A 115343-nucleotide genomic window follows, 5' to 3' on the forward strand; every position below is an offset into this window, starting at 1 on the left:
GCGGTCACCTTTCGATTAATCAATTTTTTAAACTCGATTGAATCTTGATTTTCAGCTAAAAAGGGAGACGCAATTTTATAATCTTCTTGAAATAAGCGGTTAGAATACGTGAAATATTCGGTTGAAATCCCATCAGGTGGTAATTGAAAGATTTCAGTTAGCTGAGCTCTTACGGGAATAGCAGAATCTGCAATAGAGGCAAATTTGAAATAATATTTGTCCACCTCATCTTTCTCCAGCTGCTGCACAACATTTATAAGAATCTGTTTGGCACCCATGGAAAACTGCTCTTCGTTGCTCTCTACTGTGTTTTTAATCCAATAGCCCTGCACAAAGATGATTCCAATCAAGGAGAACGTCATCAGGATAATTATAAATATAAATATGCGTTTATTCATTTTGCCAAAATTACAGTTTTAACAAAATGCTTTCTCGGTGTTTAACCGAATGTTAACAGGACAATCCTCTTATTTATCTGAAAAGTTTAAAAATTTTGCATGAAGTTTATCCACCTGTTGCTGAGTCTGTTTTAAATTAGTATTTTCAATTACGAAATCAGCAAGTTTTTTCTTTTTAGACTCAGGCCATTGTGCCTTCATTCTAGATTTTACTTCATCTTCTGAAGATAGATCTCTTTGGACAACTCGCTGTATTCTAGCTTCTTCTGGGGCAGTGATTAAAATCGTAAAGTCAAAATCTGACGCTCTATCCTTTTCGAAAATTATAGCAGCTTCGTAAATGATATATGAAGCATCTTTGTTTTTAACCCATTTTTGAAAACTCTGATGGACTTTTGGGTGAATTATAGAATTGAGTTTTTCTAAAGCCGCTTTATCTTTAAATACTATGGAAGCTAATTTTGATTTGTCGATTAATCCATCATTAGTTAATGATATATTGAAGGTATTTGCTACGTCTTGAGCTACAGAAGGATCATTTAAAATTTTTTTAGCTTCTACGTCTGCAATAAAAACAGGAATGTTCTTATTCTTAAACATATTTGCAACAGTCGTTTTTCCACTGCCAATGCCTCCGGTAAGTCCAATTTTTATCATTTTTTAATCAAATAATCAACCTTAAAGCTATCTAAAGTTATGTTTTTAACCCATTTGGGCTGCTCTACTAATTCAAGAATCATAAAATCCTCACTTGGTATATACTTGGCCACGACTTTAAAACCAGATTCGTCAATGCGTTCAAAATTAGCCAAACTCGTTTTGAAATTGACATTTACAGTTTTAGGAAATATAACGATGTCTTGATTGGTGCCTGTCTGGCTGACTTCAATTGGGATTTCAAAACTCCCTTCGGTGAATTTACTCACAGGAATAAAGTAATCTACCTCCGTATCAAAATAATTAATAGACACACTGTCTATAGTTTGTATACCAATTGACCCCTGGAGAGTATCAGATACTTTTTTAAAATCTTTAGGCTTGGTATAAATATGCTCGATTGTATTTAGAATAGAGTCATTCCCAGAAACCTTTACAAATTGAGGTTCAAATGAGAAAGTGGCCGTAGAATCATAACCTATAGCAAAATCAACTTTAAAATTTGGCTTTACTTTTAAGGTTTTAGTCGCTAGTCTAAAATGCTTATATACCAAACTATCCATGCTCATTTGTATATCTCTAGGCTTAAGATTTAATGATTTTGATATCTCCTTTCTATGCTTTTCGGTCACATATATAAATCGATTATTCAAGGAATCTAATTGATTGAAATTGATATCCATAGACGAATTGAAAAGGCTCATGGAAAGGATTTTAAATCCTGTTTGTTGAATGTCTACTTCCAAAGAATGCACTGGATTTTCAATAATAATATTTTCAGGAACTTCCTTCAATGTTATAGATAGACTTATTGAATCGTCATAACTTTTGGACATTTGAACAAACAACCATATCAGCATTGTAAAAAACAAGATAAAAATAAAGGCTTTATAATTTCTCTTTTTAATGTTCTGCTTTAATCTATTAAGCTGTGTCTTTTGGTTCATTGACTAAAAAATAATTGAGGGAATATTAATTGTGGTTTTTTCTTTAGGATATGAATGAAATAGTAACTTTTTATAAATCCAGACCCATAACTAAAAAATTGAATGTTTGTTGAAATGACACTTAAGAGTCCAATTTTAATAGTTTTATAGTTCATCGTACTATCTATTAATATGAGAAAATTATACAACACATAAAAATAAATTACAAAATGGAGTTCAAAAAAAAGTAAAACCACCCCTACTATCAAGAACAATAAATAAAAAAAAGGAAACCAATACGTGATCTTATTTGTTTCTGGATATCTCTTAAGCAATATAGGCCTTACTAGCCCAAATTTATTGACTTGAGAACTAAATTTAAGAAAATCTACTCGACGTTTATGAAAGACAAAAGCATCATCTATATAACCTACCTTAAAATTTTGCTTTTTTAATCGAATGGATAAGTCGGGATCTTCTCCGGGATGGATAACTCCAAATCCACCAGACTCTATAAATGCAGCTTTAGATATTCCCATATTAAAACTTCTAGGTTCATAAGTTTTAGAGAGCCGTGAATGGGCACTTCCCCTTATACCACCTGTAGTCAAGAATGAAGTCATAGCATAATCTATGGCTTTTTGAGTATCTGTAAAAGAGTCTTGAGATTTATCTCCTCCACCATAACAGTCCAAATACTGACTCGAAAGGTGATCGTTAACTGTTTTTAAATAGGCTGAAGGCACAATTACATCACTGTCTAAAATGATGAAATAATTCCCTTTTGCTTTCCGCATCCCATAATTTCTGGAATCTCCAGGCCCAGTATTCTCCTTAAAATAATAGGAAATATTCAATTTAGTATTGAACTTGGAAACTACTTCCTCGCTAGAATCCTGAGAACCATCTTCTATAATGATCACTTCGAAGTCGCCTTCCATTTCGCTTAGGCTTTCCAACAACTCTTCCATCTCCTCTGGTCGGTTGTAAACAGGAATTATAAAAGAGTAATGGCGTTCTATCATTCTGTAAATATATTATAAATAAAAAATCCCGAAGCAAAGCTCCGGGATTCATTAGTTATAATAATTAGTAATTTATTGCTTAATCACTCTAAAAGTTTGAAGACTTCCTTCCACTTCTAAAGTAACCAAATAAACACCAGACTGTAACTCATTCATATCCACTTGTGGATTTGAAACTTTTGGTGCAGTTTCAACTACCATCTGTCCTAACATATTATATACTTTTATGTTATCAACAGTAGATGCTGTTGAAATAGAAAGTATATCATTTACAGGGTTTGGATAGTAGGTAAAGTCAAAACTATTAAAAGATTCATTGCTTAAAGTCTGTAATGGTAATTCGACTAAATCGCCACCACTTGGTAGCGCAACCCATAATCCAAATTCAGCGCCATTCTGGTTATTAGTTGGATTTAAAAAACCACTGGCTAAAACAGTAATCGCAAGATCAGATAAGCCTAAAGTTTGAAGCGGAGCTAGATAAGATGCTACAACAGAAGAATTATCAGCAAGTTCTACATCGAGTAAGTAATCTAATGTTGCTAGCTCTAGATACCCTTGAAACTGTGGGTAACTGATATCATCAACTAAAACACCTCCACCATCTTGGTTAACTACATCTACAGCAGGAGCATCTGGAGAACCATGTTGTACTAAAACATCGGTATTACCAGCAACAGCCGAAGCTTCTCTTGCACCAACAAATACTTCTAAACTAAATGCTATTGCATTAACGGAATCATCAAATAACGTTGGATCCAAAACACCAGACGCCACAACTATATAAGTTTCATCTATTGCAAGATTAACAGTCGCTGTAAATAAGCTTTCAGATACATCAGCACTGGTTCCTGGCGCTACATCAAGATCTAAATCTACTCCGGCGGGTAAAGGCAAAAAAGAAGTGGCTGTCCTAAATTCAAAATCATCAATCGCCAAATCGCCATTCACATAAATATCAACAACGGAAGCAGAAGGATCTGGAGCATTATGTACAATTTGTACTTTTGCAAAATCACCTACAACATCACCTTCGATTATAAATGCAGCACTTCCGGGGTCACCATTTGTGGCAACGCTAGACGGAATCCAATCATTGAAACCTAACCTTGGAGCAATAGCTTGTGATTCATCAACTCCTACGTCAGATGCACCAGCACCAAACCAAAACCAATTATCGGCAGCGTTAACTGCTGGTACATCCATACTTGGAGTTACAACTAACCAATAATCACCAGGAGGTAATACAAAATTAGATCCAAAAGCCTCTTCTATATCTACCCTAATATTGAATAAACCAGGAGATGGGCTTAAAATTTCAACTGCTGATCCGGTTGGATCTAAATTAACTAATTCTAATAAGCCAGAACCTGGCTGAGTGGGATCGCCATCTGGCGTATTAACAGTAGAATTTGCATAAATGTAAAGATTTATACCTGTCGTAATATCATTAAAAGTCTGGGGGTTTTGAAAGCCAAAAGCTGTAATGGAAGTTATATTTGCTGGAGTCAATAACTCAAAATCATCAGCTAAATAAATTCCAACGTCTTGTTGATTTGAAAAAGTAGAAGGAAATCCACTATTTGTTATAGCCGATTGATCAAATAAAACACCTTTTGGTATTTCAGGCGCTACGACATTACCTGTGAATTGGACTGAGGATACTTGCGAATTTGCTGAAAAAGCAAAAGCAAGACCTATCAAAGTCATTGTAATTTTTTTCATAATTTAAAATTTATAAGTTCATAACTAAAGTAGTTAATATTTGAATAAAAAATTAGGGTTTTAGCGTATTTTTTAACTAAACGTTAAGTAAAGTGATTTAATTTTATTAATATTGTTAATATTTTATAAAAATTGACAAATAAAAAACCCTCTATGTAGAGGGTTTTAAAAGTTATTTGTTTAAAATTAGCTATTCTTCCATAGCTTCCATAATCTCCTGACTTACACCCATATTGGAAAAGCCTCCGTCATGATACAGATTTTGGAGAGTTACTTTTTTGGTGAGATCAGAAAATAAAGTCAGCGTGTAATCTGCACACTCCAAAGCCGTTGCATTGCCAAGCGGAGACATTTTTTCAGCATAGTTCATAAATCCAGTAAATCCTTTTACCCCTTGACCTGCAGAGGTAGGTGTAGGCGATTGTGAAATCGTATTCACTCTTACCTTTTTGTCTTTTCCAAAGAAGTAACCAAAACTTCTAGCGACAGATTCTAAGTAAGCCTTGTTATCTGCCATATCGTTATAATCTGGAAAAACACGTTGAGCAGCCATATAGGTTAAAGCTACAATACTTCCCCACTCGTTCATCGCATCCTTTTTATAAAGGGTTTGCATCAGTTTATGAAAAGACATTGCCGATACGTCTAAGCCTTTATGGGTCCAATCGTAATTCTGGTCTGTATAGTGTTTTCCCTTTCTCACATTGATGGACATACCAATAGAATGAAGAACAAAATCTAATTTACCCCCCAGTATCTCCTGCGATTTTTCGATTAAATTTTCAAGATCTTCAACCTTGGTAGCATCTGCAGGGATAACCTCAGAATTTGTTTTTTCAGCAAGGGTTTTTATGGTTCCCATTCTTAGTGCAACAGGAGCATTCGTTAACACAAATGTAGCCCCTTCTTCATGAGCTCTTTCTGCGGTTTTCCAAGCAATTGAATTTTCATCCAAAGCTCCAAAAATAAGTCCTCGTTTTCCTTTTAATAAATTATATGACATAGGTAGTAAATTTTATTTCGATTGTAAAGTTAATCATTTTAACAAAGATTGAGCATGAGCCAAAGCAGATACAGAGGTTTTATCTCCTCCAAGCATCTCTGCAAGTTCCACAACCCGTTCCTGCCCTTTGAGTATTTTTATATTCGATCTTGTCTTTTCGTTTTCTGTCGTTTTATAAACTTTGAAGTGCTGCTCTCCCATACCTGCAATTTGAGGAAGATGGGTTATGGAAATCACCTGAAGAGAGCTTGACATTTTTTTCATGATACTTCCCATCTTTGTCGCAATATCTCCAGAAACCCCTGTATCAATTTCATCAAAAACAATGGTCGGTAGATTTTCAAATTCAGCAAGGAGACTTTTTATGGCTAAAGTAATTCTTGACAACTCACCACCAGAGGCCACCTTCTTTAAATCTTGAAGTGCACTCCCTTTATTGGCAGAGAATACCCATTCAAATTCGTCGGCACCTTTTGGAGTAAAGACACTGGTATAGCTTCCTCTTACTTCAAACTTAGCATCTGGTATTCCCAAATCGCTAAGCATGCTTTCTACACTAGAACTTATCACCTTAATGGTGTCTTGTCTACTCTTAAATAAGGATTTAGCGACAGCCTTTAGCTTTTCAGTTTGATCATCAATTTTGGCCTGTCCCTCCCTGAGAGCCTGTTCTGCGTTTTCTTTTACAGAAACCTGTTCTTCAAGTTCATTTTGAGTTTCTATCAAGCCTTCTACGTTAGAAACATGATGCTTTTTCTGAAGGTTATAAATATGTTGTAATTGCGTATTGATCTGGTCCAATACTTTGGGATCTAACTCTAAAGACTCCAGTTGAGATTGAGTTTCACTTGAAATATCTTCCGCCTCAATCAAGATGCTTTCTACTCTTCGGTACAACTCTTCCAAATTGGTATCCAGTTGAGCCGCTTTTCTCATCTGCAAGTTAACTTCTCGTAATTGAGAAATTACTCCCATAGATTCTTCATCTAAGTGCTGAAAGGATTGCCCAAGTTTTTCCTCAAGCTCTTCTATATGACTTAGCTTTCTTTGTTCGGACTCCAGCTCCTCTTGCAGACCTGTTTTAAGTTTAGCCTCCTTCAATTCTGAAAGTAGAAACACATTGTAGTCGTAAGTCTCGTCAGCTTTAACTTGATTGAATTTTAACTCCTCAAAATGACGCTTATACTCACTTAAAAGCTTAAAGTTAACTTTATAGTCTTGCTTTACTTTAGAATTTTGAGCAACGGTATCCAATACTGAATACTGATAATCTATATTTCCAATAGAAAGGGTTTCGTGTTGACTATGGATATCGATAAGATGAACACCCAATTCACTAAGATTCGAGAGCTTTACAGGAGTATCATTAACAAAGGCTCTGGACTTTCCTGATGGCAAAATCTCTCTCCTTATTATAGTGTGCTCTTCATAGTCTAGATCTAAAGCCTCAAATAGGGAAGACAAATTGAATGAACCTATAGAAAAGTGACCTTCAATAATGCATTTTTTTTCTGAATCTTTTATGGAATTCAGGTCTGCTCTTTTACCTAAAAGTAAGGAGAGCGCACCTAGTATGATAGATTTTCCTGCACCAGTTTCTCCGGTGATGATGGAGAAGTGATCCGTAAATTCAAGACTAATGTCTTCAATAAGAGCGAAATTTTTTATTCCAAGAACTCTAAGCACATTTGAAGGATTTAGTAGTTATAAACAGTTGCTAATCTACTAAATATTGTGGGATCTTGATAAGGATTATTTTTCTATCGTACGCCATTTTCTGTTATGAACAGGCGCTACTTGATTTAGAGTACTCAAGGTCGAGCTAATATCCATTTCTGGGCCACCACTTAAGATTTGCATAATTTCATCTGATTTTGCATCAAAGAAAATTCTGAATAAGGGAGCGTTGGGTCTTGTTTTTGAATTTTCTGAAATAAGGTTGATAGCCGTAACAATATTTTCTTTCCCCTTTTCAATATCTTCATGCATCACATCCAAGCCTTCCCTATGATAAACGTAAAGTGCCTTTCTGTAATTTGAAAAATTCCTGGAAAGCAAATCTCTATTGATACCGAATCTACTTTGAGTGGCTCCAGACTCTTTCCATCCATTACCTCCGCGTTGACTAGCCGCGTTTACAATCTTCCTAGCTTCTTCATAAAACTCATCGCCACCCTGTTCAACAAAGGTGTCTGCATCGTATCCCAAAATAGTGTACACATAGAAGCTTATGGTAGATACTAGATTGTTTGTAAACACATTGGGATTGTAATTTAAGGGTTCAAACTCTTTATAATTAAAATTGAAATCACTATCACTTATGTTTAAAACAATAGAATTCATAGACGATGCGAATACAGGTCTCGAAGATTGAACCTGAAGAGTAGCTTGAAAATTATCGGAATCGTAAGCTTGAATAATGATATTGAAGCTGCACTTTATCCGCTCATGGCTGTCGTAAGTATTATCTGTCCAACTTGTATTATTTATAAATTCGTTTAAATCTTTTTCTAAAGTCCTAAAAATCGTCAACTGGTTTCTTCCAGTTTGTTGAGCATCTAAAACAACTTCTGCCTCCAGAACTTGGGCTGAAATCGCAAATGGAAAAAGAAGTAAAAGGAAAATGAGCTTTAGAGTCATCGGAGTGTTAGTTTTAAAATATGATCAAAAATATCTTTAGCAACTTCAGATTTAGGTTTTGTTTTAAAACGTATGGTTTCTGAATTTGTTATAAGTGTAATCTTATTGGTATCTGTTTTAAACCCTGCTCCCTGATCGTTTAAAGAATTTAGAACAATAAAATCAAGATTTTTCCTTTTCAATTTAGACTTCGCATTTTTCTCTTCATCATTGGTCTCTAAGGCAAAACCCACTAAGATGTGATCCTTCTTGATACTCCCTAAATGCATTAATATATCTGTTGTAGGTTCTAATTCTATATGTAAGGCATCCTTAGACTTTTTCATTTTTTGATCAAACGGATGCTTTGGCCTATAATCTGAAACTGCCGCTGAAGCAATGACTACAGAAGACAAATCGAATTTGGAGAGCGTAGCGTCAAACATCTCTTGAGCGCTTACTACATCGATTCTAGTTAAGTTGGAGTGCTTTAAATGCAGATGTGTTGGTCCCGTAATCAAGTTTACTTTAGCGCCAAGGTCTAAAGCTCGCTTAGCAAGTTCAAAACCCATTTTGCCACTGGAATGGTTACCTATAAACCTTACTGGGTCTATGGCTTCATAAGTAGGCCCCGCGGTAATTGTAATTTCTTTTCCAGCAAGCGGCAGTTGAGAAAGAATATCCTGTTCTATAAAGCTAATGATATCCTCTGGTTCGGCCATTCTCCCTTCGCCTACAAGTCCACTAGCCAATTCACCAGATCCAGGTTTTATAAATTTATTTCCAAAACCTATAAGCTTGTCGATACTAGCCTTAGAAGAAGCATGCTTGTACATATCCAAATCCATAGCTGGTGCAAAGTATACTGGACATTTGGCGGAAAGATAAGTCGTGATAAGTAGATTATTGGCTGTCCCCGAAGCCATTTTGGACAAGGTATTGGCTGTAGCTGGAGCAATAAGCATTACATCTGCCCACAATCCCAATTCCACGTGATTGTTCCAATTCTTTTCCTCATCGGTAAAGCTAGAAACCACTGGATTTTCGGATAAAGTAGATAAGGTAAGCGGGGTAATAAATTGCTCGGACTCTGGAGTCATGACGACTTTTACAAGAGCCCCTGCTTTTTTTAAAAGCCGAACTAGAAAAGCAGATTTGTAAGCGGCAATGCCCCCAGTAACTCCTAATAGGATATGCTTACCGCTTAAAATGCTCATTGATGAAAAACTATTTAGTCTTCAGTGTTCTCTTTGGTATGTCTATAGTAGATTTTGTCATCTAGCCATTCTTCCATAGCGATAGAGTGTGGTTTTGGAAGTCTCTCGTAGTACTTAGAAACTTCGATTTGCTCTTTATTTTCAAAAACCTCATCTAAGTTTTCATTGTACGTCGCAAATTCATCTAATTTTTCCAAAAGCTCTTTCTTCATCTCCACATTGATTTGGTTGGAACGTTTAGAAACTATAGATATAGCTTCATAAATGTTTCCAGTAGGTGCATCAACTTTATTCTTATTGATTGTAGTTGTGCTTATTGGAGCGTTGGTGTTTTTGATATTTGAATTCATAATTCAGTTTGAGTATTTGTTCGTTCTTCTATGTCTTTGGCGTAAATCCTTGCTTGCTCAGAGAGTTCTGTGCCAGTATAATATTTTGAATAATCTTCGTAATAAGTTTGGGCTTCAGCGATTCGTTCTGGAATCAATATAGCAATACTATTGATGGCCAAAAGATAAGCAGATTCAAATTTGTAGAAAAAAGCTTGTTCTCTAAATTTGGTTCCTGGAAATTTTAATATATAATTATCGAAAGATTCTATCGCAGCCTTATACCGTTCGGTATGATGGTATTGCTTTGAAATCTCGTAATATTTCTTTTCAATTTTTAGGCTTAATTCTTGAATCTTAGAATTAGATTTTTCAAAAAACTCTCCATCGGGATAAGTATTGATATAAAACTGAAGCTTAGTCATGGCAGTTTGCGTATCCTCCTGGTCTTTACTGTAGATTGGCGAAACCTCATAATAGCTTACTGCACTTTTATAGTGCGCTTCTTCAGCCTTTTCACTGTTGGGATAAGACTTGGAAAAACGTTCGAACAGATAACCAGATAAAAAATAATCTCCTAATAAATAATGTGAGTTGGCATTCATATAACTTACCGTCTCACCTGAAGGCTTGCCTTTATACTGAGGTAAGATTTGATCAAATAATCGAATAGCTTTGCGATAATATTTACCTTTATCGGTCTCCAATCCTTTATCATACAGAGACTTTGCCATTTCATATTTTGGCGCAATCTCATCCTCTTTCAACACCTTTTGGTAGTCACTACAAGAGGCGAAAGAAATGACAACTAGTAAGAGTAAGACTATTGATTTCATAAATTTAAATGTCGTGCAAAATTAGGGATAAATCTTCGATAATAAAAACGCATTATGACTCCGCTTATTTCAACTGACTATTGAAAACCTTTAATGCTGATTTTAATATTGAACTTGCTTCTACCAAAGGCAACCTAACACTGGATTCACATAAATTTTTAAGCTCCAGAACCGCCTTTATACCAGAAGGATTTCCTTCTTTAAAAATAAGATCGATTCCATCCATCAATTGAAACTGAATTGTAAAAGCTTCCTTTACTTTCCCTTCTCTACCCAAACTAAGCATTTTAGAAAATTCGGCTGGATAGCCTTGTGCCATTACAGAAATGACTCCCGCACCTCCAGCTATAACCATGGGTAATGCAATCATATCATCTCCAGAAATTACCAAAAAGTCATCTGGTGTATCCCTTATTATGGTCATAGCTTGCACTATATCGCCAGCTGCTTCTTTGATACCGATAATATTATCGAAGTCGTTTGCTAGGCGAGTTACAGTAAGAGGCAGCATATTGGATCCAGTTCTCCCTGGCACATTATACAAGATAATTGGAAGCTTTGACGCCTTAGAGACTTCGGAGAAGTGCTGGTAGATTCCTTCTTGGCTAGGTTTATTATAAAAAGGAGACACCGATAAAATCGCGTCAAAGCCTTCTAAGTTTTCTTGAGCTAAATCTTCGACCACCTGAGAGGTGCTGTTCCCTCCCAACCCAAGAACAAGTGGGAGTTGACCGTTATTTTCTGATTTAATAATTTTTTTTACGGTCTCCTTTTCTACTTTTGAGAGGGTCGCACTTTCTGCCGTAGTTCCTAAAACGACTATATAGTCTACCCCATTCTTAAGTTGAAATTGAACCAATTTTCTCAAAGCATTTTCGTCAACTTCATTTTCCCCTGTAAAAGGTGTTACTAAAGCCACACCTGTTCCTAAAAACTGTTTCATTGGTATTATATTATTTGTTTTATATATTTAGAACTTTCTTTAAAAAAATCAAGATTTTTAGAATCTACATTCAAAATAAGATCGTTTACTCTTTCGTTCGCCTCTTGAAATCCTACTTTCAGTTTGGCTTCGGTGAGTAGCGCTAAAACCTCTAAACACAATTCATCCTTACCAAAATAATTAAAGAGCAATTTATAATTTGTTTTTAAGAATTCGTCAATAGCTTTTGATTTTGGTTTTCCAAACAAGGTAAAATCCTTTGTCGTAAAAACGTATTCTGGTTTTTCAACCTTGTCATACCGATGACGACTAAAGCCAAGAAAACTAATATCTTCAGAATTGATCTTAAAGTTCTTCTCAACAAGTTGCTGCAACTGATATTTGTCTGCTATATCATCATTATATAGAATTCCAACCTTATCACCTACTGATTCCGCAGCCAGAATAGACCTTTTGGATGAGAGGCTTTTGTGTAGAAAATGGGTTTTTATCGAGTTTAACACCTTAAAGATTTAAGTCCAAATGTACTATTTTCAAATAAAAATAACCCATAAAAGTTGGGCCTTACGACCAAACTTTTATGGGTTAGAAAATATAGTTGAGATCTAGCCTTTTAACCAAGCCTGTCTCAATTCAAATTTAGGGTCAGATTCTTCAAGTTCTTCTGACTGTAAACTAGTTTTATTTGTGTAAGGCTGGGTGGTTTTAGCTTCAAAAGTGAGCTCTTCTCCCTCCCTTTCCACAGTCATTTTAAAGTCTTCTCCTTCTCCCCAAGCCATAGAAGTCGAAATTAAATTTCTTATATTTTCTAAAGTATAATCAGTTCCATTGATGGATTTGATAACGTCTCCACCTTTTACACCTAGCTCTTTGAAAAATGAATTCATAGGATAACTTTCTCTAAAAAAGACTGTGCCTTTATCTTGGTTAGCGTCAATAAATGGAGTCCTTCCATCTAAAAAGTAGCCTGTTTTAGCTATACTCTCCGTTTTCTCTACGCCTACTTTAGCAAAAAAATCATCGTAAGGAATCGGAGTATTTCCCTGCACATAGGCATCAAAAAAATCTTGTATTTCAGGGTAAGTTAAACTTACAATTTCAGGAATCAAGGCATCATCCTCAAAGGGTGTGTCTTTTCCGTACTTAGAAATCAACTTTTTCATTAGGTCTAAAATCCCCATTTCCCCACCACTAAGCTCTCTTAAACGGATATCCAGAGCCATCCCGATAAGTGCTCCTTTTTGATATACATTATAGAAACTATCTTTATATTCTTCAGAAAGAATATTCTCGCTCATGGTCGTAAAGGGAATTGTGTCGTCAAAAGCTCTTGAGGTTTCAATCTTATCGTTCATCCGTTTATAAAAATCCTCTTCGGAAATAAGACCCTGATTGATTTGAAAAAGGTTAGCAAAATATTCAGTAACTCCCTCATACATCCACAGATGCTTAGACATCTTAGGATCGTTATAATCAAAATAGTGAACTTCGTTGGAGTGGATATTCAACGGAGTAATGATATGAAAGAACTCATGCGAGACTACATCTGTCATAGATTCTTCAAGCTGAGGTAAAGTCATGGTTTCTGGCAAAACTACACTCGTAGAGGTATGATGTTCTAAAGCGCCAAATCCACGAGCATCAGGGTTTTCCATAACCGACAGATACAATAAAATAGCATACACATTTGTATTATCAATTTCACCTAAGAAAGATTTTTGAGCTTGAACCATTTTTTCTAAAGCTGGTTTCAAATCTTTAGTAGTGTGGATATTGTTTGGGGAGTGTATACTTAAAAGTACCTTCATCCCTTCAATATCGAAACTTGTAGTATCCGGAACGGAATATAGAATAGGATGATCTATGACCCCAAAATATCGGCTAGTAGAGAATTCATCAATGATATAAGTGCCTTGATCTGTTTGATTAATCACTGGTAATGAGGCAGAAGCTATTAGGTCTGAAGGTCTGTGAACATTAATCTTATATGGGATCTCCTTAGCATCCTCAAAATAGCCGACCATCGTATGCAAATTGAGCATAAAGTTATCACCAGCCTCAAAATTGGTTCCAGCTGGAGAAAACACACCACCCTCTCCCTCAATATCGAAGGTATCTTCGACATAATACGTCAGCTTATCGAAATTTTGAGAATTGGAAATGGTCCACGTATTGTCATCATTTCGAACTACAGACATTTCATTTCCATCGTAGTCAATAGCAATTAAGTCTTCAGAAAACTGTCCGTAGTCATTCACTGCATAGGTTCCTGGTACTATTTTAGGCAAGTAAAACTTGAGAGAATCAACTTGAATTGGACCAGGGTTTATAGAGACTTTTACCCTATCATTTTCAATCTCATTGAGAAAAACATCGACGACCACCAGATTATTTTCTGATTTGGAAACCGATTTACAACTGGTGACCATTGCCAAAATCCCAAAGGCAAAAACTATTTTTTTCATCATTTTAATTTTCATATTGGACGGTTGAGTTTAAAAAATGTTACGGTTTAATTTTAAAATTTTATCACTTTATTTAAAGCATTGATGTCTTTGGATGTTCCAAAAATATAAACCAAATCATCAATTTCAATTTTGGTATTAGGCTGGATCTCAGAAATATATTTTCGTCCGCGTTTAATAGCCAAAACAGTAACATTATATTTTTGGCCCATACCAGAATCCATTATAGATTTACCTGCAATATCATTATCACCATGTTGCACATGAAGCGTTGCCACCTCTTTATTTGGGATATTTAATTGTTGAAACATCGCATTCTTGGACGTTGGTTTTATACTGGTAAGCATTTGATAGTCGGATGATCTTATACTGGTGACAATATTCTCAATATCGCTTTGTGTAATCATATATTGTTTAAGCACTCGTGTAAAAATTTCGATAGAAGTTTCAAACTCTTCAGGAATAACCTCATCTGCCCCTATTTTCATATTTTCGTCTATTTCTTTTACAAACCGTGTTCTTACAATGATATAAACAGTTTGAGAAAATAACCTTACGGAAGAGATAATCTTTTTGGTCGCACTAGGATCGGAGATTGCTATCACCACTACCCTAGCTTTTTGAATATTGATATGCTTAAGAATTTCTGGATCTGCTGCATCTCCAAAAACAATGGGTTGGTTTTTTCGTTTGGCCTCTGCTATGGCATCGTAATCCATATCCACAATCACATAAGGGATATCGATATGGGAGGTCACTCTAGAGATATTTTGGCCATTAATTCCATATCCAATAATAACCACGTGGTCTGACCACTCCTGCACCTGATCTACTTCACTACTACTTTGCTCTAGCTTTCTATTATTGAGCCGTTTCCTTACGCCTTTAGGAATGGCAGCTTTGAGTAAAAAATCTGAAAATTTATGAGATTTTTGAAGAATGAACGGCGTTAAGGCCATGGTAATAATAGAAACGGATAAGAAGTATTGATATAATTCATTGGGCAGTAAGTCGTTTTGAAGACCCACCGTAGAAAGTAAAAGAGAGAATTCTCCAACTTGAAAAATACTCAATGCAGACATAAAAGTAGTTCGCGGTTGAGTTTTTAAAATGAACGTCACCACAGCGACCACTAGCATTTTGATGACAAGGACCGCAAGCACAAAGAGCAAGATATAAACGACATTATTTATAAAAAAAGACAGATCTAGCAATGAGCCCACGGAGATAAAAAAGAAACTGATAAAGATTTCTCGAAACGGTAAAACGTTAGCTGTAGCTTGATGGCTATATTCTGACTCAGAGATAATTAAACCTGCGAAAAATGCCCCAAGCGCCAAAGAGAGTCCAATAGAAGACGTTAACCAAGCCACAGAAAAACAAAAGACGATTGTGGTTAGTATAAACAACTCTCTATTCTTGGATTTAACGACTAATTTGAAAACAAACGGAACTATATACCTTTGAAGCAAAAACACCACCACCCCAACGCCTATTAGCTTTACTAATAGAATGAGTAAGGTTTCCCCAATATTATCAGATTTCCCTGCCAAAATGGGGGTTAATAACATCATCGGAACAACAATTATATCTTGAAAAATCAGAATCCCTAGAGCCACTCTACCGTGAGGAGATTCGATTTCTCCTTTTTCCTGAAGCATCTTGAGAACAATAGCTGTACTACTAAGAGAAATTAAAAATCCTATAAACACAGCTGTATTAATTTCAACACCTAGCGCTATACAGATCAAAGCCGTTATCAATATTGTTCCTCCCACTTGAAGCCCTCCTCCTACAAAAACGGTCTTTCGGATTTTCATGAGTCCGCTAAAAGAAAGCTCTATACCAATGATAAAGAGGAGAAAAATTATTCCGATTTCTGAAAGTAATTCTACTTCATGTGTCGAGCTCAATAAATTGAATGCACTAGGGCCTACAATTATTCCCGCCATCAAAAACCCAAGAATAGAAGGCACCTTTATCTTTTGAAACGCCAAAATGATGACAATGGAGATACCTAAGACAATGACAATTTCTTTTAATAAGGGGATTTCCATAGATTGGTTTTGAAAAGCCTAAAAATACTAAACTTTAACACTCAAGTCTGTTTATAAAATGCTAAATAATTCACTAGCAAACCCAAGGCTATAATTATCTTTTACCATACGTTCAAATTTAATAAACTCATTATATTTACACCCAAATCTATCCTTATGCGTCAGTTTTTAATTCTTATTTTAATAAGCATTTCAATTTGCTCCTGCACAAAATCTCCTACTATTCTTGTTAAGACAAATGGGGAACAGGTACAAATTTCAGATTCGATAGAAAAAAATAAAGAGCTTGAAGACTTTATCTCACCATACAGAGAACGTATCCAAGAAGAAATGAGTGCCGTTTTGTCCTATACCCCAAAAGCCATGTTCAAATCGGATGCACAGTTAAACACTCCTTTAGGAAATATGATGTCTGATGCTGTTCTTGAAATGGCCAATCCCATTTTTGAAAAACGAACTGGTCATAAAATAGATGTTGTAATCTTAAATTACGGCGGAATTCGTTCTGGGATCAATGCTGGAGAGGTAACCACAAGAACCGCTTATAATATAATGCCTTTTGAAAATGAAGTAGCTGTTGCTGAATTAGCTTCAGAAGAACTTAAAGCGTTGGTAAATTATTTAGTTAAAAATAAAGTCGCTCACCCCATCGCTGGTCTTCAAATTACACTAAATGCTGAAGGCCTTCTTAAAGAGGTGAAAGTGAATGGGGAACACATTCAGAATAAAAGTTACTACGTCGCCACTTCCGACTACCTCATAAAAGGCGGAGACCATATGGAATTCTTCAAAAAATCAAAAAGCGTACACTCTTTGGATTATAAGTTAAGAAACTTGTTTATAGATTATTTTAAGAAGAAAGATACTATAGCTCCAAAACAGGATAATCGCTTTACTAAACTCGAAAACTAGCGTTATGAAACGATCAAAATTCATAAAAACAACGGGGGCAGCAACAACATTTACAGCAGTTGGTGGAATTGGTTTATTGAGCGCTTTTCAATCCAAACCCTTTACCAAACACCTCACTATTTTACATACTAACGATGTGCATAGCCATATTGATCCTTTTCCTGAGAATGATAGTAAGTATCCCGATCTTGGCGGAGTTTCAAGACGGTATAGCTATATTCAAAAAGTAAAGGCAGAAAACCCAAACACCTTAATTTTGGATGCTGGAGATTCCTTTCAAGGAACACCGTACTTCAATTTTTATGGTGGTGAACTAGAATTTAAACTCATGAGTAAAATGGGGTATCATGCCTCCACAATTGGTAATCATGAATTTGATAATGGGATTGATAATATTGCCGCTCAACTTGAATATGCGGATTTCGATATGCTTAATGCCAATTACGATTTGAAAAATACAATCCTATATGGACTCGTCAAATCGCATCAAATTTATGAAGTCGATGGCTTAACTATTGGCGTTTTTGCCCTCGGCATTGAACTCGATGGATTGGTTTCTAAAGATTTGTATAAAGAAACAAAATACCTAGATCCCGTTGAAATAGCTCAAGAGCAGATCAAAATTTTAAAACAAGATCTCAACTGCGATATCGTAATTTGCCTATCGCATTTGGGCTATAGCTATAAGTCTGATAAGATTGATGATTTAAAGCTCGCTGCACAAACCAAAGATATTGACCTTATTATAGGAGGACATACTCATACCTTTTTGGATAAGCCTACTGCTATTGAAAATGCAGAAGGCAAAATAGTATTGGTCAACCAAGTAGGTTGGGCAGGTATAAACGTAGGTCGTATTGATTTTTACTTTGATGATAAAGAGCTAAAAGAACAAAAGAGTTTGGTGATGCAAGTCTAGAATCAGTCATAGATTATTCGCCAACCATTGTCAAAAACTCCTCTTCAGTGATAATCTTTACCCCTAGATTTTCAGCTTTAGTTCGCTTGCTAGGCCCCATGTTTTCTCCAGCAATCAAGTAATCTGTTTTCTTAGAAATAGAGCTGGTATTTTTACCCCCATGCTTTTCGATAAGGTCTTGAAGTTCTTTACGCGAGACTTTTTGGAAGACTCCTGAAATCACTAAGGTAAGATCTATTAACTTACTACTTTGCCCCTCCAATTCTTCTTCAGAAATTTCGAGATTAAGACCATAGCTTCTTAAACGGTCGATGCGAAATTTATTAGCATCATCGTTAAAAAAGTCAACGACACTTTGTGCTATGCGTTCTCCTATTTCGTCTACAGCTACCAGGTTTTCTAAACTTGCAAAAGCCAGTACATCTATACTTTTGAAAGCTTTCACAAGCTTTTTAGCTACAGTTTCTCCAACAAACCGAATACCAAGACCGTAAAGCACCCGCTCGAAAGGAATATCTTTTGAAGCTTCAACACCCTTAATTAAATTTTCGGCAGACTTTTCTGCCATACGTTCCAAAGGAAGAATATCTTCTTTACTTAAGGTATATAAGTCGGCGTAATCCTCAATTAAATTTTCCCTTACCAATAGCGCCACCGTTTCGCCACCAAGCCCTTCTATATCCATAGCCTTTCGAGAAATAAAATGCTGTATCCTACCTATAATTTGAGGAGGACACCCCTCGGTATTTGGGCAAAAGTGCAAGGCTTCTCCCTCCTTCCTTTCTAAAGGCGTTTCACACTCAGGACATTCTTTTAAGTATACCGTAGGCTCGGAAGACTCCGGGTCGCGTTCTTTAAAATCTACACCGATGATTTTGGGAATAATCTCTCCCCCTTTTTCTACAAAAACCACGTCTCCTTCTCTGATGTCTAGTTTTTCGATCTGGTCTGCATTGTGAAGTGAAGCCCTTTTTACAGTAGTTCCTGCCAATTGCACAGGATCGAGATTGGCGACAGGGGTAATTGCTCCTGTTCTACCCACTTGATAGGTGATCTCATTTAAAGTGGTTGACACTTGTTCTGCTTTGAACTTGTAGGCCATGGCCCATCGAGGAGATTTGGCCGTGTACCCAAGTTCTTCTTGATGTTGCAAATTGTTCACCTTAACGACCACACCATCGGTTTCGTAAGGTAAATCACGTCGGTGTTCATCCCAATAGTTGATGTAAGCAAATACCTCATCAATCGATTTGGCGACCTGAGCTTCTTTAGGAACATTGAATCCCCACTCTCTAGACTTGTTTAAGCTTTCCATTTGGGTGCTCACCCCTAAATTATCTCCAGTGAGATTATAAAGCAAACACAATAAAGGACGCTTAGCGACTTCTGCACTGTCTTGCAATTTCAAACTTCCTGAAGCTGTATTTCTAGGATTAGCATAAGGTTCTTCTCCCAACTCTACTCGCTCTGCATTCAATTTAGCAAAGCCTTCATAGGGTAACACGATTTCTCCACGAATATCAAATCGGCCAGGATAATTATCCCCTTTCAATTTTAATGGAACAGATCGTATGGTTTTGACATTATGGGTAACCTCATCTCCTTGGGTTCCATCTCCACGAGTTACTGCTCTCAAAAACTCTCCATCTTCATATGTTAGACTAATCGAAGCCCCGTCGTATTTCAGTTCACAAGTGAATTCAACAGGCTCTTCAATTATTTTTTGAATACGTGTTTCCCACTCTTGCAGGTCTTCTTTAGAATAGGAATTGGACAAAGAATACATCGGGAAATCATGGACTACCGTCGTAAAGTTTTTGGTTACCTCTCCACCTACTCGCATCGTTGGCGAATTGGGATCCTTATATTCTGGGTGAGCTTTTTCAAGTTCTTGAAGCGCATTCAACTTCATATCAAAATCATAGTCAGAAATCTCTGGAGCATCCAAAACATAGTAGTTGTAATTATGCTGGTGAAGTTCTTGACGTAAATTTTCGATTTGGTCTTGAGTGCTCATAAAGTCAGTAAATTAAGGGTTGAAAAGCAGATACCTTGTTTAGACTTTAAAATTAAATTAAATTCTTCAGATTCCTAGTCAGAAAATCTGTTAATAAGCATACTTTAATAGGCTTTTAGCATTCTGTGATTTCCACGGAAATCTTTCCTGATCTCAACATACTCAAAACCAAAACTTTTGAATAATTGGCGAGTTTCTTCTGCTAAATATTGATTGATTTCCACATAAACTAAAGGTCTTTTAGTCAGTTTGGAAGTCAGTTCTGCAATTTTTCTATAAAAAATTAAAGGATCGTTATCCTTTACAAATAAGGCCAGATGCGGTTCGTTTTTGAGAACATTGTCCTGCATTTGAGCTTGCTCATCGAATTTTACATAAGGAGGATTGGAAACCACAATATCAATCCCCTCTGCCAAATACTTCAAAATCAATACATCCCCTTGAATATACTCTATTCTGGTGTTATTATCTTCTGAATTTAATTCTGCTAGCTTTAAGGCTTCTACTGATATATCTAAAGCCTTGAGTTTAGCTTGAGGCAGATGCTTAGCTAAAGCGATAGGAATGCAACCGCTCCCCGTTCCTAAATCTAATATAGACAACTGAGACTTTGAAGATTTCTGGTCTTCTAAAATCCATTCTACTAATTCTTCTGTTTCTGGCCTTGGAATCAATACACTTGAATTGACTCTAAAACGCAGCCCAAAAAATTCAGCGTAACCTAAGATATATTGGATGGGTTCTTGTGCTTCAAGTCGAGCTTGAGCCTTTTTAAAATCGTCTAGCTTTTTGGAATCTAGGTTCACTTCAGATTCTAAAAGCAAATCGTGAGTTTTTAAATCCAAAAGGTCTTCTGCCAACCACTTAAAGAAATTAGAAACCTCTCCCTCATTATAAATGGGCTGTAGAGCTATAAAAAAGTCTTGCTTTAGATTCTTTAGGTTAGTCATTCTTCTTCGGGTTTATGTTCACTAGAGACTTGAAATCCAAAAACAGTGTCAAATTTTTTAAAAATCGATTCAAACTCTTTTTTCCTTACACTGATTTTAAATTTGCAGTTGAGTTTTAAGTCTTGAGATAGAATATCCAAGTCATATTCTTTGACCAGTCTCATCACCAGATTCATTTTATCGTATTCACATACCACATCAAACTCCAAATTGATGGTTTTAGTGATAATGTTACTAGATTCCAATGCCATCTTTGCAGCAGTTTTATAGGCAGAAATCAGCCCACCTACGCCAAGCTTAGTGCCTCCAAAATACCTCACTACAACTACTAAAGTATTGGTCATTTCGAAATTTTGTAGCTGTCCCAGTATTGGCATTCCTGCAGAATTGGAAGGTTCACCATCATCGTTGACTCGGAAGTGTTCGTAGCTTTCTCCCATTTGCCAAGCATAACAAAAATGCCCTGCCTTGCTGTGCTTAGATTTCAAACTATCGATGGCCGCTTCTACCTCTGTTTCTGAAAGAATAGGAAAAGAATAAGCGAAAAACTTACTAGCCTTCTCCTTAAACAGGATTTCAGAACCAGGTCGGTTAATGGTTTTAAAAACGTCATCTTTCAAAATAAAGTTGAATTATAGATTCAGGTCACTTTGTTAGCCTTGAATGATAAAAATCGCTGGCCGCTTGTGCAGATCAATAGACATTTTCTTCCATTCTGCAGCGGTTTGTGTTTTGATAAATTCCGTAGAAAGCGTCAAATCAACTGCCACACAGATCCTAGTGGAAGCCTGTAAAGTAGAGATAAGACTGATGAGCAATTTATTGTTCCTGTAAGGCGTTTCTATAAATAATTGAGCTTGAGTATTCTCTATAGATGCCTTTTCGATTTTTTTTACAAAATGCTTTCTCTCTTGGTTATCGATAGGTAAATACCCGTGAAAAGTGAAGTTTTGACCATTAAGACCGCTAGACATTAAGGCCAATAAAATAGAAGATGGACCTACCAAAGGAACCACTTTGATGTTTTTTTGGTGAGCCAAAGCTACCACTTGAGCTCCTGGATCTGCAACTCCAGGGCAACCAGCGTCGGAAAGCAGTCCCATATTGACGCCTTGTTCGCAGGGATCAAGGAAGTTTGGGATTTCAAGTTCTGAAGTGAATTTGTTTAATAACTGAAACTCAAGGCTAGGTTGTGATTTGGAAGGCACTACTTTTTTTATAAAATGTCTGGCAACTTTTTCATTTTCAACGATGTAATGGTCAATTTCATTGATGACTTTACGAATGGACAGAGGGAGGACTTCCAAGGGCGGCAAGTCTCCAAGCCTATTAGGAATTAAATAAAGTTTACCTTTTGGAGGTGTTTTGTCCATACATCTGTAATTAATTGATCAAAAATTAAATTATGCTAATTCTGAAGCAATAACAGAACAGGATTCTTCTAACATGTGATACACCTGTTCAAAACCATTAATGGAATCATGATAAGGATCTGGTACACTTTGGTTTTCGCCTGGATATATAGTATTCAGAATTAAATTGACTTTGTCTTCTTCCTCTTTGTTGTCTGCCATGTTAATAACATCTTCATAATTGGATGAGTCCATGACATAAATATAATCAAAGCTTTGAAAATCTTTCTTTGTAAAGGGTCTACTTTTTTGGTTGGTAATGTCCAAGCCGTATTTGGAGGCCACTTCTATAGAGCGCTGGTCTGGAAGAGAACCTTGATGGTAGGTAGAAGTCCCTGCAGAATCTATTTCGAAAATGGAAGTGTCTAGCTTAGATCTAAGGAGGCCTTCTGCCAAAGGAGATCGGCAAATGTTACCCAAGCATACCATCAGGACACGAATCATAACTGCTTAAATTTGATTTCAAGATCCTGGATGAATTTCCTGTATTGCTTATCGGATTCTTGGAGATTGGTCACGATTTTACAGGAATGCAAGACCGTAGAGTGATCTCTTTGTCCGATGTGTCTTCCAATACTAGTCAGCGACGTTTTGGTTATTTCTTTAGCAAAATACATGGCGATTTGCCTAGCCTGAACAACGTTTCGTTTTCTACTCTTGGATTGTAGCTCGTCTATCTCGATATGGAAATAATCACTAACTACATTTTGAATATCATCTAGAGAAATCGGTTTCTTGTTGTTTTTGACGTAATTCTTTACGATTTGCTCTGCAAGATCGATAGTGATTTCTGTTTTGCTAAACGAGGAGTGTGCGATTAGAGATATGATAGCTCCTTCTAACTCCCGAATATTGGTGGTGATTCTTGAAGCTACATAATTTAGAATTTCATCGGCCATCTCTACACCATCATTATAAAGCTTACTCTTTATAATTTTGATACGCGTTTCATAATCTGGTTGCTCGAGTTCTGCAGAAAGTCCCCACTTGAATCTGGAGAGCAGTCTCTGCTGTATATCTTGCATATCTACAGGAGCCTTGTCGCTGGTTAAAATCACTTGCTTACCGTTCTGATGCAAGTGATTGAAAATGTGAAAAAACACATCTTGCGTTCCCTTTTTACCGGAGATCAATTGGATATCATCTACAATGAGTACATCTATGACTTGATAAAAATGGATAAAATCGTTTCTGTTATTTTTGGAAACTGCATCGATATGCTGCTGCGTAAATTTATCGGCAGAAATATAAAGAACAGTTTTATCTGGAAATTTATCTTTGACTTGCAAACCTATGGCATGAGCTAAATGGGTTTTTCCCAAACCAACTCCCCCAAAAATAAGCAAAGGATTAAAAGAAGTTCCACCAGGTTTATTGGCCACCGCAAGACTTGCAGATCTCGCTAACCTATTGGAGGTTCCCTCCAGAAAATTATCGAAACTATAATTTGAGTTTAACTGAGAATCAATTTTTAAGTTACGAATGCCTGGAATGACGAACGGATTTCTTAATTCTGGATTCTTTTGGCGAGAAGGAAAATCTACAGATTGAGAGTGAACATTGGAACGTTGGGTGCTTGGTATTTTTTCTGTGAAGGGTTGTCTGTTGCCTTCAGCATTTTCCATACGAATCACGTATACCAACTTTGCTCCTTTTCCTATTTCTTTGGTCAAAGCAACTTTTAAAAGATCCACATAATGCTCTTCTAACCACTCGTAAAAAAATTTTGAAGGAACTTGAATACTTAAGGCATTGTCATTAAGCTTTACAGCATTAATAGGTTGAAACCAGGTTTTGTAGGCCTGATCTGAGATATTGTCCTTTACAAAAGTTAGACAGTTATCCCAAACCGAAATTGCTGATTTTGACATAGTTAGACTTAAAGTATCTTAATTAGTATTCTATTCTTTGCAAGATGGATTTTCTTCTTGCGAAGGACAAATATGTGAACAAACTTTTTAATAAAAAAATCGAATTTGGGTGGAAGTTTTCTTTTTTTTTACATATACTTATAGAGATGTTAAAACTTAAATTTTGAGCAAAAATAGTAAACTAATTAAGCCCATTTCTACCTCCTCTTCTATTGAAGTTAGGTATGCGGAAACCGATCAAATGGGAGTTGTGCATCATGCCAACTACCCCATTTATTTTGAACAAGCTAGAGTAGATTGGTTAAGAACAATGGGGATGCATTACCAAGAAATGGAAGATAAAGGAATTATGTTGCCCTTATCTAAATTGACTATTGATTATAAAAAACCGGCAAGATTTGGAAATATTTTAAGCGTGAAGACGATCTTAAATACACTACCCAGTGCATCGATTATTTTTGATTATGAAATCAGAAATCAAAACAATGAAATCCTTACTCTTGGTCAAACAATACTCGTTTTTGTTGATCATAAAACAAGACGACCCATGCGTTGCCCACAAAGTATTATGGATCTTATTTTAAAAGCTATTCCGAAGGATTAATCCTTAAAATAAGCATCGACAAGAAGTTGTGCTGTTGCTGGATTGGTGGCAATAGGAATGTTATGGACATCGCAAATTCTCATTAACATCTGGACATCTGGCTCGTGAGGATGCTTACCTAAGGGATCTCTAAAAAAAAGGATCATCGATAGTTTTTTTTCCGCCGCTAAAGCTGCTATTTGGGCATCGCCACCGATGGGTCCCGAAAGTTTTTTCTCTACACTAAGGCCCGTGTTTTCAACGTGAGTACCGGTGGTTCCTGTAGCTATAAGCTTAGCTTTTTTAAGTTTTTCAATATTTTTATTGATAAAATTGACCATTTCTGGCTTCTTTCCATCGTGGGCAATTATGGCTATTTTCTTCATAAATTGGGTGTATTCTTTAAACTAATTTTTTCTTCATAAATACCGTACAAGAATAATGTCCTGTATCTCCTAATCGTTCTTCTATATAATCGAAACCCGATTTTTTATATAATTTTTGAGCAGGTTCCATCGTTGGTAAAGTTTCTATATAGCACTCATTATACTGATGCTCTTTCGCAAAGTTTAAGCACACCTGCATCATTTGTTGCCCCAGGCCTCTTCCTCTTACCTGAGGATGAAAATACATTTTCTGGAGTTCGCAGATTGTACTTTCTCCATTTTCTAAAGGAGCTATACCTGCACTGCCAAGGATTTCATCTCCTTCCAGAAGTACAAAATACTCTGCTCTATCGTTCTGGTAAGTTTCGAAAAGCTGGTCCAAGGCTTTGTCTTCATAAGCTGTACCGACTTTGGGCGCACCTTGTTCTATCAAGACATAGCGTATCATTTCTGCTACTTTCGCATTGTCTTTTTGTTCTATAGGTCTAATTGATATATCAGTCATGTTTTGCTTCAGTTGAACGTGATTATTTTTAAAAAGTAATTGATCTTCCAATCTGGTTTAAAAACCACAGGCTAAATTAAGAGATTTCAAAAGTTTAAAGTGTCTCTATCTTGAAAAATTAAAGCCTAAGCCTTATAAATTCAAAAGAAAAAACAGCGAAAACTATCTTTATAAAAAGGATGATTATTTTAAGTTGAATCCATGAGTCTTTTTCTATTTTTACACCGTGCAAACAAATGAATTTTACATCAAAAGATGCCTTGAACTGGCCGCAAATGGCCTAGGCACCACATACCCCAATCCTTTGGTAGGTTGTGTAATTGTTTGTAATGAGCGCGTTATAGGCGAAGGATGGCACATTAAAGCAGGAGATGCTCATGCTGAAGTAAGGGCCATTAATTCTGTAAAAGACCAGTCTTTACTTAAAAAATCTGTCCTTTACGTGACTTTGGAGCCTTGCAGTCACTATGGAAAAACGCCTCCCTGTAGTGATCTCATTATCGAAAAGAAAATTCCTAAAATTGTTATAGGAACTCTGGATCCATTTGCTAAAGTGGCAGGAATGGGAATCAAAAAATTATTGGCGGCCAAAAGAAGCGTAACCGTTGGTGTATGCGAAGAGGAGTGCGAAGAGCTAAATAAGCGATTTTTTACATTTCATAGAAAGCAAAGACCCTTTGTTATTTTAAAATGGGCTGAAACCACTCATGGTTTTATTGCTCCAACTGAACAACAGAAAGGTGATATTTTTTGGATTACCAATGCGTATTCTCAACAGCTAGTGCACAAATGGAGAAGCGAAGAGCAAGCCATTTTGGTGGGGACTCAAACTGCACTTAAGGATAATCCTAAATTGAATGTAAGACATTATGAGGGTAAAAATCCAACGCGTGTCGTGATTGATAAAGCTTTAAAATTGCCAAGCTCCTTAGCTATAAGGGATACCACCCAACCTACTATCGTATTTCATGACTATAAACTAACTAAAGCAAATCAAGACAATTTGAGTTTTGAGGCCCTCGACTTTGAAAGGAATCTACCTGAACAAATTTTGTCCAATTTATATAAAAAGGGATTACAATCGGTAATTGTAGAAGGGGGCGCCAAGACTATACAGAGTTTTATTGATCGTGACCTATGGGATGAAGCTAGAGTATTTATTGGGAAAAATGAAATAAAAGATGGCCTTAAAGGACCCGTGCTAGACCTAAAACCCACAAGAACTGAATGGCTAGAAGGCGATCAACTCAATTATTTTCAAAATGATTAAGACTATTATTTTTGACTTTGGGGATGTGTTTCTTACTCTAGACAAGTCGGCTACACAAAAGCACATGGAGTCTTATGAAGTGGCTGAACTAAGCGAGGAATTAATTATGGTTAATGCTAGTTATGAAAAAGGACTGATCTCAAGTTCAGAGTTTATTCAGCAGTATATCACTTGTTTTCCTGGATTAACAAAAGAAGCTTTTATTGAGGCTTGGAATTCTATTTTAATTGAGTTCCCTGCAGAACGTTTGGAATTTTTAAAACAACTAAAAGCCTCAGGAAAATATACTCTTATTTTATTGAGTAATACCAATGCACTGCATATCGATTGGGTAAAAGCAAACATTCCAATTTATGAAGAGTTCAAGTTCTGTTTTGATCAATTTTACCTGTCTCATGAAATCCATCATCGAAAACCAAACAGAGATATTTTTGAATATGTTCTTAGTGAAAACGAGCTTTTACCCGAAGAGACCTTGTTTGTAGATGATACTCAAGATCATATTTTATCTGCTGAGATATTAGGGATTCATACTTGGCATTTACAAGCTGGAAAGGAAGAGGTCGTCGATTTATTCTCTATTAAATCTAACTTATTTTGATTGTTCTTCTCCTTAGCATTTTATCCTCTAGCGCTATTTATATCGCTTTTAAGCTCTTTGGAAAATATAAAATCACAACTCTCAACGCGCTTATAGTCAATTACTTTACTGCTTTTATTTTAGGACTTAGTCTACAAGATCAGTTATCTATAAGCGAACTTCTAGAAACGCCCCAAAAGGATTGGTTTTATGGCTCAATGGCTTTGGGAGTTATGTTTATACTGGTCTTTTCTCTCATGGTCATTACCACGCAAAAAGGGGGAATGTCTGTCGTTTCTGTAGCTAGTAAAATGAGCGTTGCTATTCCTGTACTTTTTGTAATTGTGTATTATGATGAACCTTTAGGCCCACTCAAAATTATAGGCATTTTGATGGCATTGGTGTCCGTCTATCTAGTATCGGTGAGACGACGTGATGGGTTAAGCATTGATATGAAGTTCTTTATTTTTCCGCTTTTGGTCTTTCTAGGAAGTGGCCTTATAGAAAGCAGTATTAAGTTTTTGGAAAACACTTATGTGCCAGATTCAGAAATCTCCTTATTTTCTGCCAACACTTTTTTATTTGCGTGTCTTACTGGAAGTATGGTGTTTGGATTTAGGACACTTTCGGGCAAAGCAAAATTTAGCTGGAAAGATATTTTAGGAGGGGTTTTATTGGGAATTCCCAACTATTTTTCGATCTATTTTTTCATCTTGGCCTTAAGAATCGATGGACTGGATAGCTCTAGTATTTTCATTATCAATAATGTTTCGATTGTTTTACTATCGACACTTTTAGGAATCATCTGTTTTAAAGAAAAGATAAGTCCCAAGAATTGGATAGGGATTGGCATCGCCATTTTAAGCATCCTTTTAATTACCTACGTGAACTAATTTTTTTAAGGCAAAATTGTAAAGTTCATAAAACAGAATTGCAAGGATAGTTCCCACTACACCACCAACTATAACATCGCTCGGGAAATGGACTCCTACAAAAATTCTACTTAATGAAAACAAAATAGGCCAGATAAAAATAAGACCTAGGTATCTATATTTAGATTTGAGACTTAAAAATATAAAGACGGTTGCTGCAAAGGATGTGGAAGCATGACCCGAGAAAAAACTGAAGTGGGAAGGCTCGTACAAAACTTTAATAACTTCTGAAAGCGCTTCTTCAGTATTTGGCCTGCTTCTCATTACCAAAGATTTGGTGAAATCTGTAATTAAATGAGTTAAACCTACACAGGCTAATACAAACAATAAACCTAACCCACCTTTCTTAGCTGGTGACTTATAAAAAAAGAGAGCTATAAGAAGTATGAAAAAGGGTATCCAGTGTTTTGTGTAAGTCACAAAACTCCAAAATGGATCTAATACATCAGGACTTAGGTTATTTAGAAATACCATTAATTCCCAATCCCATTTTATAGGATTGATTTCCATTAGAATCGACGTTTGATGGGACCTATAGCATCTTCAACTTCATCTTTCAATTTTGATGTTTTGGACTCCAAAGTCTTGGTATGTTCTTCTACATCTTTTTTGATGTCGAAGTCTAAATTGTGTTCCTTTTTTTGCTTGGTGATTTCAGTCTTAATCTCATCCGTTGCATGTCTGAAGGACTTCATCGTTTTACCAAAAAACCTAGCCATTTCAGGGATTTTATCCGCACCAAAAACCATTATCAAAATAAATAAGATAAAAGCTATTTCTCCGCCACTAATAAATAAAGGTAATTGAATCATACTGCAAATATACTGGTAACCAATTGAACAAAGAAATATTAAAATTTAAATCTTAGATAAAGATTTTAAAAAATCGACAATCCTGTAAGTGTAGTCAAGTCTTCCAATACCTTCATCCCTAGTGCAGAATTTCCTTTGTCATTGAGCATAGGGCTCCAAACTGTTACCGAATAATGTTGAGGATGAACGGCAACAATACCACCTCCTACTCCACTTTTTCCCGGTAAGCCTACTCGATAACTAAATTCTCCTGCTTCATCGTAAAACCCGCAGGTCTGCATAATGGCGTTAATACGCTTCACACTTTGAGGATCTATCACTTGCTCCTGACTTCTAAAATGTTTGCCTTCATTGGCATAAAGCATAAAGGCTTTTGAAAGCTGGTCGCAAGTCATCGCTAAAGAGCACTGGTAAAAATAGAAATCCAGTATATCTTCGGTGTCGTTAGTAATATTTCCAAGGGATTTCATGTAATTGACCAAAGCCTTGTTTCGGTACCCATGTTTTTTTTCACTTCTGGCAACAGACTCATCGAAGTGAATGTCCTCACTGCCGCAAAGTTTTCTTACGAATTTTAAAAGGTCTTTTTTTGGATTATCGAGAACAGTTAACAAAGCATCCGCAACCACTATAGATCCTGCATTTATAAAAGGATTACGAGGGATACCTTTTTCTCTTTCCAATTCTGTAAGTGAATTAAAAGCTGTTCCTGAAGGTTCAACGTTCACCCTTTTCCAAAGCTCCTTCCCCAGCAGTTCTTTAGCTATTGTTAAAGTGAAGACTTTTGAAATACTTTGAATGGAAAATTTTTCTTGGCTATCTCCAAACTCATAGGATGAGCCATCGTGAGCGTAGAGATAAATCCCGAATTTCAGAGGATCAACCTTAGACAATTCTGGTATATAACTAGCTACATTCCCCATAGCTGTATCGGGAATAAAATCCTTCTGAAGTCGGTCTAAAATAGCTTGATAATCCATCTAATTGAAATTTAAAATAGCATTGGAATCTATTTCGTAAGGGGGTTGGCCAGGTTCAAAAATACGAGCAGGAAGGCCACCTTCCAATGTAATTTTGGCATCTGCTACTTTTAACCAACTCCCTTCACGCAAACCTACAACTATTACAGAATTTAAATTTTGAAATTCCTTAATTCTAATTTCACGTGTTTCCCCTTTATGGGTCGAGTTTGAGTCGGTATCCATATAATGTGGATTAATATTAAAATCAAAGAGGCCTAAAGTTTTAAATGAAGGAGGGTAAACAATAGGCATATCGTTGGTCGTTTGCATAGTGAGCCCACAAATATTACTGCCAGCACTCGTTCCTAAATAGCTAGCACCAGCATCAATAGCAGTTCTCAAAACGTTCATCAATCCAAGTTCATGTAACTGTTTTACAAGTAAAAATGTATTTCCACCTCCAACAAAAATAGCTTCAGCAGACGCAATAGCTTTTATGGGGTCTTCAAATTCGTGTAAACCTCTTACATCTTTCCCACAAGGCTTTAGGCCCTCTTTAGCCTTTTCAGTGTATTCATCGTGAGAAATGCCTCCTAGTCTGGCAAAAGGTATAAATAAAACGTCTTGAACATCGGCAAAATGAGTTTCAAGGCTTGGTAATAAATACTCTAAATAAGAGCTACCGTGAATAGTGGATGTACTTGCTATGATTGCTTGCATATGCTTTCAACAAATAATGTGTAGTAAACCGAGTTAACAAAAAAATAGTAGCAAAATTAGGATTGTGTATCTGATTTTTTAAGTAGATTGTGAAAAAATATCACATGAAACTAATCTTTACTAGCCTTTGTCTCGTTTTCATTCAAGTTTTAACTGCACAAATTAGTGATCGCGTTTATGTTGCAGGAGAAATTATAGTCCCGGTTGATGGAGAGGCTTCACAAATTGAAATCATTAATCAAAATACAGATAAAGGGACGGTTACCAATCAATACGGTCAATTTGGGATTTTAGTGAGGATAGGAGATCGTTTAAGATTTGAAGCCATTCAATATCAAAATTTTACGGTGGTTATAGATGAAAATATCATCAAAAAAAAGAAGTTGACCATCAAAATCAATGATGAGGTCAACACCTTAGATGAAGTGATAGTATCGCCTTATGATCTGGAAGGCAATATTGAGGTGGACGCCAGGAAAGTAAATACAACTTACTATAAAGCCCCTGGTGATGGTTCAAAATCAATTTTGAACGATTTTGATGGAACCCAGCCCAATATAAGAACTCAGACTATAAATGAAAGTCTTAATACCGAACAACAATTTATTAAAAACGGGTTGAATATCGCTAATATTTTCAGAACAATTTTAGCATCAAAAGAAGTTACTGAAGACCATAGGTTACCAGAAAATGTAGATGTTATGGTGAGGAAGATGTATAAAGATTCCTTTTTTAAGGAAAATCTTAATATCGATGAAGATAAAATCAACCAGTTTATTTTCTACGTCGAAGACAAAGGCCTAACTAAGAATATGTTAAAAAAAGGTAACGAATTGGACTTGATCGGGTTTTTGATTCAGAAATCTAAAGAATTTAAATCTGAAGACTAATTTGAAAGCCTACTTCTACCTCCTTTTCATCTTACCCCTACTCAGCTTTGGGCAGGAAAAATTTATAAAGGGTCAGATTTATGCAGATTCTTTGGAGACTTACCAAGTTAACATCATCAATATCACTCAGGAAATTGGCCAAGTGTCCACTAAAGAGGGGAAATATAACATTAGGGCTCAAATAGGCGATTCCATATTATTTACCTCTCTTCAACATAAAACCTACACCATAAAGGTTGAAGACAGCAATTTGAGAACTAACACTTCCATTTTCCTGGAGATGCAGGTGAACGAATTGGAAGAGGTCACTATTTTACAATATGACCTTACCGGTGACTTAAGCAAAGACATTAAACAAGTAAAAACTGACTTTATTGACCAGCGGCAGTTTGGTTTTAGAGTCCCTCGAAAATTACCTAAAGTAGAACGAGAATTACGCGCTGCTTATTCGAGTTCTGGAGGTGTCCCTCTAGACTTTATTATTATGTCGCTTAATGGAGAAATGAAAAAACTAAAGCAACGCATAGACATTGCTAATCTTAAAACTGATAAAAATAGAATCTTAAGAATTGTCCCGTCTAGTTTGATAACCGCCGACTTAAATATTCCTGAAATTTATATTGAAGACTTCGCCTACTATTGTGCGGAGGATAAGCGTACAGTTTCTATCATGGATAAAGGAGATCCATTAGCCTTAATCGATGAATTAAAGCTAAAAGCAATTGCTTATATTGCGCTCAAAAATTTTGAAGAATGAAAGTGTTATTGACTTTTTTCATTTGGTTTTCTATCTCAACAACTACAGAGGTGCATGAATTCTACCTTAGCGTTACCGATATAAATTATGTTGCTGAAAAACAAAATCTTCAAATTATATCTAGAGTATTTACAGATGATTTTGAAGATGTTCTCAATAAACGATATCAAAAAGATTTTAAACTTATTCCCTCTTTAGAAGTCAAAGAAACTGAAGTCTACATTGAAAGATATATCAATGATAAACTTTTTATAGAATCTAAGGGTGATATTTTGACCCTTAAGTATTTAGGAAAGAAATACGAGGATGACATGGTTTATTTATATATTGAAATTGAAAATATAGATAAGCTTAACTCCATAACTATTGAAAATTTAATTTTGACAGATTTGTTTGAGGAGCAAAAAAATATGATTCATTTCAAATCTGGAGAGTTTAAAAAAAGTTTTATTTTAGAAAAAAAACTCTCAAAACGAACGATAACATTTTAACCCTAGTTTAATTTAAGTATAATAATACAGTACATTATGAATAGAATTAAATATGCATCGCTTTTTTTAGCGGTTTTATCCATCACCTTTTCAGGCTTTTCTCAAGAAGAAAAAGTGGAAGAAAAACAAGAAGGACATACCAACCAGAACAAATTCAGACAACTTTACGATGAATTTGCAACGCCAAATGTCTATAGAACGGCTTCTGGTGCTCCAGGTCATCAGTATTATCAAAATACTGCAGATTATGAGATGGACATTACCTTAGATGATGAGAATACTATGCTCTACGGAAAGGAGACCATTACTTATACCAACAATTCTCCTGATGCCTTAGAGTATTTATGGGTCATGTTAGACCAAAACATAAGAGCTAAAGACAGCCCAGCTAAAGAGCGTAACAGTAGTGAATTTGCTCCTGTAACTCCTGCGCCAAGCTTTGTGAACTCTCACATGAAAGCAGATTTTGATGGTGGGTTTAATATCAAAAAAGTTCATAAGGATGGCCAACCTCTTCCTCATACCATTAATTTTACGATGATGAGAGTAGAAATGCCAGAACCACTTATGCCAGGTAAATCTTTTGAATTTTCAATAGAGTGGGATTATTTAATTAATAACCACACGATAAACAGTGGACGTTCTGGATACGAATATTTTGAAGAAGACGATAACAGAGCTTATGTTATAGCTCAATTTTTCCCAAGAATGGCCGTATACAATGACAAAGAAGGGTGGCAAAACTACCAATTTTGGGGAAGTGGAGAATTTGCTTTACCATTTGGTAATTATGAGGTAAATATAACTGTTCCAGAAGATCACATATTGGATGGTACCGGAAAACTTCAGAATAGAAAAGAAGTATTTAGCAAAACTATGCTGGATCGATATGAACAAGCAAAAACCTCTTTCGACAAACCTGTTGTTATTGTTACAGAAGAAGAAGCCGTTGCTAACGAAAAAATGAATGCCACTGAAACTAAAACTTGGGAGTTTAAAGCCGAAATGGTAAGAGACTTTGGTTTTGCTACCTCAAGAAAATTTATTTGGGACATGATGGCTGTTAAGGTTGGCGATAAAGATGTTATGGCTGTTTCCCTTTACCCTAAAGAAGGGAATCCCTTATGGGAAGAATGGTCGACTCGCGCAGTAGCTAGTACATTGGAAACCTACAGCAACTATACCTTTGAGTATCCTTATCACAAAGCAATTTCTGTTCATGCGAAAAGCCAAGGAATGGAATATCCAATGATTTGTTGGAACTACGGGAGACCCGATGAAAATGGGTTTATCTCAGATCGTACGAAATTCGGAATGGTAAGTGTGATTATTCATGAAATTGGACACAACTTTTTTCCTATGATCGTCAACAGTGACGAAAGACAATGGGGATGGATGGATGAAGGTCTTAACACTTTTATGCAGTATTTATCTGAGCAAGAATTTGCAAAAACCTACCCTGCTATATTATCTGGAAACGAAGAAATTTACGAAAAATACCCATCAAGACGTGGTGAGCCTTCTAAAATGGTTAATTACATGAAAGGAAATCAAGAGTATATCTCTCCAATCATGACCAATCCAGAACAAGTGTACCAATTAGGAAATAATGCATACGGGAAACCAGCAACAGCTCTTAATATTTTGAGAGAGACCGTTATGGGTCATGAGCTTTTCGATTATTCTTTTAAAACTTTTGCACAACGTTGGATGTTTAAACATCCAACTCCAGAGGACTTTTTCAGAACTATGGAAGATGCTTCTGCCGTTGACTTAGATTGGTATTGGAGAGGATGGTTTTACACTACAGATTATGTAGATATTGGCATCGATGATGTTAAAAACTACTTTATTACAAGCAATCCTACTACAGAAGGTAAAGCTTTACTAAGTAGATATGGTATAGATGATCCAGCAAATGATTCAAGAACTAAAGATGCGGTTTATCTGTTGACAGAAGATAGTGAGGATTTTGAAGCAGCTATGAAAAATGGGGATCCTTTAGATCAAGCTCCAAAATTAAGAGAATACCTTATGGATAACTTCACCCAACAAGAGATTGATGTGATGAAGCAGCCTAAGCATATTTATGAAGTGACTTTCAATAAACCAGGTGGCTTAGTGATGCCGATTATTGTAGAATTTCAATATGCCGATGGAACTTCAGAAGTTATTAAATATCCTGTTCAAGTCTGGAGAAAAAACGACTCTGAAGTGAAAAAAGCTATTTTTTCTGAAAAGGAAATCGTAAAAATGACTGTTGATCCAAATGCAGAAACGGCAGATGTAGACACTACTAATAATGTTTGGCCAAGAGAAAATACAAGTAGCGAATTTGAATCCTTTAAAGAAGAAAATTAATAAAAGATAAGTAGATAGATTTAAACGTCGATGAATTTTCATCGGCGTTTTCTATTTGATAAATTTCAAAGCTTTAGGTAAAACATCAATTTGAATCTTATCGAATTGATCAATAATTTCACCATCAATTTGAAGTAAATTGGGCTCAAGAAGTTTTATTTGAGCGGACTTGGCTTGAATGGTTTCAAAATTTTGAATTTCATAGTCCTCATTAAATTTCGAATAGGTAGCTTTAATGAGGTCTGAAAAGTCAACCGCCTTTATGATAACCAATTCAAACAAACCATCATTCATCTTACCAATGGTATTCAAGGGAATACCAGTCCCAAACTTTCTACCATTACAGATGGCAAGCATGACTCCTTTTCGTTCGTAGGTATTTTTCTCGGTTTCAATTTCAAATTTGAAACCCTTAAGGTTATTAAATTCAGACCAAAAATGCTTGGCGTAGGTCAAGAGACCACGACTTTTGTCTTTTTCATAATTCCAAACCAAATTTGCATTCGCACCAAGATCCCCGAGATGAAGCAGCAAATGCTTTTGATTCAACTGGAGCAAATCAACTTCAAAGTAGTTTTCTGAAGCTAAATAGTTTTCGAAGAGCTGCTTAGGAGAGTCAATTAAGTCAAATTCTTCAGCCATTCCATTAGCTGAACCCATAGGTATAAAACCAATTAGCGAACTTTCGGATCTAAAAACATCCAAAAACATATTTAAAGTTCCATCTCCTCCAACAACAATTACTTTATGAGGGCTTTTAGTCTTAATCAACTGCTCTACTTCCTTGAAATCAGCTTTCCCAGTTGTTTTATAAACGTGGCTGTCAAGTTTGTGTTGAGACATTAATCGCCCAGCAAATTCCAAAAAACTCGACTTATTTTTATCCCCAGAGATAGGGTTAACGATTAATAGAACATCCATGTTTACAAATTGAGTAATAGCTTAAGGCTTTCGATTTCAAGATCTATATCATCCTCGTCTTGAAAGTAAGTACAAGGCACTCCTGTTTGCTTTAAAGCTTCCCATTTTTTGGTCTGAACATCATCTACGGAAAAACCGGTTTGTCTTATAAATACCTTTGAAATCTGAGGCCTAAATGTATGCACAATTTGAGTATAAATGTCGATATCCTTTTGGGTATCATCTCCAATTAATATAAAGGTCTTATCTGGTAAATTGGTAAGCAACTGATGCAGAAATTGAAGTTTATGATTTCCTTTTTTAGGCTTAAATAAAGATTTGAATTTTAGATAGGGAGTCAAAAATAAAGCCCCGTTTGGAATTTCATTGAATCTGAAAATCGAGGTAATCAATCCAAATAAGTTGCTCTCACTTTTAGAGAGGTAGGATATTCTGAATTGGTTCTCATCAAGAAAATCTAAAAGCGAATTACTAAATAAGACTTTTTTTCTTCGCTTGGGTCTTTTAAAAAGAATGGTGTAGATTCTTTTAAGAGCAGAGGCAGTGTGAGAATGTATCACGGTATCATCAATATCAGAAACCACCTCGATGGATGTTTCCAAATTTTTAAAATACACAGGATGAAACTGCTGAATAGCTAGCTCATTATGGGTGTGGTCGTATAGTTTAAAATCACCCAGATTTTGGACAGGAAGTATTTCAAAAAAATAGCCTCGTTTTGAGGTCATAATTTCAAAAGATTTCGACTGAGTTTCGAGAGTGATGAATTTGCTTTTGTAAAGCTTTTTTTGATAGGATGTTATAACATTCCAAAAATTCCTCAAAATGGATTTAGGCTGTTTATCAATAGAGGTTTCATGCTTCAACACAGTTCCTGTAACGAGCATATTGTTTTTCATTTCAACAATAGTAAGGTGCCAGATAAATGCCATTTTATCCCTTTTTAGTTTGAGCTTTCAATCTAAAGAGAAGAAAAATCCCTCCAATAAAAAACAAAATTAGAAAAAGTATAGCATTTCTTATACTTCCGGTAATTTGAGCTATGAACCCATACAAAAACATCCCTATCACTATACCCACTTTTTCAGTCACTTCATAAAAACTAAAAAAGGAGGCGGTATCTTTTTCATCATCTGGAATATACTTTGAGAACGTAGATCTTGATAAAGACTGTATGGCTCCCATCACCAAGCCAACAAAAAAGGCAGTAATATAAAACTGCATGGGCTGAGTAATAAAGAACGCATAGACACAAATCCCAATCCAAATGGTATTAATCCAAATTAGTAGGTTGATGTTTCCGTAGGATTCAGCAAGCCGAGAGGCAGCGTTAGCTCCTACTATAGCAACTAATTGGATTAGGAGTATACTCACAATAAGACCCGTAGTAGATTCTCCTTTTGGCCATTGGATTTCCCCAACACCAAAGTAGGTTGCAATCAACATTATAGTTTGCACAGCCATACTATAAACAAAAAAGGCCTTTAAATAAGGTTCAACAGCATAAGAAGTCTTAATTTTAGAATAGGTGGTTTTTAATTCTCGGAAGCCATTCAGCAGTAAGTCTTTTGTTTTGATCTTCCCCTTACGATTGCCTTTTGGCAAGTATGCATACGTATATTGGCTGAAAGCAATCCACCAAACCCCTGTCAAGATAAATGAAATTCGGGTAGGAAGCGATTCGCTGACGAATCCAAAGCTACTATGAAATAAAATTAGAATTAAACAGCAAACCAAAAGAATAACGCTACCCATATACCCTAGAGTATACCCTTTTGCTGAAGCTCTATCTTGCTGGTCCTTTTGAGCAATATCCGGCAAGTAAGAATTGTAAAAAACAATGCTTCCCCAAAAGCCTATGAGTCCAAAAAAGTAGCACAAAAGTCCAAACCATAAATTTTCTAGAGAAAACCAAAATAATCCTATACAGGAAATTGCTCCTAGGTAATTGAAGAATTTCATGAAGTTTTTCTTATTCCCTATATAATCTGAAATCCCTCCCAGTAATGGGCTTATGATGGAGATCACAACAAAGGCTAAAGCCGTTACATAACTTATTAGGGCATCATTATTAAAATCAAAACCAAGAAAGTTAACGGTATCGCTAATCACGAGACCTTCATCATCTTTTAGGATAGTAAGCGCCCCGTAATAAATTGGAAAAATGGCTGAGCTAATCACAAGAGGGTAAACCGAATTTGCCCAATCATAAAACGCCCAGGCGTTAATTAGTTTCTTATGGCCTTTAGGAAGCGTTTTCTGTCCCAAGATTTAGTTTTGAAATGAAGTCACCCCAAACTTTGCTGCCTCTGCTTTAGCTTCAGCAGACCATTTTTGAAGATTGTTGATTCGTTCATCGGTAGAGGGGTGTGTGCTCAAAAATTGAGGTGGACCCGCTCCTCCAGAATATTCTTTCATTCGTTTCCATAGTTTTGCTGCTTCATCTGGGTCATAGCCAGCAATGGCCATCAATTTTATCCCAATCTTATCAGCTTCGGTTTCGTGATTTCTACTGAAAGGTAGCATGATCCCAATTTGAGAGCCGATACCATATGCAGTAGTAAACAACTCCTGGGTTTGCTGATCTTCATTACCTAAAGCGATTGATCCAACAGCACCGACTGTTTGTTGAATTTGACCAGCACTCATCCGTTGTTGACCATGATTGGCTAAAGCATGAGCGACTTCATGCCCCATAATAGTTGCGACTCCAGCTTCGTTTTTAGCAATGGGTAAAATTCCTGTATAAAAAACAATTTTACCTCCGGGCATAGCCCATGCATTCACTTGGTCATCTTCTATAAGATTAAATTCCCATTTGTAATTATCTGTATAGTCTGGATATCCGTTTTTTATTAACCAACGCTCAGAGGCATTGGCTATTCTTAATCCAACACGCTGGATCATTTGAGCCTGATCTCCTTCCTTTATGACTTTACTTTCCTCCAAAACTTGATTGTATTGCTTGAAAGACATTGGTATAATTTGCGAATTAGGAACCAGTGCTAATGTGCTTTTACCCGTAAATGGATTTTGACCACAACCAAAAATAAATAGGATCAATAAAAAACTGGTACAGAATTTGAACTTAGACATATTATTAATTTTTATCAAAACTAATCATAAAATTGAACTTCTAATGTGATTGATTTGTGAAAGTTGATGGATGTTGTCATAGAAGTTTTAATTTTAAACAAAAAACACATGATGAAGAATGTATGGATTATAGTAGTGTTATTCGGTTTGATCTCTTGTAAGTCTGAAGCTCAGCAGGAAGAGCAAAAAACCATGGATTATAAAGTCCAAAAAACAGAAAGTGAATGGAAAGCTGAACTTACCCAAGAAGAATTTAATATCTTAAGACAAGCGGGGACAGAAAGACCTTTTTCTAGCCCGCTCAATGACGTTAAGGAATCGGGTACTTTTGTTTGTGCTGCTTGTGGAAACGAACTTTACGAGACTAAACACAAATTTATGAGTGGAACAGGTTGGCCAAGTTTTGACCGTGCTGTTGATGGAAGTTTAGCTATGAGCTCAGACAGGAAGTTAGGCTATGAAAGATCTGAGTTACTCTGTGGAGATTGCGGAGGACATCTTGGACACCTTTTTGATGATGGACCAAGAGAAACCACTGGCAAAAGACACTGTATAAACGGTGTGGCTTTAAAATTTATTCCTAAACAATAATAATATGGCAGATTCAAATCAAATATCAGAAGAACAATGGAAAGAAAAACTCTCTGAAAAAGAATTCCATGTCTTAAGAGAAAAAGGCACGGAACCTCCTCACTCTGGGAAGTACAACACCCACTTTGAAGAAGGCAAGTACAAATGCAGAGGCTGTGGTGAATTGCTTTTTGATAGTCAATCCAAATTCGAGAGTAATTGTGGCTGGCCAAGTTTCGACAGTTCTGTAGAAGGCTCTATAGAATATAAAAAGGATACCAATTTTGGGATGCAACGCATAGAAATTTTATGTTCCAATTGCGGCGGCCACATTGGTCACATTTTTGATGATGGTCCTACAGAAAGTGGAAAACGCTATTGCGTGAATTCACTAAGCATTGACTTTAAAAACAAATAAGATGAAGAAAATTAGCTATTTATTGATTGTATTATTGAGCCTTATCGCCTGTGAAGGGGACAGAGGGCCTCAAGGACCTCAAGGTATCGATGGAGGTGTTATTCTAGGTAATGTGTATGAAATAAACCGAGACCTTCTACCTCAAAACAATTACTCTACCGTTTTTGAATTTCCCTTGGATATAGAAGTTTTTGAAAGTGATGTCGTCCTTGTTTATCTTCTTGAAGAGGTTGTTAATGATGAAGGAGGTCCTGCAAGTGTATGGACGCCCCTTCCACAAAGCTTCTTTTTCGATGATGGCAATCAGGTGGTGTACACCTATAATCATACTTACTTTGATGTTAATATTTTTTTAGATGGTAATGTAAATTTAGATACTGTGCCAGATGAGTTCATTTTCAATAAGACGTTTAGAATAGCTATTATTCCTGCAGAATTTGCAGAAAACAATCCGAATTTAAATAGTTACGAGTCTGTTATGCAAACCATGCCAGATGCTAAAATCATTAAAATAGACTAATTTTCAATTAAAAATTGATAAAGACCTTGGTAGCACAAGGTCTTTATCGTTTTTGTATTAACCAACTTACGTTAATACTCTTCAAATAAAGCAGTCCCTTTTAAAATATAATTTTAATTTTACGCTTCAAATAAAAATATTATGAGTGATAAATCAGGAAAAGTTCAAGACCTTATAGATAAAAAGTTTTTAGAAGAACGCAAAGTGTTTTTGAATGGCCAAGTCGACGGCAAAAGCGCCAAACATATTATTGATAGATTGATGTATCTTGATATGGAAAGCAATGATGAAATCCAATTTTACATTAACAGCCCAGGTGGATATGTAACCGATGGGTTTGCTATCTACGATACCATGAAAGGATTGAAAAGTCCAGTTTCTACAATTTGCTGTGGCTTAGCGGCTTCCATGGGTTCTATTTTAATGTCTGGTGGTGAAAAAGGCAAACGTTTTATCCAGCCGCATGCCAAAATAATGATTCACCAACCTATGGGTGGTGCTCAAGGCCAGGCTTCCAATATTGAAATCCAGGCTAAGGAAATTCTAAAAATAAAGGAGCTAAGTGCGCAGATTCTTGCTGACAATTGTGGACAGGACTTAGACAAAGTAATGAAAGATTTCAAGAGAGATCACTGGATGGACGCTCAGGAATCTTTGGACTACGGGATTGTTGATGGTATATTGTCGTAAATTTTGAAGTTGTCTATACGATATATCTCTGCCAGAGAGACCTTAGAGTTAAGGCAAAACGTTTTAAGACCTAGTAAACCTCAAAGCTCCTGTATTTGGAAAGGAGATAATTCAAAAAGCACCATGCATATTGGTGCTTTTGTAGATTCCAAATGCATAGGAATCCTCAGTCTATTTGAAACGAATACCGATGAATTGCCTGAGACCAAACATTACCAACTAAGAGGAATGGCAGTCGATTTAGATTACAGAGGTAAGGGTATTGGAAAGCAATTAGTAAATTTTTCTGAACACGAACTTAAAACTCTGGAGATTCCTGTTTTATGGTGCAATGCTAGAATTTCCGCTAAGGATTTTTACTCAAAACTCGGCTTTAAAGTTATTTCCAAGGAATTTATGATTCCAGATGTTGGGCCTCATTATAAAATGTCCAAAAGTTTGACCTAAAATGAACCGAAAAAGATTTCTGTATATCTCCACTTTGTCTGGAATTGGATTTCAATTTCCTTTTCAAGCTTTCTTTAAGAAACCTACCGAATTTCAAAACATAAGCATTGAGCAAGTTTTAGGATTGGATACCTCCCATTTAGAACCCTCACCGATTTTATTGGAAAAAAAAACCTATAAATCTTTTTCGAAAATGCAATCTGCAGCTCTCAAGGATGACATCCATCTTCAGATTGTATCCGGATATAGGAGCTTTTCGAACCAGAAACAAATTTGGGAGAAAAAATATAATCAGCTTCTTAACACCCACTCTAGTACTGAAGCTATTTCAGAAATTATCACCTACTCTTCCATTCCAGGGACTTCTCGACACCATTGGGGTACAGATATAGATATCATTGACCAATCGGTTCAGCTTCCTAAAGGAGATATTCTCTTGGAAAAACACTACCATGGAACAGGAGTGTTTTCAAATTTAAAGGTGTGGATGGAGCGCTATGGGAGTGATTTTGGATTTGAGCTTGTGTATACCGATGATAAGACTCGAACCGGTTTTTTATATGAACCTTGGCATTACTCCTTCTCCCCAACATCCAAGGATTTTCTTAGCCTCCAGATGGAAGAAAGCTTTCAGACATCTTGGGAAAAGTTGAGTTTTGATGGAAAATCGAAGATGACTCCAGAATTCATAGCCTCTTATTTTAAAAACTATGCTTTAGGTATCAGTACTTTTTTAATGCCATCTTAAACTCTCCTTACTATCTATCAATAATTCTTATTTTAGCAGAAAATACGATTAGAATGGGCAAAAAAGTCATATTAACAATATTAGACGGCTGGGGGATTTCCCCTTCCAAAGAGATCTCTGCTGTAGATAAAGCTAATACACCCTTCATGGATAGCCTCTACAAGCAGTATCCTCATGCTACTTTGAGAACAGATGGACTAAATGTAGGTTTGCCTGAAGGACAAATGGGGAATTCTGAAGTGGGACATATGAATCTTGGAGCTGGACGTGTGGTTTATCAAGACTTGGTAAAAATCAACATGGCTGTAGAAAAGGATACGCTTAAAAATGAACCTGTGCTTGAACAAGCTTTTGATTACGCCAAAAAAAAGGATAAAGCCGTTCATTTTCTGGGCCTTGTAAGCGATGGAGGTGTTCATTCACATGTCAGCCATTTAAAAGGTTTGGTCTCTGCAGCAGAAGAGTTTGGTATTTCTAAAAAATATGTACATGCGTTTACAGACGGTAGAGACGTCGATCCACATTCTGGAAAAGGATTTATAGAAGATTTGCTTCCACATTTTAAAAAAACAAATACTCACTTAGCGTCTATAATTGGCAGATACTATGCGATGGATAGGGACAAGCGCTGGGAAAGAGTCGAAAAGGCTTACGACCTAATTGTTAAAGGGGAAGCTGAAGCCTACACTGAAAATCCTTTGGAAGCACTTCAAAAAAGTTATGATGATGGAGTCTCGGATGAATTCATCAAACCTATTTCTATAACCAAAAACGATGAACCTGTTGCAAAGATAAATGAAGGTGATGTTGTGATCTTTTTCAACTTTAGAACAGACCGTGGACGCCAATTGACTCAAGCCTTAAGTCAAGAGGATTTTAAACAATATGACATGAAGTCCATACCCTTGTATTTCGTCACAATGACAAAATACGACGATACCTTTAAAAATATAAACGTTGTTTTCAAAAAAGACAACATCAAAGCCACTTTAGGAGAAGTTTTGGAGTATACCGGGAAATCTCAAATAAGAGCTGCAGAAACAGAGAAGTATCCTCACGTTACTTTTTTCTTTTCCGGAGGCAGAGAAGACCCCTTTAGAGACGAAAGACGAATTATGGTGAATTCTCCGAAAGTAGCTACTTATGACTTACAACCCGAAATGAGTGCCTACCAATTAAAAGATAAGATCGTCAAAGAAATTTCTGAACAAAGCGCAGATTTTATATGTTTAAATTTCGCCAATCCAGACATGGTTGGACACACAGGAGATTTTGACGCCGCTGTAAAAGCCTGCGAAACCGTTGACGAATGCCTGAAAGAGGTTGTGACTGCTGCAAAAGAAGAAGACTATTCCGTCATTGTTATCGCCGACCACGGGAATAGCGAAACTATGGTGAATCCAGATGGCTCCCCAAACACAGCGCACACCACCAACCCTGTTCCTTTCATCTTGGTTGATAGTGATATCACCTCGATCAAAGACGGCATCTTAGGAGATATTGCTCCTACAATTCTTGACCTTATGGATATCGAAAAACCAGAATTAATGACTCAACATTCATTGCTTTCATGAAAAATATCAAGTACTTTTTAATTATAATCGTTTTGATAATTACTTCCTGTAATTTTATGCCATCTGACTCGAAACAGGAGGCTGACCTCCAAAATTTTAAATTAATGTTAGGTGAATTTGATTTAAAAGAGTTGAAAACGACCAAAAATGCAGTTTGGTTCAACACGACTTATGAAGAATACTCCGCAAATCCTGAAATTTTGAAAAAACTTTCTGCTGAAGTGAAAAAAGAAAACTTTAACATAGAGGTCTACATGGGTACGTGGTGTCCCGATAGTCAAAGAGAGGTCCCTCATTTAATCAAGATTTTAGATCAAATTAATTTTAACAGGGATAACTTGAGGTTAGTAGCTGTAGATTCAAACAAAGTAGTGACCAGCCTATCAGAAGTAGAACGAAAAAGTTTAAACATCATCAATGTCCCAACTATAATTGTTTATGATGACAATGGTGATGAACTAAACAGATATGTAGAATTTGCTCAAGAATCTCTTGAAGAGGACCTATTGAAAATTCTATCTAGAGAAGATTACAAACACATCTATGACTTTTAATTGAGTTTTATGATTTCATCCAAACAACCTGTCCTTGCTATTGACTTTGATGGCACTATCGTAGATAACAAATATCCTGCTATAGGTAAGCCTAAGCTATTCGCTTTTGAAACCCTGAAAAAGCTTCAGAAAAAAGGCTTTGTTCTTATTTTATGGACCTATAGAAGCGGAAGGAGCCTTCAGGAAGCCGTGGAGTTTTGCAGACAAGGGGGGATAGAATTTTATGCAGTCAATAAAAGTTATCCAGAAGAAGATTATTCTGAAGACATTAGCCGAAAAATAAACGCAGATGTTTTTATAGACGATAGAAATGTTGGTGGATTTATAGGATGGGGAGCAATATATAGAGAGTTATTAGGCGAAGATGAAGAGCTGAGACACTTAAAATCTAAGAAGAAAGGTTTTTTTGAATCTATTTTTAAAAAAGATAAATGATTATAACAAAGACAAAAGAGGAGATCAAGCTTATGCACGAGAGTGCACAAATCGTGTCAAAAACCCTAGGAATGCTTGCAAAGGAAGTGAAACCTGGAGTTACAACCCTTCACCTCGATAAGCTTGCAGAAGAATTTATAAGAGATCATGGAGCTATTCCTGGTTTTTTGGGCATGTATGACTTCCCAAACACACTTTGCATGAGCCCAAACGCACAAGTTGTGCACGGTATTCCAAATACAAAAGCTTTAAACGAAGGAGATATTATTTCTATTGATTGCGGGGCTGTGAAAAATGAATACTATGGCGACCATGCCTATACTTTTGAAGTTGGAGATGTTTCTGAGGACATAAAAAAATTAATCCGGGTTACTAAAGAATCACTTTACAAAGGTATTGAACAGTTTGTCAGTGGAAATCGCGTGGGTGATGTAGGTTATGCTATCCAAAAACATACTGAGAAGCATGGCTATGGAGTCGTTAGAGAGTTGGTAGGCCATGGCTTAGGAAAAACAATGCATGAGGACCCCCAAATGCCTAATTATGGTAAAAGAGGCCGAGGTAAGAAATTTGTAGAGGGAATGACCGTGGCTATAGAACCTATGATCAATATGGGAACCAAACGGATTAAACAACTGCCAGATGGATGGACTATACTAACCGCAGATGGTTTACCAAGTATTCATTTCGAACATGATGTGGCTTTAGTCGATGGTGAACCTAGATTACTTTCTACATTTGATTATGTTCATGAAGCATTAGGTATAACTACCCAAGAAGAAGATCCTTTTCGACTTGACCTAGCTCTACTCTAGGTTTTTAAGCCTTAGGCTAGACAAATCATAAAGAAATTTGGAGCTTGAAGTGGCCTCCAATTAAATTTTTTGAAAAATTGTTTAACTTTTAACTTGATTTTTTAAACAAAGTACGCCAATATTCAATATTTTTGGATATTGTTATACAAAGCCATGGGAAACATTAAACAAAATTTCAGCATTAAAGATTTAGAATCGTTGAGCGGTATCAAAGCTCACACCATACGGATGTGGGAGAAAAGATACGGTGTTTTAGAGCCTGAACGCACAGAAACCAATATCAGAAATTATGGAGTCACCGGACTTCAGAAGATATTGAACATTGCGTTTTTAAATGAGAATGGATACAAAATTTCGAGAATTTCAAAACTTGATGATGAAGAAATTTCTAATCTTGTTCAAAGCATTACGACTAGTAAAAGTAATTATGGTCGAGCATTAAAATCAATGAAGGTGGCAATGATGAATTTCGATCAGCCATTATTCTTGAGAACTTATGAGAATTTACTCATCAACAAAACGTTTTCTGAAATTTATGAGGATGTTTTTATCCCTTTGATGATTGAGACTGGTATGCTTTGGCAAGCAGGTACAATTACCCCTGCACACGAGCAGTTCATCTCCAATCTTGTCAAACAAAAACTTTTTATCAATATTGAAAAACTTCAAAAAGAGAATGCCTCAAAAACCGATAAGGTATTTATCCTTTTTCTGCCCGATGAAGAAATTCACGATATTGGTTTATACTACGCCAACTATGAGATTTTATCGCATGGTTACAAAGTAATATTTTTGGGTCAGAGCTTACCTATGCAAGATTTAACTTATCTTTCCACGCTCTACGATAATCCTATTTTTGTGAGTTACCTTACTGTAAAACCAGATCATTTAGAACAATATCTGATAGATTTTAAAGAACACATTTGTCCTGATGGACGTTGTGAATACTGGTTACTCGGTCGTAAGTCTATTGAACTTATAGAAAATAATACTAAACTCCCTGAAGGTATCAGAGCATTTAGAGATATCTCAGAATTAACATTAAACTTATAATATGAGTAAATCGATTGCAGTCATTGGATCTGGCTTTTCGTCGCTAGCTGCCGCTTGCTATTTGGCAAAAAATGGGCATGAGGTTCAACTTTTTGAAAAAAATGATAGCTTGGGTGGTAGAGCCCGTCGTTTTAAAGAAAAAGGATTTACTTTTGACATGGGTCCTTCTTGGTATTGGATGCCTGATGTTTTTGAAAGATTTTTTGCAGATTTTGATAAAAAACCATCCGACTATTATGAATTGGATAAGCTCGATCCAGGTTACCAAGTCATTTTTGAAGGAGGAGAAACTATCGAAATTGGAGATAGTTTAGATAAGATTTATAAAATCTTCGACCAAGAAGAAGAAAATGGCGCCAAGAAACTAAAGAAGTTTATAGACCATGCTCGTAAAAATTACGACATCGCTATTAAAGATTTAGTCTATAAACCAGGTGTTTCTCCACTTGAGTTGGTGACCCCAAAAACAGTGACCAAACTTGGAGAATTTTTTAGCACCGTCGATAAGGATGTGGAAAAGGTTTTTAAAAACGAAAAGCTAAAACAGATTCTAAAGTTCCCCGTATTATTTTTAGGAGCTAAGCCAAGTGAAACGCCTTCTTTTTATAATTTCATGAATTATGCAGATTTTGGTTTAGGGACATGGCATCCCAAAGGAGGATTCCATGAAGTCATTGCTGCTATTGCAAATTTGGCAAAATCTCTTGGAGTAGAATTACACACCAATGCCAACATCGAAAAAATTAATGTTGAAAATCATACTGCCAAAAGCTTGAAGGTGAATGGTGAGATTAAAACCTTTGATATCATTTTATCCGGGGCAGATTATCACCATACAGAAACCCTTCTAGACGAAAAGCATCGTCAATATTCAGAATCCTACTGGGATAAAAAAGTCTTTGCGCCTTCCTCTTTATTGTTTTATTTAGGTTTCGATAAGAAATTGGAAAACGTCAAGCATCACAATTTGTTTTTTGATGTGGACTTCGAGGCACATGCCCAAGATATTTATACCACACCCCAGTGGCCTAAAGATCCATTGTTCTACGCTAATTTCACGTCTATAACAGATCCTGGAACAGCACCTAAAGGCCAAGAAAATGGGTTCTTTTTAGTCCCTATTGCCCCAGGAATTGAAGACACAGAGGAATTGAGGGAGGAATATTTTAACAAAATTATTACAAGGTTTGAAACGCTAACAAATCAAAGTGTTAGAAAAAATATTATATTTAAAAAATCCTTTTGTGTAAATGATTTTGTTGAAGATTACAATTCGTATAAAGGCAATGCTTATGGAATGGCAAATACTTTATTACAAACGGCTTTTTTGAGACCAAAATTAAAAAGCAAGAAAGTGAAGAATCTATTTTTTACAGGACAACTTACTGTCCCTGGACCTGGTGTTCCACCCGCATTAATTTCGGGTAAATTGGTGTCCGAATTAATTGAGAAAAATTAAAGTAATGAAATCATTGTTTGACACTGTATCGAGAGAATGTAGCAAGATGGTCACCCATTCTTACAGCACCTCTTTTTCTATTGCCACTAAACTCTTAGCCCCGTCTATTCGGCAAGATATTTACAATATTTATGGGTTTGTAAGATTTGCAGACGAAATCGTAGATACTTTTCATGACTACGATAAGTCTATTTTATTTAAAAGGTTTCAGGAAGATATGTACAATGCCGTTGAGCATAAAATAAGTTTAAATCCAATATTAAACAGCTTTCAAGAAACCGTTCATAAATATAATATAGATGCTCATCTTTACGAATCCTTTATGGATAGTATGGAAAAAGATTTACATAAATCCAATTATCTTACCCAAGAGGAATATGAAGCTTACATCTATGGAAGCGCAGACGTTGTTGGATTGATGTGTTTAAAGGTATTTGTAAAAGGCGATCTTGAAATGTATGAAAATCTCAAAGAAGATGCGATGAGATTGGGTTCTGCGTTTCAAAAAGTGAATTTTCTAAGAGATTTAAAAGCAGATTGTGAAGATTTAGAAAGATCGTATTTTCCAGATGCAGACTTAAACCGTCTGGATGAAACTACTAAAGCTTCTATCATTTCAGAGATAGATGCAGATTTTCAAGCAGGCTTAAGAGGGATTTCAATGTTACCTGTAGAGGCTAAACTTGGAGTCTATACCGCTTATATTTATTATTCGAAATTACTTCAGAAGTTAAAAAATACACCTTCGCTTGAAATTAAAAACAGGCGAATAAGAGTACCAAACTACCAAAAGGCGAGTTTACTAGCAAAATCTTACATTTCATGTAGGTTTAATTTAGTTTAAGATTATGGAGATATTGATTTGGATAGTTGTTTTTATAACAACCTTTTTATTAATGGAATTTATGGCGTGGTTTACCCACAAATACGTCATGCATGGTTTTTTATGGATGTTACACAAAGATCACCATCTTAAAGACCATAAGAGTTGGTGGGAACGCAACGATTTATTCTTTGTGTTTTACGCTGTTGTAAGCATGTACTTTTTTATGATCGCACAATTTCAATTTGCGGTTGCTATTGGAGCAGGGATTGCAGGCTACGGCCTAGCTTATTTTCTTGTTCACGATATCTTTATTCACCAACGGTTCAAATTATTCAGAAAAGCAGATCACTGGTATGCTAAAGGTATACGCCGTGCCCATAAAATTCACCATAAACATTTGGGGAAAGAAGAAAGTGAATGTTTTGGAATGCTTATTCCACCTCTACGGTTCCTCAAAAACAAAAAGTAAATGAAGTCAAATGCTGCCATTATAGGTTCTGGTATAGCTGGAATCGCTTCTGCTTTGCGCTTAAAAGCTAAGGGTTATGAGGTCGATATATTTGAGCAAAATGACTATACAGGAGGCAAACTTCATAGTATCACCAGAGGAAATTATCGCTTCGATTACGGTCCTTCTCTATTTACGATGCCTCACCTTGTAGATGAATTGTTTGGATTGTTCGATATCGATCCCAAAGACTACTTTCAATACAAAAGAAAAGAGACCATCTGTAATTACTTCTGGGAGGATGGAAAACGCTTTCAAGTGAATGCGGATACCAAAACCTTTATCAAAGAAGCTGCTGAAAGTTTTGACGAATCTGAAAAACATTTAGAAGACTATCTAAAAAGTACGAAAACCAAATACGATCTAACTTCCAAATTATTTTTGGAGAAATCGCTTCATAAATTCGACACCTACCTGTCTAAAGATACCTTAAAGGCTGTTTTTAATATAGGCAAATTACATCTGGACAGCAGCTTAAATGAGGTGAACGAAAAGTATTTTGACCATCCTAAGCTTATCCAACTTTTTAACAGGTTTGCAACCTATAATGGATCCACTCCTTATAAAACACCAGGAATCATGTCTATGATTCCCCATCTTGAGATGAACTATGGGACATTTGTTCCCAAACATGGGATGCATGATATTTCACAAAGTCTTACTCAGCTCGCTAAAAATGTCGGAATCTCCATACATCTGAACCAAAAGGTAGATGAAATCGTTTATGAAAACAATACAGCAAAGGCTTTAAAAATAAACGGAGACGACCAAGCTTTCGATCTTATCGTCTGTAATATGGATGTGTATTCCGCTTACAACACTCTTCTCAAAAAAGTAAAAGCTCCAAAAAAGACCTTGAGTCAAGAGCGCTCGAGTTCTGCTTTAATTTTTTATTGGGGAATCAACAAAACATTTGAGGAACTAGACTTACACAATATTTTATTTACAGAAGATTACGAAAAGGAATTTGATCACTTGTTTAATAAAAAATACTTTGCAGACGACCCTACCGTGTATATCAACATCTCTTCTAAGGAGGTGAAAGAAGATGCACAGGAAGGTCATGAAAACTGGTTTGTAATGGTTAATGCCCCTACCAATTGTGGCCAAGATTGGACTGCCCAAACCACTTATATCAGGGAGAAAGTTATCGCTAAAATCAATAAATGCCTAGGCTCCAAAATAGAAAACTACATTGAAGTTGAACACGTCGTCACTCCAAAGGATATCGAGTTTGCAACCTCATCGTTCCAAGGCTCTTTGTATGGAACGTCCAGTAATAATAAATTCGCAGCTTTTCTAAGACATCCAAACTTCAGTTCAAAGCTAAAAAACTTATACTTTTGTGGAGGAAGTGTGCACCCTGGGGGAGGAATTCCTTTATGTTTGCTCTCTGCCAAAATTGTTTCAGATTTAGTTCCACAACCCCAATAAATGAAGAGTTTACCTCAGCAACAGTCTTATTTATACATAGCCATCGGCATTCTATGGCTTTTCCATGTTTCAGGTATAATTGGCATTAGCATAGGGTATCAGGACTGGTTCGCCAGTAGAACTGGTCTCAACTTGGTGATAATGTTTATAGCCTTAATTGCTTTCTACCCTTTGGATTCCATCAAAAAGTGGGGTTTATTTTTTTTGTTCGGCTTCCTAGGGATTTTGGTAGAATACCTAGGAGTAACTTTTGGTCTTTTCTTTGGGGACTATGCCTATGGTAATAATTTTGGTCCTAAGATTCTTGGAGTGCCCCTGCTTATTGGAGTGAATTGGGCTATGCTCACTTTTATTTGTGGCTCGATTGCCAATAAGTTATCAGACAGTGTATTTCTCAAATCTCTCCTAGGCACCTTTATGATGCTTTTGCTGGATTTGTTTATGGAAAAGGTCGCTCCTATTTTTGATTTTTGGGAATTTACAGGAGGCTATGCCCCTATAGATAATTATATTGCTTGGGGAGTAATCTCCTTTATTTTTCATCTTATTTTTCATCTATTCAAAGTCAAAGGCAACTTTTTGATTTCGTTTCACTTATATATGGTTCAACTCGTCTTTTTTATCTATTTCTATGTCTACTTTTAATTATCATTACATCATCATAGGAGCTGGAGCGGCTGGGTTAAACCTGGCTTTAGCTATGAATGAAGATGCTTTTTTTAAGGACAAGAAGATTCTGATTTTAGACAAGGACAAAAAAACTGAAAACGACAGAACTTGGAGTTTTTGGGAAAAAGGGAATGGCAAGTGGGATCACATCGTTTCTAAAACATGGAAGAAATCTATCGTTACTGCCAAAGGTGAAGACATCAATTTTGATTTAAAAAAGTACACCTACAAAATGTTGAGGTCAGCAGATTTTTATCAATTTGCCAAAACAGAACTTGACTCTTCCAATATAGAGTGGAAAACAGAAGACGTCCAAAAGGTAGTTCAAAACCAAGATAAAGCTATAGTGACAACTCCTGAGAGCGATTACACAGCCGATTTTGTATTTGACAGTAGGATTCCATCACTTTATGCTTTAGACCATCCAGACTCTCTTAATATCGCTCAGCATTTTAAAGGATGGATTATCGAAACTGAGGAAGAAGTCTTTGATGATACTCAATTTACGATGATGGATTATAGCATCAAAGATGGTGAAACCACTAGCTTCACATATGTTCTCCCCTTATCTCCCACTAAAGCACTGGTTGAGTTTACGTATTTCAGTCCAGACCTAGTGAGTGAAGCCACTTACGATCACTATTTAAAAAGATATATTTCTGAAAAGTTAGAGCAGGAGAATTATAAGATCTTAGAGACTGAAAAAGGCGTGATCCCGATGACCAATTTTCCCTTCGAAGATTTTAATCAAAAGCACATTATCAAAATTGGTACAGCAGGGGGCTGGGTTAAAGCTTCTTCTGGGTATTCCTTCAAAAACTGCGAGAAGAAAAGTAAGAAAATCATCAAGTTCTTGAAATCAAATCCTGACTATTATCGCAACTCCTCCCCTACCAAATTTAAGCATTACGATAAAATTTTCTTAGAGGTGCTCAGCAAAGAGAATCATTTTGGTGAGGAGCTCTTTTATCGCATGTATAAAAACAATTCTATAAGAACGATCTTTAGATTTTTGGACGAAAAGTCGCTGTTTTCTGAAGATTTAAAAATCATTCTGAATTTGAGTTCTAAACCCTTTATCAAAGCGTTTTTAAGACACGTTAAAAGCGGACTTAAAACTTAATGCCCTTTCAAAGTGACCTTTTTCTGAATGCGAAATCTAGAAAATAGTTCCTCGCTGTACCAGTCCAATTCTCTTGTTTTTTGGATGGCCTTAATATGTTCTCTGCTTTGATAAGCGTAAGCTTGAAGGCTTTCTAAATCTTTCCAAACGCTAAAAGTGGCCATTTCCACAAAAGGAAGTTCACCAAAACCTTTAGTATAGATCAACCCTTTAGCATTTTCCAAGGGTTTTTGAGATTCTGGAACATATTTCCAGAACTTCAAAAGCATTTTAGTCTTAATACTGGCTCGGGTAATAACCGCAATTTCAGAATCTGGCTCCATCTCTTTTGCATTTACTGTAGATTCAAAAGGGTTTTTAGCATTCCATAAGCCTCTGGCTTGTATGCTTTCCAAATAATAAACCTGCATCTTATCTGCGTGACTTTGATAGACTTTACTGAGCTTATGAGTTTCAAAAAAAGTTTGTGCAGCATCTTCCGACTCCCACACTTGCAAAACCGAATACACACTCCAATCTGGAAAAGGATTGAAATGATCTTTACCGCTTCCCATAAGCTTATAAAAACTAAGCCCTTTTACAGATTTCATATAGTTATGCCCAAACTGCATCATGGACAACGCCCAAAATTTATTAGAAAATCCTTTATAGTTTAAGACAGTAAGGGTGGTGATTTGGGACATAGTTTTGTATAAAAACAAAGATGAAAACTATTTTGTACTAAACATAGTTTTCATCTCTATTTTATTAAATCTTAAACATAAGTGGATAACCTGAATTGAAATTCAGAGATGTGCTATTAGTCTTTATGCTTATCGAACCAACTGGTGATGTATCCTACTTTCCTAAATAAGTTACTGGGTTTCCCTGCGATGCCATGACCAGAGCCTGCAATACGAACCATAACGGCTTCTACTCCTTGTAATTTTAAGGCGGCATAATATTGTTCGGTCTCACTCATTGGCGTTCTATAGTCTTGTTGGCCTGTTAGAAGCATGGTTGGGGTTTTGACATTTCCAACCAAAGAAATCGGTGAAAATTTCAAATACTCGTCTGGGGTTTCCCAAGGTTTATTTTTGAACCAGTACTTGGCAAAAAATGGAGAACCATCTGCCGTCAAGACAAAACTGTACCAATTGATAACTGGCTTTGCCACTACAGAAGCTTTAAATCTATCGGTTTTTCCAATAGACCAAGCGGTAAGGACTCCTCCTCCACTTCCTCCAGTAATATAGAGTTGGTCGGTATTGATATAACCTTGATCGACCACATAATCTGTCGCATCCATCAAATCGTTGTAATCTTCACTTGGATAATTGTGATTGATGTAAGCTGCAAAGTCTTCTCCATAACTTGTACTTCCTCTAGGATTGGTATACACCACAACATATCCTCTACTCGCCATAAACTGCAATTCTGGTGAAAATCGAGAACCATAATTGGTATACGGACCACCGTGGATTTCAAGAATCATAGGATAGGTCTTGGAAGGATCAAAATTGGGAGGCGTGAGAATCCAGCCTTGTACTTTAAAATCATCCACTGAAGATTCTACCCAAAACTCCTCGACCTTTCCTGTTTTTTTAGACTTTAGAAGGTTGGCATTCAAATTTGTGAGACGTTTGGTCTCTCTACTGGATTTTCGAGAAACAACAGCCAATTCTGCAGGCGTAGAAGTGGTTACATGAGAAAAGGCCAACTTTCCTTTATTGGAGACCGAATATGTGCCGCCACCATACGGACGACCAATACTTGGAGACCCTAAGTTTTCTGCAACTGTAGAGACCTCACCGTTCAGGTTGATTTGTCCAACTTTGCTGTTGCCTTCTTCATCGTATCGAAAATAAATAGACTTACCATCTTTGGCCCAAGTGATCGAAGATATGTCTTGTGCAAAGCCTTTGGACAAGATTTCTAATTCAGTTCCATCTCTAGACATCAGATATAGCTTGGTGAGTTGGTAACCCACAAATTTGTCGTCGAATCCTGTATAAGCGATATACTCACCATCAGGTGAAACTTTTGGAGAATAAAACGGTCCTCTTGTGCTGGTCAATTGTTTACTTACTCCTGTTTCAATGTGCTGTTCAAAAATTTGTTCATTGTTTGGATCTATATCAGCATCTTCAGACTTATCCACCGTGTATAAAATGTGTTTCCCATCTGGAGTCCAAGTAGGTGAACCAAATTGATGAGAACCCGAAGTTAGTTGTCGAGCCGTTCCGCCTTCAGCAGAAATCACAAAAATATGACTGTACCCGTCTTGCACGTAGCCTCCACCATCTCTTCTGTATACCGCTTTATCTATCACGTCTGCTCCTTTTTCCCATTCAGCACCTTTAGGAGCAGTAGGAATTTTAGGCTGAATTGCCTTAGATGATTCCGGAACAAATTTGCTAAATAAGAGTTGTGTTCCATCGGGAGACCAACTAATATTCGATGGACTTTCAGTAAAATTCGTCAATGCTGCCGTGGTCTTGGACTCTACCCAATAGACATAGAGTTGGTTAGACCCGTCCTGATTGGAGGTAAAGGCAAACTTATCGCCTTGCGGAGACCAGGTGACATTACCATGGTATTTGGTCCCAGAGGTGATAGGATAGTGAATTTCACCATCAAAAGATATTTGCCATAAGTTGACCAAGCGGCTATCGGTCATCACATCAAATTGATGTCTTTCGTAAATAATCGTTTCCCCATCTGGAGAAATCTCTGGATTACCGACCATTTGCAAATCAAATAGATCCATATAATCAAAAAAGTCTTCAGAAACTTGAGCTTTCAGTTGGGTGGTAGCTACCAAAAAGAAAGCAAGGATATAACTGCTTAAACGTAATATAGTCATAGGTTTAGGTTTAGGTTTAGTTTGAATATTTTTTAGGGGATTCACGATAGTTAGTATTTTGCTCAAAGAGTTTAGCGTAACTAAACAAATCTGACTCTCCATAAGGTTTTGCAATAAAGGTTAGACCTTTAGGCTCTCCTTCAGAAGTATAGCCCATCGGTACTGTAAGTCCCGGATATTTTGCCGCAGCAGCTTGTCCTGCATTATAATTATTGATCGATAACATTGCATCTAACCTATTATCCACCATTGGGGTTTCAAAATAAGCAAGCCCAGCTTTATAGAGATTGTCTCTTATGTCTTGAAGCTCCTCTTCAGATAAGTTTAAGTCTTCGATCCCTTCAAACCTAGCCTGTCCGTAAGGAATCCTAACCAGGGTATCTTCTAGATTAAATTTTATCACGTCTGCTGCAGATTTTACAATCACGTCTTCAGAGGTATAGGCTTTTAAATAGTTGGCAAGATCTATTTTCATATCTCCACTCAATAGTTCAGTAAAGCCCTCGAAATTCATAGGCTTGGGGTTGATCTCAATAATTTCAGCTCCTAATGACTTGAGATCTTCAAGGGCTCTGCTGTATAAGGAATCTTCAAGATAACTGGTATACACGCCAAATCTTAAATTCTTTAAGTCTGCTCTAGGATCTATCTCCCAGGGCACCGCAGCACCGGACTTTGCCGTGGCCATTGCTGAAAACACAATAGAATTATCGCTTATGGTTTTGGTAATAGGTCCAGGGGTATCCAAAGTACTAGAAATGGGCACAATCCCTTCCTGACTTAGTACACCAACGGTAGGTTTTAAACCTACCGACGATTGCTGACTGGAGGGCGAAAGAATAGAACCCGAGGTTTCTGTACCTATAGCAGCTACTGCATAGTTGGCAGCAACACTTACTGCACTTCCAGAGCTCGACCCACCAGTATCAAAGGTTCTAGGTCCGTATGGATTTAAAGTTTGACCACCAATAGCACTATATCCGTTAGGACAACCATCGCAAAGGAAATTGGCCCACTCACTCAAGTTGGCTTTTCCCAAAATAAGAGCGCCGTGAGATTTTAAATTGGTAACAATCTTTGCATCGATTTCGGTTTGGTTATCCATCAAGGCCACTGCGCCAGCGGTGGTGATCATATTTTTGGTATTGATATTATCCTTCAATAAAATGGGCATCCCGTAGATAGGGTGTTGCTTTTTGGCTTGAAGCGCATCTAGCTCTTCCGCTTGAGCCACCACCCTGGGATTGATGGAAATAATTGCATTGAGTGCTAAGTCTTTATTAGTCTCGGTATCTGCAATCCGGAAGAGATACCATTGGGTTAAACTCTTATAAGTAAGAGTTCCGTCTTCAATATGATTTTGAATGGAAGTAATGTCTTGGTCAAAAATGTAAGGCGTAAGATTAACGTACATCTCTTTAGAAAAGCCATTGAGTTGGGAGGTAATGGTTTCTATAATAGCATTCCGATCAGAAACTTTAGATTGTATGAGTTGATAGCGCAAACGCTCCGATGCGTTGTCGGCGCTGGAGTCTATTATACCCGTTTCGTCGTAAGGTACCCAGACCTCAAATTCTGGAGCCGAATTGTCTTTACAAGCACTTAGACTTAATATAAAAAGGGTAACAATAAAAAATGAATTAAACTTAAACTGATGCATGGATAAATTTTAGAAATAATGTTTGAGCCTTAAAAATAGCACAATTTTAGGATTCAATTGGTTTGAATTCAATTATTTAAATGAAAACCTACCTAATACTGAGTATTGTGTAATCTTAATATTATCCTTATTTTTGGAAACATTTAATAAAATATTAATTTTTTGATCGCTAAAAAATGCTTTTTGTTACTTTTTCATCCCTTATCTTAGTAACATTATTTCAAGGTGTTTTTAAATCTGATCAATTTTTTAACCCCAATCTATTTTAAGCTTTTGATTATGAAACGACTGAATCTCCTAGAGATATTAAAGAAAAAGTATCCCAAAAGTATTAACCCCAAACTGATTTATGTGGGGCTATTCCAAACCTCTAAAGACGTTTTTCTAGAGAAAATCCTAGATGACGAACCGGAACGTCTAGTCCAGCATAATTTGGAGCAGATTTACGATAAAGACTTGGTGCATTTTCAACCTATACTCCAGGGCTGCTTGTTTAATCCGCTTATTCCTATAGATGATAATGCCACTCGGTTTTTATTACACATGGATCCGTTGAGTATTATGCTAAACTTTAATGATATTTTTACTGAAGACGCCACCGATCGCCTACTAAAGTATATTTAGAATTGAGAACTATGCCGTAAAAATTCATAACCTTTTCACTCTTGAAACTCAACCTGTTCTCCAAACTCATCATACTTTTAGTCCTATTACAAAGTTTATCCTCCTGTAAAGTTGGTCGGTTTATTGTCTATAATTTTGCAGATATCAACGACCATAAGAAATTCCCGTCAAGACTTATAGAAAACGACTCTACCAGCTTTCAGTTTACAGAGGCCAAAATTTCCAAAATACCAGATTCTGTTACGGTTAAAAAAGAGAAGACCAGTTTTGAAACCTATCTAGAAGATAACGAAACCGTCGCGTTTTTAGTGATTAGAAACGACACCCTACTCTATGAAAACTATTGGTATGACTATAACCGCTCTTCCGTTGTGCCCTCATTTTCTATGGCCAAATCGGTGACTTCTATCCTTATTGGCATTGCTATAGACGACGGACTTATTACTTCTGTTGACGAACCGGTAACCACGTATATCCCAGAGCTCAAAGACAATGGATTTGACCAAGTAAGTCTTGAGCATCTGCTACAAATGACCTCTGGGCTAAAGTTTGGCGAAAGTTACTACAATCCCTTTGGGACGGTGGCTACCTTTTATTACGGGAGACGCCTCAGGAAAGCTATTGAAAAGCTAGAGCTAGAGAATCCTCCTGGAGTTGGTTTTGACTATACCAGCGGCGAAGCACAATTGCTAGGCTTGGTTTTAGAACGGGCGCTCAACGGCCAGACCGTCTCTTCGTACCTGGAAGAGAAGCTGTGGAAACCTCTCCAAATGGAATACAATGCCAGTTGGAGCATCGATAAAAAGAAAAACGGACTGGAGAAAACCTTTTGCTGCCTAAATGCCAGAGCACGTGATTTTGCCAAGCTCGGCCGACTCTACCTCAACAAAGGAAACTGGAACGGACAGCAGATTGTCTCTGAAGCTTGGGTAAAGCGCTCTACAGCAGTCGATACCACCAAAGGGAGTTCTTGGGAATACCAATACCAGTGGTGGATCCCCACCAAAACTGGGGATTTTATGGCCGAAGGAATTCTAGGCCAGTATATTTACGTAGACCCCAAAACCAACTTGATCATCGTAAGACTAGGGAAAAGTAATGGCGATACTAATTTTGAAAGCCTCTTTGTAAGTATGAGTTCGTATTATAAAATGTAAAATTAAAAAGAATTCGTTTATCTTGTATTAGTTCAGGTAAATGGGTAGTTTTATATAAAAAGAGTTAGGCATAATTATGGCAAAAACTGTAACAAAATTTTCATTATTTATTGCTTCGCCTAATCATCTTGAAGTAGAAAGTTCTGCGACTGTTATAAAATAATAAACCATTAAAACACGATAAGCCTATGACCTGTGAGACGTGCAATGCTAAATTCAGCTACTTTAAAGTATTAAAATCCTTTTGGCTTGGATATCAAGATATAAAATGTGACCACTGCGATTCAACTTATGAACATAAGCTATCGAATAGAGTTTTAGGAGGACTCCTCGTAATGATTTCAATTTTTGTAAGTTTTATTATTTTCAGTGACAAACCTAAGTTAGTCCCTATCATTGGATTTATACTGATGTCTATAGTTTTATCGTTACTCTTACCGTTTATTATGAAGTTCCGTCGATTAGAATAAAGTGCAGAAGATATGCTGATCGTAAAAGTAAATTTATAGAATACAAAGCCGACACAAATGAATAACTCAAAAATAGGAGTCGTGTAGTGAAAGTTCACCTACTTTTCTTACTTATCAAATGTAACTCTTAAATTGATTTCCATTTAATTCCAGACATCCACATTCGTAAAAGACTAGAGTTGAGTTGATTGATAAATCTATGCAGGTCAGAATAAGTGAAAAATTCTGATCGTGCAGACTAACTTTTCAATTCTCAATCCATAAAAAATATTTATACATATTATTATATAATCAGTATAATATACTTTTAGTTACATATATTTCATAAATATTACCTAAATAATAAATTATAGGCATTTATTACCCTTTTAAGTATTATTTTTAATAAAAAATATTATGAAAACAAAAACTATTTTAAGCATAGCTCTAGCAGCTATTTTTTTAAGCAGTTGCGCCGTGATTAGGCCTGGTGAGGCTGGAGTAAAACAGACACTTGGTAATTTTTCAGACGAAGTGATAACTCAAGGGACTATAATTTATAACCCTTTTATAAGTAAAGTGATAAAAGAATCTACACAGACTAATAATATAAAACTTTTTCTGAGTCTACCCAGTAAAGAAGGTCTTAGTGTAAATTCTGAGATTTCAATTTTATACCGCTTAGAAAAAAATAAAATACCCTCTGTATTAGAGAATTTAGGGCGAGATTATGAATCTATAATTACTAGTGTATTTAGATCTGCTTCTTCTGATATATGTGCTCAGTTTTTTGCCAAGGATATGCATTCTGGGATGCGTGCACAGATAGAGAAAGAAATCAAAGCCAGTATGGAAGAGAATATAACGAAACAAGCCGATGGTATCGAACTTATTGCTGTTTTAATGAAGAGCATACAATTACCTCAGGGTTTAGCTAATTCTATAGAACGAAAATTGCAGGCTGAACAAGATGCTATGCGATTGGTGTTTGTTCTACAACAAGAAAAATTAGAGGCCGAGAGAAAAATCATAGGTGCAAAGGGAGAGCGAGATGCCCAGCTTATTCTAGCAGAGGGACTTACTGATCAAATTATAAAAACTAGAAGTATAGAGGCCTTTAGTAAATTATCTCTATCTCCAAACTCAAAAATAATCATCACCGATGGAAAGGCCCCTCTATTGATTAATATTGATCAATAAATTTTAATAATGAATTTGTGGTTCGACGAAAACTCAATAGAGCCCCAAATGCAAAGATCAGTATTACTTATTGTCAAACCTATAAAATGCTAAATACTGATTAAAATACAAATCTATTTTTTCGTTTTGTTTATGTTTTAGTTGAAAGCCATCTCAGATTTGAGATGGCTTTTAGTTTATAGAAAGCTGTAGTCCGTCCGATTACCATATTGCCTGAATTTTGAAAAGGAAAAAACAATTATATTCACTGTGTAATTAGACTTGAAACCCTAAAGAATTGTTTGAACCAAAACCGGCACTACTCATTTATAAGCCAAGAACATCGATAAAAATAGGTCTATTCCTTGTAATTCTTTTTGGCTCGTTTTTATGGGCTTGCGGATCAATTAATGACAACCGCTTTATTTTCTTCCTCCACAATCGATTTTTAGAAGAACACGGCTTAAGTGAATTACATCCCAAATTCGGACGGACAGAATACAATGAGATCATTGCCGAATTTGAAAAAAATGGTTTTAAGGTTTTCAGCGAAAAAAGAAACGGAAACGTAAACGCGCGAGAATACGCCTTAGGAATTGTTAATCAAATTGACAGCTTGATAAAAAACGGTACTGAATCAAACAACATAACAATCGTTGGAACATCAAAAGGTGGATATATTGCTCAATACGTTTCAACATTAGCAAGAAATCCAGACTTAAATTTTGTTTTTATCGGAAGTTTTAGGACTAGCGACTTGGAAAATAGTCCAGAAATCAACTATTGTGGGAACATTCTAAGCATTTACGAAAAGTCCGATCCCTTTGGAGTTTCTGCATTGGAACGAAAAAAATCTTCAAGCTACAAAATTAAACATTTTAAAGAAATTGAACTGAATACAGGAATGGGACACGGCTTTTTATTTAAAGCTTTAAAAGAATGGATTGAACCGACAATAGATTGGGCAAACGGAAATTACAAAAGCAAGTAAAAAGCGACTGGAACCTATTTAGATTAAGTAAAAATGAATCCTACTTTGCATAACAAATGAAAGATAAAATTATAAATTGGAATGTAGACCCCGTGATTTTTTGGATAACTGACACATTTCCTTTAAAATATTATGGCTTGTTTTTTATGACGGGGCTTCTCTTAGCTCATTACATTATAAAACGCATTTACATTAAAGAAAATATACCCATTGCAAATTTAGAAAAGCTATTTATCTACATCGTTGTTGGAACACTTTTGGGAGCAAGACTCGGACATTGTTTATTTTATGACCCTTCCTATTATTTTCAAAATCCAGTCGAAATTTTACTCCCTATCAAAAAGATAGGAGACTCCTATCAATTTATTGGATTTCAAGGACTCGCAAGTCATGGAGGGGCCATTGGGGTTTTAATTGCAATCGCTCTTTATTGTCAAAAATATAAAACTAAATTTTTATGGGTGTTAGATAGAGTGACAATTGTTGCACCAATTGCAGCTGCTTTTATAAGATTTGGGAATTTTATGAACTCAGAAATTTATGGGAAACCTACCAACGGAAACTGGGGAGTTGTTTTTCAAAGAGATGATATGATACCAAGACATCCAACTCAACTCTATGAGGCTTTCTCATACCTTCTCATATTTGGTATATTATTTTTTATATATAAGAATAGAGCTAAAGAAAAAGCTAATGGACTTATATTTGGAGTGTTTTTAGTTTTACTATTTTTAACACGATTTTTAATAGAATTTTTTAAAGAAAATCAAGTCGGGTTCGAAAGTCAAATGTTGATTAATATGGGACAAGTTTTAAGTATTCCTTTTATTATAATTGGGCTGATTTTAATAATTACTAGGAAAAGACAAACAGTAAATACCTTATAGACATTGGTAATATTTTGATGAAATTGAAATAAAAACAGGAATGTAATATGCTTTTTATTTTAAAGTCAACTAAATTTAATGTTTACCTTACTGCTTTCAAAAATAAAAATGAGTGAATACCTAATCTAATATTTTAAAAGAACCCATGAAAAACCTATACTTCGTCCTCTTGCTCACTTTTATCTCCCCCCTGTTCAGCAATAGTGCTCTTGCCCAGTGTGATGACATAAGTCTAGAGAATCTTACGAACCCAGGGCCATTTGATGTAGAAATCCTTACCGAGGCAGATGGAATTCGAAATGGGCCCAATTATTTAGAAGCGACCATTTACTACCCAACCAACGCTACGCCGCCCTTCGCAAGTATTGCAATAGTCCCTGGATTTGTATCGCTTCCTACGAGTGTGGAAGAATGGGGACCGTTTTATGCGTCTCACGGAATTGTAACCATTATTATAGGGACAAATTCTATTTTTGATCTCCCAGAGGCACGTGCTAATGCCCTGCTAGATGCCTTGGAAACTATTAAGCAAGAAAATAGTAGAGTCTCTTCTCCGCTTGAAGGAGACCTCAACTTAGACCAATTGGCCGTAAGTGGATGGTCTATGGGCGGTGGTGGTGCTCAAAGGGCTGCTGTTCTTGATAATAGCATTGCCGGCGTTGTAGCTTTATGTCCATGGCTTCCTAACCCTCAACTTAATCATGAAAGTCCAGTCCTTATTTTTAGCGGTGAGGAGGATACTGTAGCTCCTCCTTCACAGCACGCAGATCTTCATTATAATGCAACACCGAATATGACTGACAAAGTACTCTTCGAAATTGCAAATGGCGATCACTCCGTTGCAAATACGCCTAATGGCGGAGGCGGTTCTGTAGGGAGAATAGCACTTTCTTGGCTTAAACTCTATCTGGAAAATAACGATTGTTATTGTCCGTTGTTAACAGACAATCTCTTAGTAAATCCTCCTGCTGCTTCTAAGGTGGAGCAAAGTTTCGAATGTGAATTGTTGGGGATTGATAGTCAGGAATTGGCTATTGGATTTTATCCCAATCCAACCAGAAACATAGTCTATTTAGAAATTCCTAAAGACGTTCATTATGAACTCATTTCGTCCCTAGGACAACCTTTATTAGAAGGAAATCTAACTGGAAATAACAAGCAGATTGATTTGTCTCAATTTCCCGAAAGCTTGTATTATTTGCAAATAGAAGGTCAAGTTATAAAACTTATTAAAAACAATTAACTAGCCTACATGAACATGATAAGCAATTCTAACATAAACAAAAATATAAGGGTCGTATACCTAAAGCCTTTGTTGATTGATAAGCGATAATAAGAACACAGGTAGTAAATTGATTTATATATGTATTGCAACAGCCGCATTTGAAATCATATCGATTAAAGTCTAGTATTACTTCATGACTAGAGACCTGATTATAGAAAGGTTAATTAAAAAAATAGTGATGATAAAAAAAAATAAAGCCAAAGTCTCTTATGGAATGTTGATCTTCATATTTCTAGTATTTTTTGGCCCTGTCAGCTTTGAAGTTTTAAACGATGGCATTCAAAGTGAATTTTATGTACTACTTGGAGTACTCATCCCATCATTTGTCTTCATCTTATATATGTTCCTAAAAACGGAATACTACATTGAAGAGAACCTCTTAAAAATAAAATGCGGTCTATTATTCAATAAAAGCATTGAGATTCATAAGATCAAAAAAATAAGTAAAACAAATAGCCCAATCTCCTCTCCGGCTCGAATTGAGATCACTTACGGAGAGTATGACGAGATCATACTCTCACCCAAAGACAAACTTACTTTGGCAAAGGACCTTACAACAATTCACCCAGCCATTGAAAATAATATAACTGAAGACTAGAGATAAAGAATATGAATAAAATGAGACGTATTGGATTAGTCGTACTAATCATAGGAATTATAAGCCAATTTGCTTTAGAAGAGGCTACTTACGATTTTTGGTCTGGAGCCTTAATTGGTGGAGGAATTGCCTTGCTTTTTTTTGGGAAAATGGTCAAACTACCTCATAAATAGAATTTTAATGCTGAGCAATTTTTAAAATCGAGCTGCAGGTGTATTCAAAATTAGCCCAAACGATGAAAAAAGACTTGCTCTTTGTATTTGCCAAACAACTTGGCTTTTAGCGTTTCAAATAGTTGTACTTTTTTTGCTTTTCTTTCCACCGTTTCATCGCATATTTCTGCATATCCTCTACTTTATCTTTTTCATCTACGATTTCAAAGCCAAGTAGAGCTTCTATGATATCCTCTAAAGTGGTAATACCATCCATGCCTCCATATTCGTCGGTCACCAAGGAAATATGCTCTTTATGCTGAAGGAGTTCCTCCCAAACATCAAACAAAGTCATGTCCTTAGGAAAGCTTAAAAGATCTCGTTTTATATCCTTAAGTTGAACATCAAATTTATCTTCGGCTAGTTTTTCAAAAATGAGTTCTCGTAGTACGTAGCCTGTGATTTGGTCTTTTTCATTTTGATAGATAGGAATTCTAGAAAAATGTAGAAACTCTTTATTTTGCATAAACTCTTCTAAACTCATCTCTTCGCTTGCGGTTACAACCACAATTCGAGGAGTCATCACTTCACTGATCTTTATACTCTTCAGCTTGATTAAATTTTGGATGATTCTATTTTCTTTATCAACGAAAACCCCTTCTTGAGTTCCAATGGTAGCAAGTGCAGAAATCTCCTCTCTACTAGTAGTCAGTTGTTTTTTTTCTCTTGAAAGTTTTTTAGTTAACATAGAGGAAAGTTTTACAAGTGGATAGGTAATAACCATCATGAATTTAATGGTTTTATAAGAGATTCCTACCAGTTCCCTACTGTAGTTTGCGCCTAGTGTTTTAGGAATAATTTCTGTAAAAATTAAAATTAAAAGCGTTAAAATCGCTGAAACCACCCCAAAATAGGCTTCACCAAATACAAGAGTTGCCTGTGCTCCTACCCCCGCTGCTCCAACGGTATGCGCAATCGTATTTACAGTGAGAATAGCAGTTAAAGGTTTGTCGATATCTTCTTTAAGTTCCAACATAGAAGAAGACTTTACCTTTGCATCAGACGATTCAGATTTTAAAAAAGACACTGGAACAGATAACAAAACTGCTTCCATAATAGAGCAAATAAAGGAAGAAAAAAGAGCTATAAAAAGGTATAGAAATAAAAGAGCCATACGGTATCAAGGTTTCAAATCACACAATACTCAAATTTAAGGGATTTTAAGGTTAGTTTTGATTTAAAATGAAATTGTTTGCAGAGTTTTATCATATAGGTACTAAGATTTGATTTTAATTTGAGCTTAACAGCAATCCACTGTTTCAATTTCTTTAAAGATAAGAGAAAGCAAATGAGTAGTTTTTAAAACTGCAGTGTAGGTAGTTAAAGTCAATTAATCTGCGGCATAAGTAATCGAGCATTCTAATTTGCTTTGTAACGTTAGGATTAACATCATAGCTTAGAAGAAGCCAACGTTTTTTTAAGATTTACAACATAAACTGATTAGCTCGCTTTCTGAGATGCTTTAGTGCTTTGGACATCTGGTTTTCCACCGTCTTTACAGAAATATCCATGTCTTTGGCAATATCTTTATAGATGGTTTTTTCTAGTTTGTTTTTGACAAATATCTCCTTACATCTTGGCGGCAACTCATCTATATACTGGTGTAATTTTTTGAGTTTGGTTTCCTGATGGTATTCCTGAGTATTCATTGAACTCGCAATCACCTCACATTTGATAGTATCTAAATCATCAAACTTAATTTTCTTTTTTCTTAAGTGTTGTAAAAATTGATTGTGACAAGACGTAAATAAGTAATTTTTAAGTGAACCTGTAATAGTGATTTTGCGACGCTTTTCATAAAATTTCATTAACATATCTTGAACAATATCTTCGGATAATTTTTTGTTTTCACAAAGCTTAAAGACATAATTACAAAGCCATTGGTAGTATTTATCGTATAGAATTTGATAAGCGATTTCATCGCCTTGTTTCAATTTTTGTATAAAATTAAGTTCTTTCACTTTTAGCAAATTAAGAAAAATATTTAATTTATCTGAATTCAAATAGGGGTTTTTCAATAAAACCGCATCTTATAAGTAAGAGATCTACATAAATTCTAAATGAATTCAGACCAACTTATTGAAAATTATTTACAGGGAAGTCTTTCTAAAAGAGAGAGAGTTCAACTGAATAAATGGGTTAAAAAAGACTTAAAGAACCTTAAGCATTTTAAGGAACGTATTCGTTCACATTCTTATGTCATCCCCTTAAACTTCAATTCTGATAAAGCTTTTGATCGTTTTTATCAAAAAATTCAAGAGAAAAAACACTCAAGCAAACAAAGACTAAAAATATTTTACTGGGCTGCAAGTTTTACAGCCTTAATAGGTCTAGGTCTTCTCTATCAAAATTCAGAATTATTATTTACAGATCAATATAATGTAGCCAATAAAAAAGAGGCTAATGAGAGTCTAAAGGAAATCCAAGTCACTTTATCTGATGGAAGTCAATACCGTATCGACAAAAAATCAACTACAAGTCTTGAGGACAAATCAGGTAGACTTGTCGCCAGTCAATTAGATAATATATTATCCTTTGAAACTCATTCTTCTATTGCAAAGGATACCTCAACAACCCAAATTGACATACCGTATGGAGAGAAATTAAAACTTAGACTATCTGATGGAACTTTAGTCTGGTTAAATTCGGGGAGTAGCCTAAGCTTTCCTCAACAATTTAGCTCTAAGTCCAAAACCAGAGAAGTAAATGTGAACGGTGAGGCCTATTTTGAGGTTTCTAAAAATAAACAAAAACCGTTTATAGTCCATACGCCCAGCGTAAGTGTGAAAGTTTTGGGGACTCACTTTAATATTTCTTCCTACGCCAACGATTCTAAGGCAGAAACAACCCTCATGGAAGGTAAAGTCCAAGTTTACCATAGCCTTCAAAAAAATACTCCTATTGAATTAGTACCAAATCAACAGGCGGTATTTGAAAAGACAAGCCGGATTTTTCAAAAAAATACGGTAGACGCCAACGCTTATAACAGTTGGATTGATGACATTTTGATTGTAGACGGTCTGTCCTTTCTTGAACTTAAGAAAAAACTAGAACGCAAATACAATATTACAATTACCAACGAATTGGATCATCTATGGGAGAAAACCTACAGAGGTGAATTTAAAGATGAATCCCTTGCCGAAACCTTGGAAACCATCGCCCTAAGTTCAAAATTTAGTTTTTCTATAGATGGAAAACACGTTAGAATTTTTAATAAAAAACCAAAGGATTAAACAGGCCAACAACCAGTAGTTCAACACAATTATTAACTTAAAACACTTTACAATGAAGATTTACACAAAAGGATTTGAACATCGAAAATGTTCAACTTTACGTATGACAACACTGAAAGCGATGCTCGTAGTATTCTTATCGTTCTTTGTTGTTAACCCAAGTTTTGCAAACCCAAAACTTCAACAGAACATTTCTATTGCTTATGAAGATGCAAAGCTTCTTGATGTTTTAAACGACATCAAATCAAAATCGAAATTCAATTTCTTTTATGATATCAATGAAATTGATGAGAATAAGAAAGTAAGTATTGAAGCCAAAAACGAAGCTTTTGAAAACATTTTAGATCAAATTAGCAAGCAAGTTAACTTCGATTATACCTTCAATGGAAATCAAGTTATCCTTACAGCCGGCATTACAAATGCCAAGGCTGTCACTGTTGCTATCCAAGACCGAGAAGTAACTGGAATGGTTGTAGGGCCAGATGGGAATCCGCTACCTGGAGCTAATGTCATAGTGAAAGGAACCAGCGTTGGCGCACAAACCGACTTTGATGGAAACTTTACAGTACAGGTTCCTGAGGGTTCAAAATTCCTTGTGATCTCTTATGTAGGTTTTGAAGAGAAGGAAGTAAATGTAAAGGGGAAATCCAACGTAACAGTTCAATTGAAGCCAGATGCTGGACAACTTGATGCCGTGGTTGTAATAGGGACTCGAGGTAAACCAAGAACCTCTTTTGACTCTCCAGTAGCTGTAGATAATTTTAAAACATCAGAGCTACAAAAAACAGGTAAAACGACAGTTGATCAACAATTGATGCTACGCGTCCCTTCCTATAATGCAACAGAACAGCCAGTATCAGATGCAGCGGCTCACTTTAGTCCTGCAGGTTTGAGAGGTCTTTTTCCTAGTAGAACTTTAGTATTGGTAAATGGAAAACGAAAAAATGCCAGTGCACTAGTTTATAGTTATGTCACTCCAGGCCGTGGTGAAGTTGGGGTAGATATGAAAGCTATTCCCTCTGCAGCTTTAGAAAGCGTAGAAGTTTTGAGAGATGGTGCAGCTGCACAATACGGATCGGATGCGATTGCTGGTGTCATTAATCTTGTGATGAAGGAAGATGTAGATCCTTTTGTAAATACAGGTTATAGCACAACAACACGTGGTGATGGTGAACAGTACCAATTAGAATCTGGTTTTGGTATAGACCTTGGACCTGAGGGCTTCGCCAATTTCACATTAAGTCATATGGACTCTAAGGCTACACAACGTGCAGGAACAATCACAAGTGTACAAGATGAGGCAGATTACTGGGGAATTCCTGGTGCCGTACCAGATTATAGTATAGATGATTTATCTGCTTTTCTAGATCGAAATCCAAGTGCTGGTTTTCAAGTGGGTTTACCAAACACCACAATTACTAATTTTGCTTATAACTTAGGGTTTACCTTAGATGAAGAGACCAATACAGAAATTTATTCTTTTGGTACACTCACCGACAGAGAAGGTTCTGCCCCTCAGTTTGCTAGAGTGCCATATTGGGTGCCAGGTTTTGAGGCCATCTATCCAGATCAAGATTTCTTTTTGGCTAAAATGGCTCCTCAAATTCGAGATCATACTTTCGCGTTTGGTTTGAAAACAACCTTTAACGAGTGGAATTTTGACTTAAGTTCCACTTTAGGTAAAAATAGAATTGACTATTATATCGAAGATTCGTTTAACCAGTCTTTTGCTGGAAGTAGTCCTTCTGATTTTTATAATGGAGCCCATGAATTTAGTCATGTGGTTAATAATTTGGATATTAATAGAACCTTCTACGATACAGGACTTGAAGCTTTATCAGTAGCTTTTGGTTTAGAACACAGGACAGAAAACTTTGTAACCGAAGAGGGTGAATTTGCTTCTTACGGGGATGGAGAATCTCCCGATGCACAAGGAGGCAGGACAGGTTCAGAATCTTTTGGAGGTTTTAGTCCAGAAAATGCATCAGATGATTACAGATCGAATGTTGGTTTTTACACAGACATCACTGCAGATTTTACAGAATCCTTTTTAGTGAGTGGTGCTTTGCGTTATGAAGATTACAGTGATTTCGGATCTAATATAAGTTGGAAATTAAGTTCTAGATATAAGTTTCTTGATGATAAATTGGTCGTAAGAGGTTCTGTAAGTAGTGGTTTTAGAGCGCCATCTTTACACCAAGTCTACTATACAGCCACAACAACGACTTTAACAACCAACGGAGTACAGCAAAATGGTATTTTGAATAATGCCAACCCTGCTTTAAGAGCACTTGGTATTCCTGAGCTAGACGCTGAAACGTCGTTTAACTTGAGTGGTGGTTTAACCTATAGATTTAATAGAAATTCTGGGATCACCATAGATGCTTACCAAATCGATGTAGACGATAGAATTGCACTCTCTGGGCAAGTTACAGCCACAGGAGATCCAAATAGTCCTATAGACCAGACTCTAGATAATGTGGGAGTGGGTTCTGCTGGCTTTTTCTTGAATGCTATAGATACAAGAACCAAAGGGATTGATATTGTATATAGCTACAGTAATATAGAATTGGGAAGAGGTTTCTTAAGCGGTAGTGTAGCTGCTAACTTCAATGAAACAGAAGTGCAAGGAACTAATTTTCCTGCGTTTATTGAAGACAATAATTTAGGAGATGCCATTTTTTCAAGAGAAGATATTTCCAGAGTTGAAAGCTGGAGACCTCAAGAAAAAGTTGTCGCAACCGCTAGTTATGAAATCGATAAGTTTACCGCAAATTTATCTTTGATGTATTACGGTTCAGTAACTTACAGACACCCTGTTGATCCTATAAACGATGCTACCTACGGAGGCAAAACCTTAACGGATTTGAGCGTTAATTATGCGTTTACAGATAAAATCAATTTTACTCTGGGCGTGAATAATTTATTTGATGTTTTTCCTGATACCTTTGCTGAAGCATACGCATCAACTGGTGGAACACCACAAGACAGAAATTTAGATTTCGTTGGGAGATTTAAGTACCCGTGGCAAACCACACAGTTTGGTATTGACGGAACTCGAGTTTTTTCTCAATTGAATATTAGTTTCTAAAGTAGAATTTATAATAATTTTTCAAACCCCTGTTTTAAAAAACAGGGGTTTTTTTGTGGTTTCATCTACACGAACGTTAAGAGAAATGAAGAAGCTTTATAGGATACAATCAGCAACAAGATCTATAAGAAAATAAATATATAATACTAGGAGACCAAATTGAAGTGCAGCCTTATGTATACTCCTCTATGAGCATGAACCAATACGATTACTTTCCCAGTTGTTTGATGATGGGATTAGCCGGGAACGATTTGTTTCTTAACCAAATCCTTTTCATCGATACTGAAAATAATTTTTTCGGGATTAGTGAATAAAAGGCCTTAACCCTATTTGAATAAGTCTCACTGCTCTACACCTATTATCTTAGGAAAATAATTTTTCTAGAGCATTCAACACAGAGGTGATCCAAAAACGACCAGTTTAATAAATGCAAACGACTTCTTCTAAAAATTGAGAATCCTACAAGCTTTTTTTATTTTAATTTCTAAAACTTACTCCCCACTTAAACATCTGTATTAAGAGTCTCAATATAAGCGATATCGATTGCGAAAAAAGATACGCTTTAGAAGAAATAATAGCTTGACCACCTATATATAAGAGCCATTACACCTTTACAAGGGCATTAATTAACTATACATTACCTATACATTTTTAGTTTTATTAACAAATAATAATATTTAATATTTTTCTTATATTAGATATAGTAAGACTTTATTAACTAATTTTAAGAATAACTCAATAAAACTACTTATTTTTTAAGACGTATGTTTTTTGTAGTGTATTTTTTTAAATAATTATCAACTCAAACCTTTAAGTTTGATATACATGAATTAACAAATATCTAACACATGAAAAAATTTCTATTTATAAGTATTGTCTTGTTATCTACTGTGATGGGGTTTTCTCAATCTCAAAGAGTTTCAATCACCACAGATGACCAAGGGATGAAACTACAAGTTGATGGTAGTGACTTTATGATTAATGGTATGAATTGGGACTACTTCCCTAGAGGAACAAATTTCAATTACAGTTTATGGAACCAATCAGACGATGTTATAAAAGCAGCCTTGGATGCTGAAATGGGCTTACTCAAAAATATGGGAGTCAACACCATTAGACTGTATACAGGTATACAACCAAAATGGATAGAATACATCTATGAAAATTATGGTATTTATACCATGTTAAACCATTCTTTTGGTAGATATGGTTTAACTATCGATGGGAACTGGACTCCTGTGACTAAATATGATGATCCAGCAACTCAGGAATTACTTCTTTCGGAAGTAACTGAACTAGCTAATGATTACAAAGGAACTCCTGGTCTTTTACTTTTTCTTTTAGGAAATGAAAACAACTATGGGTTGTTTTGGGCTGGTGCTGAAACAGAAGATTTTCCAGACGAGGAAGGTGAAAAACGAGCCGTTGGAGAAAACAGGGGCCGACCAATGTATCGCTTAATGAACGAAGCCGCTGTTAAAATGAAAGAAATAAATGGTTCTTTACCAGTGGCTATTTGTAATGGTGATGTTTTATTTCTAGATATAATTGCCGAAGAATGCCCCGATGTAGATATTTATGGAACCAACATGTATCGCGGTAAGTCTTTTGGTAATGCTTTTGAGACGATTAAAGAAGTTTATGGCAAGCCTGTTCTATTTACAGAGTTCGGTGCAGATGCTTTCAATGCTTTAGAGAACCAAGAAGACCAAAAATCTCAGGCTTACTACATGGTCAATAACTGGAAAGACATTTATGAGAATGCTGCTGGATTAGGAAAAGCAGAAAACTCAATTGGGGGGTTTACCTTTCAATTTAGCGACGGCTGGTGGAAATACGGACAGACAAAAAATCTTGATGTTCACGATAGTAATGCGTCCTGGTCTAACGGGGGTTATGATAGAGACCATGAAGAAGGTAAAAATAACATGAATGAGGAATGGTTTGGAATTTGCGCAAAAGGAGCAACAAATTCAAGAGGTGTATACGATCTGTATCCGCGTGCTGCCTACTATGCCTTAAAAGAAGCACACCAACTAGATCCTTATGCAGAAGGGATTGATGCTCAATTTATCGACAACTATTTCAGCACTATTTCATTAACCGATGCTGTGTTACGAGCTAGAGGTGATAAAGCCGCTATGAGTGGTGGAGGTTCTCAAAAAGTAGGCATTAGTAGAATAGCAGCGCATTTATCTACATTTTATACTGGGGGAAGTTTAATCACTACTCCAGATAATCCAGATCCAAATGACAATTCATACCCCAACCAACTTGGGTTTGATCAAATGCAGTCTTATTTTATAGGTGTAGGCGGACAACCAGCGCCAAATGTAAATTTTAATGTAGACTTTAACATTGTAGGTGATGTTGCCGAAAATCCTATCAACGAGATTTTCTATGAAAATAGAGCCAGACCTATAAGAGTGACTTCCCCTGATGGCGAAGTTATCCTTCAAGACAATAATAATTTGCAGGTTTATCAAGCAGAGTTTGAATGGAAAAATGACAATTTTGATTTAAGAGGCTTTTACAGAACAGGACATTACCATTGGGGTTATGAAGGTGATATCTTTGGATTATATCCCGAAGCTAACTATGGCCCCAATTTAGATATCTACGGCGGTATCATTTCAGGTATTGAAGTGGATGCTAAGGGAAAGTTAGAAGGCTTAAAAGCAGCACTAGGTCCACAATTGTGGTGGGGAGCTAATCCAACCATGCTCTTTAAATATTCCAAAACTATTGCCAAGTGGGATATTACAGGGATTTATAATAGGGATGTAGAAACAGACTTAGAATTCGATGAAAATGGACGACGTGTTTTAGATCAAAATCAGGTTAGGAGTGGGGTTATTCCACCCTGGCCAATGGAAAGAGCAACTCTTGCTTTTGAACGGGATTTTGGAAATTTTGGATTAACCTTTGGTAGTATTTGGGCTGGAAGACCATTAAATGGGAGTACTTACCAAGATATTAATGATGCAGGAGAGATTGTCGTAGATGAAATAAACTCAGATGATAATTGGGGTGGAAAAGCAAAAATAACCTACGAGGCGGGTAAGTTTAAGTGGTATGCACAAGGTTCAATCATGGGGCTAGTGGCCAATGGAAGTGCTGACCCAACCATAACGTTTACGGGCTGGAAACTTAAGGATACTGGTAGTGGTAACCAAAGCAACTTTTTATCGGGTATGACCTACAATATTGGAAAATGGCAAATAGCTCCTAATTTTTTATGGCAAAAACCACTAGTAGACCCAATGCCTAACAACGGAGATGCCCCTGGACGATTGAGGAATTTTATAGATGATCCTTTTGCGGTAAGATGGAATAGAGAAACAACTGCTGGTGAGATTCTATTTACCTACGACCCTACTCCTGGCACCTATATGTATGATTGGGATAATAATAAGGCTGAAGATGCTGAATTTGCTATAAGTGCTGGATTCATTTTTAGACATCTGCCTACAACAATGGATGCGCATATTGGTTTCCTTGATACTCGAGAATTTTTTGCTTTTGGAACTTCTGTTCCAGCTGAAGACCTTTATGAGGCTCACGCAAGAATTGTTTCTAAATTAAGTCCAGAATTAGGAATTGTAGGCGCTTTCTATTATGGTAATGGACAAGCACAAGGGGATTCTCAGAGACTTGTCACCGATAGATTTGGGGCAAATTTAAACGTGTTTTACAAAAAATTTATCATTAATGGAGATGTAAAGGTAAATGACTGGGGTCCTTTTGACTACCACAGAGATTTTAACTTGACATTCCCTCTGCAATTACAGCTTGACATATCTACAACTTTAGGGATGCCACAATGGTATATATTACCAAGTACACAAATTGGAATGAGAGGTATATGGAGGTCTTTAAATGAATTTTCTCCTCGATTTTCTCCAAATAATACACCCATTGGTTCTTTTAATGCAGAGCCTATATTAAGCCCTGTTGGCTTTCCTAACGGATCTGAGTGGGAAATAATGACCTATATAAGATTTAACATCGGTAAATAATATTTAAAATGATACATAACAAATCAAAATATTTTCAAATAATAGGACTTGTTTTACTGTCTATGATAGTAACGACGAGTTGTGAAAGAGAAGTGTCTGATGCTGCTGTACTTGCAACTTTTCCTACTACAGCGGATGTTTTTACAGATAATCCAGTAGGTTTAACAGATGAGTTCTTTATATCATTTGATCCAGTAGAAGGTGCAAATGTAAATGGCTTTGATACAGATGAAAGTGAAGCTTATGAAGGTTTTGCCTCCATAAGGATTGACGTGCCTTCACCTAATGATCCTGATGGTGGTTTTATAGGTGGTATTTTTAGAGATCGAGGTGAGGGTAGGAATTTAACCGGTTATGATGCATTGACCTTTTGGGCTAAAGCTTCTACAACAGGAGTTTTAGGAGAAGCTGGTTTTGGGACCGACTTTGATGGGGATAAATTTAGAACCGTAGCAGCGGATTTACAGTTATCAACTAATTGGAAAAAATATGTAATCCCAATGCCAGATCCATCGAAATTAACTCAAGAAAGAGGCATGTTTGTTTTTTCAGCTGGAACTCAAAGCACCGACGGATTAGGTTTTGTTATATGGTTGGATGAAATTAAGTTTGAAAAACTAGGAACAATAGCACAACCGAGGCCTGCTATTCAAAATGGAGAGGATGTGGTGATCCAAAATTTTATAGGGGGAACCGTAAACATTTCAGGATTATCCCAGACTTTTAATACGGCAGCTCAGGGAGATGTAACTGTAAATGCAGCTCTTGCTTATTTTGAATTTCAATCATCAAATGAAACTGTCGCAACAGTAAGTGCTTTAGGTCAAGTTAATGTTGTGGGTGGAGGCACAGCTACTATTACAGCATCTTTAGGAGTAAATGAGGCTCAAGGTTCGTTAACCATCGAATCATTAGGTAATTTTACGCCTGCCCCTACTCCAACTCGAAATCCAAATAATGTTATCTCTATATTTAGTGATGCTTATCAAAATGTAGCCGTCGATTATTATAACGGATTCTTTACTGGTGATGGCCAAACCACTCTAGGAGGAGAAGGCCCAGGTGGTGCAGACCTGAGTGTTGATGGAGATGGTATAATTAACTACACTAATCTAAACTTTGTAGGAATAGGAACATTCATGGATGTCCCTACTATTGATGCCACATCAATGACACATATTCATGTAGACCTTAATATAAACGAAGCATTAAATGCGGGTGATAATATAACCTTACAAATCCTTAATGATGTTGGCGGTAACGAAACATCTGGTTCAGTTACAATTACTGCAGCTAATTTGGCTGCAAATGATTGGAGAGGTTTTGATATTCCATTAGCTAATTTTACAGGATTATCTAATCGCTCCCAACTAGGTCTGTTGTTCTTTATTTCCAATTCAATTTCTAATGTGTATGTCGATAATATTTACTATTACATCGAACAATAACTTAAAGATAATTATATGAAAACTATACACTCAAAAAATAAATTAAGACTTGCGCCTTATAATTTAGCCTTAATTCTAGGTGCTATTTTAATAGTGACTAGCTGCGACCTAGATGAGACCCAAGAAGTAACAACACTCAACAACCTTGTGATGTCTGATGAGTTTGATGTTGATGGAGCACCAGATAGTAATATGTGGGGGTATGATGTTGGAGATGGAACAAATGAAGGGATTCCTGGTTGGGGAAATAACGAATTGCAGTACTATACAGACAGACCAGAAAACGTAACTGTAGAAAACGGAGTCCTTATAATTACAGCTAAAGAAGAATCTTTTGAAGGTAAAGGCTATACTTCAGCGAGATTAACTTCTCAAGATTTGTTCGAGCAACAATACGGTCGATTTGAAGCACGGATTCGAGTTCCGTTTGGTAAAGGCTACTGGCCTGCATTTTGGCTTTTAGGTGTGCCTAAAACCATAACGGTTGATCATGAAGAAGTTTTAGAAGAATGGCCTGCTATAGGTGAAATAGATATTATGGAATATCTGGGAGATGAGCCAACCAATGTATTTGGAACTTTACATGGTCCAGGATTTTCGGGCGCAGAATCGATTTCTAAAGAATTTACCCTAGAAAACGACCGTTTTGATACAGGTTTTCATGTGTTTGGGATTGAGTGGTCGCCTACTTCCGTCAACTTTTATGTGGACGGCAATATATACCAAACTCTCACTCGCGAGGACGTAGCAGAAGAAACGGATGGAGAAGGAGAATGGGTATTTGATAGACCTTTTTATATCATACTCAATGTGGCTATTGGTGGTAATTTACCTGGTAATCCAACTGAGAATACAGTTTTCCCCCAAAGCATGATTGTAGATTACGTAAGAGTATATAATTAAAACCAGAGCTATGAAAATCTTAAAATATAATATCCTTATTGTTTTTTTCCTATGTATCGGTAGCGGATTTATTTTTCAATCTTGTGAAGATGATGATGATATGTCAAATGAATTAGTGGCAAGGTTTACCCAAACCATTAATCAAAGTACAGGTACGGTTACCTTTATCAATCTATCAGAAAATGCAATATCCTATAGTTGGAATTTTGGTGATGGTTCATCTTCATCATTTATAAATCCTGTAAAATCTTACGAAGAAGGGGGTTCATATACTGTTACACTTCAAGTAACTGGTGGTAATGGTGATACGGCAAGCTTTCAAGATACTTTTATCGTTGATGAACAATTTGGCGGGGGCTTATTAATTAATGGAGATTTCGAAAATGGTTCGGAAGGCTGGATAGTCGGTGTAGATGATAATGTGCCCGCACCAGTTGTTACAGAAAATGATAACTCTTTTTATGAAGTTAACATCACTAATCCAGATCCAAATCAACCATTTTTAGTTAATGTTAGTCAAAAGGTTGCTATCACACAAGGTGAAACTTATGTCTTAACATTCGAGGCCTGGTCTGATGGCGATAGAACTTTAATTGCTGGCATAGGTCTTAGTGGAGGTGACTTTTCAAATGATACCCAAACTGTAAACCTTACTGATACTCAACAACAATTTGAAATCACACTTAGCTCGCAAGAATTTGGAGCTCTTGACGCTAGAGTTTTATTTGACTCTAATGGTGATGCTGGTCTTGTGAGAATAGATAATGTCTCTTTAAACTTACAATAGCCTTTATAAGAACATTGCATCTATTTAGTAGTAAATATTTAGGTCTAAATAATAATTTAAATCAAACAGTAAGTTAAACACAAGAATTAAACTAATAAGATAAGCGGTATCCTTAAATCATACCGCTTTGTTCTTAAAATAAAAAATAAAACAAATAGTAAAGTAATGATTGAAGACAAGATGACTAAAGATCAAACGTCCAAAACTAGTAACTTAGAACAAGTAAGATTAAATGGTGAAAAATTCCTGAAAATCCATAACAACGATGCTATGAGGCCTTTTTTCATGAGTATTGTGAGCGATTCTAACCACTGGATGTTTATTTCTAGTAATGGAGGTTTAACAGCAGGAAGACGAAATGCAGAGTATGCCTTATTTCCATATTACACCGACGATAAAATCACCGAATCGGCAAATTATACAGGGAGTAAAACTATTTTTAGAGTTCACTTGAATGATGATATTAATTTCTGGGAACCTTTTTCAAACCGTTTTGTAGAACAGTACCAGATTACCAGGAATATCTATAAAAACATTTATGGAAATAAACTGTTTTTTGAAGAAATCAACCACAGTCTAAACCTTACTTTCACTTACCGATGGTCAACTAGTGATCAATTTGGTTTTGTGAAAAAATCTCAATTAGTTAGCCATAACTCTGCTCCTATAAAAGTTGAAGTTTTAGATGGATTGCAAAACGCCCTACCGGCTGGTGTCGTTAGTGATTTACAAACTCAAAGCAGTAATTTGGTTGATGCCTACAAACGCAACGAGCTTGATAAAAAAACAGGCTTAGGCATTTTTGCACTTAGTGCTGTGCCAGTAGATAAAGCCGAACCTAGTGAAGCTTTAAAAGCTAATGTGGTTTGGTCTTTGGGAATTGAAAATCCTACTTACCTCCTTTCCTCTTTACAACTTGAAACCTTCAGGACCGGAAAAAATCTTGCCGAAGAAACTGATGTTAAAGCAGAAAAAGGAGCCTATTTTATTAATAAAACACTTCAACTAAAAGCAGATGGGAGTAAAACATGGTATATTGTTGCTGATGTTAATTATAATCATGCTTCAGTGGTAAAACTTCAGCAAGATTTACACCAAGAGAATCTTTTAAATTTAATTGAAGAAGATATAAATTCTGGCACTGAGAAATTAATTCGACTTATTGCTGCCGCAGACGGACTTCAACGCAGTAATGACAACTTGAGAGATATTCGCCATTATTCCAATACCATGTTTAATATAATGCGTGGTGGAATTTTCGATAATAATTATCAGATTGAGCGATGGGATTTTAAAAACTATATCCATAAAGCAAACATTCCTTTGGCCAAAAAATTTGAAGCTCAGATAAAAGGTTTACCAGAGAGCTTTTCTTTTAGTGATCTAAAGGCTTTAGCTAAAGATCAAAATAATGAAGATTTTACTAGGCTTTCCTATGAATACTTGCCTCTAAAATTTAGCCGAAGACATGGAGATCCAAGTCGACCATGGAATCAATTTTCAATTAATACCAAAGATGAAGATGGCTCCAAAATTCTGAATTATGAAGGCAACTGGCGTGATATCTTTCAAAATTGGGAAAGCTTAGTACACTCCTACCCTCAGTTTATTGAAGGTATGATTTACAAATTTTTAAATGCTACAACTTTTGACGGTTATAACCCCTATCGTGTCACCAAAGATGGCTTTGATTGGGAAACTATAGAGCCAGACGATCCTTGGTCTTACATTGGTTACTGGGGGGATCATCAAATTATTTATTTACTCAAATTCTTAGAATTTTATGAAGACTATCAACCAGGAAGTATAGCTCAATTATTCAGCAAATCTCAATTTGTTTATGCTAACGTGCCTTACAGGATTAAGTCATATCAAGATATTCTAAACGATCCAAAAGATACCATAGAATTTGACCATAAAGCCGATGCTAAAATTAGAAGTAAACGTGATAAGATTGGAGCTGATGGTGCATTACTTCAGAATAAAAGAGGTGAAATTATTCACGTCAATTTTGTTGAAAAAATACTAGCTACAACGTTAGCTAAATTATCCAACTTTATTCCTGAGGCGGGAATATGGATGAATACCCAACGCCCAGAATGGAACGATGCTAATAATGCTTTAGTCGGAAATGGTGTTTCAATGGTCACCTTAGCCTACCTGAGACGGTTTTTAGACTTCTTTAAATCGATTTTTAAAGACATCGATGCCTCAGAAAACTACGAAGTTTCTGAAGAGCTAGCTGAGATGTTTGCCAAAATGGAAAAAACATTCGCTATCAATAAACATTTAACTGAAGGTAAATTTAGTGATCACCAACGTAAAGAAGTTTTGGACGAATTAGGTGAAGCAGCGAGTGTTTTTAGGACTCAGGTTTACACTACTGGTTTTTCAGGACATAAGACTGAAGTCTCTTCAACACAAATCGGGCACTTTATCAACACCAGTTTAGTTTATCTAGAGCATGCAATTGAAGTGAATAAACGAACTGACAACTTATACCACGCCTATAACCTAATGACCGTTAATCAAGATAAGGTCTCCATAGATTACCTTTCTGAGATGCTCGAAGGTCAAGTTGCTGTATTAAGTTCAGGTTACTTAAATTCTAATCAAGCTTTAACTTTACTTGATGCTTTAAAGCAAAGCGCTTTATTTAGACCCGACCAATACAGTTATTTATTATACCCCTACAAAGACTTAAAAGGCTTTTTGGACCGAAATAATGTTCCAGAAACTTCTGTAAAGTCATCAAAATTGCTTCAAAAGCTGGTGAAAGATGGCCATAAAGGTATAATTGAAAAAGATGTAAAAAACAATTATCACTTTAATGGCAACTTCAATAATGCTAAGAAATTAAAAGAAGCTCTTTTATCTTTAGAAGACCAGGCTTATTCAACTTTGGCAGAAAAAGAAATGGACCAAATACTTAAAGTTTATGAAGAAGTTTTTAATCATAAATCATTTACAGGACGTTCCGGGACTTTTTATGGCTATGAAGGCTTAGGATCTATTTATTGGCATATGGTTTCAAAACTGCAATTAGCGGTTTTGGAAACCTGCATACAAGCCATAGATGCTAAGTCATCTCCTGAAGTTATCGGTCGATTACTAGAGCACTATTATGAAATAAACGAAGGCATAGGTGTTCATAAATCTCCTAAGTTATATGGTGCATTTCCAACTGATCCTTATTCTCATACTCCACAAGGTAAAGGCGCACAACAACCTGGGATGACAGGCCAAGTGAAAGAAGACATTTTAAGTCGATTTGGAGAATTGGGTGTTCATATTTATAAAGGGAAAATTCAATTTAAACCCGATTTATTGCGAAAAACCGAATTTTTAGAAGAAGAACATGTTTTTAGGTTTGTAGATCTAAGCGGTCAAAAGCATCGCCTTCAACTTAAGCGGAATTCATTAGGATTTACCTTTTGCCAAGTTCCAATAATTTATTCTATTTCAGATCAAAACAAAATAGAAATAGAATTCTATAGCAAAAATTCAGAACAGATTGAAGGACTTCATTTGCCTAAAGAAATTAGTCAAGAAGTTTTTAACCGCTCAGGTCAAGTTAAAATAATTCACGTTTATATTGAAGCGTCTATTTTAAAATAAAGAGTCATGAAGCCAGTAACACCTGTCCTTTTAGTAATAAGCCTTGTTTTACTGGCTTCTTGCCAATCATCTCAAAAAGAGAAAAACCCTATGCAAAATAATAGAAATCTAACTGCTAAAGAAATTCTTAATAAACCAGAGTTTTTAGCAATTTCTTACGGTGGCTACCGAAAAGAGTCACGCGAAGAGCAACCCACTATTAAACAGCTTAAAGAAGATTTGAAAATTCTTCACGCTATGGATATTCGCATATTACGAACCTATAATGTTCGCCTTCCACATGCTGCCAACATTTTAAAAGCAATTGACGAACTGAAGAAAGCAAATCCTGAATTTGAAATGTATATGATGCTCGGGGCATGGATCGATTGTAAAAATGCGTGGACCGAAATGCCACTCAACCACAATGAAGGAAGCGAACATAACGCTATAGAAATTGACAGAGCTGTAGAATTAGCTAATCAATATCCTGATATTGTTAAAATAATTGCGGTTGGCAATGAAGCTATGGTAAAGTGGGCCTCTGCTTATTTTGTTCAGCCACACATTATTTTAAAATGGGTAAAACACCTGCAAGATTTAAAACAAGAAGGCGAGATAGATAAGGATTTATGGATTACGAGTTCAGATAATTTTGCCTCTTGGGGCGGCGGAGAACATGAATACCACACTCCAGAGCTCAATGAGCTCATTAAAGCGGTAGATTATCTTTCTATCCATACCTATCCAATGCATGATACACACTACAATCCTGTGTTTTGGGGTGTACTTCCAAAAGAAAAAAAATTGAGTAACACCAAACAGCTAGATAAAGTGATGACTCGTTCCTTGAGTTATGCAGTGTCTCAGTATGATAGTGTTGTAAGCTACATGCAGACTTTAGAAGTTAAAAAGCCTGTGCATATTGGAGAAACTGGGTGGGCAAGTGTTTCTGCTGGTTATTATGGAGAAAATGGCTCTAAAGCATCAGATGAGTACAAGCAAGCTTTGTATTATAACAAAATGCGAGAATGGGCTTCAAAAAACAAAATAAAATGTTTCTATTTTGAAGCTTTTGACGAACCCTGGAAAGATGAACATAACCCAAAAGGTTCCGAGAACTTTTTTGGTCTATTTACAGTAGACGGTAATGCTAAGTACGTTCTTTGGGATGAGTTGGATAAAGGCATTTTCAAAGGTTTTAAGCGCGGTAAAAACAAAATGACCAAAACCTATAATGGAAACTTGGAAGATCTTCTGCTGGATGTACAAATGCCTCCAGTAAAAAATGAAATTATGCTTAACCATTAAGTCAATCACGAAAAACGGTATGTATGAAAATTCTGAAAATTTTATCTATAAACTTAATAGCTCTCATGGTGATTAGTTCTTGCGTAGAAACCAAAAAATCTTTAAAGGTTGAAGTTGTTGAAACCTCCAGAAGTGGAAGTAAACTCTCTAAAGTTGAAGTCTTTAGCGAAGGAAAACCAACTTCTAAAATCAATTTAAACCCTGATAGAACTTTTCAAACCTTTACGGGTTTTGGTGGATCATTCACAGAGTCTTCTGCTTATTTACTGAATCGATTGAGTAAAGAAAACCGTCAAAAAATCATCGATGCTTATTTTGCAGAAAGTGGTGCGCGGTATTCGTTAACCAGAACTCATATGAACTCAAGTGATTTCTCTTTAGGTCAATATTCTTACGCCCCCGTTGAAGGCGACACCTTATTGACTAATTTTTCTATTGAAGAAGATAAAGACGATATTATTCCTATGATTAAAGAGGCTATGAAGGCCTCAAAGGAAGGATTCAAAATTATATCTTCTCCTTGGACCGCTCCACCTTGGATGAAAGACAATAACGAGTGGGTTGGTGGAAAATTGAAGCCAGAACATTATGACACTTGGGCCCTTTTCTTTTCTAAATATGTTGATGCTTATGAAGCTGAAGGTATTGATATATGGGGTTTTACTGTGGAAAATGAGCCACATGGTAATGGCAATAATTGGGAAAGCATGCACTATACCCCAGAAGAAATGACCGATTTTGTGAGCAATCACCTTGGCCCTCAATTAGAAAAAGACGGTAAAGGCGATAAAATTATTTTAGGGTATGACCAAAATCGCGAAGGCATTAAAGAGTGGGTGGATGTGATGTATAAAGATGAGAAAAATACTAAATATTATGATGGAACTGCCATACACTGGTATGAAAGCACTTATGAAGTGTTTCCCGAAGCTTTACAATATGCACATGAAAAAGCACCCAAGAAATACTTGATACAAACAGAAGCCTGTGTAGATGCTGAAGTACCTAAATGGAAAGATGACGACTGGTACTGGAGTAAGGGAGCGACCGATTGGGGATGGGATTGGGCACCTGATGATCAAAAACACTTGCATCCAAAATACGTTCCTGTCTATCGCTATGCTAGAGATATCATAGGATGTATGAACAATTGGGTCGATGGTTGGGTGGACTGGAATATGATCTTGGACCGACAAGGTGGACCTAACTGGTTCAAAAACTGGTGTGTGGCGCCAGTCATTGTAGATCCTGACCAAGATGAAGTGTATTTTACCCCTCTCTATTACACCATGGCTCATTTCAGTAAATACATAAGACCAGGTGCAAAACGAATTGATTTCGAATCTACAGATAAAGACTTGCAAGTGAGCGCTGCCACGAATCCAGATGGAAGTCATATAGTCATCATTTTTAACCCTTCAGAAGAAGAAAAAGTATTTGAACTTAGTATGAAAGAAGCACAACAAGTAGTTTCTATAAGCCCTCAAGCCATCCAAACTATTGTATTAAATCCTAAAAAATAAGCCCTATGTCCGAAGAAAAAACATTGGCAAAAGATAAAGTTCCCATAGGTCAGAAAGCTGCCTTTGGAGCTGGTCACTTCATATTAAATGTGTTACCAGGAACATTAGGCGTCTTTATTCAATTTTTTTTACTTACAGCTTGGGGTGTGGATCCATTGTGGGCTGGTTTGCTTGGTGGTTTACCCAGAATTTTCGATTCCATCACAGACCCAATTATGGGTTTTATTACAGACAACACAAAATCAAGATGGGGAAGGCGCCGGCCTTACATTTTTTTAGGGGCTATAATAAGTGGTGTCTTGTTTTTCTTGATGTGGCAAATCGGTGATAATGCATCTCAGACTTATATTTTCTGGCATGTTATGGTTCTTCAACTTTTGTTTTTAATTGGAAACACCATGTTTGCCACTCCATTAGTAGGCTTAGGTTATGAGCTGACTCCAGATTATAATGAGCGGACTAGAATCATGGCTTTTTCCAATACTATGGGACAGATTGCTTGGATGATTGTTCCTTGGTTATACGTCATTATACCTGACCCTGAAACTTTTAACACTCAAACAGAAGGTGTGAGAACTATGGCCTTAATTGTGGGAGCAATGACAATAGTATTTGGGGTTTTACCAGCCCTGTTTTGTAAAGGAATCGACGCTTCAGAAATGGAGAATAGAGAGAAAATTAATTTCAAAACCTTTGCTTCTAATATGAAGAAATTGGTTTCTGGCATTGTTTTGATCTCAAAAAACAAACCCTTTATGAAGTTGTGTGGGGCCACATTCCTTGTTTTTAATGGGTTTCAATTAGTTGCTGCATTTGGGGTGTTTATTATAGTTTTCTACATGTATAACGGGAGTTATGATATGGCAGGTACTTGGCCAGCTTGGTTCAATACCATTAATGCGATTATCACTGGTTTTTTAGTGATTCCTATTATTTCTAAAATGGCAACCAAAATAGGAAAGCGAAATGCTTTTTTAATTTCCACCTTTTTATCTATTGTAGGTTATATCCTAAAATGGTGGGGATTTGATGTAGAGCTGAATGAACGTTTCAATCAAACTGCATTAGGAGAAAGTTTAACGAGTGGACTAGGTTCTATTTTTAATTTTCTTAATCCACATTTAGACAGTATTGGAGCAAGTTGGTTTACAATAGATGTTGAAAACGGTGTTCCTTGGCTTATATTCTTACCCATCCCTTTTTTTGCTTTTGGGATGGGTGGACTCTTTACACTTATGATGTCTATGACGGCTGATGTATGTGACCTAGATGAATTAGAAAACGGATCGCCTAGAAAAGAAGGAACTTTTGGAGCCATCTACTGGTTAATGGTGAAAATTGGGCAATCTATTGCCTTGGTTTTAGGTGGGCTTATTCTAAGCATTGTAGGTTTTGACCCTAATATTACAGAACAATCTATTGAAACAATGAATAATCTTAGGATAGCAGATATTGTCGTGCCAGCCGGCACAGCTGCATTAGCCTTTATTGTGATGTGGGGTTATGATCTAAATGAAAAACGAGTTAGAGAAATAGGTGCAAAACTTAAAATAAGGAACGTTAAGCCTAAAACAATCACTTCGTCTGCTTACCTCAATAAATCTCACTTGTCTTTATCTAGTCTAAATATTTTACCTGATACCAAATTTGACATTAATTTTTCTAACAAATCGATTAGAGACGTCAAGAATATTTTCACAAAGACGCTTAATAATGGATTGCATGGGATTTGCTTTAGCCCCTATACGAAATCACAAGACCTTAGTGATACACTTTCTGAAAAACAAATACGCAGACGAATGAACATTATCCAACCACACACGCAATGGGTAAGGTCTTTTTCTTGCACTAAAGGAAACGAATACATTCCAAAAATAGCTAAAGATAAAGGACTCAAAACCGTTGTGGGTGCTTGGATAAGCAACGATAAATCAAAAAATGGAAAGGAAATTGAAGAATTAATATCACTTTCCAATGCTGGTTTAGTAGATATAGCTGTAGTGGGTAATGAAGTTCTACTTCGGGATGAGTTAACTGTAGATGAAGTGCTTGACTATATTTCAATAGTAAAAAATGCACTCCCAGACGATATTCCTGTTGCTTATGTGGACTCTTATTATATATTCGATTTACATCCAGAACTTATACAAGCCTGCGATGTTATTCTTATCAACTGTTATCCATTTTGGGAGGGGGCCGATATTGATATTTCACCAGCCTATACGCGATATATGTACAATCTGATTAAAGATCAAGCTATGGGTAAACCTGTTATTATTTCAGAAACAGGTTGGCCAAGTGATGGAGAAAGTACTGAAGATGCAGTCCCATCAGATTTAAATGCTATGAAATATTTTATCAATGTGAATCATTGGGCAAATCAAGAAGATATTAAACTCTTTTATTTCTCATCCTTTGATGAATCTTGGAAAATCCATCACGAAGGGGACGTTGGCCAACGTTGGGGAATATGGAACGAAAAAGAAAAACTTAAATACAATTAGGACATGACATATAGAAAAGAACAAGAGCTATCCAAACAACAAGAAAAATTTTTAGCGTCCATACAAACGCAGAACTTTTTGAAAGAATACACCCCTGAAGAACTTCACGATGTGTTTAAGACCATCATGTCACAAGGTTTTCATGGCATGTGCTTTAGTATGTACGAAGATGGCCAGGAACCTGGACATCATATTACAGAAGAACAAGTACTCAGACGAATGAAAATTTTAAAACCTCACGTCAAGTGGGTACGCTCTTTCTCTTGTATTGAAGGGAATGAATTTGTACCAAAAGTAGCTAAACAGCTTGGTATAAAAACCTTAGTTGGGGCGTGGCTAGGTGATGACAAAGAAAAAAACAGGGAAGAATTAGACAGCTTAATCAAGATGGCCAATGAAGGTTTGGTAGATATTGCTGCCGTGGGTAACGAAGTTTTATATAGAAATGATTTGCCTATTGAAGAACTTATGCAACACTTGGATGAAGTGAGAGCAGCCATTCCATCTCATATTCCAGTTGGTTACGTCGATGCGTATTATGAGTTTACAGTTCATCCCGAGTTAACCGCTAAATGCGATGTCATTTTATCTAACTGTTATCCTTTTTGGGAAAGTTGCCATTACGACTATTCGTTAACTCATATGCAACATATGTATGGCCAAGCCTTAAGTGCTGCAAAAGGTAAAAAAGTAATAATTACAGAGACCGGCTGGCCTAGCAAAGGGAAAAGTCTTGGCGATGCACACCCCTCGGAAATGAATGCCTTAAAGTACTTTATAAATACCCAGTTATGGAGTCATAAAGCAGGTATTGAAGTGTTCTATTTTTCGTCTTTCGATGAGTCTTGGAAAGTAGGTGATGAAGGCGATGTTGGTGCATATTGGGGAATTTGGGATAAAAACGAACAACTTAAATACTAAATAACCTTAAAATCAAACGATTACTACCTATACATCAACCATACAAATCTTAAATCTATCTTTTGAAAGTGAGTGAATACAAGGAGTTACAGAGTTCGAAACTAAATAAGATTTACTAAAATACTGTATGCTTTTTGTAGGGTTTTTAATTATGGAATTAATGAAATAATAGGACTATATTTAAGGATAACTAAATTTTATAAACTATAAATTAAAAACAATGAAAAAAATTACAATTATTTTAATGATGGTATTAACCGCGACATTTGGGTTTTCTCAACAGGTCGTTGTTCAAGATTTTGAAGCTACTGATTCTTTTACATTTGCAGGCTTTGAGGGTTTGGGTAGTGTTGCAATAGGAACAGATCCAGCATCAGGTGGAACAAATGGAAGCAACCTTCAGTTAGAAAGTGTATCTACTGGAAATCCATGGCAAGGAGCAGAAATTGTTCAGCTTATAGATTTTATGCAATTAACAACGGACAAAACTTTATCGATTGATGTATACGCTACTCAGGCCTTTACTTTATTAGGTAAAGTTGAAATAGGCGGTCCAAATTCTGCAGCATCTCAATCTTACACAACTCCTAATCAGTGGCAAACACTTACCTTTACTTTTAATGAATCATTAGATGGAACTGGTGTTGCTGATGGAATCTATGAGAAGCTTGTATTTTTCCCAAATTGGAGTTCAAGTAACGGTGGTTTTGATGATCCAGCAGATTTCACAATATACATTGATAATTTAACTAGCGAAACGTCAACTCCAGATCCAGATCCAGAGCCAACTGTAGCTGCTCCAACTCCTCCAGAAAGATTGCCAGAAGATGTTATCTCATTATACAGTAATCAATATGATAACATCACCGTAACTGAATGGTCAGCTGAATGGGACTCTGCCGATATTGAAGACGTTGTGATTGATGGAAACGATACTAAAAAAATTACATTTGGTGGTTTCTTAGGCGTTGATTTTGCTGCAAACGCATTTGATGCTACAAATATGACGTATTTTCACATGGATTTTTGGGTTGCTAACCCAGATCTAAGTGATAAAGTATTTAACCCAAAATGGTCCAACCATCTTGGAGCTGATGGAGAAACAAATGCTTACGACTATACCAATATACTTATTGATAGCCCATCAGGAGAATGGATAAGTCTTGATATTCCACTTGCTGATTTTGTTCCAGTAAACGGAGCAGACAGAAGCGCTTTTGCTCAGTTTTTAATAACATCTAATATTGGTGGAGTAGCATATGTAGACAACATTTATCTACACAATCAAACCTTAAGTACCAACCAATTTAGCCAAGCTGACTTTACAGTGTATCCAAACCCAACACAAGATGTATGGAATATCAAAACAACTGTAAATATTTCATCCGTTAAAGTTTACAATTTAATGGGGAATCTTGTATTGAACCAAAAAGTTGATGCTAATGAAGCCGTAATATCTTCTGAAGGATTAGCGACTGGTGTTTACTTTGTTAAAATTGAGAATGAAGCCAACTACTTTAAAACAGTGAAAGTTATTAAAAACTAAACGAGTTTTAATTTAATAATCAAGGCTTGTACTGATGTACAAGCCTTTTTTTGTGGGATAAATCAAAAATCGGCTTTAATAGACTTCAATATCTATTTAAAACAAAATAACTTTAGATCATTTACTCTAAAGCTATTCTGATGTAACTTTATTAACATATTTTTTATTCGTTTTCTTTCGCTAATTTAGAGCAAGGCAACATAACTTGATATTCTAACCTTACCTAAACCACACCTATAAATGAACTGGTTTCAGACTGAAAAAGAAAAGGTATTAGATGAGCTTGAATCGAGCCGTAAAGGAATTTCAGATGAAGAAGCAGTAAAGCGTAAAACCATCTACGGCCCCCAATACTGATAATTCAAATACTGAAAAGAGTGGGGTGGGTTGAGTAGTTACTTCTATACACTAAAACTTTAGTTTGGAGAACTAAAAAAAGCGCTGTTTTTCTATCTAATTAACTCTAGGTAAATTAGTAAAAGAAGATAATGGACCAAGAAGTTTTTGTAAACACATCAATGAATAAGCTAATTTAATAAACTGAAGAAACTGAGCTATTTTAAATACTTTTTTAAAACAAAAAAGGCCGAGCAAATTTAATAGTTGACTCGACCTATTATCATCAAAATAGAATTGTACGTAAAAATTAATTAGACAACTCTTCATTGAGTTCCCAGATATAAGACCAAGAGCTACCTACAGCCATCCTCCAGTTGTCCATCATTTGATTGGCTTTTTTATCGCCGTGGACTTTTTTGTATAAAGCAAAAGGTCCATCTTTTTTATCATCTTCGTCTATTGCTGCATAACTGCTAAACAAATCAGTTACCATATAATCAGGATCATCTTCACCTCCACCCATAAAAGAGTACCAGTAACCTCTTGCCTCGCCTTCTTCTGTGGCAAGAGTCCCTGATACATCTTTTATGATCTCAGAAAATAAAGCTCTATTATTAACTTTAAAATAAGTAACCCAAACCAGTTTACTATCTGTACTTAAGGTTTTTTTACTCCAATCTGGTAATGTTTTAGAAATAGCATAATGCGATTTTTCAACGTGAGGCATAATAAAGGTCATTGCTATCATTCTACAGGACTTACCAGCCATATCCTCTTTGTCCATATCGGCCCAGTTTGGCATATAACCAGTCACGCCATAGACGTTACCATCGCCTTGAACTCTTGACCAAAAGTTCCAAGAATTAGTTCCTTCATTTTCGTTGTAACACTCTTTCCATTTTTTAACGCCCTCCATAAATTGAGCAGTGTGTCCCTGTTTGACCGTAAATTCGGTCATGGATAACATTCTCTTTTCAAAAGTTTGTGACATCGCCATAAGCGGTAACACCAGTAAAATAATAAATAGCTGTTTCATAATTTAATTTTTAAATTAAAAATTGTTTTGTTCATTATACAACTGCAAAGTATTTAACATTCCATTAGAAGTCAATCACATGTTAATGTGGTTTTAAGCTATAAGTTTAACTAACACACCAATTTATTATTCTTGAAAATGATTTTTACTGAGAATGCTAACACATGTCCTCGAGGCTTGAGAAATTACAAACCTTAAAATTTTGGATCTGAAGAGTTGAAATAGTATATTACCATAGAAGAAATTATGGTCAAGTATGTGGACAAAAAAGCAATAGATTGCATATCCTAAGTAGGGCACATTATACAAATACAAATGGGGGAGACTTTAAAAAAGATCTTAGCGCTTTAAATAAAAAAATCCAATCAAGCAAAAGCTTATTGGATTTTTGATACTTAAATCACAACACAGTTGTGAGTAATTGTGACCACGGCAGGATTCAAACCTGCAACCTTCTGAGCCGTAATCAGATGCGCTATTCAGTTGCGCCACGTGGCCCTTTTTGGGAGTGCAAATATATTTCTTTTTATACTTTTACCAACACATTATAAAGTAAATATCATGGAACTTAAAAATTATATCAGAACTATAGACGATTTTCCTAAGGAAGGCATCTCTTATAAAGACATCACACCTCTACTGCTCGACCCCACGGCGATCTCTTTTGCCGTTTCAGAAATCATAAAAGGCCTAGAAGGACAACCTATCGATAAAGTTGTAGGCATAGAATCTCGAGGTTTCCTCTTGGGGATGCTTATTGCAAAAGCACTAGACGTAGGATTTGTACCTATTCGTAAACCTGGGAAACTGCCAGCAAAAACCATTTCTCAGTCCTACGACCTAGAATATGGCAGCGACACAATCGAGATTCACGAGGACGCCATTCAAAAAGGAGAACAGATTTTACTTCACGACGATTTATTAGCCACAGGAGGAACAGCAGCAGCTGCTTGTCGTCTTATCGAAACTCTTGGAGGAGAGATCGCACAAGTCAATTTCATCATTGAACTAGACTTTCTACAGGGTCGAGAATTGCTTCCAAAAGACAAAGTGAAGTCTTTAATCCATTTTTAATCTGAATCAAATTCAGAAAAATTACAAAAGCTTAGTTAATTTATAGCCGAAAAACCCGATAAATAAGTCGTATGGGATAAGAAATTTGGCAAAAAACCTATCTTTGCGACCTCTAATTATACAAGACAAATGAGTGATCAAAATAAAGAAAATCTAATTGAAGAACTAGGAGATAATCACATTGCTACCTCTTACGAAAATCCTATAAGAGAGGATGCTTTTGAGATGAGTGATGATGAAAAGATTGAAAAAATAAAAGGCCATGTTCACCAAATCATGGAAACCTTAGGTATGGACATGACCGATGACAGTTTACAGGGGACTCCAAACCGAGTCGCTAAAATGTATGTGAACGAAACCTTTGGCGGTTTGCATCCCAATAAAAAACCCAAGGCGTCTACGTTTCAAAACAACTATAAGTACGGTGAAATGTTGGTTGAGAAAAACATTACCGTCTATTCTACCTGTGAGCATCATTTGCTCCCTATCATTGGCAGAGCTCATGTCGCTTATATTTCCAGCGGAAGAGTAATTGGTCTTTCAAAAATGAATAGGATTGTGAATTATTACGCTAAGCGCCCTCAAGTTCAAGAACGATTGACCATGCAAGTGGTTAAAGAGTTGCAAAAAGCGCTTAAAACAGAAGATGTAGCCTGCGTTATAGATGCTAAGCACCTTTGCGTGAATAGTCGCGGCATCAATGACATTGAAAGTAGCACGGTGACTAGTGAATATGGAGGGAAATTTAAAGATGAAAATGTGAGAAGAGAACTTCTCAACTATATCAAATTAGATACTAAATTTTAATACATGGCTTTATACGAGCACCAATCCCTGAAGATTTATAATTCCATTACAGGACAAAAAGAGACCTTCCAACCTATCACTGAAGGCTATGTGGGCATGTACGTTTGTGGACCAACGGTTTACAGCAATGTTCACTTGGGAAATTGTAGAACCTTTATCACTTTTGACTTGGTGTTTCGATACTTAAAGCATTTAGGTTATAAAGTACGTTACGTCCGTAACATCACCGATGCGGGCCACCTAGAGAACGATGGTGAAGAGGGAGAAGACCGTATTGCTAAAAAAGCTAAAGTGATGGAGCTAGAACCAATGGAAGTGGTTCAAAAATACAGTATTGATTTTCACCAAATTCTCGAAAAATTCAACAATCTACCTCCTAGTATAGAACCTACTGCTACTGGCCATATCATTGAACAGATTGAAACTATCAAAACAATTATCGACAAAGGACTTGCTTACGAAGTCAATGGTAATGTGTATTTTGATGTCATTAAATACAACAAAAAACATCACTACGGAAAATTAAGCGGACGAAAAATTGAAGATCTTATTTCTAACACCAGAGAACTTGCGGGACAATCTGACAAAAAAAATCCACAAGACTTTGCCTTATGGAAAAAAGCAGAAGCTCAGCACATCATGCGCTGGCCCTCTCCATGGGGTGTTGGTTTTCCTGGATGGCATCTAGAATGTACTGTGATGAGTTCCAAATACCTAGGCGATGAATTTGATATTCATGGCGGAGGTATGGACCTTAAGTTCCCTCACCACGAATGTGAAATTGCTCAAGGTCAGGCTGCAACAGGTAAAGATCCGGTAAACTACTGGATGCATGCTAATATGCTAACCCTCAACGGCAAAAAGATGTCTAAAAGTACTGGAAATAACATTCTACCCCGAGAGTTGTTTAGTGGCGACAATGAAACACTTTCCAAATCGTATACTGCACCAGTGATTAGGTTTTTCATGCTTCAGGCCAATTACAGAAGTATTCTAGACTTTTCTGACGAAGCTTTATCTGCAGCAGAAAAAGGCTTTCAAAAATTGATGGAAAGTCTGTCCACTCTAAAGGTCTTAAAAGCTTCAAAAACTTCAGATTTCAATGTCAATGCATGGAAGGACAAGTGCTATGAAGCGATGAATGACGATTTTAACAGCCCCATACTTATTGCGCATTTATTTGAAGCAGTTAAGCAAATTAATCTTGTAAAGTCTGGGGATAAAAGCCTAAGCCGAGAAAGTCTTGATCTGTTATCAAAAACCATGGACGACTTCATTTTTGAGGTGATGGGACTCGAAGATTTGGAAGACACTTCAAAAAGTAAAGGAAATACAGATGATTTCAAAGAACTTATTGAATTTATGATTCAGATGAGAAATCACGCTAGGCTTAATAAAGACTTCGAGACGAGCGATAAAATAAGGGATAAATTATTGGAGATGGATATAGAGTTAAAAGACCAGAAGGAAGGGACTAGCTTTACGATCAAATCTTAAAGATGATGTGGCGAAAAGTATTAATTTTTCCATTTTTGGTGCTTATAAAAGCTTACCAATGGATACTTTCCCCACTTTTAGGCGCTAACTGTAGATTTCAACCAACTTGCTCTCATTATGCCTTCCAAGCTTTAAAAACACATGGTGTCCTCAAAGGCTTATACTTGAGTATCATACGCATTTCAAAATGCCATCCTTGGGGAGATTCTGGATATGATCCAGTTCCAGAGCCCAAAAAACAGTAAGATTAACCGCTCAGGTTTCAATTATAATTATATTAGCTTTTTTAAATAACAGAATTATGCTCCATGCTATCCAGTGGGACCCGTCTTTAGGTCTAGATATAGGTTTTTTTATGATTCGATATTACAGCCTTATGTTCCTCATCGCCTTTGGGACTGGGTTTTATATCATGAAAAAGATATTCTCCCAAGAAGGGGTTTCTTTAGAAAAGCTAGATAAGCTGCTCATTTACACCATACTTTCTACCTTAATTGGGGCTAGATTGGGCCATGTTATTTTTTATCAACCCGAATTATTTCTGGAAGATCCTTTATCTATCTTTCTACCCGTGAGCTTTGTTCCCGAGATTGAATTTACTGGTTTTAGAGGTTTAGCAAGCCACGGAGCTGCCATAGGTATTGCTATTGGTATGTATTTCTACAGCAAAAAGGTAGTTCAAAAACCTATTTTCTGGATTTTGGATCGGATTGTAGTATCTGTATCCTTGGGAGCAGGTTTTGTAAGAGTCGGCAATTTTTTGAATTCAGAAATAGTAGGTAAAGCCACTACCTCCGATTTTGGTGTTGTGTTTGTGCAACTTGGTGAAAGTTTTCCAAGACATCCAGCTCAGCTGTATGAGTCTATTTGTTATTTTATTTTATTTGCTGTCTTATCTTTCCTCTTTTGGAAAACTAACTTAAAACAAAAAAAAGGAGTTCTTTTTGGAGTCTTTTTCGCCAGCTTATGGACCATCCGTTTTATTGTAGAATACGTCAAAGAACCTCAGGTTGCAGATCGTGCCGATTGGATATTCAACACTGGACAACTCCTGAGTTTACCTATGATTTTAATTGGCTTAGGGATTATTTATTTTTCTTCAAGAATACCAAATTAAACCTATAATGCCGCAACAAATCGTTTCTTTTTCGCATGCTTTTTATCAAAAATAATTACCGTAACTAAGGCTATGCTAATTATTTTTAACTTCAATCAATCAAAAATAATTCAATTTATTTATACGACATTATAAATTTAATTTGGAGTAAGTCTAATGCAAAAGCTTAAAATTTTAGTTGTCTTGAATGTTATAAGTGTCTTGTTCTCATGCCAGACAGATAAAAATAGGGAAACTGACCTTACTCAAACCTTTTCTTTCCGAAAAGATACGTTGCTCAAATTCGTGAAGGATATGGATACTCTCCCCATCACTTTTGAAATTGAATTAGCTCAAAGCGACTACCAAAAAGAAACTGGCTTAATGCATAGAAAGCAAATGAAGATTGATCAAGGAATGCTTTTTATATATGAGGATCAAAGAAAGCGACAAACGTTCTATATGAAAAACACATTTATCCCTTTAGATTTAATATATCTCAATTCAGAAATGGAGATTGTAGATTTTAACCTAAAGACTAAACCACTTTCAGAGGACTATATTTCATCGGGAATTCCTTCAATGTATGTGCTGGAAGTGAATGCTGGTCTAGTAGAGAGGCTTCAATTGGAGAAAGGAGACTTTGTTATTTTAAACTAAAAAAGATGATTAAAAAATCACCTTTTTTGAAAACAAAATTTACTAGAGGCTAATCCAAGTAATAATGCTTTATAGTATAAACGAGAAAAAACGAAGAATGTTACGACCATTAACACACTTTAACGAGTTGATAATCAAACTCTAATAAGTTTAAACAAAAAATATAATTAAAATGGATTATAAAACTCTAGTCATTGGCGCTTCGGAAAAACGCAGTCGATATGCTAATAGCGCGATACTCGCCTTATTGGAGAAGCAACATGATGTGAAAGCTGTTGGAAAGCAAAAAGGTCACGTTAGTAGTGTGGATATTGTAACTAAACCACCAAAGGATTCCGATATCCATACAGTAACTTTATACATCAATCCGAGTTTACAAAAAGAGTACGAAGATTATTTACTTCAGCTTAAACCAAAACGTGTCATCTTTAATCCTGGCACAGAAAATCCAGAGTTACAAAAAAAATTGAAAGCTGCAGGCATTGAAGCTTTAGAAGCTTGTACCTTGGTTCTTTTGGCGACGAATCAATATTAAACCTAGAAAGGTTAAAAGCCCATTCAAAATCAATATAAAAAAGCCAAATTCAAACTTGAGATAAGTAAAACTAAGCTGACTTAAAATATAAGATAAAACTGGAGATAGTATAGCAATAATAGGAACCCATTTATCCTTCACCTCCCATTTTGTAAATAAACCAAAGGCGTAAAGTCCCAGAAGTGGCCCGTAGGTATACCCCGCAAATTCAAATAACTTATTAATTACGCTTTTGTCCTCTATAGCATATTTGAAAATCATCATAACCGCTATAAGAACTAAAGAAATGATAATATGAATGTATTGACGGACTTTGGTTTGTGAAGCTTCAGAATATCGCTTTTGAATATCTAAAATATCAATACTAATAGAGGTCGTTAAAGAGGTTAACGCGCTATCTGCACTAGAATAAGCCGCTGCTATGAGCCCAAGAATAAAGGTAATAGCCACACTGACTCCCAAGACGCCAGAGGTTGCAATAGCTGGAAATAAATCATCTTTGATTTCATTAATTCCTGCAACATCTGCGAAATCTGTTAACAGCAAACCTAAAAGAAGAAATAAAAAGTTGACAACAGTCAAAACTAAAGTAAACCAAAAGATATTTTTTTGAGCATCCTTTAGTGTCCTGCAGGTCAGGTTTTTTTGCATCATATCTTGGTCAAGTCCTGTCATCACAATAGCGATGAACATTCCCGAAATAAATTGCTTAAAGAAGAAATCTGAGCTTTTATAATCTTCAAAAAAGAAGATTTGAAAATTATCGTGAGCCCCTAAATACCCCCAAAGGCTTTCAATTTCAAGGGCATCAGAAATATAGTAAATGGAAAACCCTAGTGCTACAAGCATAAATAGGGTTTGCAGGGTATCTGTCCAGACAATAGTTTTGATTCCGCTTCTAAACGTATAAAGCCATATCAATAAAATAGTGATACTCACCGTGACGTAATAAGGAATACCAAGAGCATCAAAAACAATCAGTTGCAATACATTGGCTACTAAAAAAAGCCTAAAACTCGCTCCAACGATTCTGGAAAGTATAAAATAAGAAGCTCCTGTTTTGTAAGCATAATTTCCAAATCGAGACTCTAAGTAAGTATAAATTGAAGTCAGATTCAATCTATAATAGAGAGGCATAAGGACCAAGCTTATAACTGCATATCCAATAGTATATCCTAACACCACTTGGAAATAACTAAAGCTGTCAAACTCTACAGTTCCCGGAATGGAGATAAACGTTACTCCACTAAGGGAAGCTCCAATCATGCCGAAGGCAACCAAATACCAGGGAGATTGTTTATTGGCCTGAAAGAATTCACTGTTATTCCCACTTTTATTAGTCAGAAAAGAGATCAGAATTAAGACAATAAAATAAGCTAAAACGAGGAGTAGGATTTGGTAAGCCTGCATACTTTAATTTTGGAAAGCGAAAGTACAAATGTTTTCATAAAATTTTTATAAAAACAAAACTCAAAATTGTATTTTAGCCACGTATGGAGTTTTCATCTAAGTTTCTTGAGAAGGCGATTGAAGAAATTGCTTTACTTCCTGGTATCGGTAAGCGAACTGCACTTCGCTTGGCTTTACATCTATTAAAACAACCACAGTCTCAAACCACGGATCTTGCAAAAGCTTTGGTGGATTTAAAGACAAAAGTGAAGCAATGCAAAAGTTGCCATAATATCTCTGATAAGGAGTTATGCGGAATTTGTGCAAACCAAAGCAGAGACCACTCTATAATTTGTATAGTTGAAGACATAAGGGATGTCATGGCTATTGAAAATACCGAACAATACAAGGGAATTTACCACGTTTTAGGTGGTAAAATAAGCCCAATGGATGGAGTTGGCCCCAATCAATTGAACATAGAGAGTCTGGTTGATAAGATCAAAACTGGAAAAGTTACAGAAGTGATTTTTGCTCTAAGCAGTACTATGGAAGGGGATACCACCAACTTTTATATCTATAAACAAATACAAGCTTCGGAAAATACGCTTAAAACGTCTACAATAGCTAGAGGAATTTCAATTGGAGATGAGTTAGAATACGCAGATGAAATTACGCTAGGAAGAAGCATTCTTCAACGCGTACCTTTTGAAAATTCTTTAAAAAACTAAGCCAATTGAAACTTTCAATCGTTATACTCAACTATAAGGTACCACATCATTTGATGCTATGCTTAGATAGTGTTACTAAAGCTATTGAGCATCTGGATGCAGAAATTATTGTTGTAGATAATAAATCTGAAGATGAAAGTTGTGAGTTCGTCAAAACATTTTTTCCAAATATTATTTTAATTTCAAATACTGAAAATCTAGGATTTTCCAAAGGAAATAACATAGGAGTAAAACAGGCAAAAGGCGAATATTTGTGCATCTTAAACCCTGACACTGTATTACCAGAAGATTGTTTTACAGAGCTACTAGTCTTTCACAAAGAACTCCAAAACCCAGGGGCTATTGGAATTCAATTGATAGATGGATCGGGAGAGTTTTTAAAAGAGAGTAAGCGCAATGTTCCTACACCAAAAGTGGCTCTTATGAAATTATTAGGTAATTGCACTCAGTATTATAATCTAGAATTGAACCAAAATGAGAAAGGGAAAACCGATATTTTAGTGGGTGCTTTTATGTTTATGAAGACTTCCTTATATAGACAAGTCAATGGTTTTGACGAAGATTACTTTATGTATGGAGAAGATATCGACTTGAGTTATAGAATATTAAAAGCAGGTTTTCAAAACTATTACTTTGGTGAAATTCAAGCTGTACATTTTAAAGGAGAAAGTACAACAAAAGACCAAGTTTATTTGAATCGTTTTTTTAATGCTATGTATATTTTTTATAAAAAGCATTTTAAGAATTATAAAACATCTTTTAAGCTCGTAAAACAAATTTTTAAACTTACCAAAACTATAGAGGAAATCCGACTAAAAAGCCTAAAAGCAATAGATACATCCAAAAGAAATACACTTATCATAACTGAAGACTCTTGTTTTACGAGACAAATCAAATCAAAAAGAGCTTATGAGGTAAACTGTGCTAATAAAATACCTAAAGAGTTTACTGACACCTTTATCATTTTTGATACTGAGTTTATTTCTTATAAAGATTCTATAGAGATACTAATTAACAATAAGCTTAAAAATAATATATTTCGATATAGACCAAGTAAGCAAAATTTTATCATTGGAAGTGAGAGCAAGCATTTTAAGGGTGAGATTTTAAAACTGAACGAATAAGTTAACGTATTAAAAATATAAGTGGCTTAAATTTAGTAAATTTGCAATCTTAAATATAAAAGTACCTGTTAGGTTATATATATGGCAAAGAAAGAATTGAAATTACCCAAAATGGGAGAAAGTGTTGCGGAAGCAACAATTACCACCTGGTTGAAAGAAGTTGGAGATACGATAGAAGCCGATGAAGCTGTTCTCGAAATTGCTACAGATAAAGTAGATTCTGAAGTTCCAAGTGAATATGATGGAGTTTTAGTTGAAAAATTGTTTGATGTTGATGATGTAGTCAAAGTGGGCGAAGTGGTCGCTATTATAGAGGTAGAAGGCGAAGATTCTGATGAGAATGAAGAGGAATCTACTATAGAAGTAGAAGGCGAAGACTCCGATGAGAATGAAGCTGCCTCTGCTGTTGAAGAAAGTGTGAAAAGTGCTAAAAGTTCAACTGAATCTACTTCAAACTATTCTGACTCTTCCAAATTTTATTCTCCGCTAGTTAAAAATATTGCTGACAAAGAAAATATTACAGTAAAGGAGTTAGACAAAATTAAGGGAACTGGCCTAGATGAGCGAGTCACCAAAGATGATATCCTTACTTATGTAAAGACTAAAAAAGAAAGTGGAAATTCTGTTGAACAATCTGTTACTAAGAAAACCCCAGAGCCTAAAAAGGCTACAAAGACCGTGGCTAAACCCAGTACTCCAGTAAATATAAATGCAGATGACGAAGTAGTGGAGATGACTAGAATGGGTAAATTGATTTCTAGCCACATGATTGCGAGCACGCAGACTTCTGCGCATGTGCAATCCTTTATTGAGGTAGACGTCACAGATATTTGGAATTGGAGAGGAAAGCATAAGGCAGCCTTTCAAAAAAGAGAAGGTGAAAAACTCACCTTTACCCCTATTTTTATGGAGGTCGTTGCTAAAACCATAAAAGACTTTCCCAAGATCAATATCGCAGTTGATGGTGATAAAATCATCATGAAAAAACATATCAACCTAGGAATGGCAGCAGCTCTACCAGATGGAAATTTAATAGTTCCTGTCATAAGAGATGCAGATCAACTCAATCTTTTGGGCATGGCCAAGAAAGTAAATGACCTTGCAGGAAGAGCTAGAAATGGAAAGCTAAAACCAGACGAAACTCAAGGAGGAACTTACACGGTTACCAATGTAGGAACTTTTGGAAGTGTGATGGGTACACCAATTATCAACCAGCCACAAGTAGGAATATTAGCCTTAGGTGCTATTAGGAAAGTTCCTGCTGTAATTGAAACCCCAGAAGGTGACTTTATAGGTATTCGTTACAAGATGTTCTTATCTCACAGTTATGACCACAGAGTAGTTAATGGTGCTTTAGGTGGACAATTTATTCAACGAATGAAAGAATATTTGGAGAATTTTGATACTGATCAAACTATATAATTAGACCTTCATATTTGCACATAAAAAAATACTAACTAAACTTAAACTAAAGAGTTTTTTTATGTGCGTGAAAGATTTAATCTTCATCCGTTTAAGCATCTTCTGGAAAAGTGGGATCTAAATAATCTGGGGTACCGTTTCCATTGGAATCTGGAAGGATAAGATTCCCCTCAGCGTCAAACTCAATTTCATCTTCGGTAAGTGTACCATCACCATCGTCATCTATATCCGCAAAATCTGGGATATTATCGCCGTCACTATCATCATTGGTTATTCGCCTATCCTCATTAATATCTTCCATCCACGAAGGAACGCCATCTCGGTCGTGATCGGATTCCTTAGATTTGTAAAGTTGAATATTGAAAACTATTGGTTCATAAGCTGCAATACCAGACCCGCTAGGGGGAGTTGCATAATAAGCTATACCAGAAGGAATAAACACAGTTCCAATACCAAAGTTATCATCAAAACTGATTGTACCATCAGGGTTTTCTTGAAAACTTGTCGCCCCTCTGAACTCATCCATGACCTCGTAAAATCCTCTAATGTTATTGGTCAAATCAAACCAAATTGGATTAGGTGAAGCATCAAATGTTTGGTTTTCAAATAAAGAAAATCCTCTGTAAGTCACCAATACAGAATCAGCAAATGTTGGCTGCCTTACGGACTCTGCCCCTTCTCGAAATTTTAAATAATACAATGTATACTCTACGTCCTGCTGAGTAACTGGTTTGGATTCTAAAAATTCTGAATTTATAATAGGTTCTTCATTAGCGTTGTCTCCAGCAATCGTATCAAACACGATATTTTGAAAATTTGGATTTTGGGGATTATCTTCGAATCTGTAAAAATGTGTACTTAAAAATTCTTCAATTTGAAGCATATTTTCATCCTTCACTTCTTCAGGATCTTTAAGCTCTACTGGCTCACTGGTATCGTCATCATCACTACATGAAAAGATAAAACCAAGCATTAGTATAAAAAGCAATCTTTGTAATTTCATTTAACTGTAATTTTTGTCGCAAGATACGATTTTCTTCTATTTTTGTTAGACGATAAAAATTTGATTTTAATGAGAGTTGATAAATATTTATGGGCCATAAGGTATTTCAAAACAAGGAGTATTGCGACGAATGCATGTAAAAAAGGGCATGTCAAAATAGGTGGAGATTCTGTAAAGCCCTCTAGAAATGTCTATCCTACAGATAAGCTAGAAATAAGAAAAAATCAAATCCATTACAAAATAGAAATTCTAGACCTTCCAAAGTCGAGGGTTGGAGCTAAGCTTGTTGCTATCTATTGTACTGATATTACTCCAAAAGAAAATTTAGAAAAACTAGAACTACTCAAGTATTCTCAGGACTACTATCGAAAGAAAGGAGCAGGAAGACCCACCAAAAAAGATAGGAGAGAACTGGACGATTTAAAAGAAAATGCCAAAGACGATATTGAATAAAACGAACATGGAAACAAGCCCAACTTTAATTTTATCTGAAGAGGATATCTACATTAAAATCAAACGAATTTCTTTACAAATTTTAGAAACCTGTTTGGAGGATAAGGTAATTATTGTCGCTGGTATTTATAAAAATGGCGCCTTACTTGCAGAGCTAATTTCAGCACAGCTAAAGGAATTGACAGACACCAAGGTGGTATTAGCAACGGTTACTATAGACAAAAAAAATCCATTACATTCTGTTCAGGTATCTATAGAGCCCTCTTTATATGAGAACAAAAGCGTTATTCTCGTCGATGACGTTCTGAATACTGGATCAACACTCATGTTTGCTGCCAAACACTTTTTAGATGTGCCTTTAAAACAATTTAAAACTGCTGTATTGGTCGATAGGAACCATAAGAAATACCCGATTAAAGCAGATTTTAAGGGGATTTCGCTATCCACATCTCTCAATGAGAGGGTTGAAGTAGACTTTAAGTCTCCAGCTAAAGCAGAACTGATTTAAGTATTTTGATTTAAAAGAGACGTCAATTCATCCAGACTTACTGATATACCTTTTCCTGTTACATTTAGAACATGATCTGCCATAAAGTAAAACTGTTGGCGCTCAAACAAGTGCTTTCTTAAAAAATCTTCAAAATCACTCTTAGAATTTAGATGAGCTATTACTGGTCTTGATTCTTTTTGTTGAAAAAGTCTATCCCTTAATTCTTCAAGATTTAACTTCACATAAACAGATGTGACATCTGTAGCTTCCATAATCTGCTTCATATTATCTGCATACACAGGAGTGCCCCCACCAAGAGACAAAATATAATCTTCCTTTTTGGAAAGAATTTCGGTTAATGCTTCCGCCTCTACCTTTCTAAAATAAATCTCTCCTTTGAGTTCAAAGAGCTGTGGTATCGATAATTGCTCTTTATTTTCGATGTAATGATCGAGATCTATAAAGGGAAGATTAAATGTTTCGGCAATCAGCTTACCTAAAGTTGACTTTCCAACCCCCATATATCCTAATAAAACTAACTTCATATCTTGTATCTTTGAACAAATTAAAAATCTTTCAAATTTAATTTATTTTTACTTGAAATAACGAAGGAAGATATTATATTTGCACCCGCAAAAAGACGCTAAAAGATCTGATAGCTCAGTTGGTAGAGCATCTCCCTTTTAAGGAGAGGGTCCTGGGTTCGAGCCCCAGTCAGATCACTATTTAAGTTCAGATTTTATTGGGCGAGAAGTTTATCCTGAGCAAACCGATAGGTGAAGTCGAAGGGAGCCCCAGTCAGATCACTATTTAAGTTCAGATTTTATTGGGCGAGAAGTTTATCCTGAGCAAACCGATAGGTGAAGTCGAAGGAAGCCCTAGTCAGATCATTTTTTTATTTCAAGTTCTTAGTTTATTTCAAGATCTGATAGCTCAGTTGGTAGAGCATCTCCCTTTTAAGGAGAGGGTCCTGGGTTCGAGCCCCAGTCAGATCACTATTTAAGTTCTAAGTTGGTTGGGCGAGAAGTTTGTTCTAAGTTGGTTGGGCGAGAAGTTTATCCTGTGCAAACCGATAGGTGAAGTCGAAGGAAGCCCCAGTCAGATCACTATTTAAGTTCTAAGTTGGCTGGGCGAGAAGTTTAGCCTGAGCAAACCGATGGGTGAGTCGAAGGGAGACCTAACCATATCATTTATTAGATTTTACTTAATTCGTTTTGAGGGTAAATCCATTTTTTAAATTTATAAATATATACCTTCATTTCTGACTATATTGATAAATTCTTTCAAAATCCATTTTAGAAATTATCAAAAGTCTCTTTAAGGGTTTATATTTGTATTTATTATGCCCAGGTGCTGGAATTGGTAGACAGGCATGGTTGAGGGCCATGTGTCCTTTGGGGTGTGCGGGTTCAAGTCCCGCTCTGGGTACTCTCTAAACTCCTACAAGACAAAAGTTTTGTAGGAGTTTTTTTTGTGAAAAATCTTTATTCACTCTAGTTTAAACTAAGTTTTTCTAATATTAAGATATATTCAATGCTGAGTTCAACCCATAAGTGCAAAACTTTTATGTTTTAGGACTTCAATTGGGTCATGATAATTAAATCTTTAAATTAAATACTTGTCATTCGTTTGAATCAATAATTCGTGCTAACTAATAAACTTGAAATACTAGTTAAAATATATATATTTAAGCTTCTAAAAGTCTGCGATATCGGCAGACATAATTTAAGGATATGAGTAGATCTTTTCTAAGAAAAGGAACTTGGATAGGAATCATTGGGATTTTAATAGTCTCCATTTTACCGAATATCAGTTCTGATTATTGGTTATTCGATATCCTTTCCAATTTCAAATTACAATACCTAGTCATATCAGTTCTGCTGCTCATTATCTCTAGCTTTATACTCCAACATAAGGTTTTGGCTTTAGGATTTATTGTGATATCGATACTATGGAACTGTTATTATATAGTACCTTATTATCTAACCTCTCCTAATTTAATATCGAAAAGCAACTTTAAAATTTCAAGTCTTAATCTATTATCAAGTAACACAAAAATCAATTTAGTTAAAAGTTATATCCAAAAAGAGGATCCTGATATACTGGTTCTAATGGAGTTTACACCAGAATGGAAAAGACATTTAATGCCTATACTAAAAAATTATCCTTATAAAAAAATCCTTACAAGAACTGATAATTTTGGAATTGCATTACTGAGCAAATTTGAGATGAACAGCTCCATTGACTATTTTGAATTAAACAACAAACCCTCTATACGTGCTGAATTAAAGATTGAAAACAAAAGCTTTACACTCATTGCCACACATCCTATGCCTCCTATGAATCAGTCAGCTTTCGAAAATAGAAACAAACAACTATTGAATATTGTGGACAAGCGATCTAGCTTTTCAGAAAATTTAATTGTTATAGGAGATTTCAACACCTCCTCCTTTTCAAATCATTTTAGGGCTTTAGTTAAAGGAGACTTAAAGGATACCCGAATTGGTTTTGGACTTTTGCCGACATGGCCTGCAAGGTTTAGAATGCTACAAACAACGCTTGACCATTGTTTAGTTTCGGAAAATTTAATTGTTTTAGACAGATCTGTAGGAGAAAATATCGGTTCTGATCATTTACCAATCAAAATTAGTATTGGGACAAATTAAATGACTTATCTCAAGAAATGGGTGTCAAGCCCCCAACTAAAAACTGCTTTAATATTTCTTTTTTGTACCTACCCCCTATTTTAAGACTTCAGGAAAGCTCAAACTATCCAAACCAAAGACAACAGGCATAAAAAATAGTATACCGCCAGTTTGATTGCAATAGTAGAGATAATATTCATCTGGAAGTCTTTCTTAACCATGTCCGAAACCTTAAGGTAGTTATACCAAAACCTATAGCGTTAGGAGATGTGCCCCATACAACGTAAAAACACAAGATACTGATGAGATCTAGGCAAAAGATCACTAACTTAAGGGGTATCTCTAAGCTGAGAGCTACAGGAGAAAGAACAGGAAGCAGGCCAAATTGGAGGTTTCAACTTTAAAAATGCTTGGACAAGTGGGTTTTTGGTTGTGAAAGCAATTTAATTCTCTTAGCCTTTCTTCAACTTTATAAATTAAAAACGAAAAAACTGCCAGAGATATCTGACAGTTAATGATTAGTCAATGTTCAAACTATTTGAAGTTACATTTTTTTAATCGGGTACGCATCAAACACATCATCTATCAAGTCTGCAATAGCTTCAGTGGTACTTCCAGAATAAATATTATCTGTGGTAATTCCTTTCCAAATTGTTTTTTTAGATTCTGCATCAATTAAATCTATGATCAATGTTCCCTCTTTATATTTATAAACATCTGTATCATAACCTACAATTCTATTTATAGAATTATAACTATTGTAGTAATAATTGTTATAGTATGGATTTACCCTGGTTGCTGTTGGGTACCTAGAATAGGGATATGTGGCATACACTGGATCGGTTTCGGAATAACTTTCAGAATCAGTTTTAGTACTTATTAATACCAATACATCTGGATTATCTCTATCCATACGGAAACCTTCCTGTTCTATCTGTTTTTTCACTGAACTTAATACTGTTTCACTTATCATCTCCTCATCTATAGATTTATTTTTCAATTCCATAGAATTTGGTAGAAAAGCGTACGTATCATAGTTACTCAAATCTGCACTTGGCGCTTTTACGGTTGTTACACTAGATCCGCAAGAAATAAGCGCGGATGGAATAATTAAAAGCAATAGTAATTTTTTAACAGTTTTTATATTAAATGTTTTTAATTTCACATAAATTTAATTAAACTATTACAGTGAAAATGCTTTTTAACAAGTCTTATGAAGGTTTTAACCTCTGCCAGTTTAAACTTTAAGCCTTTGCCAAAGGTTTGTTTGTCAATAGAGTTAGCGAGTATAACAGATAGAGTCCGCTAGAGCTATCGCTAGTTCTTTGATATGGACAGCTTCCGACATTTCAAAAATTAAATCTGAAACTACTAGTCTATCTTCATAAATAGTAACAACCGAATCCTTAACTCGAATAAATTTATTTCTTTTTCGGCTTATACATCACGATAATCTGAATTATAATCGCTAAAAAAACTAGTAAATAGATTTCAATTTGGGTAAACAATTCAACTGTATCGATAGCTTTTCGGCTAATAGACATCTGTTTTCTACCCTCATTGATCTGAATTTTAGACAGCCCGGATAAGTTTTGCTGAAATTCTGAAATCTGCTGGTTTAAAAGCTCTTTTTCCTTAAATTTAGATTTAATATAGGTACTTTCTAAAGTCTTTAAAGTCTCAAAATTATTCTTAAGCTCTTCAAAAATTTTGCTTTCGTTTTCAGTTAGCCTTGTTAACTCATATCTCGATATCAACTCCCCTATCTCTTGGTTTGCCTCTTTGTTTTGCTTTGTATAATAGATGGAATCCGTTAAAGCTATCGCTAGTTCCTTGGTATGAACAGCTTCCGACATTTCAAAAATCAAATCTGTAACTAGTAGCCTATCTTCATAAATAGTAACAACTGAATCCTTAACTCGAATAAAATTATTCCTATCGATTAAATTTGTTGAAACGATGATAACAAAAACCATTAAAATACCTAGAACCCATTTTAGTTTATTGTAAAAACCCATAGAAAATCATATATAAATAACAAATTAATTTCAATTTCACCTTGCCGATATGCTCCCAAACCTTTTGTAGAAAACTTTAGTTTAGACCTCATAAGTTAACGTAAATATAAAGTATAATTTCTGTATGCCATCACCTACAGGAGATTTTCAGAGACTTCTGCATTAGCTAATTCCTCATATTTATTATTTGAAATAAATTATTTAATCCAGACTAAGGGTGGATCACAAGGAACTACTCTGACGAGAAAAGACTCTAAAAGGAATAAAATTTTAACTCAAATCTACAAGGATCTCTAAACACTAGAATAATAAGAGCCCTCTCAACAAAGCTATTTTATTATAAGATCTCCACATCCAATGAAATATAGTATATCTAAATGGAGAACAGCAAAGCGTGAAAAAGAGGTTTAAGGCAGAATGATTTAAAAGCTTTGACCTATGATCTTAAAAATAAAATGAGTTACTCGGTTATATTGATTAAAAAAAGATGAAAACGATACTGGATAATGTTATTTTTAGGCACGATTCAGGTATTTAAACTGAAGAGCATACAGATAAGTACTATGAAGAGAATTTTATCAGAGATTTTTCAAATTGCAATAGGTATTTTTCTTGCTAGTATAGGCCTTAAAATGTTTTTACTTCCAAATGGTTTTCTAGATGGTGGTGCAACGGGTATTGCAATTTTACTGAGTGAACTTTTCGATATTGATATTTCCTTTATCCTCTTACTTGTCAGTATTCCATTCCTCATCTTAGCATGGTTTAGCTTGTCTAGACGAATTTTCACAAAATCGTTAATTTCAATCATTTTGTTAGCAGTAATCATCCATTTCGAAAACTTTGCTTCAATTACAGAAGATAAACTTCTCATTGCCATTTTTGGAGGTCTATTCTTAGGGGCTGGGATTGGATTAACTATTAGAAACGGCGCTGTCTTAGACGGTTCAGAAATATTGGGAATATTCTTAAATGATCGTTTGGGAATTAGCATAGGAAGGGTTATCCTCTTTTTTAATGTGATTTTATTTGGAGCTACTGCATTATTACTTTCTCTAGAAATAGCCATGTACTCAATTTTGACTTTTATTGTTACCGCTAAGGTTATTGATCTTATGATTGAAGGTTTTGAAGATTACGTTGGCTTAATGATTATTTCTAAAAATACAAATTCAATTAACGAAGGGCTTATCAGGATTGTAGGAACTGGTACCACTTTATATCAGGGAGCGGGAGGTTTTGGAAAAAGAGGCACTCAACCTAAAAATGATATTATTCATACAGTCATCAATAGGGTTGATATCAGAAGAACATATAATTTAATTGACGCAATAGATAAGAAGGCCTTTATTATTGAATTCGATGTTAACCACATTAAAGGGGGGATTTATACAAAAGTACTTTCTAGAGAGGGTCTGAAAAAGCTGTCGCCAACTAAAAATTAAGGTGAAATATAGCTTCAAATAAAAAAATTGAATTGAATTTAGTAACACTAAATCTAACGAATACGTCTCAAATTCTCAGAGGTCTCAACTACAATTAAAATGGTAAAATCTACTATTAAGAATATAAACCAAAAGCACTCCTCCCTCCTTTCTTTTAAACTAGTCTTGAAGTAGATCATAAAAATACGGGGTAAAGCTCCATTTAAGGGGTTGTCTTATCTAAAAAAAACACCTGTTGCCACTCGAAGGCTTTCCTGAATTCATCGATATGGATAAGTTTTATCAAAAATCAAAAAACAGGATTTATACAATCCTTGTGGTCTTTCTAAACGACTTGAGGAGAGAATTTAATTCATTTCATAAAGCAGGCATATCTATTAAATTAAAAAACTGTCTATTTCAGGTCATACTTCTATTCAATAGTATTTAAAATATTCTTAAATTAGGAGGTAAAAGGCTTTGTGTTTGTTAATTTTCAAGGGGATTACAAATGAGTTTCAGGAAGTTTCTCTAATCTGGAATAAAGTTATGATTAGAAATAAGGATCCTTTTAAATTTTCAATAGAGCTTTTCAAAATCCAATAAGAAAACCTGAAAAGAAATTAATTAAAAAAATAAAGAAATGATTACAAAAAATGAACTTTTAAAATTAGCCGAAGAGCATAGTCCTTTTTGCGTTTCTATTTTTATACCAACCCATCGGGCTGGAAAAGAAACCCTACAAGGTCAGGATAAGAGTAGGCTAAAAACTCAGCTTAAAAAAGTTAAAGTCAAACTTGAAGCACAAGAATTGAAGGATAAAGAAATTGACGAGTTTGTACAGCCTATCCAAGATATAATTGACAATAGTGACTTTTGGAGACACCAATCTGATGGATTAGCTATCTTTCTTTCTAAAAATCAATTTAAAAAATATACAGTTCCAGTTCATTTTGAAGAATTCAACTACGTATCCGATGGCTTTTATCTAAAACCAATGATGCCCCTTTTCAACGGTGATGGATTGTTTTATTTACTAACTCTTAAAAATGATGAAGTCAAATTCTATGAAGGAACTCGATATACCATTACTGAAGTAGTGACTCCAGAAGAAGTTCCATCAAGATTGGAAGACGTGGTTGGTTACGATTTTGAGCAAAAAAATCTACAGTTTAGATCTGGTCAACAAGGAGACAGTAATTCTGGGATGTATCATGGTGCTGGAGAAGGAAAAGCAGAAGAGTTGAATGAGATGAAACGTTATTTTAGAGCAGTAAATGATGGAATAATGACGATGCTGCATGATGACCAAAAACCACCATTAGTAGTGTGTTGTCAAGATTTTCAATTCCCTGTTTATAAAGAAGTAAGTACTTATCAAAATCTTTACAAAGAACATGTTTCAGGAAATCCAGAGGATAAAAACATTAATCAACTTCATGAAGAAACTTGGAGTCTATTACAAGCATATTTCAGCAAAAGTCGCGAAGAAAAACTTAACTTATATGCTGAACATATCGGAACAGGGAAGGCTTCTGCAGACATCAATATGATTATAAAGGCGGCAATTGAAGGTAGAATAGATAGTCTATTTGTACAAAATGGCGCTGAGATATTTGGTGAATATGATTCCAAGAGTCAAGAGGCAAATATTCAAAGTGAACTTACAAACGACAATATTTCTTTACTCAACCTTATCGCTTTAAAGGTTTTTAAGAAAGGCGGAAACATTTTCATAATGGAAAAAGAAGATATGCCCGATAAAAATCATAAAAAAGTAAATGCCCTGTATAGATATTAATTTATCTCAAGTCAAATTATAGTTTCAAAATCCCTGACTTTTAATATTGCCAATCGTTGAGGTACATTTGGAAAAAATCGTTCCTAACGAGGAAATTAATATATTTAAATAAAAAAATGAACAGACCGAATAATACAAAATAAATTATGATTGGAATTCTTATCTTATTTATAGTAGTCGGAATTTTAATAAAATATGGAAAAATGTATTTTTTGATGGCTAGTTAAACTCCTATGCCCAAAGAAGAAAAATATGACATTGAGGGGGTTGCCAATGTTTTAAGGAATGCAATGTTCGGAATGGCATTACTTATTATAATGGGATTTTTAATTGCAAAAGGGATTGAAAACCCCGAAGTTGAATATTATTCGTTTTGGACTTCAATGATTACTGGGATTCCATATCTTTTAATTAAATCGAATTCAAAAAAATACAAGAAAATGGACTCAAATAGTGAATAGAATAAAAAGCGACACCACAACAGAATACTGTGGTATAACAAGTAAAAAAGAATTATCTAACCTACACCCCCTTAATAAAGCTCTAAATAAAGTCTCGTATCTTTTTTGTTATTCGGTTGCTCATCGATTCTCTTTGTAAAACGCTAAGCTGTTTTTCTAGGGTTTCAATACCTATATTTTACAAATACGCATTGATAAATAATTAAACATTCACATCCCAAAATTCAGAAAAATAATAAATGACTGATATAGATATTGCACAGAAAGTTAAAGCGGATCACATTAAAAAGATAGCTGAAAAATTAGACATTAAAGAAGCCCATTTAGAATATTACGGGAATGAAAAGGCCAAATTACCCTTAGACTTGATAGATGAGGAGAAAGTTAATCAGAGTAACCTTATTTTGGTGACGGCCATAACGCCAACCCCAGCAGGAGAAGGGAAAACAACCACTTCCATTGGCCTAAACGATGGCTTAAACCATATTGGCAAAAAGTCAGTGGTGGTCTTAAGAGAGCCTAGTCTCGGGCCTGTTTTTGGGATGAAAGGTGGCGCTACAGGCGGAGGCTGGAGTCAAGTTATTCCCATGGTAGACATCAACTTGCACTTTACAGGTGATTTTCATGCCATTGCTATGACTAACAATTTACTTGCAGCACTCATTGATAACAATATACAAAACAGAAGTAAAAATTTAGGCATAGACCCTCGCACTGTGATATGGAAGCGTTGTATGGATATGAACGATCGCTCTCTTCGAAACATCGTTTCTGCCTTAGGAGGCAAAGCAGGTGGAATTCCTAATGAGACAGGGTTCAACATTACAGCGGCTTCAGAAATTATGGCCATTTTATGTTTGTGCAAAAACTTAGAAGACTTACAAGACATGTGCTCCAACATCTATATCGGGGATACTTTTGAAGGTAAGCCCGTTTATGCTAAAGATTTAAATGCTTCTGGAGCTATGGCTGTTTTATTAAAAGATGCCATCAAACCTAATCTGGTTCAAACACTTGAAGGAAATCCAGCGATTATACATGGAGGACCTTTTGCTAATATCGCTCAAGGAACCAACTCTATTATCGCTACAAAAATGGGCATGAGTTTAGGAGATTATGCAGTCACTGAAGCTGGATTCGCCGCCGATTTGGGTGCTGAAAAGTTCTTGAATATAAAGTGCCGAAAAGCTAATTTATCTCCCAAAGCTGTAGTGATTGTAGCAACAATAAGAGCGCTTAAGTATCATGGAGGAATGTCACTAGATCGCTTAACCGAAGAAGATCTAGAGGCCTTAGAGAAAGGATTCCCAAACTTAGAGAGGCATATAGAAAGCATTCAAAGCTTTGGGTTGCCCGTAGTTGTTTCTATAAACGCCTTTAACAGTGATACCGAAGCGGAAAAAAAACTCATTTATGACTATTGCAAAACAATAGGAGTACCCGTAGCTTTAAGCTATGGCTGGGCTGAAGGAGGAAAAGGCTGTATCGAATTGGCCGAAAAAGTAATAGCTGCTGCTCAGACTTGTGAAGTGAAGTTTACCCCTACTTACGATCTGGAAGATTCTTCCTTCACCAAAATAGAAAAGATTTGCAAAAAGATATATGGAGCCAATAATGTAGTGCTTACAGACAAGGCGAAAAAGCAATTAAAGAAATTTGAAAATTTAGGCTATGCTAAGCTACCCATTTGTATGGCTAAAACCCAAAAAAGCTTAAGTGACAACGAAAAATTACTAGGCCGCCCTATAAATTTTGACATACACATCCGTGAGTTTGAAATAGCTACTGGAGCTGGATTCATTATTCCAATTGCTGGTAACATACTTAGGATGCCTGGTTTGCCTTTGACCCCTTCAGCTGAAAAGATTAAAATAGATGGAGAGGGAACAATCTCAGGGTTGTTTTAAAAAAAAGTAAAGATTGATTTGATCTTAAAATCATTTTCATTTTTTAATTCTATTTAAAGTTCAGCAGGTGAAACTATTAGTCAGGAATTAAAACATTTCACCTGTCAATGAATAATCCGTGAAGGAAAAATAGCAAAGAGTTGATCTATAGAAATTCATTATCTAAACAGGTATTATTGAGATATAATTTTAAATAATTGATGATTTAGCTTTAATTTTACTTTCGAAAAGTAAAATTAAATTTTGAAAAAAATATTCCAAGTCCTTCTCAACTTATTTCCAAGACCTTTCCTTATTCAGATGAGCTTAATCGTAAAGCCATTGTTGATTTTGGTTTATAAAGGAACTGCCTATAAAGATCCCATAGATGGTAAAACTTTTTCGAAATTTTTACCCTACGGGTATGAAAAACAAAGGCTCAATGTTCTGAGTCCGTCTACCTTATCTTTAGAAAGACACCGATTGCTTTGGTTGTATCTACAACGGAAAACAGACTTTTTTACTCGACCACAAAAGCTACTCCATTTCGCTCCAGAACAAGCCTTTTTTAAAAGGTTTAAGGACTTGGAAAATTTGGAATACACGACTACAGATCTCAATTCTCCCATTGCAGATGTAAAGGCTGATATCTGTGATTTACCATTTGAAACTAATTATTTCGACACGCTGATTTGCAATCATGTCCTAGAGCATATCAAAGATGATACTAAAGCTATGGAAGAACTTCTAAGAGTTCTTAAACCCGGCGGAATGGCATTACTCCAAATCCCACAAGATCTTTCGAGAGCGACGACATTTGAGGACGATTCTATAACTGATCCTAAAGACAGAGCTCGAATTTTTGGGCAATACGATCACCTAAGAATTTATGGCCGTGATTATTTCGATAAACTAAGAAAGATAGGATTTCAGGTTAAGGAAGTGGATTTCACTTCTGAATTAACTGAGGAGGAAGTTAACTACTTTAGACTTAGCAAAGGTGAACTACTCCCTATTTGCTTTAAACCCTCTTAGAATTCCTCAACTGAGGACTGAAGCTCTGGTGAGATATAAGTCTTTTGATTTCCCTCCGAATCACTATAAATAAAAATCACTTTGATGGCATTTTGTTTCTCTATGAATTGTATAGACTTTTCAAATCCCATTGCCATAAATGCAGTCGCATAAGCATCGGCATCGGCACAAGTAGTTGTAATGACAGAGGCCGAAAGAATATCTGTTTTTTGAGATTGGCCCGTATTCGGATTGATAGTATGAACATATTTTTTACCTGA

110 protein-coding genes and 4 tRNA genes (2 of these 114 running past the window's edge) are annotated in these 115343 nt (G+C 35.8%); 70 read left to right on the top strand and 44 right to left on the bottom strand.

Translation table 11 applies throughout. The features are described 5' to 3' along the window. The 15 genes from PGOND44_RS04795 to PGOND44_RS04865 all read right to left on the bottom strand — a co-directional run. Positions 1–398, bottom strand: partial view of a sensor histidine kinase gene (locus tag PGOND44_RS04795; RefSeq protein ID WP_003437350.1) — the start only. It extends 1168 nt beyond the left edge of the window; the window shows 398 of its 1566 coding nt (coding positions 1–398); it begins with the start codon at positions 396–398; its stop codon lies off the left edge, out of view. 69 nt (positions 399–467) lie between these two features. Continuing rightward, complete coding sequence (gene coaE, locus PGOND44_RS04800; RefSeq protein WP_003437352.1) at positions 468–1055, bottom strand: dephospho-CoA kinase; 588 nt, start codon at positions 1053–1055, stop codon at positions 468–470. Next, complete coding sequence (locus tag PGOND44_RS04805) at positions 1052–2002, bottom strand: YbbR-like domain-containing protein (protein ID WP_003437353.1); 951 nt, start codon at positions 2000–2002, stop codon at positions 1052–1054. Before PGOND44_RS04805 ends, coaE begins: the two co-directional genes overlap by 4 nt. Beyond that, positions 1999–3006 (bottom strand): glycosyltransferase, encoded by a 1008-nt coding sequence (locus PGOND44_RS04810; RefSeq protein ID WP_003437356.1) that lies wholly within the window; start codon positions 3004–3006, stop codon positions 1999–2001. Before PGOND44_RS04810 ends, PGOND44_RS04805 begins: the two co-directional genes overlap by 4 nt. A gap of 72 nt (positions 3007–3078) precedes the next feature. Beyond that, positions 3079–4716 carry a DUF4397 domain-containing protein gene (locus PGOND44_RS04815; protein WP_223810234.1) on the bottom strand — a complete coding sequence of 546 codons (1638 nt, stop codon included), beginning with the start codon at positions 4714–4716 and terminating at the stop codon, positions 3079–3081. Between the two features lie 205 nt (positions 4717–4921). Then, entirely contained in the window at positions 4922–5734 is an 813-nt protein-coding gene (locus PGOND44_RS04820; protein ID WP_003437360.1) for an enoyl-ACP reductase FabI, read from the bottom strand. 33 nt (positions 5735–5767) lie between these two features. Next, on the bottom strand, positions 5768–7420 hold the full coding sequence (gene recN, locus PGOND44_RS04825) for a DNA repair protein RecN (RefSeq protein ID WP_003437362.1): 1653 nt from the start codon (positions 7418–7420) through the stop codon (positions 5768–5770). Between the two features lie 66 nt (positions 7421–7486). Continuing rightward, a complete protein-coding gene (porD, locus tag PGOND44_RS04830) occupies positions 7487–8374 on the bottom strand; it encodes a type IX secretion system protein PorD (RefSeq protein WP_003437364.1) in 888 nt (295 codons plus the stop codon). Then, complete coding sequence (gene coaBC / locus PGOND44_RS04835) at positions 8371–9570, bottom strand: bifunctional phosphopantothenoylcysteine decarboxylase/phosphopantothenate--cysteine ligase CoaBC (protein ID WP_003437366.1); 1200 nt, start codon at positions 9568–9570, stop codon at positions 8371–8373. Before coaBC ends, porD begins: the two co-directional genes overlap by 4 nt. A 14-nt stretch (positions 9571–9584) precedes the next feature. After that, the gene (locus PGOND44_RS04840) at positions 9585–9920 is read right to left on the bottom strand and encodes a DNA-directed RNA polymerase subunit omega (protein WP_003437368.1); all 336 of its coding nucleotides are present in this window, start codon (positions 9918–9920) and stop codon (positions 9585–9587) included. Then, the gene (locus tag PGOND44_RS04845; protein WP_003437370.1) at positions 9917–10735 is read right to left on the bottom strand and encodes an outer membrane protein assembly factor BamD; all 819 of its coding nucleotides are present in this window, start codon (positions 10733–10735) and stop codon (positions 9917–9919) included. The genes PGOND44_RS04840 and PGOND44_RS04845 overlap by 4 nt, the downstream gene beginning before the upstream one ends. Before the next feature lie 64 nt (positions 10736–10799). Beyond that, positions 10800–11678, bottom strand: a complete 879-nt coding sequence (dapA, locus tag PGOND44_RS04850; protein WP_003437373.1) for a 4-hydroxy-tetrahydrodipicolinate synthase — start codon at positions 11676–11678, stop codon at positions 10800–10802. A 5-nt stretch (positions 11679–11683) separates the two neighbouring features. After that, entirely contained in the window at positions 11684–12181 is a 498-nt protein-coding gene (locus tag PGOND44_RS04855) for a DUF6913 domain-containing protein (protein WP_003437375.1), read from the bottom strand. 102 nt (positions 12182–12283) lie between these two features. Continuing rightward, positions 12284–14143: a M61 family metallopeptidase gene (locus PGOND44_RS04860; RefSeq protein WP_040555828.1), complete on the bottom strand. Its 1860-nt coding sequence runs from the start codon at positions 14141–14143 to the stop codon at positions 12284–12286. Between the two features lie 53 nt (positions 14144–14196). Then, complete coding sequence (locus PGOND44_RS04865) at positions 14197–16200, bottom strand: monovalent cation:proton antiporter family protein (RefSeq protein ID WP_003437379.1); 2004 nt, start codon at positions 16198–16200, stop codon at positions 14197–14199. Between the two features lie 156 nt (positions 16201–16356). Here PGOND44_RS04865 and PGOND44_RS04870 point away from each other — a divergent pair, with 156 nt between their 5' ends. Further along, positions 16357–17112 (top strand): 5'-nucleotidase C-terminal domain-containing protein, encoded by a 756-nt coding sequence (locus tag PGOND44_RS04870; RefSeq protein ID WP_003437381.1) that lies wholly within the window; start codon positions 16357–16359, stop codon positions 17110–17112. A gap of 4 nt (positions 17113–17116) precedes the next feature. Next, complete coding sequence (locus tag PGOND44_RS04875; protein WP_003437383.1) at positions 17117–18031, top strand: bifunctional metallophosphatase/5'-nucleotidase; 915 nt, start codon at positions 17117–17119, stop codon at positions 18029–18031. 13 nt (positions 18032–18044) lie between these two features. On the opposite strand, the gene ligA is transcribed toward PGOND44_RS04875, so the two are convergent. The 6 genes from ligA to dnaA form a co-directional block, all read right to left on the bottom strand. After that, positions 18045–20048 (bottom strand): NAD-dependent DNA ligase LigA, encoded by a 2004-nt coding sequence (gene ligA / locus PGOND44_RS04880; protein ID WP_003437385.1) that lies wholly within the window; start codon positions 20046–20048, stop codon positions 18045–18047. A gap of 104 nt (positions 20049–20152) precedes the next feature. Continuing rightward, positions 20153–20998 (bottom strand): peptide chain release factor N(5)-glutamine methyltransferase, encoded by an 846-nt coding sequence (gene prmC, locus PGOND44_RS04885; protein WP_003437387.1) that lies wholly within the window; start codon positions 20996–20998, stop codon positions 20153–20155. Continuing rightward, on the bottom strand, positions 20995–21618 hold the full coding sequence (locus PGOND44_RS04890; RefSeq protein WP_003437389.1) for an IMPACT family protein: 624 nt from the start codon (positions 21616–21618) through the stop codon (positions 20995–20997). Before PGOND44_RS04890 ends, prmC begins: the two co-directional genes overlap by 4 nt. Positions 21619–21651: 33 nt before the next feature. Beyond that, complete coding sequence (locus PGOND44_RS04895) at positions 21652–22371, bottom strand: SAM-dependent methyltransferase (protein ID WP_003437391.1); 720 nt, start codon at positions 22369–22371, stop codon at positions 21652–21654. A 30-nt stretch (positions 22372–22401) separates the two neighbouring features. Then, positions 22402–22854 carry a low molecular weight protein-tyrosine-phosphatase gene (locus PGOND44_RS04900; protein WP_003437393.1) on the bottom strand — a complete coding sequence of 151 codons (453 nt, stop codon included), beginning with the start codon at positions 22852–22854 and terminating at the stop codon, positions 22402–22404. After that, positions 22851–24281: a chromosomal replication initiator protein DnaA gene (gene dnaA / locus PGOND44_RS04905; RefSeq protein WP_003437396.1), complete on the bottom strand. Its 1431-nt coding sequence runs from the start codon at positions 24279–24281 to the stop codon at positions 22851–22853. The genes PGOND44_RS04900 and dnaA overlap by 4 nt, the downstream gene beginning before the upstream one ends. A gap of 163 nt (positions 24282–24444) precedes the next feature. Here dnaA and PGOND44_RS04910 point away from each other — a divergent pair, with 163 nt between their 5' ends. Then, a complete protein-coding gene (locus PGOND44_RS04910) occupies positions 24445–24885 on the top strand; it encodes an acyl-CoA thioesterase (protein ID WP_003437399.1) in 441 nt (146 codons plus the stop codon). Here the strand turns inward: PGOND44_RS04910 and PGOND44_RS04915 are convergent. Both PGOND44_RS04915 and PGOND44_RS04920 read right to left on the bottom strand, forming a co-directional pair. After that, positions 24882–25250: a methylglyoxal synthase gene (locus tag PGOND44_RS04915; protein ID WP_003437401.1), complete on the bottom strand. Its 369-nt coding sequence runs from the start codon at positions 25248–25250 to the stop codon at positions 24882–24884. The genes PGOND44_RS04910 and PGOND44_RS04915 overlap by 4 nt on opposite strands. 16 nt (positions 25251–25266) lie before the next feature. After that, positions 25267–25755: a GNAT family N-acetyltransferase gene (locus PGOND44_RS04920; protein ID WP_040555829.1), complete on the bottom strand. Its 489-nt coding sequence runs from the start codon at positions 25753–25755 to the stop codon at positions 25267–25269. A gap of 226 nt (positions 25756–25981) precedes the next feature. Between PGOND44_RS04920 and ribD the strand changes: the two genes are divergently transcribed. Genes ribD through PGOND44_RS04935 form a run of 3 tightly spaced genes read left to right on the top strand, consistent with a single transcriptional unit; the run spans position 25982 to position 28498 of the window. Continuing rightward, positions 25982–27025 (top strand): bifunctional diaminohydroxyphosphoribosylaminopyrimidine deaminase/5-amino-6-(5-phosphoribosylamino)uracil reductase RibD, encoded by a 1044-nt coding sequence (ribD, locus tag PGOND44_RS04925; RefSeq protein ID WP_003437407.1) that lies wholly within the window; start codon positions 25982–25984, stop codon positions 27023–27025. Further along, on the top strand, positions 27018–27626 hold the full coding sequence (locus PGOND44_RS04930) for an HAD family hydrolase (protein WP_003437410.1): 609 nt from the start codon (positions 27018–27020) through the stop codon (positions 27624–27626). Before ribD ends, PGOND44_RS04930 begins: the two co-directional genes overlap by 8 nt. Further along, the gene (locus PGOND44_RS04935) at positions 27623–28498 is read left to right on the top strand and encodes an EamA family transporter (RefSeq protein ID WP_003437412.1); all 876 of its coding nucleotides are present in this window, start codon (positions 27623–27625) and stop codon (positions 28496–28498) included. The genes PGOND44_RS04930 and PGOND44_RS04935 overlap by 4 nt, the downstream gene beginning before the upstream one ends. On the opposite strand, the gene PGOND44_RS04940 is transcribed toward PGOND44_RS04935, so the two are convergent. The 4 genes from PGOND44_RS04940 to pepE form a co-directional block, all read right to left on the bottom strand. Beyond that, positions 28478–29047: a phosphatase PAP2 family protein gene (locus PGOND44_RS04940; protein WP_003437421.1), complete on the bottom strand. Its 570-nt coding sequence runs from the start codon at positions 29045–29047 to the stop codon at positions 28478–28480. The genes PGOND44_RS04935 and PGOND44_RS04940 overlap by 21 nt on opposite strands. Beyond that, entirely contained in the window at positions 29047–29349 is a 303-nt protein-coding gene (locus tag PGOND44_RS04945) for a Sec-independent protein translocase subunit TatA/TatB (RefSeq protein WP_003437422.1), read from the bottom strand. Before PGOND44_RS04945 ends, PGOND44_RS04940 begins: the two co-directional genes overlap by 1 nt. Before the next feature lie 65 nt (positions 29350–29414). After that, positions 29415–30329, bottom strand: a complete 915-nt coding sequence (locus PGOND44_RS04950; RefSeq protein WP_003437424.1) for a glutaminase — start codon at positions 30327–30329, stop codon at positions 29415–29417. Next, positions 30330–31031 (bottom strand): dipeptidase PepE, encoded by a 702-nt coding sequence (gene pepE, locus PGOND44_RS04955; protein WP_003437425.1) that lies wholly within the window; start codon positions 31029–31031, stop codon positions 30330–30332. It abuts the gene before it with no gap. Between the two features lie 104 nt (positions 31032–31135). Here pepE and PGOND44_RS04960 point away from each other — a divergent pair, with 104 nt between their 5' ends. The 4 genes from PGOND44_RS04960 to PGOND44_RS04975 are packed head-to-tail and all read left to right on the top strand — an operon-like array spanning position 31136 to position 35530. Further along, positions 31136–31921: a hypothetical protein gene (locus tag PGOND44_RS04960; RefSeq protein ID WP_003437427.1), complete on the top strand. Its 786-nt coding sequence runs from the start codon at positions 31136–31138 to the stop codon at positions 31919–31921. A 1-nt stretch (position 31922) separates the two neighbouring features. Then, on the top strand, positions 31923–32678 hold the full coding sequence (locus PGOND44_RS04965; RefSeq protein ID WP_003437429.1) for a hypothetical protein: 756 nt from the start codon (positions 31923–31925) through the stop codon (positions 32676–32678). Beyond that, the gene (locus PGOND44_RS04970) at positions 32675–33169 is read left to right on the top strand and encodes a DUF6702 family protein (protein ID WP_003437430.1); all 495 of its coding nucleotides are present in this window, start codon (positions 32675–32677) and stop codon (positions 33167–33169) included. The genes PGOND44_RS04965 and PGOND44_RS04970 overlap by 4 nt, the downstream gene beginning before the upstream one ends. Before the next feature lie 36 nt (positions 33170–33205). Then, positions 33206–35530 carry a M1 family metallopeptidase gene (locus tag PGOND44_RS04975; RefSeq protein WP_003437432.1) on the top strand — a complete coding sequence of 775 codons (2325 nt, stop codon included), beginning with the start codon at positions 33206–33208 and terminating at the stop codon, positions 35528–35530. Between the two features lie 51 nt (positions 35531–35581). Here the strand turns inward: PGOND44_RS04975 and PGOND44_RS04980 are convergent, their stop codons facing one another. From PGOND44_RS04980 to PGOND44_RS04995, 4 genes are read right to left on the bottom strand one after another with little or no spacing between them, the layout of a single operon-like run. Further along, the gene (locus PGOND44_RS04980) at positions 35582–36451 is read right to left on the bottom strand and encodes a diacylglycerol/lipid kinase family protein (protein ID WP_003437435.1); all 870 of its coding nucleotides are present in this window, start codon (positions 36449–36451) and stop codon (positions 35582–35584) included. Positions 36452–36453: 2 nt separating this feature from the next. Beyond that, positions 36454–37383, bottom strand: a complete 930-nt coding sequence (locus tag PGOND44_RS04985; RefSeq protein WP_003437436.1) for a phosphatase domain-containing protein — start codon at positions 37381–37383, stop codon at positions 36454–36456. A gap of 1 nt (position 37384) precedes the next feature. Then, positions 37385–38719, bottom strand: coding sequence for an MFS transporter (locus tag PGOND44_RS04990; RefSeq protein WP_003437439.1), 1335 nt, complete (start codon positions 38717–38719; stop codon positions 37385–37387). A 3-nt stretch (positions 38720–38722) separates the two neighbouring features. Further along, the gene (locus PGOND44_RS04995) at positions 38723–39547 is read right to left on the bottom strand and encodes a M48 family metallopeptidase (protein WP_003437443.1); all 825 of its coding nucleotides are present in this window, start codon (positions 39545–39547) and stop codon (positions 38723–38725) included. Between the two features lie 111 nt (positions 39548–39658). Here PGOND44_RS04995 and msrB (PGOND44_RS05000) point away from each other — a divergent pair, with 111 nt between their 5' ends. The 17 genes from msrB (PGOND44_RS05000) to PGOND44_RS05080 all read left to right on the top strand — a co-directional run bounded on the left by msrB (PGOND44_RS05000) (position 39659) and on the right by PGOND44_RS05080 (position 53390). After that, positions 39659–40138: a peptide-methionine (R)-S-oxide reductase MsrB gene (gene msrB, locus PGOND44_RS05000; RefSeq protein ID WP_040555830.1), complete on the top strand. Its 480-nt coding sequence runs from the start codon at positions 39659–39661 to the stop codon at positions 40136–40138. A gap of 4 nt (positions 40139–40142) precedes the next feature. Continuing rightward, positions 40143–40535, top strand: a complete 393-nt coding sequence (msrB, locus tag PGOND44_RS05005; RefSeq protein ID WP_003437449.1) for a peptide-methionine (R)-S-oxide reductase MsrB — start codon at positions 40143–40145, stop codon at positions 40533–40535. Between the two features lies 1 nt (position 40536). Beyond that, entirely contained in the window at positions 40537–41055 is a 519-nt protein-coding gene (locus PGOND44_RS05010; protein WP_003437453.1) for a hypothetical protein, read from the top strand. A 141-nt stretch (positions 41056–41196) separates the two neighbouring features. Beyond that, positions 41197–41745: a ClpP family protease gene (locus tag PGOND44_RS05015; RefSeq protein ID WP_003437456.1), complete on the top strand. Its 549-nt coding sequence runs from the start codon at positions 41197–41199 to the stop codon at positions 41743–41745. Positions 41746–41748: 3 nt separating this feature from the next. Continuing rightward, the gene (locus PGOND44_RS05020) at positions 41749–42192 is read left to right on the top strand and encodes a GNAT family N-acetyltransferase (RefSeq protein ID WP_223810227.1); all 444 of its coding nucleotides are present in this window, start codon (positions 41749–41751) and stop codon (positions 42190–42192) included. A gap of 1 nt (position 42193) precedes the next feature. After that, positions 42194–42940, top strand: coding sequence for a M15 family metallopeptidase (locus PGOND44_RS05025; protein ID WP_003437460.1), 747 nt, complete (start codon positions 42194–42196; stop codon positions 42938–42940). A gap of 53 nt (positions 42941–42993) precedes the next feature. After that, on the top strand, positions 42994–44514 hold the full coding sequence (gene gpmI, locus PGOND44_RS05030; RefSeq protein ID WP_003437471.1) for a 2,3-bisphosphoglycerate-independent phosphoglycerate mutase: 1521 nt from the start codon (positions 42994–42996) through the stop codon (positions 44512–44514). A 104-nt stretch (positions 44515–44618) separates the two neighbouring features. Next, positions 44619–45068: a TlpA family protein disulfide reductase gene (locus tag PGOND44_RS05035; RefSeq protein WP_223810226.1), complete on the top strand. Its 450-nt coding sequence runs from the start codon at positions 44619–44621 to the stop codon at positions 45066–45068. Between the two features lie 9 nt (positions 45069–45077). Beyond that, positions 45078–45503 (top strand): BT0820 family HAD-type phosphatase, encoded by a 426-nt coding sequence (locus PGOND44_RS05040; protein ID WP_040555808.1) that lies wholly within the window; start codon positions 45078–45080, stop codon positions 45501–45503. Next, positions 45500–46318, top strand: coding sequence for a type I methionyl aminopeptidase (gene map / locus PGOND44_RS05045; protein ID WP_003437480.1), 819 nt, complete (start codon positions 45500–45502; stop codon positions 46316–46318). The genes PGOND44_RS05040 and map overlap by 4 nt, the downstream gene beginning before the upstream one ends. Before the next feature lie 153 nt (positions 46319–46471). After that, entirely contained in the window at positions 46472–47371 is a 900-nt protein-coding gene (locus PGOND44_RS05050; protein WP_003437482.1) for a MerR family transcriptional regulator, read from the top strand. 1 nt (position 47372) lies between these two features. Then, positions 47373–48830: a phytoene desaturase family protein gene (locus PGOND44_RS05055; protein ID WP_003437483.1), complete on the top strand. Its 1458-nt coding sequence runs from the start codon at positions 47373–47375 to the stop codon at positions 48828–48830. Between the two features lie 4 nt (positions 48831–48834). Beyond that, complete coding sequence (locus tag PGOND44_RS05060) at positions 48835–49674, top strand: phytoene/squalene synthase family protein (RefSeq protein WP_003437486.1); 840 nt, start codon at positions 48835–48837, stop codon at positions 49672–49674. A 4-nt stretch (positions 49675–49678) separates the two neighbouring features. After that, entirely contained in the window at positions 49679–50125 is a 447-nt protein-coding gene (locus PGOND44_RS05065) for a sterol desaturase family protein (RefSeq protein ID WP_003437489.1), read from the top strand. Beyond that, positions 50126–51598, top strand: coding sequence for a 1-hydroxycarotenoid 3,4-desaturase CrtD (gene crtD / locus PGOND44_RS05070; RefSeq protein WP_003437491.1), 1473 nt, complete (start codon positions 50126–50128; stop codon positions 51596–51598). Next, the gene (locus tag PGOND44_RS05075) at positions 51599–52243 is read left to right on the top strand and encodes a carotenoid biosynthesis protein (protein ID WP_003437492.1); all 645 of its coding nucleotides are present in this window, start codon (positions 51599–51601) and stop codon (positions 52241–52243) included. Beyond that, positions 52230–53390, top strand: coding sequence for a lycopene cyclase family protein (locus PGOND44_RS05080; RefSeq protein ID WP_003437494.1), 1161 nt, complete (start codon positions 52230–52232; stop codon positions 53388–53390). The genes PGOND44_RS05075 and PGOND44_RS05080 overlap by 14 nt, the downstream gene beginning before the upstream one ends. Here the strand turns inward: PGOND44_RS05080 and PGOND44_RS05085 are convergent. From PGOND44_RS05085 to PGOND44_RS05095, 3 genes are all read right to left on the bottom strand, one after another. Next, positions 53387–54073 (bottom strand): DUF3291 domain-containing protein, encoded by a 687-nt coding sequence (locus PGOND44_RS05085; RefSeq protein WP_003437495.1) that lies wholly within the window; start codon positions 54071–54073, stop codon positions 53387–53389. The genes PGOND44_RS05080 and PGOND44_RS05085 overlap by 4 nt on opposite strands. Before the next feature lie 116 nt (positions 54074–54189). Then, positions 54190–56235, bottom strand: a complete 2046-nt coding sequence (locus tag PGOND44_RS05090; protein WP_040555831.1) for a S9 family peptidase — start codon at positions 56233–56235, stop codon at positions 54190–54192. Between the two features lie 16 nt (positions 56236–56251). After that, positions 56252–57895 carry an amidase family protein gene (locus PGOND44_RS05095; RefSeq protein ID WP_003437500.1) on the bottom strand — a complete coding sequence of 548 codons (1644 nt, stop codon included), beginning with the start codon at positions 57893–57895 and terminating at the stop codon, positions 56252–56254. Between the two features lie 279 nt (positions 57896–58174). Between PGOND44_RS05095 and PGOND44_RS05100 the strand changes: the two genes are divergently transcribed. The 9 genes from PGOND44_RS05100 to PGOND44_RS15530 all read left to right on the top strand — a co-directional run bounded on the left by PGOND44_RS05100 (position 58175) and on the right by PGOND44_RS15530 (position 65238). Next, positions 58175–58519 (top strand): hypothetical protein, encoded by a 345-nt coding sequence (locus PGOND44_RS05100; protein ID WP_003437501.1) that lies wholly within the window; start codon positions 58175–58177, stop codon positions 58517–58519. 41 nt (positions 58520–58560) lie between these two features. Continuing rightward, positions 58561–59676 (top strand): serine hydrolase domain-containing protein, encoded by a 1116-nt coding sequence (locus tag PGOND44_RS05105; RefSeq protein ID WP_003437503.1) that lies wholly within the window; start codon positions 58561–58563, stop codon positions 59674–59676. A gap of 188 nt (positions 59677–59864) precedes the next feature. Next, the gene (locus PGOND44_RS15245; protein ID WP_003437505.1) at positions 59865–60146 is read left to right on the top strand and encodes a TIGR04104 family putative zinc finger protein; all 282 of its coding nucleotides are present in this window, start codon (positions 59865–59867) and stop codon (positions 60144–60146) included. Positions 60147–60542: 396 nt separating this feature from the next. After that, positions 60543–61325, top strand: coding sequence for a prohibitin family protein (locus PGOND44_RS05110; protein WP_003437508.1), 783 nt, complete (start codon positions 60543–60545; stop codon positions 61323–61325). A gap of 277 nt (positions 61326–61602) precedes the next feature. Beyond that, a complete protein-coding gene (locus PGOND44_RS05115; RefSeq protein WP_003437510.1) occupies positions 61603–62295 on the top strand; it encodes a lipase family protein in 693 nt (230 codons plus the stop codon). Between the two features lie 56 nt (positions 62296–62351). Then, positions 62352–63182, top strand: a complete 831-nt coding sequence (gene lgt, locus PGOND44_RS05120; protein ID WP_003437520.1) for a prolipoprotein diacylglyceryl transferase — start codon at positions 62352–62354, stop codon at positions 63180–63182. 145 nt (positions 63183–63327) lie between these two features. Next, complete coding sequence (locus tag PGOND44_RS05125) at positions 63328–64425, top strand: poly(ethylene terephthalate) hydrolase family protein (protein ID WP_003437522.1); 1098 nt, start codon at positions 63328–63330, stop codon at positions 64423–64425. A 220-nt stretch (positions 64426–64645) separates the two neighbouring features. Then, on the top strand, positions 64646–65065 hold the full coding sequence (locus PGOND44_RS05130) for a PH domain-containing protein (RefSeq protein ID WP_003437524.1): 420 nt from the start codon (positions 64646–64648) through the stop codon (positions 65063–65065). 20 nt (positions 65066–65085) lie between these two features. Continuing rightward, on the top strand, positions 65086–65238 hold the full coding sequence (locus PGOND44_RS15530) for a hypothetical protein (protein ID WP_155943796.1): 153 nt from the start codon (positions 65086–65088) through the stop codon (positions 65236–65238). Between the two features lie 106 nt (positions 65239–65344). On the opposite strand, the gene PGOND44_RS05135 is transcribed toward PGOND44_RS15530, so the two are convergent. Further along, positions 65345–66391, bottom strand: a complete 1047-nt coding sequence (locus PGOND44_RS05135; RefSeq protein ID WP_003437526.1) for a CNNM domain-containing protein — start codon at positions 66389–66391, stop codon at positions 65345–65347. A gap of 310 nt (positions 66392–66701) precedes the next feature. Next, positions 66702–67238, bottom strand: a complete 537-nt coding sequence (locus tag PGOND44_RS05140) for an RNA polymerase sigma factor (protein WP_147226785.1) — start codon at positions 67236–67238, stop codon at positions 66702–66704. Between the two features lie 99 nt (positions 67239–67337). On the opposite strand from PGOND44_RS05140, the gene PGOND44_RS05145 reads away from it, so the two are divergent. From PGOND44_RS05145 to PGOND44_RS15535, 13 genes are all read left to right on the top strand, one after another. Beyond that, the gene (locus PGOND44_RS05145) at positions 67338–68510 is read left to right on the top strand and encodes a FecR family protein (RefSeq protein ID WP_003437530.1); all 1173 of its coding nucleotides are present in this window, start codon (positions 67338–67340) and stop codon (positions 68508–68510) included. 52 nt (positions 68511–68562) lie between these two features. After that, positions 68563–71601: a TonB-dependent receptor domain-containing protein gene (locus PGOND44_RS05150; RefSeq protein ID WP_003437534.1), complete on the top strand. Its 3039-nt coding sequence runs from the start codon at positions 68563–68565 to the stop codon at positions 71599–71601. 848 nt (positions 71602–72449) lie between these two features. Beyond that, on the top strand, positions 72450–75620 hold the full coding sequence (locus PGOND44_RS05155) for a glycoside hydrolase 5 family protein (RefSeq protein ID WP_003437539.1): 3171 nt from the start codon (positions 72450–72452) through the stop codon (positions 75618–75620). A gap of 8 nt (positions 75621–75628) precedes the next feature. Then, on the top strand, positions 75629–77068 hold the full coding sequence (locus PGOND44_RS05160) for an Ig-like domain-containing protein (protein WP_003437543.1): 1440 nt from the start codon (positions 75629–75631) through the stop codon (positions 77066–77068). Positions 77069–77083: 15 nt separating this feature from the next. After that, positions 77084–77971 carry a glycoside hydrolase family 16 protein gene (locus tag PGOND44_RS05165; protein ID WP_003437546.1) on the top strand — a complete coding sequence of 296 codons (888 nt, stop codon included), beginning with the start codon at positions 77084–77086 and terminating at the stop codon, positions 77969–77971. A gap of 10 nt (positions 77972–77981) precedes the next feature. After that, positions 77982–78758 carry a PKD domain-containing protein gene (locus PGOND44_RS05170; RefSeq protein ID WP_003437549.1) on the top strand — a complete coding sequence of 259 codons (777 nt, stop codon included), beginning with the start codon at positions 77982–77984 and terminating at the stop codon, positions 78756–78758. A gap of 165 nt (positions 78759–78923) precedes the next feature. Beyond that, positions 78924–82376, top strand: a complete 3453-nt coding sequence (locus PGOND44_RS05175) for a hypothetical protein (RefSeq protein ID WP_003437557.1) — start codon at positions 78924–78926, stop codon at positions 82374–82376. A gap of 6 nt (positions 82377–82382) precedes the next feature. Next, a complete protein-coding gene (locus tag PGOND44_RS05180) occupies positions 82383–83666 on the top strand; it encodes a glycosyl hydrolase family 17 protein (RefSeq protein ID WP_003437560.1) in 1284 nt (427 codons plus the stop codon). A gap of 23 nt (positions 83667–83689) precedes the next feature. After that, the gene (locus tag PGOND44_RS05185; protein WP_003437562.1) at positions 83690–85189 is read left to right on the top strand and encodes a glycoside hydrolase family 30 protein; all 1500 of its coding nucleotides are present in this window, start codon (positions 83690–83692) and stop codon (positions 85187–85189) included. A 5-nt stretch (positions 85190–85194) separates the two neighbouring features. Further along, on the top strand, positions 85195–87693 hold the full coding sequence (locus PGOND44_RS05190; RefSeq protein WP_003437563.1) for an MFS transporter: 2499 nt from the start codon (positions 85195–85197) through the stop codon (positions 87691–87693). 3 nt (positions 87694–87696) lie between these two features. Next, complete coding sequence (locus PGOND44_RS05195; protein WP_003437566.1) at positions 87697–88614, top strand: glycoside hydrolase family 17 protein; 918 nt, start codon at positions 87697–87699, stop codon at positions 88612–88614. A 220-nt stretch (positions 88615–88834) separates the two neighbouring features. Next, entirely contained in the window at positions 88835–90160 is a 1326-nt protein-coding gene (locus PGOND44_RS05200; RefSeq protein ID WP_003437568.1) for a T9SS type A sorting domain-containing protein, read from the top strand. 240 nt (positions 90161–90400) lie between these two features. Continuing rightward, entirely contained in the window at positions 90401–90517 is a 117-nt protein-coding gene (locus PGOND44_RS15535) for a cation-transporting P-type ATPase (RefSeq protein ID WP_155943797.1), read from the top strand. Between the two features lie 289 nt (positions 90518–90806). Here PGOND44_RS15535 and PGOND44_RS05205 read toward each other — a convergent pair whose 3' ends face one another. Further along, entirely contained in the window at positions 90807–91535 is a 729-nt protein-coding gene (locus tag PGOND44_RS05205) for a hypothetical protein (RefSeq protein WP_003437570.1), read from the bottom strand. 424 nt (positions 91536–91959) lie between these two features. Beyond that, a tRNA-Arg gene (locus tag PGOND44_RS05210) sits at positions 91960–92033 on the bottom strand. A 63-nt stretch (positions 92034–92096) separates the two neighbouring features. Here PGOND44_RS05210 and PGOND44_RS05215 point away from each other — a divergent pair. The 7 genes from PGOND44_RS05215 to PGOND44_RS05245 all read left to right on the top strand — a co-directional run bounded on the left by PGOND44_RS05215 (position 92097) and on the right by PGOND44_RS05245 (position 97204). Further along, complete coding sequence (locus PGOND44_RS05215) at positions 92097–92609, top strand: adenine phosphoribosyltransferase (protein ID WP_003437571.1); 513 nt, start codon at positions 92097–92099, stop codon at positions 92607–92609. Between the two features lie 129 nt (positions 92610–92738). Further along, complete coding sequence (gene folE, locus PGOND44_RS05220) at positions 92739–93416, top strand: GTP cyclohydrolase I FolE (RefSeq protein ID WP_003437574.1); 678 nt, start codon at positions 92739–92741, stop codon at positions 93414–93416. 3 nt (positions 93417–93419) lie between these two features. After that, the gene (gene cysS, locus PGOND44_RS05225) at positions 93420–94913 is read left to right on the top strand and encodes a cysteine--tRNA ligase (protein WP_003437577.1); all 1494 of its coding nucleotides are present in this window, start codon (positions 93420–93422) and stop codon (positions 94911–94913) included. Positions 94914–94918: 5 nt separating this feature from the next. After that, entirely contained in the window at positions 94919–95158 is a 240-nt protein-coding gene (gene yidD / locus PGOND44_RS05230) for a membrane protein insertion efficiency factor YidD (RefSeq protein WP_003437579.1), read from the top strand. A 56-nt stretch (positions 95159–95214) separates the two neighbouring features. Then, on the top strand, positions 95215–96030 hold the full coding sequence (gene lgt, locus PGOND44_RS05235; RefSeq protein WP_003437580.1) for a prolipoprotein diacylglyceryl transferase: 816 nt from the start codon (positions 95215–95217) through the stop codon (positions 96028–96030). A 156-nt stretch (positions 96031–96186) separates the two neighbouring features. After that, the gene (locus PGOND44_RS05240; protein ID WP_003437582.1) at positions 96187–96669 is read left to right on the top strand and encodes a DUF192 domain-containing protein; all 483 of its coding nucleotides are present in this window, start codon (positions 96187–96189) and stop codon (positions 96667–96669) included. A gap of 172 nt (positions 96670–96841) precedes the next feature. Beyond that, positions 96842–97204, top strand: coding sequence for a CoA-binding protein (locus PGOND44_RS05245; RefSeq protein ID WP_040555809.1), 363 nt, complete (start codon positions 96842–96844; stop codon positions 97202–97204). Here the strand turns inward: PGOND44_RS05245 and PGOND44_RS05250 are convergent. Further along, the gene (locus PGOND44_RS05250; RefSeq protein WP_040555810.1) at positions 97160–98614 is read right to left on the bottom strand and encodes a sodium:solute symporter; all 1455 of its coding nucleotides are present in this window, start codon (positions 98612–98614) and stop codon (positions 97160–97162) included. The two genes, PGOND44_RS05245 and PGOND44_RS05250, sit on opposite strands and share 45 nt — an antisense overlap. 83 nt (positions 98615–98697) lie before the next feature. On the opposite strand from PGOND44_RS05250, the gene recR reads away from it, so the two are divergent. The 3 genes from recR (at position 98698) to PGOND44_RS05265 (ending at position 101867) form a co-directional block, all read left to right on the top strand. Next, on the top strand, positions 98698–99321 hold the full coding sequence (recR, locus tag PGOND44_RS05255; RefSeq protein ID WP_003437586.1) for a recombination mediator RecR: 624 nt from the start codon (positions 98698–98700) through the stop codon (positions 99319–99321). Between the two features lie 5 nt (positions 99322–99326). Next, positions 99327–100445, top strand: a complete 1119-nt coding sequence (locus tag PGOND44_RS05260; RefSeq protein ID WP_003437589.1) for a glycosyltransferase family 2 protein — start codon at positions 99327–99329, stop codon at positions 100443–100445. A gap of 81 nt (positions 100446–100526) precedes the next feature. After that, positions 100527–101867, top strand: a complete 1341-nt coding sequence (locus PGOND44_RS05265) for a dihydrolipoamide acetyltransferase family protein (protein ID WP_003437592.1) — start codon at positions 100527–100529, stop codon at positions 101865–101867. 91 nt (positions 101868–101958) lie between these two features. Here PGOND44_RS05265 and PGOND44_RS05270 read toward each other — a convergent pair whose 3' ends face one another. Further along, the gene (locus PGOND44_RS05270) at positions 101959–102870 is read right to left on the bottom strand and encodes an FKBP-type peptidyl-prolyl cis-trans isomerase (protein WP_003437595.1); all 912 of its coding nucleotides are present in this window, start codon (positions 102868–102870) and stop codon (positions 101959–101961) included. Positions 102871–102939: 69 nt separating this feature from the next. Between PGOND44_RS05270 and PGOND44_RS05275 the strand changes: the two genes are divergently transcribed. Continuing rightward, entirely contained in the window at positions 102940–103323 is a 384-nt protein-coding gene (locus PGOND44_RS05275) for an RNA-binding S4 domain-containing protein (protein ID WP_003437598.1), read from the top strand. A gap of 7 nt (positions 103324–103330) precedes the next feature. Continuing rightward, a complete protein-coding gene (locus PGOND44_RS05280; RefSeq protein WP_003437600.1) occupies positions 103331–103831 on the top strand; it encodes a phosphoribosyltransferase family protein in 501 nt (166 codons plus the stop codon). Here PGOND44_RS05280 and PGOND44_RS05285 read toward each other — a convergent pair. Beyond that, on the bottom strand, positions 103828–104358 hold the full coding sequence (locus PGOND44_RS05285) for a shikimate kinase (protein WP_003437602.1): 531 nt from the start codon (positions 104356–104358) through the stop codon (positions 103828–103830). The two genes, PGOND44_RS05280 and PGOND44_RS05285, sit on opposite strands and share 4 nt — an antisense overlap. Positions 104359–104462: 104 nt before the next feature. Between PGOND44_RS05285 and PGOND44_RS05290 the strand changes: the two genes are divergently transcribed. The 4 genes from PGOND44_RS05290 to PGOND44_RS05305 all read left to right on the top strand — a co-directional run bounded on the left by PGOND44_RS05290 (position 104463) and on the right by PGOND44_RS05305 (position 106479). Continuing rightward, positions 104463–104535, top strand: a tRNA-Lys gene (locus PGOND44_RS05290). A 200-nt stretch (positions 104536–104735) separates the two neighbouring features. After that, positions 104736–104808 (top strand) — tRNA-Lys (locus PGOND44_RS05295). A 349-nt stretch (positions 104809–105157) separates the two neighbouring features. After that, positions 105158–105241: transfer RNA gene (locus PGOND44_RS05300), tRNA-Leu, on the top strand. 305 nt (positions 105242–105546) lie between these two features. After that, positions 105547–106479, top strand: coding sequence for an endonuclease/exonuclease/phosphatase family protein (locus PGOND44_RS05305; protein WP_003437603.1), 933 nt, complete (start codon positions 105547–105549; stop codon positions 106477–106479). A gap of 523 nt (positions 106480–107002) precedes the next feature. Here PGOND44_RS05305 and PGOND44_RS05310 read toward each other — a convergent pair. Together PGOND44_RS05310 and PGOND44_RS05315 are read right to left on the bottom strand one after the other, a co-directional pair. Then, on the bottom strand, positions 107003–107578 hold the full coding sequence (locus PGOND44_RS05310; RefSeq protein WP_003437604.1) for a DUF4136 domain-containing protein: 576 nt from the start codon (positions 107576–107578) through the stop codon (positions 107003–107005). 301 nt (positions 107579–107879) lie between these two features. Further along, positions 107880–108476, bottom strand: a complete 597-nt coding sequence (locus PGOND44_RS05315) for an MCP four helix bundle domain-containing protein (protein WP_003437605.1) — start codon at positions 108474–108476, stop codon at positions 107880–107882. Between the two features lie 563 nt (positions 108477–109039). Here PGOND44_RS05315 and PGOND44_RS05320 point away from each other — a divergent pair. The 5 genes from PGOND44_RS05320 (at position 109040) to PGOND44_RS05340 (ending at position 115083) form a co-directional block, all read left to right on the top strand. Then, a complete protein-coding gene (locus tag PGOND44_RS05320) occupies positions 109040–109921 on the top strand; it encodes a YitT family protein (protein WP_040555812.1) in 882 nt (293 codons plus the stop codon). 622 nt (positions 109922–110543) lie between these two features. After that, on the top strand, positions 110544–111701 hold the full coding sequence (locus PGOND44_RS05325; RefSeq protein ID WP_003437611.1) for a baeRF7 domain-containing protein: 1158 nt from the start codon (positions 110544–110546) through the stop codon (positions 111699–111701). Positions 111702–111934: 233 nt separating this feature from the next. After that, the gene (locus tag PGOND44_RS05330) at positions 111935–112162 is read left to right on the top strand and encodes a hypothetical protein (protein WP_003437614.1); all 228 of its coding nucleotides are present in this window, start codon (positions 111935–111937) and stop codon (positions 112160–112162) included. A 239-nt stretch (positions 112163–112401) separates the two neighbouring features. Further along, on the top strand, positions 112402–114069 hold the full coding sequence (locus tag PGOND44_RS05335; protein ID WP_003437616.1) for a formate--tetrahydrofolate ligase: 1668 nt from the start codon (positions 112402–112404) through the stop codon (positions 114067–114069). A 243-nt stretch (positions 114070–114312) separates the two neighbouring features. After that, a complete protein-coding gene (locus PGOND44_RS05340) occupies positions 114313–115083 on the top strand; it encodes a class I SAM-dependent methyltransferase (RefSeq protein WP_003437618.1) in 771 nt (256 codons plus the stop codon). Here the strand turns inward: PGOND44_RS05340 and PGOND44_RS05345 are convergent. Next, a protein-coding gene (locus tag PGOND44_RS05345; RefSeq protein WP_003437620.1) for an FAD:protein FMN transferase crosses the window boundary here: on the bottom strand, positions 115080–115343 show its 3' portion. 738 nt of this gene lie beyond the right edge of the window; the window shows 264 of its 1002 coding nt (coding positions 739–1002); its start codon lies beyond the right edge, outside the window; its stop codon occupies positions 115080–115082. The genes PGOND44_RS05340 and PGOND44_RS05345 overlap by 4 nt on opposite strands.

It is taken from the genome of Psychroflexus gondwanensis ACAM 44 (assembly GCF_000355905.1).
GTDB classification, from domain to species: domain Bacteria; phylum Bacteroidota; class Bacteroidia; order Flavobacteriales; family Flavobacteriaceae; genus Psychroflexus; species Psychroflexus gondwanensis.

Coding starts and splice junctions, on each gene's coding strand:
- PGOND44_RS05035 (WP_223810226.1), top strand. CDS start 44,619: ATGTTAGGTGAATTTGATTTAAAAGAGTTGAAAACGACCAAAAATGCA.
- PGOND44_RS04815 (WP_223810234.1), bottom strand. CDS start 4,716: ATGACTTTGATAGGTCTTGCTTTTGCTTTTTCAGCAAATTCGCAAGTA.
- PGOND44_RS05065 (WP_003437489.1), top strand. CDS start 49,679: ATGGAGATATTGATTTGGATAGTTGTTTTTATAACAACCTTTTTATTA.
- PGOND44_RS05185 (WP_003437562.1), top strand. CDS start 83,690: ATGAAAATTCTGAAAATTTTATCTATAAACTTAATAGCTCTCATGGTG.
- PGOND44_RS04960 (WP_003437427.1), top strand. CDS start 31,136: ATGAAACTAATCTTTACTAGCCTTTGTCTCGTTTTCATTCAAGTTTTA.
- PGOND44_RS05180 (WP_003437560.1), top strand. CDS start 82,383: ATGAAGCCAGTAACACCTGTCCTTTTAGTAATAAGCCTTGTTTTACTG.
- PGOND44_RS04975 (WP_003437432.1), top strand. CDS start 33,206: ATGAATAGAATTAAATATGCATCGCTTTTTTTAGCGGTTTTATCCATC.
- PGOND44_RS05055 (WP_003437483.1), top strand. CDS start 47,373: ATGAGTAAATCGATTGCAGTCATTGGATCTGGCTTTTCGTCGCTAGCT.
- ligA (WP_003437385.1), bottom strand. CDS start 20,048: ATGAGCACTCAAGACCAAATCGAAAATTTACGTCAAGAACTTCACCAG.
- gpmI (WP_003437471.1), top strand. CDS start 42,994: ATGGGCAAAAAAGTCATATTAACAATATTAGACGGCTGGGGGATTTCC.
- PGOND44_RS05090 (WP_040555831.1), bottom strand. CDS start 56,235: ATGACTATATTACGTTTAAGCAGTTATATCCTTGCTTTCTTTTTGGTA.
- lgt (WP_003437580.1), top strand. CDS start 95,215: ATGCTCCATGCTATCCAGTGGGACCCGTCTTTAGGTCTAGATATAGGT.
- PGOND44_RS05075 (WP_003437492.1), top strand. CDS start 51,599: ATGAAGAGTTTACCTCAGCAACAGTCTTATTTATACATAGCCATCGGC.
- map (WP_003437480.1), top strand. CDS start 45,500: ATGATTATAACAAAGACAAAAGAGGAGATCAAGCTTATGCACGAGAGT.
- PGOND44_RS05250 (WP_040555810.1), bottom strand. CDS start 98,614: ATGCAGGCTTACCAAATCCTACTCCTCGTTTTAGCTTATTTTATTGTC.
- coaBC (WP_003437366.1), bottom strand. CDS start 9,570: ATGAGCATTTTAAGCGGTAAGCATATCCTATTAGGAGTTACTGGGGGC.
- PGOND44_RS05325 (WP_003437611.1), top strand. CDS start 110,544: ATGATTACAAAAAATGAACTTTTAAAATTAGCCGAAGAGCATAGTCCT.
- PGOND44_RS05135 (WP_003437526.1), bottom strand. CDS start 66,391: ATGGCTCTTTTATTTCTATACCTTTTTATAGCTCTTTTTTCTTCCTTT.
- pepE (WP_003437425.1), bottom strand. CDS start 31,031: ATGCAAGCAATCATAGCAAGTACATCCACTATTCACGGTAGCTCTTAT.
- PGOND44_RS05195 (WP_003437566.1), top strand. CDS start 87,697: ATGACATATAGAAAAGAACAAGAGCTATCCAAACAACAAGAAAAATTT.
- PGOND44_RS05015 (WP_003437456.1), top strand. CDS start 41,197: ATGAGTGATAAATCAGGAAAAGTTCAAGACCTTATAGATAAAAAGTTT.
- PGOND44_RS04870 (WP_003437381.1), top strand. CDS start 16,357: ATGCGTCAGTTTTTAATTCTTATTTTAATAAGCATTTCAATTTGCTCC.
- PGOND44_RS05265 (WP_003437592.1), top strand. CDS start 100,527: ATGGCAAAGAAAGAATTGAAATTACCCAAAATGGGAGAAAGTGTTGCG.
- PGOND44_RS05245 (WP_040555809.1), top strand. CDS start 96,842: ATGGATTATAAAACTCTAGTCATTGGCGCTTCGGAAAAACGCAGTCGA.
- PGOND44_RS04945 (WP_003437422.1), bottom strand. CDS start 29,349: ATGATTCAATTACCTTTATTTATTAGTGGCGGAGAAATAGCTTTTATC.
- PGOND44_RS04995 (WP_003437443.1), bottom strand. CDS start 39,547: ATGTCTAAGTTCAAATTCTGTACCAGTTTTTTATTGATCCTATTTATT.
- PGOND44_RS05275 (WP_003437598.1), top strand. CDS start 102,940: ATGAGAGTTGATAAATATTTATGGGCCATAAGGTATTTCAAAACAAGG.
- PGOND44_RS04805 (WP_003437353.1), bottom strand. CDS start 2,002: ATGAACCAAAAGACACAGCTTAATAGATTAAAGCAGAACATTAAAAAG.
- lgt (WP_003437520.1), top strand. CDS start 62,352: ATGAAAGATAAAATTATAAATTGGAATGTAGACCCCGTGATTTTTTGG.
- PGOND44_RS05160 (WP_003437543.1), top strand. CDS start 75,629: ATGATACATAACAAATCAAAATATTTTCAAATAATAGGACTTGTTTTA.
- PGOND44_RS05190 (WP_003437563.1), top strand. CDS start 85,195: ATGTCCGAAGAAAAAACATTGGCAAAAGATAAAGTTCCCATAGGTCAG.
- PGOND44_RS04840 (WP_003437368.1), bottom strand. CDS start 9,920: ATGAATTCAAATATCAAAAACACCAACGCTCCAATAAGCACAACTACA.
- recR (WP_003437586.1), top strand. CDS start 98,698: ATGGAGTTTTCATCTAAGTTTCTTGAGAAGGCGATTGAAGAAATTGCT.
- PGOND44_RS05335 (WP_003437616.1), top strand. CDS start 112,402: ATGACTGATATAGATATTGCACAGAAAGTTAAAGCGGATCACATTAAA.
- crtD (WP_003437491.1), top strand. CDS start 50,126: ATGAAGTCAAATGCTGCCATTATAGGTTCTGGTATAGCTGGAATCGCT.
- PGOND44_RS04985 (WP_003437436.1), bottom strand. CDS start 37,383: ATGGCATTTATCTGGCACCTTACTATTGTTGAAATGAAAAACAATATG.
- PGOND44_RS05175 (WP_003437557.1), top strand. CDS start 78,924: ATGATTGAAGACAAGATGACTAAAGATCAAACGTCCAAAACTAGTAAC.
- PGOND44_RS05215 (WP_003437571.1), top strand. CDS start 92,097: ATGGAACTTAAAAATTATATCAGAACTATAGACGATTTTCCTAAGGAA.
- PGOND44_RS05320 (WP_040555812.1), top strand. CDS start 109,040: ATGAAGAGAATTTTATCAGAGATTTTTCAAATTGCAATAGGTATTTTT.
- dnaA (WP_003437396.1), bottom strand. CDS start 24,281: ATGTCAAAATCAGCAATTTCGGTTTGGGATAACTGTCTAACTTTTGTA.
- msrB (WP_040555830.1), top strand. CDS start 39,659: ATGAAGAATGTATGGATTATAGTAGTGTTATTCGGTTTGATCTCTTGT.
- PGOND44_RS05280 (WP_003437600.1), top strand. CDS start 103,331: ATGGAAACAAGCCCAACTTTAATTTTATCTGAAGAGGATATCTACATT.
- PGOND44_RS04930 (WP_003437410.1), top strand. CDS start 27,018: ATGATTAAGACTATTATTTTTGACTTTGGGGATGTGTTTCTTACTCTA.
- PGOND44_RS04915 (WP_003437401.1), bottom strand. CDS start 25,250: ATGAAGAAAATAGCCATAATTGCCCACGATGGAAAGAAGCCAGAAATG.
- PGOND44_RS04920 (WP_040555829.1), bottom strand. CDS start 25,755: ATGACTGATATATCAATTAGACCTATAGAACAAAAAGACAATGCGAAA.
- PGOND44_RS05085 (WP_003437495.1), bottom strand. CDS start 54,073: ATGTCCCAAATCACCACCCTTACTGTCTTAAACTATAAAGGATTTTCT.
- PGOND44_RS04845 (WP_003437370.1), bottom strand. CDS start 10,735: ATGAAATCAATAGTCTTACTCTTACTAGTTGTCATTTCTTTCGCCTCT.
- PGOND44_RS04895 (WP_003437391.1), bottom strand. CDS start 22,371: ATGGACAAAACACCTCCAAAAGGTAAACTTTATTTAATTCCTAATAGG.
- PGOND44_RS05155 (WP_003437539.1), top strand. CDS start 72,450: ATGAAAAAATTTCTATTTATAAGTATTGTCTTGTTATCTACTGTGATG.
- PGOND44_RS04865 (WP_003437379.1), bottom strand. CDS start 16,200: ATGGAAATCCCCTTATTAAAAGAAATTGTCATTGTCTTAGGTATCTCC.
- PGOND44_RS05060 (WP_003437486.1), top strand. CDS start 48,835: ATGAAATCATTGTTTGACACTGTATCGAGAGAATGTAGCAAGATGGTC.
- PGOND44_RS05270 (WP_003437595.1), bottom strand. CDS start 102,870: ATGAAATTACAAAGATTGCTTTTTATACTAATGCTTGGTTTTATCTTT.
- PGOND44_RS04970 (WP_003437430.1), top strand. CDS start 32,675: ATGAAAGTGTTATTGACTTTTTTCATTTGGTTTTCTATCTCAACAACT.
- folE (WP_003437574.1), top strand. CDS start 92,739: ATGAGTGATCAAAATAAAGAAAATCTAATTGAAGAACTAGGAGATAAT.
- PGOND44_RS04810 (WP_003437356.1), bottom strand. CDS start 3,006: ATGATAGAACGCCATTACTCTTTTATAATTCCTGTTTACAACCGACCA.
- PGOND44_RS05095 (WP_003437500.1), bottom strand. CDS start 57,895: ATGCATCAGTTTAAGTTTAATTCATTTTTTATTGTTACCCTTTTTATA.
- PGOND44_RS05285 (WP_003437602.1), bottom strand. CDS start 104,358: ATGAAGTTAGTTTTATTAGGATATATGGGGGTTGGAAAGTCAACTTTA.
- PGOND44_RS15245 (WP_003437505.1), top strand. CDS start 59,865: ATGACCTGTGAGACGTGCAATGCTAAATTCAGCTACTTTAAAGTATTA.
- PGOND44_RS05100 (WP_003437501.1), top strand. CDS start 58,175: ATGAAACGACTGAATCTCCTAGAGATATTAAAGAAAAAGTATCCCAAA.
- PGOND44_RS05025 (WP_003437460.1), top strand. CDS start 42,194: ATGAACCGAAAAAGATTTCTGTATATCTCCACTTTGTCTGGAATTGGA.
- PGOND44_RS04950 (WP_003437424.1), bottom strand. CDS start 30,329: ATGGATTATCAAGCTATTTTAGACCGACTTCAGAAGGATTTTATTCCC.
- msrB (WP_003437449.1), top strand. CDS start 40,143: ATGGCAGATTCAAATCAAATATCAGAAGAACAATGGAAAGAAAAACTC.
- prmC (WP_003437387.1), bottom strand. CDS start 20,998: ATGACTAACCTAAAGAATCTAAAGCAAGACTTTTTTATAGCTCTACAG.
- coaE (WP_003437352.1), bottom strand. CDS start 1,055: ATGATAAAAATTGGACTTACCGGAGGCATTGGCAGTGGAAAAACGACT.
- PGOND44_RS15530 (WP_155943796.1), top strand. CDS start 65,086: ATGAGACGTATTGGATTAGTCGTACTAATCATAGGAATTATAAGCCAA.
- porD (WP_003437364.1), bottom strand. CDS start 8,374: ATGACTCTAAAGCTCATTTTCCTTTTACTTCTTTTTCCATTTGCGATT.
- PGOND44_RS05080 (WP_003437494.1), top strand. CDS start 52,230: ATGTCTACTTTTAATTATCATTACATCATCATAGGAGCTGGAGCGGCT.
- PGOND44_RS04980 (WP_003437435.1), bottom strand. CDS start 36,451: ATGGATGTTCTATTAATCGTTAACCCTATCTCTGGGGATAAAAATAAG.
- PGOND44_RS15535 (WP_155943797.1), top strand. CDS start 90,401: ATGAACTGGTTTCAGACTGAAAAAGAAAAGGTATTAGATGAGCTTGAA.
- PGOND44_RS05305 (WP_003437603.1), top strand. CDS start 105,547: ATGAGTAGATCTTTTCTAAGAAAAGGAACTTGGATAGGAATCATTGGG.
- PGOND44_RS05010 (WP_003437453.1), top strand. CDS start 40,537: ATGAAGAAAATTAGCTATTTATTGATTGTATTATTGAGCCTTATCGCC.
- PGOND44_RS05170 (WP_003437549.1), top strand. CDS start 77,982: ATGAAAATCTTAAAATATAATATCCTTATTGTTTTTTTCCTATGTATC.
- PGOND44_RS05040 (WP_040555808.1), top strand. CDS start 45,078: ATGATTTCATCCAAACAACCTGTCCTTGCTATTGACTTTGATGGCACT.
- PGOND44_RS05200 (WP_003437568.1), top strand. CDS start 88,835: ATGAAAAAAATTACAATTATTTTAATGATGGTATTAACCGCGACATTT.
- PGOND44_RS05330 (WP_003437614.1), top strand. CDS start 111,935: ATGCCCAAAGAAGAAAAATATGACATTGAGGGGGTTGCCAATGTTTTA.
- cysS (WP_003437577.1), top strand. CDS start 93,420: ATGGCTTTATACGAGCACCAATCCCTGAAGATTTATAATTCCATTACA.
- PGOND44_RS05125 (WP_003437522.1), top strand. CDS start 63,328: ATGAAAAACCTATACTTCGTCCTCTTGCTCACTTTTATCTCCCCCCTG.
- PGOND44_RS04875 (WP_003437383.1), top strand. CDS start 17,117: ATGAAACGATCAAAATTCATAAAAACAACGGGGGCAGCAACAACATTT.
- PGOND44_RS05110 (WP_003437508.1), top strand. CDS start 60,543: ATGAAAACAAAAACTATTTTAAGCATAGCTCTAGCAGCTATTTTTTTA.
- PGOND44_RS05145 (WP_003437530.1), top strand. CDS start 67,338: ATGAATTCAGACCAACTTATTGAAAATTATTTACAGGGAAGTCTTTCT.
- PGOND44_RS04820 (WP_003437360.1), bottom strand. CDS start 5,734: ATGTCATATAATTTATTAAAAGGAAAACGAGGACTTATTTTTGGAGCT.
- PGOND44_RS05130 (WP_003437524.1), top strand. CDS start 64,646: ATGATAAAAAAAAATAAAGCCAAAGTCTCTTATGGAATGTTGATCTTC.
- PGOND44_RS04900 (WP_003437393.1), bottom strand. CDS start 22,854: ATGATTCGTGTCCTGATGGTATGCTTGGGTAACATTTGCCGATCTCCT.
- PGOND44_RS05205 (WP_003437570.1), bottom strand. CDS start 91,535: ATGAAACAGCTATTTATTATTTTACTGGTGTTACCGCTTATGGCGATG.
- yidD (WP_003437579.1), top strand. CDS start 94,919: ATGTGGCGAAAAGTATTAATTTTTCCATTTTTGGTGCTTATAAAAGCT.
- PGOND44_RS05315 (WP_003437605.1), bottom strand. CDS start 108,476: ATGGGTTTTTACAATAAACTAAAATGGGTTCTAGGTATTTTAATGGTT.
- PGOND44_RS05240 (WP_003437582.1), top strand. CDS start 96,187: ATGCAAAAGCTTAAAATTTTAGTTGTCTTGAATGTTATAAGTGTCTTG.
- PGOND44_RS04860 (WP_040555828.1), bottom strand. CDS start 14,143: ATGAAAAAAATAGTTTTTGCCTTTGGGATTTTGGCAATGGTCACCAGT.
- PGOND44_RS05150 (WP_003437534.1), top strand. CDS start 68,563: ATGAAGATTTACACAAAAGGATTTGAACATCGAAAATGTTCAACTTTA.
- PGOND44_RS05050 (WP_003437482.1), top strand. CDS start 46,472: ATGGGAAACATTAAACAAAATTTCAGCATTAAAGATTTAGAATCGTTG.
- PGOND44_RS04940 (WP_003437421.1), bottom strand. CDS start 29,047: ATGGAAATCAATCCTATAAAATGGGATTGGGAATTAATGGTATTTCTA.
- PGOND44_RS05165 (WP_003437546.1), top strand. CDS start 77,084: ATGAAAACTATACACTCAAAAAATAAATTAAGACTTGCGCCTTATAAT.
- dapA (WP_003437373.1), bottom strand. CDS start 11,678: ATGAAACAGTTTTTAGGAACAGGTGTGGCTTTAGTAACACCTTTTACA.